The sequence below is a fragment of the Streptococcus penaeicida genome, from assembly GCF_002887775.1.
In the GTDB taxonomy this organism is placed as follows: domain Bacteria; phylum Bacillota; class Bacilli; order Lactobacillales; family Streptococcaceae; genus Streptococcus; species Streptococcus penaeicida.
In genome coordinates this window covers 1-115343 of sequence record NZ_LOCM01000024.1, presented here as the reverse complement: position 1 = coordinate 115343, position 115343 = coordinate 1, and the positions used below count along the sequence as shown (strand labels likewise).

The following is a 115343-nucleotide window of genomic DNA, read 5'->3' as shown; positions in this document are numbered from 1 at the left end:
CCAAAAGAAAAGAGAAAAAATGAGAATTAACAAATTTATAGCTCACGCTGGTGTGGCTAGTCGTCGTAAAGCGGAAGAGCTGATTAAAGCCGGATTAGTAACAGTAAATGGACAGGTTGTGACTGATTTGGCCACAACTATCAAATCTGGTGATCAGGTTGAAGTCGAAGGTAGCCCAATATACAATGAAGAGAAGGTTTACTATCTCCTTAATAAGCCACGTGGCGTTATTTCCAGTGTCTCCGATGATAAAGGGCGCAAAACGGTAATTGATTTATTGCCACAAGTTAAGGAACGGATTTACCCTGTTGGTCGCCTTGACTGGGATACTTCTGGGCTTTTGATTTTGACTAATGATGGCGATTTTACGGATAAAATGATTCACCCTCGGAATGAAATCGATAAAGTCTATTTAGCTCGAGTTAAAGGTATTGCCACTAAGGAGAATCTTCGTCCTTTGACACGAGGTGTTGTCATCGATGGTAAGAAAACAAAACCAGCTCGTTACAATATCATTCGTGTAGAAGCTGATAAAAATCGTTCGATTGTTGAGTTAACAATTCATGAAGGTCGTAATCACCAAGTTAAGAAAATGTTTGAATCAGTTGGACTCTTAGTTGATAAATTATCACGGACGCAATTTGGTACCTTGGATTTAACTGGTTTGAGACCAGGTGAAGCAAGACGTCTTAATAAAAAAGAAGTTAGTCAACTCCATAATGCTGCTGTCACCGATAAATGATTAATACTTTCTTAATCGCCTTGGTGCGTTTTTATCAGAAATTCATTTCTCCCATCTTTCCACCGTCATGTCGCTATCGGCCAACCTGTTCGAGCTATATGATTCAGGCTATTGAAAAGCATGGACTTAAAGGAGTTTTAATGGGTATTGCACGGATTTTACGCTGTCACCCATTTGTTGAAGGGGGAGAGGATCCTGTTCCTAACCACTTTAGCCTGAAACGCAATAAAAATCACTAAAATCAGCATTTTTTTAAAAGATTTTTATTGACATGGCTTGTCAAAGTGTTATAATAACAAATAAGTATTCGTTGGTTTAAATCAAACCTGTTATGATTTAAGTTAACGAATCACCACCAACCACATTGTTTGCTGAGCTTGACTCCGGGCAGTGTGGTTTTTTGATGAGTAAAAGAGGAAAACAATGACAGTTGATATTGAACATAACCAATATAGAGAAATAGATTCCAAAAACCATATCGTGCTTTTTGAACCCCAAATCCCCCAAAATACTGGGAATATCGCAAGAACTTGTGCCGCAACGAATGCCCCATTGCATATTATTAAACCCATGGGTTTTCCGATTGATGATCGCAAAATGCGTCGCGCAGGATTAGATTATTGGGAAAAACTGGATGTGCGTTTTTATGATAATCTGGAAGATTTTTTGGCTAAGTGTGATGGCCAGCTCCACCTCATTAGTAAGTTTGCAGATAAGGTATACTCTGACCAGAACTTTAACGATGGTCAAAGACATTACTACTTATTCGGAAGAGAAGACAAGGGACTACCTGAAGAATTCATGCGCCAACATCCTGAAAAGGCGCTCCGTATTCCAATGAATGATCAACACGTCAGAAGTCTCAATGTGTCAAACACCGTTTGTATGATTGTCTATGAGGCCCTGAGACAACAAGCTTTTAGTGGCCTTGAACTTCAACATACCTATGAAAATGATAAATTAAAATAAAATAGAAGTGACCTCAATAGCACTCAATCCTTAGTTTTATAACTAAATTTTGATGTCTAGTCCAGGGGGCTTCTTTTTTTTGCATTGCTTTTGGAGTCAGATGAGTCTATAATGAGAAATATAGGATAAAATGAAAAATAAGAGGTGAATGAATGAAAAAAGTACTGCGCAAGTCAAAAAAAACTTGGGTAATTCTGGGTGTGTCTAGTTTAGGTCTACTTTCTGGACTACAAACTTATTCTGTATCAGCAGAAGAACAAGTTGCAACAAATCCAGTGCCAATCAATCAGGCTCAAATAGAGAGTCCACAAACTGTGGAAACTTTTATAGTGAAGGTAAATCAAATACCTTCAAAGGGGACAATAGAATCACCTCAAAATCCAGTGACTGCAAGTGTAGATAATCAGTCAGTTAGCACGCCTGAGGTGAGCAGTACAACAAATAATCCCTCCAATTCAGAAGTCAGTCCAAGTGAAAAAACAGTTAAAAACTTAGCCTCTACAGAAGCAACTGTCACAAAACCAACAGTAAACTATACTAGCCATGTTTCAAATATTGGTTGGCAGAATCCTGTTCAAGAAAGTCAAATCAGTGGTACAACTGGGCAATCAAAGGCTGTAGAAGCCATTACAATCACTATTGATAATCCAAGTGATGGTAATATTACCTATGCAAGCCATGTGGCGAATATTGGTTGGCAAAATCCCGTATCTGAAGGACAAATTAGTGGGACAACGGGACAGTCTAAAGCTATGGAAGCCATTCGTATTCAGTTAACAGGTGATTTAGCACTTCAGTATGATATCTATTACCGCACACATATTGCGGATTATGGCTGGTTAAGTTGGGCCAAAAATGGTGAGAGTGCAGGTAGTCAAGGTTTGGGAAAACGCATGGAAGCCTATGAAGTTCAACTGATTCAAAAAGGTCAAACCGTAACCTTGGATACAAGTAAGGCATTTATCCTCTTTACCAAACCTACTTTGACTTATCAATCAAATATTATTAATAGTGGTTGGCAAAACAAGGTTTCAGAAGGAGTGTTGAGTGGAACCACTGGTCAGTCAAAACAAATTCAGGCTTTTCTCCTAAGCTTAAATAACAAAGCCTATGGCGATATCACTTACCGTGTTCATGTTTCAAATATTGGCTGGCAAAACTTTGTTTCAAGTGAGCAAATGGCTGGTGTTTTAACAAATTTAAATCGTATTGAAGCTATTGAAATGAAATTGAGTGGTTATTTAGATAGTCGCTTTGATTTAAAATATCGAGCTCATGTCCAAAATATTGGTTGGCAATCATGGGTCTATGATCGCTATGTAGCAGGAACAACTGGTCAATCTAAAGCTATTGAAGCACTAGAAATTCAATTAGTAGAAAAATCTAGGGCCAGTCAAGGAATCATCCAAAATGAACGCCCACAACAAGGACTAGCAGATGTCGTTATTCTTGCTGGAACTAGTGGCAAGCAAATCAGTAAAATAAAAGTTGCTGCATGGTCAACTGCCGATCAAAGCAATTTAGCTTGGTATGAAAGCTCAGCAGCGACAAGTGGTGCAACAACAATTAGAATTAACCAACAAAGGCATAAATCTTTAATTGGTAAATATATTGTCCATGCCTACGTCTACTATCAAGATGGTAGTGTGCAAAAAATTGAAGTAGGGACAACAAATTTAAGAGCAGCACTCATCACTCCATATTATAACCAGAGAGATTCACGTTGGGGTTGGAAACAATACGGTATTTCAAATTTAGCTGCTGCCGGTTGTGTACCAACCAGTTTAGCCATGATATTCTCATCCCTATCAGGAAAAACAATACTTCCACCACAAGTAGCTGATTTCTTATATACTAAAACTAATGAGTTTAACAAATCCTTTATTGGAACTTCTGCACAAGGATTAATTTCTGCAGTTACCAATTTTGGTTATCAGTATAGTAATTTGACCACTGCGTCAGCCATTACATCAGCTTTACAAGCTGGACATCATGTGGCTTGCGCAATCCAATACAACAAATTCGTAGCTTCTGGAAGTCATGAAATGGTCTTAAAAGGTTATTCGAATGGTTACACATATGTCTACGATCCCTACACTAGTGGTAATTGTGGCTGGTATCCAATTCAAAACTTATGGAATGAAAGAAGTACTGATAAAGATGATAATCGCGGTGTAGCAGCACCATTTTTTAAAATTACAACACTTTAATTTCTGACATTACGGATAAAGCAGACACTCACAATTATGTCTGCTTTTTTAATCAATTTTTTTAATGATTCTTATTATCTTAATGCAAAAGCCTTGCTATGTAGTAGTATTTTTGCTATTCTATAAGTGTCTTCAGGGCAGGGTGAAATTCCCGACCGGCGGTGACTAGTCAACTAGAAGTCCGCGAGCGTAAGCTGATGTGGTGAAAATCCACAACCGACAGTATAGTCTGGATGAGAGAAGACCGGGTTTTTTGCCTACACTTATTTTGTGTAAGCGATTACGAAGGAACTTCTTTCAATTTGAAAAAATTGGAGGAACTTTTTTATGTCAAAAACACATCGTCTGGTGTTAATCGCTATCCTGTCAACCATTTCATTTTTGTTAATGTTTGTCAGCTTTTCAATCATTCCTGGTGCTAACTTCCTGAAAATTGAATTTTCAATCATCCCTGTTCTTCTGGGTTTGGTTCTATTCGATTTGAAGAGCGCCTATGCTATCTTATTATTACGTAGTTTATTAAAATTACTTCTTAATAATAGTGGTGTTAATGATTTTATTGGATTACCAATGAATATTATTGCTCTAGGTTTGTTTGTAACAGCCTTTGCCATTTTTTGGAATGGTAAAAAGAGCCGGTTTCAATATATTGGAGCTAGCTTAATTGGTACCATTACTTTAACAATTGCAATGTTAGCATTAAACTATTTCTATGCCATACCTTTATATGCTAAATTTGCTAATTTTGATATCGGTGCTTTTATTGGAATTGCAAAATATTTACTAGCTATGGTCTTACCTTTTAATCTGATTGAAGGGCTCATATTTGCAATCTCATTCTATTTTGTATATATTGCAAGTAAACCTATTTTAGAAAGATATATTAATTTACCATATGAAAAATAGACAAGAATACTTATTACGATCATCTTTTGCTTTCTTATTTTTTGTTATGCTTGGCTATACAGTACAATTTTATCCTGAGACACTGGTATCCTTTGATAAAAGCATTCAAGAGACTATTCGGGGAACTTTACCTGAACGAGCAACTTATTTTTTTAGAGCCATTACCTATATGGGGAATGTTTCAACCCAAATAGCAGTAGTTGTGATCGTAACCATTCTCTTGTTCTTAAAAAAATGGAAAGCAGAAGCCCTCTTTTTCCTTTCTAATGGTGTTCTGGCTGGCCTTTTGATTTCAGGTTTTAAACTGATCTATCAGAGAGCTAGACCAACACTAGAACATATTGTATATGCTGGTGGCTTTTCTTTCCCAAGTGGTCATGCTATGGGATCTTTCATAATTTATGGAGCCATTTTATTAATTCTCTTGAATCGCTTCCAACATAAAACGATTCGTCTCATCTTGATCCTTGCTTTTTCAAGCTTGATTTTACTGATTGGATTATCACGCATCTATTTGGGTGTTCATTACCCGACAGATGTCATTGGAGGATTTACCTTTGCTTATGGCGTCCTAAATCTCCTTTATCCGTTTTATATGAAAAAACGTTTTGAATGGCGTTTTCAATCGAAACAGAAATAAAAATGAAACAACTCATGGAGTTGTTTTTTTTGTCTTAAATTGTGCTAAAATAAGGATATGAAGAAACGTTATCAAACACTAAATGATTACTACCGTAAACTTTTTGGTGAAAAAATATTTAAAGTGCCCATTGATGCTGGATTTGATTGTCCTAATCGTGATGGAACTGTCGCTCATGGTGGCTGTACTTTCTGTACAGTCTCAGGATCAGGAGATGCCATTGTTGCCCCCGATGCCCCAATTCGTGAGCAATTCTACAAAGAAATTGACTTTATGCATCGAAAATGGCCGGAAGTTCAGAAATTTTTGGTTTATTTTCAAAATTTTACGAATACGCATGCGCCTCTGGAGACGATTAAAGAAAGATACGAGCAAGCCATCTTCGAGCCTGGAGTCGTTGGGATTAATATTGGGACCAGACCAGACTGTTTGCCTGACCAGGTTATTTCTTACTTGGCAGAGCTAGCAGAAAAAATGCATGTCACCGTTGAACTGGGTTTACAGACAACATACGAAGAAACATCGCAGCTCATTAACCGGGCCCATTCCTACGAACTCTATAAGGAAACCGTCAAACGGCTCCGCCAATTCCCCAAAATCGAAATCGTCTCCCATCTGATCAACGGACTCCCAGGTGAAACCCATGAGATGATGCTAGAAAATGTTCGTCGCTGTGTGACTGATAACGACATTCAGGGCATTAAATTGCACCTCTTGCACCTTATGACCAACACGCGCATGCAAAGGGATTATCATGAGGGAAGACTGCAATTGTTGAGTCAAGAAGAGTATGTGTCGATTATTTGTGACCAATTAGAAATTATCCCAGAAAATATTATCATTCACCGCATTACCGGCGATGCTCCTAGGGACATGTTAATTGGTCCTATGTGGAGTCTCAACAAATGGGAAGTGCTTAATGCCATCGATCAGGAGATGGAAAGAAGAAATGCCTACCAAGGCTGCCGACTTAGCAAAAGCTAGTTGGGAAGGAGAGAAGTATGACAGATACCATCATCAAAATCCGTAATTTATCCAAAACTTATGGCCGTCATTTGGCCTTAGATAATGTCTCATTGGCTGTTGAAAAGGGCGAAATCTATGGATTTTTAGGTTCAAACGGAGCTGGAAAATCCACAACTATTCGTTGCATTTTGGGCTTAATTGGTCACCGAAAAGGCCAAATCAGTCTTTTTGGCGACAAATATGATAGCTTGGAAGAAACCCTTGATCATATTGCTATATGCCTTCAGAAGCTATGTTTTACCCAAATATGACTGTGAAACAAGTCATTCGCTTCGCAGCTAAGGCGCATCCTAATAATGATTGTAGCCGTGAAGCTGATCGTATCTGTAATCTCTTAGAAGTTCCTTTAACTAAAAAAATTAAGGATTTATCTCTAGGAAATCGGAAAAAAGTCAGTATCGTTTGTGCCCTTCAGCACCAACCTGATTTATTGATTCTTGATGAGCCCACATCTGGATTAGACCCACTTATGCAAGAACGTTTTTTCCAGTTGCTCCTTGAAGCGAAAGCTGCGGGACGGACAACTTTTTTGTCTTCCCACGTCTTGTCAGAGGTTAAAGCTTACTGTGACCGCGTGGCTATTCTTAAAAAAGGAAAAATTTTAACCATTGACCGGGTTGAAAACCTCATGCATAGTCAGAAAAAAGAAGTCACCATTTGGAAAGATGGCCAGTCAATCACACAAAGTTTTGAAGGCAAGGCTAGCGACCTCTTGAAAGAATTAGCTGCGGTAGAACCGGATGACATTTTAATCGAAGAACCAAGTCTGGAAGATTTGTTCATGCACTATTATGAGGAGGACGGCAAATGATCATCAAACACGAATTAAAACAAGGTAGCAAAAGTCTCCTCATCTGGGCCCTTTCAGTAGGACTCAGTAGTGCCCTATGTATTCTGCTTTATGAGAGTGTCGCAGATAGTATCAAACAAATCGCCAACCTTTATCAAGATATGGGCGGTGTTTCTAAGGCTTTGGGAATGGACAAAGTCTCCATAGCCACTCTAGGCGGTTATTATTCCGCAGAAATTGCATTGATTTATTCCATTGGCGCCGCTATGTATGCAGCCTCTTGGGAGTATCCAGCTTATCAAAGGAAGAAGAAGCTCACACAGCTGAGTTCCTCTTTAGTTTGCCACTAGGACGCAAGAAAATCATTGTCCAAAAATATATTAGCGTCATCATCTCGTTAATTTTGTTCAATGTGCTTGGCATTGCTATTGAGTATGCTGCTCTATACACTGTCGATATGTCCTTTGATTATTCGGCCTTTGCCCAATACCATGCCTTAGCCTTTCTCATGCAAATTGAGATTGCAAGTATCTGCTTTATGTTTTCAGCTTTGTCCAAGAAAAAAATGGTCGGATTTGGAATGGGTTTAGCCTTACTCGGCTATTTCATGGATATTATCTGTCGCCTTGTTGAGAAAGTTGATTTCTTAAAATATGTAACACCTTATTATATGGCCAATGCCACAGACCGATTCGCAGGAACAGATTTCGATTGGATTCTATTAGCCATTCCGTGTGCTGTTTCAATAGTTGCCTTGGTGATAGGACTATTAGTCTATAGTCACCGAGATTTGGCTAGCTAGGAGATTGATTGATGATTGCAAAACCAATTCAAGTTTCCCACGACTTTCTAGACCAAATCTTAACTAAAGAGAGTATTCTTGTAGATGCTACCGTGGGAAATGGCAATGATACCCTCTATTTTGCACCAAAAGTTGCTAAAGTTTTTGCCTTTGATGTCCAAGAGGAAGCTATACAGCGGACAGCTGAAAAACTAGCTAAAGCCAATTTAGAAAACGTGCAATTACTTCTTTCAGGGCATGAAAATGTTGATCAGTATGTCACTCAAGTGGATGCTGCTATCTTCAATTTAGGTTACTTGCCTAGTGCTAATAAGTCGATTATTACGCATGCAGAAACGACTATCGAAGCCATAGAGAAACTGCTCAGAGCACTTACCATTGGTGGCCGAATTGCCATCATGGTCTATTATGGACATGATGGTGGTCAAGAAGAAAAAGAAGCACTCATTGACTTTTTAAGTGACCTACCACAAGATCAAGTAACGGTCATGTCTTATCAAGCCCTCAACCAAAAAAACTGCCCACCATTTCTCTTAATGGTTGAGAAGTTGGCAGAACTGAAAAATTAATTTATTTTTATGAGTCAAGCTTACCTTTCTTTGAAAGCAAGATCTTGACTCTTTTTTATAGTTGAAATTCTTAATGTTCAAGGCAAATTGAGCCTTTTCTTAAATATCTATGATATAATAAACTTACTATAATCTTTTTTAGGAGTATCTATTAATGGAAGACCCTGTCAATCAGCCTTTGTATCTACAATTATTATTGCTGATTTTCTTTACCTTACTAAATGCCTTTTTCTCAGCAAGTGAGATGGCCCTAGTGTCCCTTAGTCGCTCACGTGTTGAACAAAAAGCAGCCGATGGTGACAAAAACTATATTCGTCTCTTACGTGTCTTAGAACAACCCAATCATTTTTTATCAACCATTCAGGTTGGGATAACCTTTATTAGTCTCTTACAAGGGGCCAGTTTATCAGCCTCACTTGGTAAGGTGATTTCCAAATGGTTAGGGAATTCAGCAACAGCACAGTCTGCGGGTACAATTATTTCCCTTGTCTTCTTAACTTACATCTCAATTGTTCTTGGTGAATTATATCCAAAACGAATTGCCATGAATTTGAAAGATCGTCTAGCCATTATCTCAGCCCCAATTGTCATTATACTGGGCAAGTTAGTTAGTCCCTTTGTATGGCTTTTGTCAGCTTCAACAAATTTCTTAAGCCGTATCACACCAATGACTTTTGATGATGCTGATGAGCAAATGACTCGCGATGAAATTGAATATATGTTGTCAAACAGTGAAGCGTCATTGGATGCTGAAGAAATTGAAATGCTTCAAGGAATCTTTTCATTAGATGAGTTAATGGCGCGTGAAGTTATGGTTCCAAGAACCGATGCCTTCATGATTGATATTAATGATGATACCTTAGAAAATATTCAAGAAATTTTAAAACAAAGCTTTTCACGTATTCCTGTCTACGATGTGGATAAGGATAAAGTTATTGGCTTAGTCCACACCAAACGTCTCTTAGAAGCTGGCTTTAAAAAAGGCTTTGAAAATATTAATATTCGACGCATTTTACAAGAACCTTTATTTGTTCCGGAAACCATTTACGTTGATGATTTATTAAGACAATTACGAATAACACAAAACCAAATGGCTATTCTTTTAGATGAATACGGTGGTGTTGCTGGTTTGGTTACGCTTGAGGACCTACTAGAGGAAATTGTCGGTGAAATTGATGACGAAACCGACAAGGCTGAAAAATTTGTTCATGTTATCGGTGAAGACACCTATATTGTCGTAGGAACCATGACTTTAAATGAATTTAATGAATTCTTTGAAACGGAACTTGAAAGTGACGACGTTGATACCATTGCCGGATTTTATATCACAGGCACTGGAACTATTCCTAGCCAGGAAGAAAAAGTAAGTTTTGAATGTGAAAGTAACGGAAAACACTTAACGTTAATTAACGATAAAGTTAAAGATGGTCGTATCACAAAACTTAAATTGTTAGTGTCTAATATAGAACAGATTATTGACGAAGACTAGGATCCTACCTAGTCTTTTTTGTGAAAAATGTTATAATGAAAATGTTAAAACGTTTACAATGTATAAGGAGATGCAATGACAGATTTCGATTATGGACAAGTGACTGGAATGATCCATTCAACTGAAAGTTTCGGCTCAGTTGATGGTCCAGGAATTCGTTTTATTATATTTATGCAAGGCTGTAAAATGCGTTGTCAATATTGTCATAACCCAGATACTTGGGAAATGGAGACGAATAACTCTAAAGAACGTACTGTAAATGACGTCTTAAAAGAGGCTTTGCAATATCGTCATTTTTGGGGTAAAAATGGAGGAATCACTGTTTCAGGTGGTGAGGCCATGCTGCAGATTGATTTTATCACGGCACTTTTTATCAAGGCTAAGGAGCTTGGTATTCATACCACACTTGATACGTGTGGCTTTACCTATAGGGAAACACCAGAATATCATGCCAAATTAGAAACTCTCTTAGCTGTAACTGATTTAGTCTTGCTAGATTTGAAAGAAATTGATGCGGAGCAACATAAAATCGTTACTAAACAGTCTAATAAGAATATCCTCTTGTTTGCTCAATACTTATCTGACAAAGGAATTCCTGTTTGGATTAGACACGTATTGGTACCAGGCTTAACAGACATTGATGAACATTTAGAACGGCTAGGAGCCTTTGTAGCTACCCTAAAAAATGTTGATAAGTTTGAAATTCTTCCCTACCATACTATGGGTGAATTTAAGTGGCGTGAACTTGGGATTCCTTATGCCCTAGAAGGTGTTAAACCTCCAACAAAAGAACGGGTTCAACACGCGAAAGAAGTCATGAAAACAGAAAGTTACACAGAATACATGAACCGAGTTCATAAATCATAATTGATGAAGAAAAGTATTTTAATATGTTGAATATCTACTTTTGCAAAAAGAGAATGTAAGCTTGCTTTCATTCTCTTTTTTTTACATAGAAATAATTGACAAGCTTTGATTTTAGACCTCTTTTCTGCTAAAATATAGACAATAAAGAGAATGAGGTAAAATAATGTCTAAAGTTTTAGTTTTTGGTCACCAAAATCCTGATACAGATGCTATCGCATCATCATATGCCTTTGCTTATTTAGCAAAAAATGCTTACGGTATGGACGCTGAAGTTGTAGCCCTAGGAACACCTAATGAAGAAACAACTTTTGCTCTTGAAACTTTTGGCGTAACAGCTCCACGTGTCGTTGAATCTGCTAAAGCTGAAGGCGCTGATACAGTCATTTTAACTGACCACAACGAATTCCAACAATCAATCGCTGACATTGCTGATGTGACTATTTTTGGCGTTGTCGATCACCACCGCGTTGCTAACTTTGAAACAGCAAACCCATTATTTATGCGCGTTGAACCAGTTGGGTCGGCATCTTCAATTGTTTACCGCATGTACAAAGAGAACAATCTTGAAGTTCCAAAAGAAATTGCAGGTCTCCTCTTGTCTGGTTTGATTTCTGATACTCTTTTGTTGAAATCACCAACAACACACATGACAGACCACAAAGTCGCTGAAGAATTAGCTGAATTGGCTCAAGTCAACTTGGAAGAATATGGCATGGGACTCCTCAAAGCAGGAACCAACTTAGCAAGCAAATCAGAAGCAGAGCTGATTGATATTGATGCTAAAACATTCGAATTAAATGGCAATGCAGTTCGTGTTGCACAAGTTAACACAGTCGATATTGCTGAAGTTTTGGAACGTCAAGAAGCTATTGAAACAGCAATCAAAGATGCAATGGCAACAGAAGGCTATTCTGACTTTGTCTTAATGATTACAGATATTGTTAACTCTAACTCAGAAATTTTGGCATTAGGTGCAAACATGGACAAAGTTGAAGCAGCCTTTAACTTCAAACTTGAAAACAACCATGCTTTCTTGCCAGGTGCAGTATCACGTAAAAAACAAGTGGTACCACAATTAACAGAAAGCTTTGGGAACTAATGTCATATATCGTCAATTTTAAAGAAATCGAAACAACCTTATTAGAAGAAAGCCCAGTCAAAGATGTTTTAGCTGGCTTAAGAGCTAACGAAGCCCGCTACTTTTCAATAAATATAAAATCAACTATGAAGTCTTCACTCCAGAAGAAAAACCTGAGATTTTACCATTTATTGAAAAAGTCTTGGAAGAACGTGAGATGGCTTTCCCATACAAGCCCCTTTGTGTCTCACAAATGGAAGTTGATGGCATTCTTTGGTCACATGTCTATTATGATAATGGTTTAGCCGTCAATGTTCTCTATACCCTTGCTGAAGGTGGTAAACGAGCTGTCGGCTTTAAGTTATCAAATGGCATTGAGATTCCTAAAGAATTTGAAGGCAAATTTAAATTTGCCCGTCAACGCTCAAAACTGGCTGGTGAGATTCGTGGAACTTTCTTCGTTATTAAAGGTCAATATGTGTAAAAAGTGGGCTTGCCCACTTTTTTAAGATAGGAGAAGTAATTGAAATTTGATGCATTTTTAGTTTTCATGCTCATATTAACCATCAGCGATAGTCAGCTTTTCAGAGGAGGGCTTTTATAGAGATGTTACTGGTTATAAATCCAAATAAAATCACGCGCCAAACTTTCTTTCAAGACCTTATTAATTACCTTTATGTTAATGATGATGTGACCCTAAGGCAAATCAAAAAAGCCTTTCCAGACATGAAACAGCTGGATCGAGCCCTTGATTTGTATATAGAGAATGGCTATATCACAAGAAGTGAAAGACGCTATCATTTAAACTTACCGCAAGTAAACACTTTAGAAGAATTGCAATTAGATGATATGGTATTTGTCGATGATCAATCCACTCTTTACCAAGAAATCAAGTCACTTCGATACAAGACGGTTTTAACCAACAAAACCAATGACTTGCAGATTATAGAAGAAACAGACTTTGAACGTCAGACCCTGACCTTGGCTAATTATTTCTACAAGTTGCAGCATGGCTATCCCATGTCAGCTGAGCAGGAACCTCTCTACCAAATCTTAGGCGATGTCAATCCTGATTATGCTTTGAAATACCTGACAACTTTCATGATGAAATTTCTCAGAAAGGACTTGGTTCTGCAGAAACGTCCTGATGTTTTCTGCCAGAGCTTGGTAACGTTAGCTTATTTACAGGAAAAGGAAGGAAAGAGATACCACTTATTAGGACGCTTAGATCAGGAAAACTTATTCTATAAGGCACCCAGTCTTCAATAAAGAAAAGATCAAAATCAGTTCGATTTTGATCTTTTTAGATCTTATTTTTAGTCATTAAATAGAGAAAATAGGGAGCACCGATAATTGACATGATAATTCCTGTTGGAATGTTGCTGCCGACCAAGAAGACTCGGGTAATGGTATCAGCAAGCAGGAGTAATATCATGCCACTTAAGGCGCTAATAGGAAGATTGAGCCGGTGGTCGTCACCAACCAATTGTCGACTGAGGTGACCTGCCATGAGGCCGATGAAGGCAATATTGCCAATTAAGATGACACTCAAGGCTGCTAAACAAGAAGCAAGCAGTAAGGCCAGTTGGCGTTCTCGTCGCAAGTTTAGACCAAGACCGAGTGCTGTTTCTTCTGATAGCCCCATAATATTCCATTGGTAGGCCCGTCGATAGGACAGCAGCCAAAGGATAAGCAGTAGGGGCATGATGAGCATGAGGCTAGGCCAATCATCGCCAGTGATCCGTCCACTCAACCAGTTAACGATATAGTCCACTTTATAGGGATTGATATTACCAACTAAGGCAATCATCAAACTGGATAACATCATAGATAGACCGACACCAGTAATAATCAAGGTGACAGGGTTAAGAGGAGCACTTTTAGTACTGGACATGAGATAGACCAGAGTAACTGTTAGGAGTGCTCCTAACATGGCAAATAGCGGCAGCAGATAAAGACTTTGAGAACTTGCTATGAAATCAAATGTGATAAAAACCGTTATCACCAAACCTGCTCCAGCATTAATTCCTAAAATGCCGGAATCAGCCAACGGATTTTTGGTCAGACTTTGCAAAATATTACCTGAGATGGCAAGTGAGGCTCCACCAAAGAGGGCAGCCAGTAGTCTAGGGAGACGAATCTTACTGATGATAAAGACCAAAGCAGAATCGGCTTTTCCAGTCAATAAATCTATCAGCGTCGTCGCTGAAAAGGAACTGTCGCCGATTGAGAGTGACACCAAAATCAGAAGGCTTAAAGTGACTAGCAGTCCTAGACTAAGTTTTCTGAACTTTTTATGTCTCATAGCTTACCTCCTTTGCGAACCAACCATAAAAAGGCAGGAAAACCAATAAGACTTACCACGGCTGTTAGGGGTGTTTCCACGGGAGGATTGATAGCTCGGCAAAGTAAATCGACAAGTAGTAAAAAGGTAGAACCAGTCAAAGCAATCAAAGGCAGGCTGAGCTGATAAGCTTGTGGGAGATATTTTTTGATCAAGTGTGGGATAATTAACCCCACAAAAGCAATACTTCCTGCTAAGGCAACCGCTGTAGCTGAAAGTATTAATACCAGTGCCATCAACACCAGAGTTATCTTAAAGGTGGATTGTCCTAAAGCTTTAGCTTGATTCTCGTTGAGATTTAGGATGGTCAATTGATAAGATAGGAGCTGGGCGATAATGAGTGCAGTCAAAATTAAAGGGGCTACATACGCAATCATTTTCCAATTGGTGGCTACTAGGCCACCAGCCTGCCATCCAATAATGACGTTAGCCAGATGGAAATAATTAGTGATGGCCTGGCCTAATGCCATAAATAAGGTTGATACCATGGCGCCAGCTAAAATTAGCCGTAGTTGCTGGTAACCTCGCCCAACTTGATAGGAAAGGCCAAAGATGATGAGACTGGCCAGACTTGCTCCCATTAGGCAGACTAAAATGATTAGTGAGTAGTGCAAATGATGGAAAATGGCATAGGCAATAACCAGGGCCAGTCCGGCTCCGCTATTGACCCCTAGTAAACCAGGATCCGCAATAGGATTTCGTGTTATGCCCTGCATTAGGGCTCCAGAGACGCCAAGGCAGCTCCGACCAGGATAGCACCAATGATTCTGGGTAGACGCAGATTCCAAAGGATGGTAGCTTGTCTGGTATTGTCTGAATGATTAAAGAGAATCTGCAGGAGTTCCTGGTGGCTTAAGCTTTTGGCACCAAAACGAAGGCTCAAATAGAAGACCACTAAGAAACTAATGCTAATAAAAGCTAAAAGGAGGTAGAAAACCTGCTTTTGCTTTGTGGCTGCCAAATGTGGCTTTCTTAAGGTCAACATGAGCAATCCTTTCTTATTCCTTGTTCGTTAGAATGGCTTTTTTCAAGGTCTTTAGCTCATATTCCAAGGAAAGTGGGTCAGTAAAGTAGAAGGTGTTGGCATTGACCTTGATAATCTGTTTCTTTTGAACGGCAGGCAGATTTTTCCAGATTTGGCTTTCATATAATGCAGAACCAGTTTTTTCATCTTCGGCTGCGACGACGACATAGTCGCCAATATAATCTGGTAAGACTTCTTGGGAAATAGAAAGATAGCCTTTAGGGAAAACTTCCTTTTCAACTTTAGCTGGCGCTTTATAGCCGAAAGCCTGATGAATAATTTCACCACCACGGCCCCAATCCTTACCAAAGAGGTAGATTTCTTTTTCATAGAGTCCCATGATGGTAAATGTAGCATTTTTGCCAGTGACAGCTTTGACTTCTTTAGATAATGCACTTGTCTTTTGCTTCCAGTCACTTAACCATTGATCGGTTTCTTTGCTCTTGTTGAAAACCTTACCGAAATCAGAGAAGACTTGAAGGTAGTCGTGTTTACGGTATTCAATGGAAATTGTTGGGGCAATTTCTGCCAATTGATCTTGATTTTCTTCAGTTGAACCGACGATTATTAGATCAGGTTTTAAAGCGGTGATAGCTTCCAAATCAGTTGCAGAAACAACTTTAGCATCTTTGATATATTTTTTTAAAACGGGATTCTTTTGATCGTAAGAGGTCACCCCAACAAGATTTAGGTCTAATTTGGCAAGATAACCAGTATATGTTGAGGATAAAGAGACCACGCGTTTAGGATTTTCAGGTACTTGACCTTTATAGGTGAAGCCGGAAATCTTAGGCGTTTTTGAGATGACGTGTTTATCATCCTTAGCATTTTGCGGATTGCTTGAACAAGCAACTAATAAAAAGCAACTTGCAAGCACTGCCATTAAGGCAAGAATTTTTTTCATAATACTATTCTCCTAGTATAAAATTTATATGAGTTGATAAGTCAACATAATGGGGCAATGGTAGATAGGATCTTCCACAATCTGAGCATCAATGGCGAAAGTTTCTTTGATAATTTCAGCCGTCATAATATCGGCAACACTCCCTTGTTTAATGATTGCCCCCTTTTTCATGGCAATCATTTGATCCGAGTAGCGAGCAGACAGGTTTAAATCGTGTAAAACCATGATAATGGTCTTGTGCGACTCCTCTACTAAGTCTTTCAATAAGTCGAGCACTTCTAATTGATGGTTGAGGTCTAGATAAGTGGTTGGTTCATCTAGGAAGATGGTATCTGTATCTTGGGCTAAAGCCATGGCTATCCAAACCCTTTGTTTTTGCCCACCGGAAAGGGAATCAACGGCTTGATGCCGAATGTCATTTAACTTACTAATGGAAAGAGCCCAATCAATGATTTTGTGATCTTCAACGCTGAGTCGCCCCATTTGATTGATGTGAGGGTAGCGACCGTAAGAAACCAGTTCGTAGACAGTGATATCAGAGTTGACTTCTTGACTTTGAGGCAAGAGTGCCAGTTTTTTAGCAATTTCCTTTGTTGGTAACGAGGAGATAGCTTGACCATCAATTACTACTTGGCCATGGGCCAGGGGAAGAATCCTTGTTAATGCTTTGAGCAAAGTTGATTTGCCACAACCATTAGCACCAATAATTGTTGTCATTTTTTGTTCAGGCAAGTCAAGTGATAAATTAGAAATAATGGTTTTTTTATCATATTGAAGGCTGAGATTTTTAGCTTGAATGGTTGCCATATGTGCACCTCCTATCAGCAGTTATTTTTGCTAAAAGCTCTCTCATTATAGCATAGAAGAATGCCTTAACAAAGGCTTTTCTTTCACTTTTCTTGTTTTTTTAAAAGAAAATGAGACACTTTAGAATGGTTAAAAAGAGTAGCAAGAATCATTCTAAAAGACCCTGTTTGATATGAGATTTTCAGATAATGAATCCATACTTGCTGACAGTGAGTCCCGAAAAAATCTATTGGAAACTGACCTGCTTCATTCAGATGAAGAATCAATGTCATACACAAGTGCCCAATATCAATCCCTTGATAAAAAAACATAAGTCCTTGGACTTATGTTTCACTATTATAGTTCTTTCATATATGCTTGGGCAATGGCATAGTCACCAGCATAGTCAGTTTTTTGACCATTGACGATTTGATAGGCATCTGCCCCTTTACCAGCAATAATCAAGGCATCGCCTCTTGCTGGCAGTATACCAAACCAGCTTTAATGGCTTGCTCACGGTCCACAATAATTTCTAGTGGACGCTCGACATGGCTAGCAATTTCTTCAGAGATAGCTTGTGGGCTTTCATAGTTAGGGTCATCTGCTGTCAAAATAACATCGATATCAGGATGGTTACTGATTACCTGTCCGAAGTCAGCACGACGGCTTTCACCCTTGTTTCCAGTAGCACCAATAATTAAGGTGATATTACCTTTTTGGTGAGTTTCCACAACGGAAACTAATTTTTCCAAACTATCGCCATTATGGGCGTAGTCAACAAAGACTTTAGCACCGCTTGGATGGTTCAAGACTTCCATCCGACCTGGTACACTGGTCGCGGCAATCCCATTTTTGATATCCTCAAGCTAGCTCCTAAACGAAGGGCAGCCAAGCCGGCAGCTATGGCATTTTCTTGATTGAAGTGGCCAATTAGATTAGTTTGGTAATCACCTGCCAACTTGCCAGTAGCAGTGAAGCTAAAGGCTTGGCTATTTAAGATGGCATTTTGAGAATCAGCACCATAAAAATCATGGTCTTGTTCAGCCACTTGCTCCTTGAGGATTTGTAAATGGTCCATGCCGCTATTAATAATCACAGCTCGGCTATTTTCCATCAAAAGACGTTTGTGGTAGAAGTAGTCCTCAAAGGTTGGGTGCTCGATCGGGCCAATATGGTCAGGGCTGATGTTTAGGAAGACGCCAACATCAAAAGTGAGGCCATAGACACGGCCAACCAGGTAAGCCTGGCTTGAAACTTCCATAATCAGGTGAGTCATACCATTTGCCACACATTCAGCCATCATTTTAAAGAGGTCTAAACTTTCTGGTGTTGTCAACTGGGACTTGAAGAAAGTCTTACCATCTAGCGTTGTGTTCATGGTCGACAACATGGCTGGTTTATGGGATTCTTTTAAAATATGGTAGCATAATAGGCCGAGGTGGTTTTCCCTTTAGTTCCTGTAAATGCCAAGAGTTTTAATTTTTCTTGAGGGTTCCCATAAAAAGTCATGGCAATAATAGACATGGCTTGTTTGATGTCATTGACAAGGATAGCTGGGATAGATAAACCATAATCAACTTCCGATACATAGGCAGGTAGGCCTTCCGCAAGAGCAGTTTCTAAATACTCAGCCTTAAAATTTGCTCCTTTAGCAAAAAATAAGGTTTTAGCATCAACTTGGCGGCTGTCATAGCTCAACTGTTCAAAAGCTAATCCTGAAAAATTATAGTAATAGGTGTCATTTGAAATGACCTCACGAAAATTGTGATCGTCTTTAAGGAGGTCAATTATTGTTTCGATTCTTATCATAATTCTTATTTTATCTTTTATGTTTCAGATTTACAAGTAACTAGCAAAAGTTTATAATAGTTCTATTATAAGAAGAAAGAATTGTTATGGATAAGAAGAAAAAAGAACTGACACAAGAAGAATTGATGTTACAGGGGACAGTCTGGTCGACAGCTAGTAACTTTATTAGCCGCTTGCTGGGTGTCATCTACATCATCCCATGGTTAATTTGGATGGACCAACATGCAACACAAGCCAATGCACTCTTTAATATGGGCTATAATGTATACGCCTATTTTTTGTTGATTTCAACAACTGGACTCAACGTTGCTATTGCTAAACAGGTTGCCAAATACAATTCCCTCAACCAAAAAGAACATAGCTACCAACTGATCCGCACAACCTTGAAATTAATGATCATTCTAGGTTTGATTTTCTCAATCACCATGTACCTGACCTCGCCTATTTTTTCAAGCATGTCAGGGTCGGATGGCCAACTCATTCCGATTATGCACAGCCTTTCCTTAGCTGTCTTTATCTTCCCGGTCATGAGTGTCATTCGGGGAATCTTCCAAGGGCACAATAATATTAAACCTTATGCTCTTAGTCAAATCGCTGAGCAGATTATCCGGGTTATTTGGATGTTAACAGCTACCTTCATGATTATGAAAATGGGTTCTGGGGATTACCTTCATGCCGTTACTCAGTCAACCTTTGCCGCCTTTATCGGGATGATTGCCAGTATGGCTGTTCTGGTATTCTACTTGGCCAAAGAGGGCTTATTGACAGCCATTCTTGCTAAGCCAAAACAGGATGTGCCAATCGACGCCAAAGGATTACTCTTTGAGACACTGAAAGAATCCATTCCTTTTATCATTATTGGTAGTGCCATCCAGGCCTTCCAGTTGATTGACCAATGGACCTACTCAAACACCATGCTGCTCTTTACCAATTACAGCAAAGAGCAACTCTTGATTCAATTTGGTTACTTTAATGCCAACCCAGCTAAGATCACCATGATTTTGATTGCCGTTGCAGCTTCAATTGGTGGTGTTGGGATTGCCCTCTTAACAGAGAATCACATGAAAAAGGATAAAAAGGCATCCGCAAAATTGATCATTAATAATATCGTCATGCTGATGATTTTCTTACTACCAGCTTTAACGGGTGCCATCATCTTAGCACGCCCACTTTATTCCGTTTTCTACGGCTTCAGTTCAGCAGAAGCCATTACCCTATTTAGAGCGGTTCTCTTACAAACCATCTTCCTAGCCCTTTATACTTTATTGGCTCCAATGCTACAGGCCCTCTTTGAAAATCGCAAAGCCCTATATTACTTTGCTTATGGGATTATGACTAAACTGGTTCTTCAGCTACCCCTAATTTACCTATTTCATGCTTATGGACCAATCTTAGCAACAGCCCTAGGTCTCTTGGTACCCGTTTACCTCATGTATAAACGCTTGCATCAAGTAACCAACTTTAACCGTAAGTTGCTCTACAAACAGATTGCATTAATTGCTATTTTAACAGCCATTATGGGAATTGTCGTAGCTATCAGTAATTGGCTGCTAGGCTTCGTCTTTGTGCCAACTGGACGCCTGTCAAGCGTCTTGTATCTCCTCATCATCGGTGCAATCGGAATTGTAGTCTATGGTTATTTAACCTTGGCGACTCATCAGCTAGATAAATTAATTGGCCATAAGGCAGAAAAACTGAGACAAAAATTGAGAATGAATTAACTGAATAGAAGAAAAGAACAGGCTGCCGCTTTAGAGTGGATTCTAACTGTTCTTTTTTTCATGAACCTGAAGCATTAGTTTTTAAGCAGAGCCATGGCTAGTTAGCTTTAAGTTTGAGCTTGATGTCTAAAGAAATTTCCTTAAAATGAAAAATTCCTCAGCAAAGAGCCATGATTTTTGGTATAATGTGTAAGGAAAAATATAGAAAGAAGGACATATCTACCATGGGAAAATGCCAAGTAATTTCACATCCACTTATTCAGCACAAACTATCAATTTTGCGCAGAGAGGATACTTCAACCAAAAATTTCCGCGAGTTAGTTAACGAAATTGCCATGTTGATGGGTTATGAAGTATCACGTGATCTTCCATTAGAGGACGTTGAAATTCAAACACCTGTTGCTAAAACTGTTCAAAAACAATTAACAGGGAAAAAATTAGCCATTGTTCCCATTCTTAGAGCCGGTATCGGAATGGTAGATGGATTCTTAAGTCTCGTACCAGCTGCCAAAGTTGGACACATCGGTATGTACCGTGATGAAGAAACTTTAGAACCAGTTGAATACTTGGTTAAACTTCCTGAAGATATTGATCAACGCCAAATTTTTGTTGTTGACCCAATGCTTGCGACAGGTGGTTCAGCAATCTTAGCTGTTGATTCATTGAAAAAACGTGGCGCAGCCAACATTAAATTTGTCTGCCTCGTAGCAGCTCCAGAAGGTGTTAAAAAATTACAAGAAGCCCATCCAGATGTTGATATCTTCACAGCAGCACTCGATGAAAAACTAAATGACCATGGCTACATCGTACCAGCCTTGGAGACGCTGGAGACAGATTGTTTGGGACTAAGTAAAAGTTCGGTGAACTTTTACTAAGGTGAGCCTAGAAATTGAGACGCGAACCAACATTCCTGTGGAACTGATTTCTTTCTCATTTCAAGGAAATCAGCATCAAAGCTTTCCCAAAGCTGTGCTCTATCCTGAGCCTAGAAATTGGGAAGCTAACCAATTAAGTATAAAAATAATAGGACAGGTCAAGACATATTGATCAGTTTTAAGCTTTCTAGTTTGTCTAGAAAGTTTTTTAAAAGCTATGTTTATTATTTGACCTAATTTGACCAAAAGATTATAATAAGGTCAGTCATAAAAAAATAGATTTGTGGGTACTTTATCCGCAAAGAGTTTTAGATAGGAGAAGTTTATGATTCCTGTAGTTATTGAACAAACAAGTCGTGGAGAACGCTCATATGACATTTATTCACGCTTATTAAAAGATCGTATTATTATGTTGACTGGTCCAGTGGAAGACAATATGGCCAACTCTATTATTGCCCAATTGTTATTCCTTGATGCTCAAGATAATACCAAAGATATTTACCTTTATGTTAATACACCTGGTGGTTCGGTTTCAGCTGGTTTAGCCATTGTTGATACTATGAACTTTATCAAGTCTGATGTCCAAACCATTGTTATGGGGATGGCAGCATCAATGGGAACAATCATTGCCTCATCTGGAACAAAAGGTAAACGTTTCATGTTACCAAATGCTGAATACTTGATTCACCAACCTATGGGTGGTGCTGGAAGCGGTACACAACAAACAGATATGGCTATTGTTGCAGAACAATTGCTAAAAACACGCAAACGCTTAGAAAAAATCTTAGCTGATAACTCAGGTAAGACCATCAAACAAATTCATAGAGACGCTGAACGTGATTACTGGATGGATGCTAAAGAAACACTTGAATATGGCTTCATCGATGAAATCATGGAAAACAATGAATTAAAATAGACCTTTAAACACTGAAATTGCTTTTCAGTGTTTTTTAACATAAATGTAATATTTTGAACCATTACTGTGAAAAACCCTATAAGTCAGGCTTTTTGCTTAAAATATTTTATATTTCTTATAAATTATTTTCCAACCTTAAAAAGACATAAAATACAGCATATGTTATAATAATACCTGTATCCAAACATCTAAAGATGATTTGGGGAGAGAGAAAAAGGGTATCATCTGGGGGATGATATCTTTTTCACCCTCTAAGAGATATTTAGTGGAAATGGTCTTTTGACTGCTAATAATGTTTCAATTTATGGTATAATCGACTTATGTTAGTCATTAACCAAGATCTTCTAGCTATTGATGATGCCATCGATAAGCTGGTAGAAGATATAAAGAAAACTGGGGAGTTTCAAAGCTATCTTGAGGTTAAAAGACATTTTATAAATGACCATAATCTCCAAAGAGAAATTGGTTCCTTTCAAAACTTAGTGAGAGAGTTTTCAGCTCAGGATAAATATGCCTCATATCAACCTGAAAGTAAGATGCTAAAAAAACAACTACTAGCTAAAAAAAGAGAGCTTGATTTAACCCCACTTGTGGTTGCTTTAAGACTTGCAGAAGTTGATTTGCAAGCTGTTTTAGCTCGCATTACTGATCAAGTTGCTCATCAAGTATCGGAAACCATTTATGTCGATAGTGGTCTGCCTTTAGCCAGTCGACACGAAAAAGTCTCACGAGGAATTTATCAAAATATTAAAGAAAAGGATATAGCATGTTTGAACGACAAAAAAGAGTTGGATTAATTGTCTATTTATATTACAACCGTGATGCACGAAAAGTCCAAAAATTTGGTGATCTGCATTACCATTCCAAAAAATCGCGTTATCTCGTTATATATGTCAATGATGAAGATGTTCAGGAAAAAGTAAAAGAAATTAGTAAATTTAAGTTTGTCAAAGAAGTGGTTGTATCTGAATTTGAATCATTAGACCATAACTTTGTCGGTAATTTACATCGTCAAGAAGAAATTGTTGCAGAATAAAGTAGTATAGAAGCTGGGAACACGGTATCCTGGCTTCTTTTTATTGCATAAGATACTAAGTCAAAAAAAACAAGTTCAAACTATTGACAATTTTCTGATAATTCTGTATTCTTAGATACATATTATTTTAGACTGTATGAGGAAATGCGACATGCCAAAGAAAATTCTAGCGACAGCTCTTAGCTGCTTAGCCCTTCTCGCCTTGACAGCTTGCGATGCGGCGCCTCCAAGTAGTACATCAAATGCCAAGGGAACTAAAATCGAAAAAACCATTAAAATTGGCTTAAACTTAGAATTAACTGGGCCGGTTTCGGCATATGGCTCAGCAGAAAAAGTTGGTGCATGATGGCAGTGGCGGAAATCAATCAGGCTGGTGGCGTCAATGGTAAAAAGCTAGAAATTGTTTCCAAAGATAATAAATCTGAAAATGCGGAATCCGCAACAGTAACGACTAGCTTGGCAACCCAAGACAATGTCAATGTCATTGTCGGACCAGCTACATCAGGAGCTGCTGCCGCAGCTTCACCAAATGCAACAGCCGCAGCAGTTCCTCTAATTACCCCATCAGGAACCCAAGATGACTTGACTATTGCAAAAGATGGAAAAACCTATGACTACATCTACCGGGCAACTTTTATTGACTCTTATCAAGGGGATGTCCTATCTAAATTTGCGACAGATCATTTAAAATCAAAAAAAGTGGCCCTCTTTTATGATAATTCAAGTGATTATGCTAAAGGGATTGCCAAACGCTTTAAGAAGGTTTACCAAGGAAAAATTGTCTCAGAGTCAACCTATCAATCAGGGGATACCGATTTCCAATCAGCCCTAACCAAAATCAAAAATCAAGATTTTGACAGCATAATCATGCCAGGTTATTACCAAGAAACAGGAACCATTATTAAGCAGGCGCGTGAGATGGGAATTAGTGTACCGATTGTTGGTCCGGATGGTTTTGCGGACGCTAAACTAGTAGAATTGGGTGGTAAAGACAACGTCACTAATGTCTATTATCTCTCAGGCTACTCAGAATCCATTTCTAAAAAAGCAGCCGCCTTCGCCAAACATTATAAAAAGCGTTATGGGCAAGAACCTTCTATGTTCGCAGCCCTAGCTTACGACTCTGTCTATATGGCAGCGGAAGCTGCAAAAGACGCTAAGAGTTCTAAAGACATCTCAAAAGGGATTGCTAAATTGCAGAACTTTGAAGGGGTGACAGGAACCATGTCGGTCGATAAGAAGCATAATCCGATTAAATCAGTTACCGTTATTGGTTTGACCAAAGGAAAAGAAAGCTCAACTACAGTTATCGCTGCTGATTAAAAGTATAAGAAGAAAGATGGGTAGATAAATGCTACAACAACTTGTCAATGGCCTTATTTTGGGCAGTGTCTATGCCCTTTTGGCTCTGGGTTACACCATGGTCTATGGCATCATTAAATTAATCAACTTTGCCCATGGGGATCTCTTTATGATGGGAGCCTTTATTGGCTACTTTCTCATTAATAGTTTCCATCTCAATATTTTCGTGGCATTGCTCTTGACCATGTTGATTACAGCTTGCCTAGGTATGCTGATTGAGTTCTTGGCCTATCGTCCATTGCGAAACTCTACGAGAATTGCTGCGCTGATCACCGCCATCGGCGTTTCCTTTCTCCTAGAATACGGGATGGTTTATCTCGTTGGAGCAGAGGCAAGGGCCTTTCCACAGGCCTTAAAAACGGTTAAATACACATTGGGACCTGTAAGCATCAGTAACGTTCAGCTGATTATCTTATTTGTTTCGCTAATCCTAATGTTAGGTTTGCAGTTTATTGTCAAACAAACCAAAATGGGCAAGGCCATGCGGGCGGTTTCTGTCGATAGCGATGCCGCCCAACTAATGGGGATCAACGTGAATTCAACTATTAGCTTCACCTTTGCTTTAGGCTCTGCTTTAGCTGGAGCTGCGGGTGTTCTGATTGGCTTATATTACAATTCAATTAACCCTTTGATGGGAATGACACCAGGAATCAAAGCCTTCGTCGCAGCGGTTCTGGGTGGAATTGGGATTATCCCTGGCGCTGCCCTAGGTGGCTTCATGATAGGTCTTATTGAAACCATTTCGGTTACTCTTGGTTTCTCTAGTTACCGTGACGCCATTGTTTATGCAGTCTTAATTATCATTTTATTAATAAGACCTGCAGGGCTATTAGGCAAAAATATTAAGGAGAAGGTGTAAGGATGACGAAAAATATCAAATCCATAACTGCTTGGTTTGCCATTATTGTGCTAACCTTTATCGTCCTTTCTTTTTTAATTGGTAGTGGGATTTTGGGACCTTATTATGTGCAAATTTTGATGGGGATTGGAATCTCAATCATTATGGCCATGGGAACCAATTTGGTTCTCGGCTATTCTGGTCAATTCCCACTTGGTCAGGCTGGTTTTATGGCCATTGGAGCTTATGCAACAGCCATTTTTACCAATTATATGCCAACCTATGTCGGTTTTTATATTTCTATGTTATTGGGTGTTTTAGTTGCTGGCATTATTGCAGTTCTTGTTGGTTTTCCAACCCTTCGTCTGAAAGGTGATTATCTAGCTATTGCGACCTTAGGAGTTGCGGAAATTATTCGAATTGCCATTGTTAATGGTGGTGAAGTGACTAATGGTGCTGCTGGTTTAACAGGTATTCTTCGCTATACAACATGGCCAGTTGTTTTTATCTTTGTGGTATTAATTGCTCTGTTGATTCTTAACTTTTTAAGGTCTTCAACGGGACGCCAAGTGATTTCCATTCGTGAAGATGAAATTGCTGCTGAATCAATGGGTGTAAACACAACTAAGATTAAAGTGATGACTTTCGCTTTGGCTGCTATGACAGCAAGTATTGCCGGTTCTCTATATGTTGGTTACATCGGTACAGTTGTTCCCAAAGACTTTACTATTATGCGGTCTATTGATTACCTCATTATTGCTGTATTAGGTGGTCTTGGTTCAATGACTGGAACCATCGTGGCAGCTATTGTCCTAGGTGCCTTAAATATGTATCTCCAAAATTTCTCCGATATTCGGATGATCATCTATTCTTTAGCTCTCATCTTAGTAATGGTCTTTAGACAGGTGGACTCTTAGGGACTAAAGAATTGAAATTGTCAGAATTCTTTAATAAGCAAAAGGAGGGCAAGTAAATGGCACTTCTTGAAGTATCACATTTAAGCAAACATTTTGGTGGTTTGACTGCTGTTGGCGATGTAACCATGGAACTAAATGCTGGTGAATTAGTTGGTTTAATTGGACCAAATGGCGCGGGCAAAACCACACTGTTTAACCTATTAACAGGAGTTTATGTTCCAAGTGAGGGAACCGTTACGCTTGATGGAACGGTTCTCAATGGCAAAACACCCTATAAAATTGCCTCTTTAGGCTTATCTAGAACTTTTCAAAATATCCGTTTATTCAAGGATATGACTGTTCTAGACAATGTCTTAATCGGCTTAGCCAATCAAGAAAAAAGCAACCTGCTTGCAAGTGTTTTACGCTTACCAAGTTTCTATCAGAAAGAGGCGGAGCTAAAAGAAAAAGCATTGAACTTATTAGCCATCTTCAACTTAGACCAAGAGGCAGATAGCTAGCGCGTAATCTCCCATATGGACAACAAAGACGTTTGGAAATCGTTCGTGCACTTGCTACAAAGCCCAAAATTCTCTTTTTAGATGAACCAGCAGCAGGCATGAACCCACAAGAAACAGCTGACTTAACAGCTCTTATTCGTCAAATCAAAAATGATTTTGGCATGACCATCATTTTAATTGAACATGATATGTCCTTAGTCATGGAAGTGACGGAACGCATCTATGTCTTAGAATACGGCCGTTTAATCGCCCATGGGACACCAGAAGAAATCAAAAATAATCAGCGGGTTATTGAAGCTTACTTGGGAGGAGAACTCTAATGCCAATGTTATCAGTTGACCATTTATCCATTAATTATGGCGCTATTGAAGCTGTCAAAGATGTTTCCTTCACAGTTGAAGAAGGTGAAGTTGTGACCCTTATCGGTGCTAATGGAGCCGGCAAAACCTCAATCTTGCGCTCCATTTCGGGACTTGTGAGACCAAGCCAAGGGAGAATCTCTTTTCTAGGTCAAGATATTCATAAAACCCCTGCTCGGAAAATTGTTTCTTTAGGCTTATCACAAGTACCAGAAGGCCGTCATGTTTTTTCTGGCTTGACCGTAATGGAAAACTTAGAAATGGGAGCCTTTCTGATGAAAGATAAGGCAGAAAATCAAAAAACCTTAAAAATGATTTTCGACCGTTTCCCCCGTTTAGAAGAACGTAAAAACCAAGATGCTGCAACACTATCAGGTGGTGAGCAACAAATGTTAGCCATGGGAAGGGCTTTGATGAGCAAGCCCAAGTTATTGCTCCTAGATGAACCATCAATGGGTCTGGCTCCTATCTTTATCAATGAAATTTTTTCCATTATCCAGGATATCCAAAAACAAGGAATGACTGTCTTGTTAATCGAGCAAAATGCCAATAAGGCTTATCCATTGCCGACCGTGCCTATGTTTTAGAGACTGGCAAGCTAGTATTATCTGGTAAGGGATCAGAACTTTTAGAGTCAGATCAAGTCAAAAAAGCTTATTTAGGTGGCTAGGGTCTAAGTCATTTGAAGCATGATATACTATTTATAGAAAAAGAAGTGAGGAAGTTTTATGGCTGTCAAAGATTATATGACCAAGGATGTCATTACTATTACCCCTGAAACCCGTGTTGCCCAAGCAGCAGATATTATGCGCGATCAAGATGTTCGCCGTCTTCCAGTTTTGGATAATGGCAAATTGGTTGGCCTGGTAACGGCTGGAACCATGCTGATGCAACGCCATCAAAAGCAACAAGTCTTTCTATCTATGAAATGAACTACCTGCTTAACAAAACCAAAATTAAAGATATCATGCTAAAAAAGGTCATCACTATTGGTCCGGATGCCAGTTTAGAAGATGCCATCTATCTGATGTTGGAGCATAAAATTGGTGTTCTACCTGTTATGCATGAGGAAAAACTTTGTGGTATTATTACCGACCGAGATGTTTTTAAGGCTTTTTTACATGTTTCAGGTTATGGAATGCAGGGTACTCGAATCGTATTAGAGGCTGATAATGAAGTTGGTATCTTAGCTAAAGTAGCAGAATCCATTTCCAAAGCTAACCTCAATATCGGTCGCATTGTCGCGGATAGTCGTGCAACTGGCAAAACAGTTGTGGAAATTCAAATCGACGGCCAATGTAACCAAGAAAGTCTTAGCCAGGCCTTAGCTGATACAGGGGTAACCATTATTTCTGTAACTCCAACAGAGATTAAAGCTGACCTCAACTAAAGAATTCACTGCCTTTACCAAAGGCAGTATTTTTTTTAGCTAATTTTTGGTAAAATAGTAATAATAAAAAATAAAGGAATCCATATGTCAAAAGGTAAATTAATCACATTCGAAGGTCCAGACGGTGCTGGGAAGACAACTGTTCTTGAAGCTATCATTCCATTATTAGAAAAAACCGTTCATCAGGATATTATGACGACTCGGGAACCAGGTGGAGTAGCCATTGCCGAAAGCATCAGGGAAGTCATTTTGGATGTCAATAATACGGCTATGGATGCTAAAACGGAACTCTTACTTTATATCGCAGCTAGACGGCAGCATTTGATGGAAAAAGTCCTACCAGCTTTAGAAGCTGGAAAGATTGTTCTCGTTGATCGCTTCATTGATAGCTCAGTTGCCTACCAAGGAAGTGGTCGTGGTCTTGAAAAGAAGGATATTCAATGGTTAAATGACTTTGCTACAGATGGTCTTAAACCAGATTTAACCCTATATTTTGATGTTACGGCTGAGGTTGGCTTAGCACGGATAGCCCAAAATAAAGACCGGGAAGTTAACCGTTTAGATTTAGAAAAAGTGGATATGCATTATCAGGTTCGCAATGGTTATTTACAGTTAGCCAAAGAAAACCCTGAGCGTATTGTGACTATCGATGCTTCAAAACCACTGGATCAAGTGATTGCGCAAGCTATTGCCATCATCCAAGAACAACTATAAAAAAAGGAGGATAGGATGACTGTTGAACAATTAGCACCCCAGGCTTTTGCCTCTTTTACTCAAATTCTTGCTAAAAAACGCCTCAATCATGCCTATCTCTTTGTCGGTGATTTCGCCAATTTGGATATGGCCCTTTATCTGGCTCAAGCAGTATTTTGTCAAGAGACCCAAGCAGGACTGCCTTGTGGCCACTGTCGCGCATGTCAGTTGATTGCAGCTAGAGAATTTTCGGATGTGACCTTATTAGAACCTAGTGGTCAGGTCATTAAAACAGAAGCGGTTAAGGAAATGATGAAGAACTTTTCGCGAACGGGATATGAGAGTGAAAAACAAGTCTTCATTATCAAGGATAGTGAAAAAATGCACGTTAATGCAGCAAACGCCCTCTTAAAATATATTGAGGAGCCGCAAAGCGATTCATACATCTTTTTGCTAACCAATGATGACAATTTGGTTTTACCAACGATTAAGAGTCGGACGCAAATTTTTCATTTCCCCAAAAATGAAGCTCTTTTATCGCAACAGGCTCAGGAAGCGGGTTCTTTAAAAAGTCAGGCAGATATGCTAGCAAAATTAGCTAAAAATCCAAGTGACCTAGTTGAACTCCTTAAAGATCCAAAATTGTTAGAGTGGATGACCATATGCCAGCGCTTTATTGGCCATTTACTTAAAAATCAGGATCAGGCTTATTTAGAAGTAAGTCGCCTGGTTAGTATTGCACCCGAGAAGAAAGACCAAGACGTCATATTAAAACTCTTAACATTTTACTTAGCTGCTGAGTATGGTCAGGATAGAGCCATGCATTATCTAGATGGACTCTTTTTGGCCAGACAAATGTGGCAGAGTAATGTTTCTTTTCAAAATACATTAGAATTTATGGTGTTATCATGATTAGTACAATTGGTGTTCGCTTTGCAGAGTCACCTGCAACAAAATATGTCAAAACACAAAGAGATTATCCCCTAGACACATGGTTAGTCGTTAAGGAAGGTAAGGGCAATCAATTGGTTCAAGTTACTAAAACAATGAAAGCATTCAAAGAAAGTAACTTACCTAAAGATATGCCAGAGGTTATTCGTCTGGCGAACGACATGGATAAAAAAGCTTTCTTGGCTAACCAGAATTTTGCCGAAAATTCTAAGGATCAGGTTCGCGACCTAATTGAGCAAAATCAGTTGGATATGAAATTAATTGACATCTTTTTTCCTTTGGATAGAAATTATGTCTTAATTACATTTTCAGCAGAAGAACGGGTTGATTTCCGTCAACTATTGAAAGATTTAGCTGCGCTTTTTAGAACACGCATTGAATTGAGACAACTCAATAGTCGTGAAGAAGCAAAGGTCTATGGGGGCATTGGTCCTTGTGGACGCCCTATCTGTTGTTCTAGCTTTTTAGGAGAATTTCCGACCGTATCGATTAAGATGCTAAAAAACCAAAGTTTATCCTTAAACTCTGGCAAAAATATAGGGTATTGTGGGCGTCTCTTATGCTGTCTCCAGTATGAAGATGAGTTTTATACTGACAGCAAGAAAAAATTTCCTGATTATGGTTCTACTGTTCAAACAGATCAAGGACCAGGTCGGGTTGTGGGCATCAATATTTTTGACGATACCCTAAAAATTATGGTAGACGAAAAACAAACCGTTTTAACCTATCCATTAGAGGAGGTAAGTATTGGTAAATAAAAGAGAAATGTTTGATGCATTTGATGGATTTTCACAAAATCTAATGATTACCTTGCTGAAAGTGAAGCCATTAAAAAACAAGTTCAAGCATTACTAGAAGAAAATACAGTATTACAAATTGAAAATAATAAATTGCGGGAACGCTTGAATCAACTGGAAAATGAACCAGTGGTTAAGTCTACAACCAAACATGGAAAAGATCATTTGGAAGACATCTATGATGAAGGTTTTCACATTTGCAATTTTTTCTATGGGCAAAGGCGTGAGAATGATGAAGAATGCATGTTTTGCCGTGAACTACTAGATAGAAAGATATAAGATGCAGATCCAAAAAAGCTTTAAAGAGCAAAAGACATCAGGAAGCCTTTATCTGGTACCAACACCAATTGGTAATCTCCAAGATATGACCTATCGGACTGTACAAACCCTGAAAGAAGTTGATTTTATCTGTGCAGAAGATACCCGTAATACCGGAATTCTTTTAAAACATTTTGACATCACTAGTAAACAGATTGCTTTTCATGAACATAATGCATTTGAGAAAATTCCCCAGTTAATCACCTTATTAAAAGAAGGACACAACTTGGCGCAAGTTTCTGATGCCGGTATGCCTTCAATCTCTGATCCAGGTCACGACTTGGTCAAAGCTGCTATTGCTGAAGACTTGACAGTGGTTGCCCTCCCAGGTGCTTCGGCCGGAATTACGGCTTTGATTGCTAGTGGTCTAGCCCCTCAACCCCATATTTTTTATGGTTTTTTACCGCGTAAAGCTGGACAGCAAAAAGCTTTTTTCCAAGAGAAAGTAGCTTACCCAGAAACACAAATTTTCTATGAATCTCCCTATCGGGTGGCAGACACCCTTTCAAATATGTTGAGCATTTACGGTGACCGCCAAGTTGTTTTAGTCAGAGAATTGACTAAAATCTACGAAGAATACCAAAGGGGAAGTATTTCAGAACTCATAGAATCCATTAGTGAAAAACCACTTAAAGGAGAGTGTTTACTAATTGTTTCAGGTTTTGACCAAGACTTGAATGACCATGAAACAGACATTGATTATCTGGCTTTAATTGCATCAGAAATTGAGGCCGGTAAAAAGCCAAATCAAGCTATCAAAGAAATTGCTAAAAAATATCAATTAAATAGACAAGAATTATACCAGACTTATCATAATAGTTGATAAAAACCGAACAATAAAACTCTAATTTTCTAAAAATTAGATTTTTTCTATTAAAAATGAGTTCCTTACAAAAGTATTACAAAAAAAACGTATGGTTTTCATTGAAATTTTGTTATAATAAAAGTGTACAAGATGTACAGATTTATGGAAACGAGGATTCTAAGAGATGACAAATGATGAAGCAGGACTATATGCTGTACTAGCTGTTTATGGTTTCATGTTTATTTTAGTATTAATTTCATTACTACTTCAAGTGATTGGCAACTGGCGTTTATTTGAAAAAGCAGAACAACCAGGCTGGTATGCATTAATTCCAATTTTAGGTGGTTTTACAAAACACAAAATTACCTTTGGTGAAGGCAATAAATGGCTTTACTTTATTGGTTGGGCAATTGCTATTTATTATTCTTATACGCAATTTTGTTTTGTTCGTGCCTTTGGAGGCTCTAAAGGATTAGCTGTAGTAAGTCTTTTCTTCCCAGGAATTGCAACCTTAGTGCTTGCTTTTGGTAAATCATACCATGAAAAGAATTACCATCCAGTTGAGCATATGATTAAATAATTAAAGAAAGCTCACACAAGAGCTTTCTTTTTGTTTTTTGTATTGGTATTCATTATAACTCTAGCCGTATTTAAACAATCTTGGTTCCATGAACAATTGGAGTTCCAATCATTAGGCTAAGTTCTTCAGCATTTTCAGCTGTCACACCGCCCCCAATCATGATTTCAATGCGCTGGTCAGCATGGGTTACTAAATCCTTAAGATGCTCAATATTTTCCATGATATCATTGCTTTCAGGATTGCCATGGATTAGAATGCGAACAAAACCAAAGTCGACTAAGTCATCCATTGCAGCTTTTTGGTCTTGAACCGGAATCTGATCAAAAGCCATGTGGAAAACTAAAGGAAGTCCTTGACAAGCAGGAAGAAGTTGTTCAATAGCATCAGTGTCTAATTGCTGATTATCCGTTAAGCAACCCAAAACTAAGGCATCAGAACCAGCTTCGATTGCCTTAAGAATATCTTCTTCCATGGCTCTTAATTCAAGGTCGTTATATACGAAATCGCCTCCTCGTGGACGAATCATTGTAGCAACAGAGATGGATTTTTCATGGAGTAAGGTACAAGCTTCTTTGATAACACCGTATGAAGGCGTCGTTCCACCAACGGCTAAATTATCACAAAGTTCTACTCGATTGACTTGATGATCTCCTAAGCCACTTAAATGTGTTAAATTTTCGGCACAAAATTCTTTTATTAACATGATTTTCCTCCTAATCTGTTTTATTATACCATTTTTACGGGCTGAAGGAAGACAGGTAATCTTTGTAAAATTCTGATAATTATGCTATACTTTCAATTATTATACGGAGGTGTATTTATGACAATTTACAATTTTTCTGCAGGTCCTGCAGTATTGCCAAAAACCGTTCTAGAAAAAGCGCAAGCTGAAATGCTAGACTACCGCTCCAGTGGAATGAGTGTTTTAGAGTTGTCGCACCGATCCAAAGAATTCGCTGACATTATTAAGGAAGCTGAAGCCTTGCTTCGAGAATTAATGGCTATCCCTGATAATTATAAAGTCCTCTTCCTTCAAGGGGGAGCATCGACCCAGTTTACCATGATTCCTTTGAATCTAGCTCAAGGCAAAAAAGCCTATTATCATGTCGCAGGTTCTTGGGGCAAAAAAGCCTACACAGAAGCACTTAAACTGGCAAAATCAATTCCAATGCAGCCAGAACTTTTAGCCTCTTCTGAAGAACACAAGTTCAGCTTTATCCCCCTTTATGATAGCTCTGCTATTGACCCAGAAGCAGCCTATGTCCATATCACAACTAATAATACCATTGAAGGGACAGCCATTTATGACTTACCAGATACTAATGGTGTCCCAATTGTTGCAGATATGTCATCTAATATTTTAGCTGTTCGTTATCAGGTTGACCAATTCGGTATGATTTATGCTGGGGCACAAAAAAATATTGGTCCTGCTGGGGTCACAGTTGTTATCATACGTGAGGATCTTTTAAATAAAGAGCCGGTTTTATCGAGTATGTTGGACTATTCTATTCAAGCTAAAGCTGAATCCCTTTATAACACGCCACCAGTTTATAGCATTTATATTGCAAAATTGGTCTTTGAATGGATTAAGGAATTGGGTGGCTTAGATCAAATGGAAGTGGTTAACCGAGAGAAAGCTGGGTTATTATACACTTATATTGAACAGTCGCCTTTTTATAATAATCCTGTCAAAAATCCTCGGGAACGTTCTATTGCTAATATTCCCTTCACGACGCCTAGCGAGAAATTAGACCAAAAATTTGTTAAAGAAGCGGAAACTAAAGGCTTTAAGAATATTAAAGGTCACCGCAGTGTTGGTGGTATGAGAGCCAGTATTTATAATGCCTTCCCTAAAGAAGGAGTTGTGGCCTTGATTGACTTTATGAAGGAATTTGAAAGTCATAACACCTATAAATAGTAATAAAAAAGAATGAGAGAAGAAAAAGCTTTATGGACATTAGATTAGCTTTTCCAAATGAAGTTGGCCCAATCATGACAATTATTGAAGGGGCAAAAGAAGTTATTGCCGCTTATGGTAGTGATCAGTGGCAAGATGGCTACCCCAATGCAGAAGTTATCATTGATGATATTATCAAGGGGCAGGGCTATGTTGCCTTGGTTGAAAACCAAATTGTGGCTTATGCTGCGGTTATTTATGGTAATGAAGAAGCCTATAATGCCATTTATGATGGCCAATGGTTAAATGATCATAAGGACTATATTACCTTCCATCGGATTGCGGTGGCTAAAAATAGCCAAGGTCAGGCTTTAGCTCAAACCTTTTTACAAGGATTGATTGAAGGACATGAGCAAAGAGATTTTCGTTGTGATACGCATGAAAAAAATCTAGCCATGCAACATATCATGACTAAGCTTGGTTTTAACTATTGTGGGAAAGTGCCTTTAGCTGGTGTCCGTCTAGCTTATCAAAAAATTAAAGAAGAGCATGAAAAGGCTAGCTACCAAGAGATTAATGAAGATAGTCGCTATGGTGGCAGTTATTAAGGTGCTTTAAGGAAGGAGTGCTGGACAGCATTGTCCAGCCATTTCACAAATGGTATACAGTGTTAAAACATATAATAATATTAATCAAATAGGCTTGAAGGAGTTAGGAAATAAGTTTCAAATTGATGGAGACTTAGCTACTAATCCTGATGCCTACATTTTACGTAGTGAAAACTTACATGGTCAGACTTTTCCTGACAATTTAAAAGCTATCGCAAGAGCAGGAGCAGGAACCAATAATATTCCAATTGACCAAGCCAGTGCGGCAGGAATTGTTGTTTTTAATACCCCTGGGGCAAACGCTAACGCGGTCAAAGAAGCTGTCTTAGCTGGCATTCTCATGTCAGCGCGTGATTATATTTCTGCCAATCAATGGACAAACCTTTTAAAAGGTGATGACGTTAGTCAACAAGTTGAGGCCGGTAAGAAACAATTTGCTGGGTCAGAAATTTCTGGTAAAACACTTGGAGTTATTGGGCTTGGAGCTATTGGTGCAAGGATTGCTAATGACGCTTACCGTTTAGGTATGAATGTTTTGGGCTATGATCCTTATGTTTCTATTGAAACGGCTTGGAATATTTCAAGTCATGTCCAAAGGGTTGATGACTTGAAAGAGATTTTTGCGAAGTCGGATTACATTACAGTTCATGTTCCTTTGACAGAAGCTACAAAAGATACCTTCAATGCTGAAAGTTTTGCTCTGATGGCAAAAGGTACAACCATTATCAATTTTGCCCGGGCTGAATTAGTTAATAATGCTGATTTGTTTGATGCCCTTGAAACAGGTGTGGTCAAACGGTATATCACCGACTTTGGTAGTCGGGAACTTTTAAATAAGGAAAACATCACGGTCTTTCCCCATGTTGGAGGATCAACTGAGGAGGCGGAATTAAACTGTGCCATTATGGCAGGACAGACAATCCGTCGTTTTATGGAAACAGGTGAAATTACCAATTCAGTTAATTTTCCAAATGTCCATCAAGCTTTAACAGCACCTTATCGGATTACCCTTATCAATAAAAATGTCCCAAATATCGTTGCTAAAATTTCGACAGCTGTATCCAACTTGAACATTAATATTGATAATATTATTAACCGGTCAAAAGGTGATTATGCATACACCCTCTTAGACTTGGATGAATGCAATGGTCAAAAAATTGATCAATTAGTGGCAGATTTTAAAGCCAGTGAAAATATTATCCGTGTTCGCTTAATTACTAAATAAAGGACAGCCTTGAATGACCTCAAGGCTTGCTTTATCAAGAGGAATAAGATGACTTTATATAAGACTATTTATCAGTCTCTGCTAGGTCCTATCTCTTTAATTGCGGATGATTCAGCCCTAATTGGAGCCTGGTTTCTCAATCAAAAATACTTTGAAGATGGAATAAAGCAAGTTCCACTGGAGGAAGTCAATGCGCCCTTAGCAGCGGCTTGTCAATGGTTGGATGCTTATTTTAACCAGGAAAAGCTACTGCCGCTGATTTTATTGCTTTAAAAGGGACCGACTTTCGCCAGCGGGTTTGGACCTATTTGCAGACTATTCCCTATGGGGAAACAATAACCTACGGTCAAATAGCTAAGGATTTGAACTGCAAGTCGGCTCAGGCGGTCGGGGGAGCGGTTGGTCATAATCCCTTAAGCATTTTTGTGCCCTGCCATCGCGTTCTGGGATCCCAGGGTCAATTAACAGGTTATGCCGGTGGCCTTGATAAAAAAATCTGGCTATTAGAAAAGGAGAAAGGATAGACATGTACACGTTTTATGAATACCCAAAATGTTCCACTTGTCGAAAAGCCAAGGCAGATTTGAAGCAGTATATCTCCGATTTTGAGACGGTCGATATCAAGACCACACCTCCTAAGGCAGAGCTTTTGAAGGAGTGGATGGAGACTTCAGACTTCACCATGAAGAATTTTTTCAACACCAGTGGTAACTCTTACAAAGAAATGGGTCTTAAGGATAAGATTGACGATTTATCAATTGGAGAAGCAGCTCACATACTATCCCAAGATGGCATGTTAATCAAACGTCCCATTTTAGTTAAGGATAACCAAGTCCTCCAAATTGGGGCTCGTAAACCCTACGGAGAATTATTTAAGTAAAAAAAGAAGTTTGGATTTTTCCTAACTTCTTTTTAGAAAACAAATTCTAGATGAATTTGATCAAATTTTTTGCGTAAATGATTCAATAAATCTGCCTTTTTCAAAGCAAACTGTTTGATAATGTGATGACTTTCAAGATCTAAAATTAATATTCTGACGTTTATTTGCATTCCTTGTTTATGAACAAAAATGTCATAATCATCTTGATATTCCTTTAGATGGTGATTAACGACATAAACGATTGCTTCTTCAAGTTTATCATTTTGAACTGTTGAATAGGCAAATTCTTTAAAGGAATGGATTAATATCGTTAGAGGCTCTTTAAAGGAAAGTAGCACTAATATTACCGTGATAAAAAAATCACCTGTGTAATGGAAAAAGCCCAGTTGTCCATCTTGACTGATGAACTTTAGTAGAAAAACGGTTATTCCGATACCAATGGAGATAAGACCGTCAACTAAATTTGCCTTGCTTTCAGCATGTAAAATTGTACTAAGATTATTGATTGCCTTATTTTTTCGATGGTTATAGTAGGAAAGGACGAAGCAAATTATACCTGTAATAATTGTATAAGGTAAAACGGGTCCCGTGTGGATGAGTTCACCTTCACCATATGTAAAATATGAATAAGCGACTGCGCCACTTTCAAGAAGTGCAATCAGCAGTAACATTAAAGTAGCTATTGATTTTAATACTCCAAATAATGGCTCCAAGAAATAGAGACCCCTAGGAAAATTGTCAGTTTTTTTGTGGCTATTTTTACTAATATAGACAGCAGCAATCGAAGAAACAAGTCCAATGACTGAAAAGACACTATCTAGTAAAAGTGCGTTTAATCCCGTGATAATATAAATAAAAATACCTGCGAAAGCATTAATACCATTGACAATTGAAGAGATTAATAATGCCTTTTTTTCTATTTTTTTGTAATTCATTTGTCCTCCTATATTAATAATTATAATATTATTATATCATGAGAAAATTAAAAAAACAAAAGTGACTCTTAAAGCTCTACTTGAAGAAGTCTCTTTTAGACAAAATAATAAAAGAAGTTAGGATTCTATTCCTAACTTCTTTTTGGATTAGTTTGCAAGTTCTGTATTGATTTGCCACATGATACCGAATTGGTCGATAAAGTTAGCGTAGGCTGGGCTCCAGAACATTTCTTGGAGTTCCATAACGATTTCTTGAGCATTTACGGTTAATTTAGCATATAGTTCTTGAGCTTCTTCAATGCTATCAACGATAAGTGCTGCAGACATGTTACCACCAGCTTTGTATTCAAAATCAGGATTTTCATCTGATAATTGAAGACGGATGCCATTGAATTCCATTTGTGCGTTCATGACAAGGTCTTCGCGATCTTTAGGGCAATCTGGAACACCGTCTTTCCAGAACATTAAATTAGTGATTTCAGCATTGAAAGCGTCTTTGTAGAATTCAACAGCTTCTTTACCATTACCATTTGTAACTAAGTAGACATTTAGTGCAGTGACCATGTGTTTTCTCCTTTTAGAAAATTAAATTGTTTGACGAACAGCGATGTAGTTGCCTTCGCTATCTTGGAAAGTAAAGTGAACCATACCTTGATATTCCATGATTGGATTAGTAGCAACTCCGTTTTCAGTTAAGGTTTTGTATTCAGCTTCTAAGTCATCAGTTTCAAAAAGAAGTGATGGGAAGCCAATGTTCATTCCTGGGTTTGCTTGAGCAACCATATCTTTGTTGTGGATTCCAAATTTTGTTGCTGAATCAAGTGATGGGGCAACTTCAAAAGATTTGAAGCCTTCTGAGTCAGCTTGGTCAGTAATGACAAAGCCCATTTTTTCAGTCCAAAAAGTCATTGCAGCTTCAGTGTCATTAACATAAAGCATGGTTGTAGATTTAGAAATCATTTCGTTTCTCCAATTATTAATATATAGTGATAAGTTATTATAGCTTTACTTGCTTAAATTGACAAAATATTTGACTTAAAAAAACAGCTTTTTAAAGATGGAAGTATCGAATAGGTTTTGAAAAGAAAAAAGCATTACCAAAAAACTTGATAATGCTTAGCCTTTAGAGATATTTACTGGCTTCTCTGATTGAAAGTGGTGCCATTTGACTTTGATGTTCGTTGACAAACTCCCGCACCCAGTCAGGATTGGTCTTCGAATAATCTCGTAAACTCCAACCAATGGCTTTATTGATGAAGAATTCTGACGACCCCAGATTGTTCAAAATAATAGCAGCCAAAAGTTCCGGCTTGGTTTTGTCCTTTTTGCCCAACTGATGATCAATGGCTATGCGTCGCAACCAGAAATCTTCTGACAGCGAGAGCTCCAACATGAATGCATCCCGTCTAGAATCCTCAATGCTGCCCAAAATGTGGTCAAAATGGTCGATGGAATCCCACCACTGATTGCTGGTGGCATAGGTTAAAAGTTTGGGAACATGGTCGAAGCTCAGCCATTTAGCCAAAGCTTTTAGATAATCACAGACAAAGTAGTGCATTTCCCTTTTGGGACTAGCCCAAGCAAGGTCCAACAACTGCCAGTCGATGGTCTTAGCTTTTTTGTCTGCCGCGATGATGTCTTTGTAAATCAGGCGACGAGGTCCAGCTGGAATGCCATAAAAGTCAAAATGGTTTTTCATATAGGCAGCCATTTTTTCAGCTTGTCCAGCTTCAGCATGTCCGGCCATGCGCTTTTCAAGTAGGTCAAATTTTTCTTGGCTTGTCATCTTAGAGGTCAATTTCAAGGAGAATAGGGGTGTGGTCTTGACGAGTCCCTGAGTCTAACATTTCAGACTTTAGAACTTTGTCAGCCACACGGTTTGAGGTTAACCAGTAGTCAATTCTCCAGCCGGTGTTGTTGATTTTGCTGGTTTTGCTACGTTGTGCCCACCAGGTGTAGACGTTTGGAACATCACCATGGAGGTGGCGGAAGGTATCGGTGAAGCCCTTGCCTAAAAGCATGGTAAAGCCAGCACGTTCTTCATCGGTAAAGCCAGCTGAACGGCGGTTGCTGGCTGGGTTTGCCAAGTCGATTTCATTGTGGGCAACGTTATAGTCACCAGTCGCTAAGACTGGTTTTTGGGCATCTAACTCTGCCAAGTATTCTGCATATTTAATATCCCAAAGTTGACGGTCTTCAAGACGTTTTAAAGCATCTCCAGCATTTGGTGTATAAACTTGGGTAACAAAGCAATCATCAAACTCAAGCGTGATAATCCGACCTTCAGCATCCATTGTTGAAGGTGCTCCAATTTCAGGGAAAGAAACAATTGGGTTTAGTTCTTTTTTATAGAGGAACATGGTTCCGGCATAGCCTTTACGGGCAGGTTCAACGGATGAGCGCCAAACGTGAACGTAGTCAGGGAAATAGCTTTCGATAATTTCCATGTGTTTTTTAGTAGGGCCAGTTGCTGATAATTTTGTTTCTTGAATAGCAATAATGTCAGCGTCTTGGGCAACTAAAGTATCGATAACAGCTCGTGAAAGCAGTGCGCGTGGTGATTCGCCGGTCAAGGCTGCGTTTAAGGAATCAATATTCCAGGAAATTAGTTTCATTTTGAATCTCTTTCTGTCTTAAGATAAGTCTATTCTAGCAAAAAAGGCTTTATCAAGCGAATTTTCACACCTTTAAAATCTATTTTGATTTTTTTCGAAATAGCTCTTGCTTTTTAGCTTGGGAGTGCTATAATCTATTTAGAAATATTTCGAAATAGAAGGAGGTTGGCCAATGGGCTTCGCAGAAACTTTTAAGGCTTTATCCGATCCGGTTCGCCGGGAAATTCTCAATCTCTTAAAAGATGGTGAGTGGTCAGCAGGTGACATAGCCAAGCAATTTGATTTGGCACAGGCTTCAGTTTCTTATCACTTAAACATCTTGAAAAAAGCCAATTTGATTGAGGAAAATAAGGTTAAAAATTTTATTTATTATGAGATTAACACCTCGGTCTTAGAGGATGTCATGGTTTGGTTATCAGATTTAAAAGGAGATAAGAATAATGACAATTAATAAAAAACGCTTGTTAGTGACTAGTTTTGTTACCCTATTACCAATTTTAATTGGCTTGCTTTTATGGAAGCAATTACCAGATAAAGTACCGACCCATTTTGATTTTTCTGGTAAAGCTGATGATTATTCCGATAAGACGTTTGCCGTCATTTTCTTACCCTTATTTTTGTTAGTTATACATCTCTTTGTGGTTTGGATGGTCTCTAAGGACCCTAAATCGGCCCGTCTTGGTAAGATGGCTGCTTTAGTTTATTGGATTGTCCCAGCTATTTCATTATTTGTACAGAGCATGGTCTTCTTTGCAGCCGCTGGCTCTGGCCATGGCATGACTCTCAACGTCAACGTCTTTATGGGGCTCTTTTTCTTGGTTCTCGGCAACTATTTACCAAAAATTCGTCAAAACTATACTGTAGGGATCCGAGTTCCTTGGACCTTAAATAATGAGTATAACTGGAATAAAACGCATCGGTTAGCGGGAAAAGTTTGGGTGATTGGTGGTTTGTTACTGTTTATACTTGGCCTCTTAAATGTTGCCAACGGTTTTGTTTTTGCAGTCACTCTAATCCTGATGTTTGCTTTTCCTATTATTTATTCTTATCACCTTTATAAAAATGGTAATTGAGAAATCCCTTTCATAATGTGCTATAATAAAAAATAATACATTTTTAGAAAAGGTCATCCTATGAAACGAAAATTAGATGTTTTGGTAGCTCTGATTTCACTAATAATCATTGCTTCCTATTATTGGACCAATCTGCCTCCTTTAAACATATGGAGCGGTGATTTCTGGCTTTTTGTTATTTTTCTTCTTGTCATTTTAATGGTTAACCTTTATATCCACTCTCTTTCAGATGGGATTCAAAGTCTTTTTACCAATGCCAAACCAAAAGGAAAAGTCAAAGATGTTACCCAGAATTTCAATCTTTTTTCCGGTGTCAACCGTTGGCTGACGCTAGCTATTCTTGGGATAGCTCTGGTTATTGGGGTCTTGTCTTTCTTTAATACCCGTCTTTTTAGGGCTAAGGGTTATGCTGACGTGATCAGCGTAAAGAGTGCAGATTTCAAGAAAGATTTCCCTGAAAGCAATATTTCAACTTTAGCTTTGCTGGACCGAGAATCAGCGGAGAAGATAGGCGATACCTATCTTGGAACAATTGACAAAGTGTCTCAATTTGGTATTTCCAAAGAATACCGTCAAATTACAATAGGTAAACAACCTTATCGCGTTTCACCTTTGGAGTATAAGAGTTTTTGGAAGTGGGCGACCAATCGTCAGGAAGGGATTGATTACTATGTGAAAGTCAATCAAACCACTGGTAAGGCCCAATTGGTTCGCTTACAAAAGGCAATGAAATACTCAAGTTCTGAGTACCTTTTCCGAGATACCTTGCGCCATTTACGCTTTACCCATCCTTTTACCATTTTCGGTGATCCATCATTTGAAGTGGATGATCAAGGCAATCCTTATTATGTTGCAACTACTTATAAACCCCGTTTTGGCTTGTCTTCACCCGATCCAACAGGTGCTATTTTACTGGATGCTGTCACTGGTAAAACCAAGCATTACAGTTTAAAAGCAATTCCTAAATGGGTTGACCGGGTTTATTCAGCCTCAAATGTTTTGGAAAGAGTTAATGACCATTATACTTATCAAAATGGTTATTGGAATACCGTCTTTAGTCAGTCAGGTGTTAAGAAAACCACTGATAATTACAATTATTTGACCATTGGTTCAGACCTCTATCTCTATACTGGTATTACCTCAGCAACAGCTGATTCGTCAAATCTTGGCTTTATTTTAGTCAATATGCGGACTCGAGAGGTCACTAATTACAAGCTTTCTTCAGCGACTGAGAGCTCAGCGATGCGATCCGCCGAAGGCGAAGTCCAAGAGAAGGGTTATCAAGCGACTGCTCCTGTCTTAGTCAAACTGAATGAAAAAGCTTTCTATTTGGTATCCTTGAAAGATGATGCTGGTCTGATTAAATCCTATGCTTTGGTCGATGCGGAAGATTATCAACAAGTATCAGTCAATAATGATATTGAAGCCTTGATTGCTCAATTTACGGACCGCGACACCAGTGGCTTATCGTCGCAAGCTGATAGTGGTCAGAAAGTAGAAAAAGTTTCTGGTCAGGTTGAACAAGTAGCCAGTCAAATGATTTCTGGAAATACCGTTTATTATATCTTCTCACAAGGTAAGGTCTATAAAATCAAAGCCAGCAAAGATACGCCGGATCATCTTCCATTTATCAAAGCAGGCGATCATTTCAAAGGCAAACTTGGTCAAGACAATTACTTACAAAATGTCACTATCGAATCTAGTAGTCAGACCTCAAGTGTGACACCATAAGAAAACATATTAAACTGTAAAGATATGAAGCCTGACACAATAGTTGTCGGGCTTTCATTTTGATCTTATTCTATGCTAGATTAATATCTCAGTTTTTTACTTATTTTTTCTTCTTTTAACTATTGTTAAGAGACTTGACCTGTGCTATACTATTATTAGTTTTTGGAGGATTACCCAAGTCCGGCTGAAGGGAACGGTCTTGAAAACCGTCAGGCGTGTAAAAGCGTGCGTGGGTTCGAATCCCACATCCTCCTTAATAAAACATAAAATACTGGTAATCAGTATTTTTTTCGTGTCATTAGGAAGGAAACCATGTCAAAACGAAAAAAACAAAGATATTATGTTCATGAAGCTCTGCGTTGTGCCATCAGTCTGACTTTTATCTCGGGTTATGTCAATGCCTTTACCTTTATGACCCAAGGTCAACGTTTTGCAGGTATCCAATCAGGAAATGTGGCTTCTCTAGCCATGAGTTTGGCTCAGGGGAGATTGGACAGGGCTCTAGATTTTCTTTTACCCATCATTGTTTTTATGCTAGGTCAATCCTTTACCTACTTTATGCACCGGTGGGCTAATAAACATGGGATTCATTGGTATTTGTTGTCCAGCTTTGTTTTGACTGTGATTGCACTTTTCACTAGTATTCTGACACCAATACTTCCAGCTTTCTTTACGGTTTCTGGACTGGCTTTCTTTGCTTCCATTCAAGTGGATACTTTTAAATCGCTACGTGGGGCAACCTATGCCAATGTCATGATGACTGGTAATGTTAAAAATGCTGCTTATCAGCTGACCAAAGGGCTTTATGAAAAAAATCGCGAAATGATTCTGATCGGTCGCAATACGGCTTTTGTCATTTTTACCTTTATTTTAGGGGCTTTTGCCGCATCTCTCTTATCCTTAAAATTTGGCGAATTATCTTTAGGGCTTGTCCTTATTCCCTTAAGTTATGTCAATTATATTTTAGGAAAAGAATATTACCATATTCAAAGTAAAATCAAACCCTTTATGCTGTCTTATTCTGAGGAATAAGCAGTTTTTTTGATGGCGACATTATGCTATAATAAATAATATCTCTTAAAAGGGTCATAAGAACCAGTTAGAGAAGAAATTGATAAGGTTTCATTAGCCTTGAAAGGAAATCAAATGACTGATAAAAAACCATTTTATATTACAACTCCAATCTATTACCCATCAGGGAAATTGCACATTGGTTCAGCATATACAACCATTGCCTGTGACGTTTTAGCCCGTTACAAACGCTTGATGAATCATGAGTCTTTTACCTAACTGGTCTTGACGAGCATGGTCAAAAAATCCAAACTAAGGCTGAAGAAGCTGGCATTACGCCTCAAGCCTATGTTGATGGAATGGCAGAAGGCGTTAAAGAACTTTGGAGCTTGCTTGACATTTCTTATGACAAATTTATCCGAACAACTGATGCTTATCATGAAGAAGTGGTTGCTGCGGTATTTGAAAAATTATTAGCCCAAGACGATATTTACTTAGGTCAATATTCAGGTTGGTATTCTGTTTCTGATGAAGAGTTCTTTACTGAAAGTCAATTAGAAGAAGTTTTCCGTGATGAATCAGGTAAAGTAACAGGTGGAATTGCCCCTTCTGGTCACCAAGTAGAGTGGGTTTCTGAAGAATCTTACTTCCTTCGTTTAGGTAAATATGCTGACCGTTTGGTTGCTTTCTATAAAGAAAATCCGAACTTTATTCAGCCTGAAGGCCGTTTAAATGAAATGCTTAAAAACTTTATTGAACCTGGTTTAGAAGATTTGGCAGTTAGTCGGACAACCTTTACTTGGGGTGTTAAAGTACCTTCAAATCCTAAACACGTGGTTTATGTTTGGATTGATGCCCTCCTCAACTATGCAACAGCTCTAGGTTATGGTCAAGAAGTCCATGATGACTATGATAAATTCTGGAATGGGACTGTTTTCCACATGGTTGGAAAAGATATCCTTCGTTTCCACTCAATCTATTGGCCGATTCTTTTGATGATGTTAGACATGAAATTGCCAGAACGCTTGATTGCCCATGGCTGGTTTGTCATGAAAGATGGTAAAATGTCCAAATCTAAAGGCAATGTGGTTTACCCTGAAATGTTGGTTGAACGCTATGGTTTAGATGCTTTGCGTTATTACCTCTTGCGTAGTTTGCCAGTTGGTTCTGATGGTATGTTTACCCCTGAAGACTATGTTGGACGGATTAACTACGAACTGGCTAACGATTTAGGTAACTTACTCAACCGTACGGTTGCAATGATTAATAAATACTTCAATGGAGAAATTCCAGCTTACCAAACAGGTATTACCGATTTTGATGCTGATTTAGAAGCAGTAGTGGCTGCTCAAATTGCAGAGTATCATGTTCAAATGGAGGCTGTTGACTACCCACGTGCTTTAGAAGCAGTATGGACTATCATTTCACGTGCTAATAAATACATCGATGAGACTGCTCCATGGGTTCTTGCTAAGGAAGATGGCAACAAGGAACAGTTAGCTTCAGTAATGGCACACTTGGCAGCAAGTCTGCGCGTGGTGGCACACTTGATTCAGCCATTTATGATGGAAAGTTCAAATGCTATTATGACTCAACTTGGTTTAGAAGCGGTAGCTGATTTGGAAGATCTTTCATTAGTTGGTATTCCAGCTCAAACCACAGTCATATCTAAAGGGCAACCGATTTTCCCTCGCCTTGATATGGAAGCAGAAATTGCCTACATCAAAGAACAAATGGAAGGTGGCTCTGCGATTCCTCAAGAAAAAGAATGGGTTCCTGAAGAGGTTGAGCTTAAATCTGAAAAAGAGGAAATCAAGTTTGAAACCTTCGATGCTGTTGAGATTCGTGTGGCTGAAGTTAAGGAAGTTTCTAAGGTCGAAGGTTCGGATAAATTGCTGCGCTTCCGTCTTGACGCGGGAGATGGAGAGGATCGTCAAATCCTGTCTGGTATCGCAAAATTCTATCCAAACGAGCAAGAATTAGTGGGTAAAAAATTGCAAATTGTGGCCAATTTGAAGCCTCGCAAAATGATGAAAAAATATATTAGCCAAGGGATGATTTTATCGGCTGAACATGGAGACCAATTGACTGTTCTTACAGTTGATCCTTCTGTACCAAATGGTTCGCTTATTGGTTAATATTTCGAGGAAGACCGTGAGGTCTTTCTTTTTTATGTAAATATTTAGAAAATTTCGAAAAAAAGCTAGAAAATTGGTTTATTTTTGTTATAATAGAAAGCACTTATTTTATTTTGGGATTCAGATTTAACTCAGGAGTTATCTAGATTTTTAAAATGAAAAATGACATTTTATAAGAAAGGTGTAAACGACCGTTTACATAGTGGTATTTTATGGTTAAAAAAGGATTTCTAACAGGATTGCTTTTATTTGGTATCTTTTTTGGAGCCGGCAACTTAATTTTCCCACCAGCTTTAGGGGTTGCTTCAGGCACACATTTTTGGCCGGCGATTATTGGGTTCTGTCTGTCCGGAGTAGGCTTAGCCATTATTACTTTGTTGGTTGGCACCCTAACCAATGGCGGCTTTAAGCAGGAAATGGATATTAAGTTCAGCCCTTGGTTCTCGCTCAGCTTTCTGGTTCTCCTCTATTTAACCATCGGTCCTCTCTTTGCTATTCCTAGAACGGCTACCGTCTCTTTTGAAGTCGGCCTTTCACCTTTGGTAGGAAATAGCCAGCTAGCCTTGATGCTCTTCTCCCTTTGCTTTTTTTTAGCGGCTTTTGCATTAGCTTATAACCCCAATAAGATCATGAATAGTGTGGGCAAGATTTTGACGCCGCTATTCGCCTTGCTGATTTTAGTGTTAGTAGTAGTAGGCGCTTTTAAATACGGACAAGCTGACAGTGGCCAGGCTAGCGCTGAATATGTTGCTTCAGCCTTTGGGGGAGGTGTTTTAGCCGGTTATAATACACTAGATGCCCTTGCCTCTGTTGCCTTCTGTCTGGTAGCAACAGAAACCCTTAAACAGTTTGGTTTTGCTAGTAAGAAAGAATACCTATCAACCATTTGGGTAGTTGGACTTGTGACTAGCTTAGCCTTTAGTATCCTCTATTTGGGGCTTGCTTTCTTAGGCAATAAATTCCCCATCCCTAGTTCGGTACTGGGTGACCCGTCAATTAATAAAGGGGCTTACGTTTTAGCCCAGGCTTCCTATCAGTTATTCGGCCCCTTCGGCCGTATCTTCCTCAGTGTCATGGTGGTCATGACCTGCTTCACAACAACGGTTGGTTTGATTGTAGCTGTTTCTGAGTTTTTTGCTAAGCATTTTAAAGCCTTGTCTTACAAGGTTTATACAGTTCTCTTTACACTCATCGGATTTTTAATTGCCAATCTTGGACTCAACACAGTCATTGCCTTTTCTGTTCCCGTTTTGACTTTACTTTATCCGATTGTGATTGTGCTGGTTATCATTATTTTGTTCAATAAGTCCTTTGCTTTATCTAAAAAAGGAATGTCTTTGACCATTGCCTTAGTCACTGTGACTTCGTTATTGGAAGTGTTAGCCGGTTTGATGCCTAAAACGGCTTTAGCTGCTCTTGTTGGTCAAATTCCTTTCCACACTATGTCTATGGGCTGGTTGCTACCAACTTTATTAGGAGTCATAATTGCCTTTATCCTACCAGATAAAATTAAGGGAGAAGCCTTTGACTTGAGTCAGTTTGAAAATGAAAATTAAGCATTAAGAATAGCTAAAAAGAGTCATTTGACTCTTTTTTTGATATACTGAAAAAAAGTAGTCTTAGAAGGAGAGACCTGTGAAGGAAGTCAAAAAGCCTCAATTTACGACCTATTTGGCTAATGCAGATAATGCCAAAGATTTGCTTTATCTGAAGCATGAGCTAGGAATTGATTCAGAAATCTTAACCTATGCTGCCGATAAAAATGAACTATCCCATTTAGAATATGATCGTGTCGATAAAACCTTATTACTGATTTATAATGTTTTGGATGTTTCTAAGCAAAACTATCATTATCAAACCGTCCCTATTACTTTTTTTGTCTTCGATAATAATCTTATTACCATTTATAAGGATAAAAGTGCCTATATCATCAAACAAATGGAGAATTTAGTTAATAAAAACGGCTCTATTTCCCTTTATAAATTTCTTTTCAAAGTCCTCTATCTAATTTCCAAAAATTATTTCCCAACAGTGGATCATCTCAATGTTGAACGGAATCGCTTGAATAATTTACTAAGAGAAAGAACCAGTAAAAAAGAACTCTTGCAGCTATCCGATTTAGAAACAGGCCTTGTCTATATCGTATCAGCAAGTAAACAAAACGTGCTCTTGATTGAACAGTTAAAAAGTCATCTCTTATACCTTGATCTTGACGATGCCGAAGAAGAGCAGTTAGATGATGCCTTGATTGAAGCCAGACAGCTGGTTGAAATGGCCCAGTTATCAGCCCAAGTCCTAGCCCAATTGGAAGGTACCTATAATAATGTCTTAAATAATGAATTAAATGATACCATGAAAATTCTGACATTATTATCTATTCTCTTAACCATCCCAAGTATTGTGACAGGATTCTTCGGAATAAACGTTCCCCTACCAAGTTTTCTAACCCAAAGTCCATTGGGTTGGCTTATGGTCATCGGTATTTCAGCCATCCTCTGGTTTGCCATGGCCTTTATTCTCAAATTAATGATGAAATACAATCGTAAATAGAGATCAAGAAAAGAGAGTCCCTAAAGACCCTCTTTTTGCTTTAGTTTTTAGTATTAAAATCACTTTTACTATCTTTTTGCTCATCATAAATTTTGTCGTCCTCATCTTCTTCAGGTGGAATAGTAAAAGCTAGAACAAAGAATGTAATAGATATTGGAAGATAGGCGATACTGTTTAGTGCGATGGGTAGCCCAAGAAAAGCTAACCCGATAGCTAAATAAGTAGTGTTAATTTTCATAAGTGATTTCCTCATTTTTTGCCTTAGGACGATACTATAATTGTAACTCAAAACAACTCCTCGGACAAGAAAAAAAGAATCTCCCTTTGTCATTCAAGCCACTAATCATTTTAGCTTTTCATGGTATAATAGTCATAAATCTTTAACAATTAGACAAAGCGTAATAAGGAGATAGATATGACATTCGAAGAAATTTTACCAGGACTGAAAGCTAAGAAGAAATATGTGAGAAGTGGTTGGGGTGGTGCTGAAAATTATGTGCAACTCTTTGATTCCATTGAGCAAAATGGTCAAGCTTTAGAAGTAACTCCCTACTTTTTGATTAATGTTTCAGGTGAGGGGGAAGGCTTCTCCATGTGGGCACCGACTCCATGTGATGTTTTGGCAGAAGATTGGGTTGAAGTTCATGACTAAGACAGTCCTTGTGACCGGAGTTTCTTCAGGTATTGGAAGGGCTCAGGCTGAACACCTCTTAGCTAATGGTTATCAGGTTTATGGTCTTGATGTCAGTCCTAAGCCGGCTTTAGATGGCGATTTTCATTTTCTCCAATTAGATGTGACAGACAATTTAATCCCACTCTTTGACTGGCTACCTCAGGTCGACATTCTCCTCAATACAGCGGGCATTCTGGACGCCTACAAACCCCTACTTGAAATAAAGCAAGAGGACTTTGAAAAGCTCTTTGCCACCAATTTCTTTTCCGTGGTTAAACTTACCCGTTTTTATTTGAAAAAAATGCTGGCGCAGCAAAGTGGGATTATCATCAACATGTGTTCCATTGCCAGTTTTCAAGCAGGCGGTGGCGGTGCTGCCTATACCAGCTCGAAACATGCCCTAGCTGGCTTCACCCGACAATTAGCTTTGGATTATGCTAAAGCAGGCATCCAAGTTTTTGGGATTGCCCCAGGGGCTGTCCAAACAGGCATGACCGCTAGCGACTTTACAGAAGGTGGCCTTGCCGATTGGGTTGCTGAACAAACCCCAATCGGAAGATGGACCCAAGCTGAAGAAATAGCCGACCTGACAGACTTTTTAGTCTCAGGAAAGGCAGTTTCCATGCAAGGTGAAATTGTTAAAATTGACGGTGGCTGGACTTTAAAATAAAAAAGGGAAGTTATGATTTATAAAACCTTACGAAAATATCCTAGCTTAGCTTTTTTCCTAGATGGAGGATTTTATTTAGGGAGCATTATTCTCCTTTACCTTGTCTTGCAAAAAGTGCAGTTGCCACTTGTCTATTGGCCCCTTACATTTAATCTATTGATTCCCCTTTTTTACTTTTATAAGCATTTCTTTCGTACTAGTCGAAATGAACAGGCGACTTCTTTAAGCGAACTAGCAGACATCATGCGCTGGTTGATTGCTGTCATCGCACTTAGCCATATGACTATCGGAGTCTGGGCAGGTACCCAAAGCTTTCCGTTTAAGGAGCAATTTTTACGACCTTTGTGGAAAGAAGATAAGAGTGTTATCTTAAACTTAATAAGTATTTATTTACTAACGTTCATATTTTGGCAAATACTATACTATTTAAAAATACCACTTGCACAGAGGAAGTCCAAAAGCAGTTCGAAAGACAGCCAAAAGAAATCAAAAAAAAGGAAACGAAAATGATTAGACAAGAAATGCCTGCTGACTATCAGGTCATCGATAAATTAATAAGAGATGCATTCGCTACAGCTGAACATGCTGACGGAAAGGAACAGGATTTGGTTAAAGCCTTGCGTCAAGGAGACTCTTATATTCCTGAATTAGCCTTAGTTTTAGAAGAAAATCAACTAATTAAAGGTCATGTTATCTTTACCAAAGCCAAGGTAGGTCAGTCACAAGCTCTTGTTTTAGCACCTTTGAGCATTGCACCTGATTGTCAAAAACAAGGTTATGGTAAAGCATTAATTGAAGAAGGTCACCGAATTGCCAAAGCATTAGGTTTTGGTCTCATTTTAGTTTTGGGAAGTGACCTTTATTACCCTAAATTTGGTTACTTACCAGCACAATCATTTGGTATTACGATACCAGAAGGATTTCCCCCAGCCAACTTTATGGCTATTTCTTTACAAGGAAATCAACATTTTCAAGGTTCTGTTAGCTTCGCTAAAGAATTTGGTTTAGATTAAGGAGAATAAAAAAGATGAAATTAACAGTAGTTGGAACAGGGAAGATTGTTGAAGAAGCCCTACCCGTTATTGCAGCCACTAATGGCATAGAAATTAAAGCCTTGGTTTCAACCCCTCGAAGTCGGGAAAAAGCTGAGACTTTGGCAGAGCAATACCAAATTCCAGATATATATACAAGCTTAGACCAAGCACTGGCTAACCCAAATACGGATACCGTGTACGTGGCAACCCCAAATCATTTACACTATGAAATGACCAAGGCAGCCTATTAGCAGGCAAACATGTTATCTGCGAAAAGCCTTTCACCTTGAAAGAAGCCCAAGCGCAGGAATTGGCTCAGCTTGCTAAAGAGAAAGAGTTGATTCTGCTAGAGGCTATTACCAATCTCTATTTAGAGAATTTCGCTGTCTTAAAAGAAGAATTAACCAATTTGGGCGACATTAAGATTGTTGACTGTAACTACTCCCAATATTCGTCTCGCTATGATGCCTTCAAAGATGGTGTGATTGCGCCAGCTTTTGACCCAGAAAAAGGGGGAGGAGCCCTCAGAGACCTTAACATTTACAATATCCACCTAGTAGTTGCTTTGTTTGGCGATCCAACCAGTGTCGATTATCTGCCAAACCTGGAGCGAGGCGTTGATACTTCAGGAATTCTTATCCTGGATTACACAGATTTCAAAGTGGTTTGTATTGCTGCTAAAGATTGCAGCGCAGAAGTGCGGACGATTATTCAGGGCAACAAAGGCTCGATGATTGTGGCTGGGGAAAGTAACACACTTCCACAAGTTAAAATTACAGAAAATGGTAGCCAACCTCGACTAGTTAATAAGAACAGCGCTGAACACCGGATGGCAGCAGAGTTTAGAGCTTTTCAAGCAATCATTAATGACCGAGATTTTGCGCGTGCCCAAGAGGCAATCGAACATAGTCTCAAAGTTATGAAAGTTCTTGAAAAGGCAAGTGAAAACTTGTCATAAACATCAGAGATTGGCTTAACCAATCTCTTTTTTTCATCTTTTTCCCTCTAAATATGCTATAATGGAGGGGAATTCAATTTATGAAAAAGGAAAAGATATGACAAATTACGCCATTATATTAGCTGCGGGTAAAGGCACTCGCATGAAATCTGATTTACCAAAAGTTCTCCATAAAGTCTCAGGCTTAACCATGTTAGAGCATGTTTTTAGAAGTATTGAAGCAATCAATCCTAAAAAAAATGTTACAGTCATTGGTCATAAAGCTGAAATGGTTCAAGAAGTTTTGGCAGATCAATCAGAATTTGTTTTACAAACTGAGCAATTAGGAACTGGCCATGCCGTAATGATGGCGGAAGAAAAATTAGCAGGATTAGAAGGCAATACCTTAGTTATTGCTGGTGATACGCCATTAATTACAGGTGAAAGCTTAAAAAATCTCATCGATTTCCACGTTAACCATAAAAATGTTGCAACAATTCTAACAGCGCAAGCTGAAGACCCATTTGGTTATGGGCGGATTATCCGTAACAGTGACCAAGAAGTTATGAAAATTGTCGAACAAAAAGATGCTAACGAATATGAACAAAAAGTAACTGAAATTAACACAGGTACCTTCATCTTCGATAATAAACGCCTTTTTGAAGCTTTGAAAAATATTAATACTAATAATGCTCAAGGGGAATATTACTTGACTGACGTTATCTCTATTTTCCGCGAAAACAGAGAAAAAGTCGGTGCCTACATCTTACGTGATTTCAATGAAAGTCTTGGCGTTAATGACCGTGTTGCCCTAGCAACAGCCGAAGCTGTTATGCGTCGTCGCATTAACAAAGGCCATATGCTTAATGGGGTTACCTTCCAAAGTCCTGAGACTACCTATATTGAGAGTGATGTTCAAATTGAACCGGATGTTCTTTTGGAGGCAAATGTGACCCTCAAAGGGAATACCAAAGTAGGAGCAGGAACTGTCCTTACTAATGGGACATGCCTTGTAGATGCTGAAATTGGCCAAAATGTGGTAATAACGAATTCAACCATAGAAGAGTCAAGGATTGCTGACGGCGTAACTGTAGGACCTTATGCACACATTCGTCCAGGTTCTGATTTGGCGCAGGATGTTCATATTGGAAACTTTGTTGAAGTTAAAGGGTCAACCATTGGTCAAAACACCAAAGCTGGACATTTAACCTATATTGGAAATGCCCAAGTTGGAGCAAATGTGAACTTTGGAGCAGGAACCATCACTGTCAACTATGATGGTCAAAACAAATTTAAAACAGAAATTGGGGATAATGTCTTTATTGGTAGCAATTCAACCTTAATTGCCCCACTTGTAATTGGCGATAATGCCCTAACTGCAGCTGGATCAACTATCTCTAAAGATGTTCAGGCAGATAGCATTGCCATTGGCAGAAGTCGCCAAGTGACAAAAGAGGGCTATGCTAAACGCCTTCCCCATTATCCAGGAAATAAATAAAACAACATAGAGGAGGAAACCATGGATTTTGAAGAAAAAACATTACGTCGGACAACTATTTTTGAAGGAAATATCTTTAAAGTTGTTGTCGATGATGTGAAACTTCCAAACGCATTGGGAAATGCTAAGCGAGAGCTGGTCCTCCATCGGGGAGCTGTTTCTATCTTAGCTGTGACTCCGGAAAATAAACTGGTTATTGTCAAACAATATCGCAAAGCCATCGAGTCTATTTCTTATGAAATTCCTGCGGGAAAATTGGAAGTGGGTGAGAACGGATCTGAACTCGAGGCAGCTGGCCGCGAGTTGGAGGAAGAAACCGGATATAGTGGCCATTTAGAGCAAATTTATGAATTCTATACGGCCATCGGTTTTTCCAATGAAAAAATTAAATTATACTTGGCAACTGATCTTAAAAAAGTTGAAAATCCAAGACCTCAGGATGATGATGAAGTCTTAGAGGTTTTTGAATTAAGCTACCAAGAATGTCTTGAGATGATTGCTCAAGGGAAAATTGTTGACGCCAAAACCATCATTGCTATTAACTATTTTGCTCAACATTTTGGAGGTGATTTGTAATGGGAAAATCCTTACTAACTGATGAAGTGATTGAAAAAGCCAATCGTGGTGAGTACATTGAAGATGATTTTGCAGTCGATTCAGATACCAAAATAATCACATTTGCCGATGACGATTATGATGATGACTCGCAAAGAATCTATAAAAGTCGCCGCATCGAAAATGCCAAACGCAATCAGTTTCAATCGAAATTGAATTTATTATTGCTAGCCTTGGTCATTTTGATTGCGTTATTAATCTATGCCGTGTTTAATCTATAAAAAAGGAATTAAAATGAAAATTGGAATTATTGCTGCAATGGAGGAAGAATTGCGTCTTTTAGTTGAGCAACTGGAAGATAAAAAGGAAACTTCGATTTTAGCCAATACATACTATAGTGGACAAATTGCAGGACATGATTTAGTTCTTGTTCAATCTGGTGTCGGAAAGGTCATGTCTGCCATGACAGTAGCTGTTTTGGTGGAGACCTTTAAAGTAGATGCCCTAATCAACACAGGATCAGCAGGAGCAGTTGCTAGCCATCTCAAGATTGGTGATGTCGTCGTTGCTAGCCAGCTGGTCTACCATGATGTCGATTTGACTGCTTTTGGTTATGACTATGGTCAAATGTCCATGCAGCCACTTTATTTTGAAAGTCACCAACCATTTGTTGAAACATTTGAGCAAGTCTTAAAGGAAGAAGATAAAGGAAGTGCCATTGGTTTGATTGCTACTGGAGATTCTTTTATCGCGGGTCAGGACAAAATTGATGCCATTAAAGACCATTTTCCACAGGTCCTTGCCGTTGAAATGGAAGGGGCAGCAATCGCCCAAGCAGCCCACGCTTGTGACAAACCATTTATTGTTGTTCGTGCCATGAGTGACACAGCAGCACACGATGCCAACATGACCTTTGATCAATTCATCGTAGAAGCTGGCAAAAGGTCAGCCCAAACTTTAATAGCTTTCTTGAAAGCATTATAAACAAAAAGCACTTGGCTATTCCAAGTGCTTTTTGCTTAGTTTAGTTTGGTAACGAAAAGTTGTTTTGCAATTGATTCAGGTATGGTGACTTGTTTCTTATTAAAGGAAAGGGTAAAGGTCTTAGCATAGGCATCAATTTGAACCAATTCAAAATCAGTGTTAAGTTTTAAGTCTTGCTGTCGCAGATAATGAATTAACTCAATTTGATCATGAATGCGACTTAATCGATAAGATCCCAATACCATTATTTCAGCTAGGGTTTGATGGTTGATTTCAATTAAGGCTTGGTTCTTTCTAGGAATAGTTCCACCGTGTGGACAGAAAGTTGGGAAACCTAAATTCTGGTCTAGGCGATCAATAAAAGTATCTGAAACAGTGTGTTCTAAAATTTCCGCTTCCTGATGAACTTCTTCAGGGCTGTAATCTAAATGTTCAATCAAAAAAACTTCTATCAGACGATGCTTTCGGAAAAGGTTTGCTACAAGCTGTTCCCCTTTCGCTGTTAAGAGATAGCTTTTATTAGCATCTTTTTTGATCCAGTCTTCCTGGATCATTTTTTTAATCATTTCAGAAACAGCAGGAGGAGAGACTTGCATTCTTTCTGCAATTTGTTTGTTGGACATTTTGACTTCTAATTGCCCCAGCTCATGAATGCATTTAAGGTAATCTTCTTTATTAGGCGTCATTTAGCATAGCCTTTCTCTTATTTATAATCATTATTATAACAAAAAAATACAAAAAAATCTTGACAAAAAGAAAATAGTAATATACATTAATAATATAATTAAGTAAACTTAATAAAAATCATAAAGACAATTAAGGAGAAATAATGAAGAAAAAGCTGAGCTTTATAACCCTTGCACTCTTATCCTTGCTTTTTTTGGTTGCCTGTTCTTCAACAGCATCAAAAAATGCAAAAGATGAAAAATTAAATGTGGTTGTCACAAATTCGATTATTGCAGATATGACAAAGAATGTTGCCGGTAATCGTATTAACTTGCACAGCATTGTGCCAATTGGTCAAGATCCACACGAATATGAGCCCTTACCAGAAGATGTTGAAAAAACCAGTCAAGCTGATCTGATTTTTTATAACGGTATCAACTTAGAAGATGGCGGTCAGGCCTGGTTCAGCAAGTTAGTAAAAAATGCTGGTAAGAAGAAAAACATTGATTATTATGCGGTGTCAGATGGCATAGATGTTATATATTTAGAAGGTCAATCTGCCAAAGGAAAAGAAGATCCTCATGCTTGGTTGAATTTAGAAAATGGGATGATTTATTCTAAAAATATCGCTAAGCAGTTAAGTCAAAAAGACCCTAAAAATAAAGCATTCTACCAAAAAAACTTGAAGACCTACTTGGCTAAGCTAGAAAAATTAGATCGTGAAGCTAAATCCAAATTTGATAAAATTCCAGAAAATAAAAAGGTGATTGTTACCAGCGAAGGTTGTTTTAAATACTTCTCTAAAGCCTACAAAGTACCTTCAGCTTATATTTGGGAAATTAACACTGAAGAAGAAGGAACACCGGATCAGATTTCGGGTCTAATAGAAAAACTAAAGACTAAAAAACCATCAGCACTTTTTGTTGAATCAAGTGTTGACAGTCGTCCTATGAAATCTGTTTCTAAGGATAGTGGTATTCCCATTTATTCCGAAATTTTCACCGACTCAATTGCTAAAAAGGGTCAAAATGGCGACAGTTACTATTCCATGATGAAATGGAATTTAGACAAAATTGCTGAAGGATTAGCAAAATAAGACATAAAAAGCACATGGTCTTAGGGCTTGTGTGCTTTCTGTTTTTAAAGGAGAAAAAATGATACGAACAAAAGACTTGTCAGTTAGCTATGACGGCTGTAACAAGATTCTTGATAAGGTCAATTTAAGTATTGACGAGACAGGTATTATTGGAATTATTGGACCTAATGGTGCTGGAAAGTCTACCTTAATGAAAGCAATGTTAGGGTTAATCCCTTATAAAGGAGAGCTAGCGATTGATAATGATAGCCAGCAAATTAGTCAACAAGTAGCTTATGTTGAACAACGGAGTCAATTTGATTTACAATTTCCCATCACTGTTGAAGAGTGTGTATTGCTTGGGACCTATGGTCGTTTGGGATTATTTCATGTTGCAACGACAAATGAAAGGGCATTAGCTGCGCGTTATTTGCAAGAAGTTGGTTTGGAGGATTACTCTCAAAAACCAATCAAAGCTCTATCAGGTGGCCAATTTCAACGGATGCTGCTAGCAAGATGCTTAATCCAAGAACAAAACTACCTTTTCTTGGATGAACCTTTTGTAGGAATTGATTCTGTCAGCGAAGCCATCATCGTTAGCCTACTTAAAAAGCTTGCAAATCAAGGAAAAACAATCTTAATCGTGCATCACGATTTGAGCAAGGTCAAAGATTACTTTGACCAATTGCTCTTATTAAATCGAGGATTAATAGCCTTTGGACCAGTAGAAGAAGTTTTTAACCAAGCAAATCTCACTAAAACTTATGGTGAAAATAGGGTGATGACAGGAGGAGTAATCTAGTGTTGGAAAAATTTATTGATGGGCTTTTGAATTATCATTTTCTACAAAATGCTTTAGTAACCTCAGTTGTCATCGGTATTGTAGCAGGAGCATTGGGCTGCTTTATTATATTGCGTTCCATGTCACTAATGGGAGATGCTATTTCACATGCTGTGTTACCTGGTGTTGCTCTTTCTTACATGCTTGGGGTTAACTACTATTTTGGAGCTATTATCTTTGGATTACTTGCTTCTATTTTAATCACCTATATTAAAGAAAATAGTCTGATCAAAGGGGATACTGCTATTGGCATAACCTTTAGTGCTTCTTAGCTTTAGGTGTTATCTTAATTGGTATTGCTAAAAGTTCAACAGACCTCTTTCATATTTTGTTTGGTAATATATTAGCCGTACAAGATGCTGATAAGTGGGCTAGCATTGTGGTATCTGTTTTAGTTTTACTACTTATTGGCCTCTTTTTTAAAGAATTGCAAATCACTTCATTTGATCCAGTTTTAGCTAAAACTATGGGCATCAACGTTCCCTTTTATCACTATCTCTTGATGATACTTTTAACTCTGGTTGCTGTAACGGCCATGCAAAGTGTAGGGACAATCTTAATCGTTGCTCTCTTAATTACTCCAGCAGCAACAGCTTATCTCTTTGCTAAAAATTTAAAGAGTATGCTTTTACTTTCTTCAAGTTTAGGTGGACTTACGTCGGTCCTTGGTCTTTTTATAGGTTATAGTTTTAACATTGCAGTTGGATCTTGTATTGTTCTGACCTCAGCCCTTATCTTTAGCCTTTGCTTTTTCATAGCGCCTAATATGAGTAAATAAAAAAAGTCTTCTGTTCATGAACAGAAGGCTTTTAACTTAAAAGGCTGATTTTATTTTTTGAAAGTATAATCTTTAACAACAGTAACGGAAATAAGCTTAACATCTTTTGTAGGTTTGTCGTTGCCATCAATAGCTACCTTAGAAATACTGTCAACAACATTCATGCCATCAATAACTTGTCCAAAAACAGTATAAGAACCATCTAAATCAGGATTCCCCCCTGCTTTGTAAGCTTCCATAATTGGTTTAGGGAAGTGATCAGCTGACAATTTTTTTGATTGGTCTTCATTATTTTGGTTGATGAAGAATTGACTACCATTGGTATCGGCGCCAGCATTTGCCATGGCAATAGCCCCTCTAATATTATAGAGATAAGGGCTAATTTCGTTAGCAAAACCATTTCCTTTATCTTTTTTACTATCTTTTCCGTTCCATATGGATTCTCCACCAGTACCATCTCCATTAGGATCACCAGATTGAATCATGAAATTATTAATAACCCGGTGGAAAGTAAGATTATTGTAATATCCTGCTTTTGCATGTGTTAAAAAGTTTTCAACTGCAAGGGGTGCGTATTTAGGGAAGAGTTTTAAGGTAATATCCCCTTGGCTTGTTTTGATAAGAACTTTAGCCTCATCCTTTGTAACATCCTTAGATAATTGAGGAAAGTCTTTCTTATCAGCTTTGAGTGCTTTCTGAATTTCTTTCTCATAGGCTTTGGCTGAAGCAGAAGTTGCTTCCTTAGCCATCTTCTCATCAACATATTTATCACCTTTAATTAGACGATCCATCGATTCACAAGCAGTAAGACTAAGAAGTGACAGTGCTAGGAAGCTTATGGTAAGAACTTTCTTCATGATTTCTCCTCAAATTGTTTTCCTATATTCTATCACAAAGTTGCTTGAATGATAAGTATATTTCTTTCTCTCTAAAAAATGGTATAATATTTCTATGGCTATTAGAAATCAACATAAAAAAGGGACCAAAAAAAAGCGTCTCACTAAGGCAGAATTGGAGAAACAAAGGGCCATTAAACGAATGATTTTTTCATTCTTACTCGCTCTTGTTTTAATTTTTGCCGCAATTCGACTTGGAATATTTGGGATTACAGCTTATAATGTCATCCGATTCATGGTAGGTAGTTTAGCTTACCTTTTTATTCTTGCAGTTTTTATCTATCTATTCTTCTTTAAATGGTTACGTAAGCAAGAGGGCTTGGTAGCAGGATTTGTCATACTCTTTTTAGGACTCTTGATTGAATGGCAGGCTTACCTCTTTACCCTTCCAACGGTAAAAAATCATGAAGTCTTTACTTATACCGCTCGCCTGATCATGACTGATTTGGTGGCTTTTAAAGTCCAGACTTTTGTTGGTGGTGGCATGTTAGGTGCCTTAATTTACAAACCAATTTCCTTTCTCTTTTCAAATATCGGTTCCTTCTTTATCGGTGCCTTAATTATTCTACTAGGACTCTTTTTAATGACACCATGGGACGTTTATGATGTCTCTAATTATTTCAAGCTTTGTGGAAAGCTTCGCCGATCGCCAAAAACTCCGACGCGAAGAACGCTTTGTTCAACGCGAGGAAGCTAAAGCCTTAGCTGCGCAAGAAAAATTAGAGCAAGAGGCCCTCGAAGCCCAGTTGGCTAAAAATCAGTCTTTGGATTTGGAAACAGGCGAGATTTTCCCTCTACCACAAGAATCTTCCGTACTTGAAAATGAAGAGATTGTCCCAGAGATACCTGCTGAGCCAGAAATTGTGGCCTATCAATCACATCCTACTGAAGAATTTATTGATTTCCCAATTGAAGATTTGGAATCAGATTATCCAAGTTCAACAGAAGATTATCCTGAAGAAACAATGCCAATGATGGAGCCAGGTCTTGATGAGGACCAAATGGACGATGAGCCTGTCGAAGTAGACTTTACACCAAAAGCTAACTTGCTTTATAAATTACCGACAATTGATTTGTTTGCTCCTGACCGTCCAAAAGACCAATCTAAAGAAAAGAATTTGGTTCGCAAAAACATTACCGTTTTGGAAGACACCTTCCGCAGTTTTGGTATCGATGTTAAGGTTGAACGAGCTGAAATTGGTCCTTCCGTTACTAAATATGAAATTAAACCGGCAGTCGGTGTTCGGGTTAATCGTATCTCTAATTTGGCGGATGATTTAGCCTTAGCCTAGCAGCTAAAGATGTTCGTATAGAAGCTCCAATTCCAGGCAAATCACTGGTTGGTATTGAGGTGCCTAACTCAGAAATTGCGACAGTTTCCTTCCGTGAATTGTGGGAACAATCCAATACTTCTGATGAGAAATTGCTAGAAGTTCCGCTAGGGAAAGCTGTCAATGGCAAGGCACGGAGTTTTGATTTGACGCGCATGCCTCACTTGCTTGTAGCCGGATCAACCGGTTCAGGGAAATCTGTTGCTGTCAACGGAATTATTTCAAGTATTTTGATGAAAGCTCGCCCAGATCAAGTCAAATTCTTAATGGTTGACCCCAAAATGGTTGAGTTGTCGGTTTATAATGACATTCCTCATCTCTTAATTCCAGTTGTTACCAATCCACGCAAGGCCAGTAAGGCTCTTCAAAAAGTGGTTGATGAAATGGAAAATCGTTATGAGCTCTTTAGTAAAGTTGGCGTTCGTAACATGGCTGGCTATAATGCAAAAGTTGAAGAGTTCAATAAACAATCGGAACAAAAACAAATTCCATTACCACTTATCGTCGTTATCGTCGATGAATTAGCCGACTTAATGATGGTTGCTAGTAAAGAAGTGGAAGATGCTATTATCCGTTTAGGACAAAAAGCGCGTGCTGCCGGAATTCATATGATTCTAGCGACACAACGCCCATCCGTAGATGTCATCTCAGGTTTAATCAAAGCTAATGTCCCATCTCGGATTGCCTTTGCTGTTTCTTCAGGAACAGATAGTCGGACAATTCTGGATGAAAATGGTGCCGAAAAACTACTCGGTCGAGGAGATATGCTCTTTAAACCGATTGATGAAAACCATCCTGTTCGTCTTCAAGGTTCATTCATTTCGGATGATGATGTTGAACGCATTGTTTCTTACATCAAAGACCAAGCAGAAGCTGATTATGATGATTCCTTTGATCCAGGTGAGGTGACTGAAGCAGATATGGCATCAGGTTCAGGAGATTCAAGTGAAGGTGATCCTCTCTTTGAGGAAGCAAAAGCTTTGGTTCTTGAAACGCAAAAAGCTTCAGCATCAATGATTCAAAGAAGACTTTCCGTAGGTTTTAATCGTGCAACACGCTTAATGGATGAACTAGAAGAAGCAGGTGTCATAGGACCTGCTGAGGGAACAAAACCTCGCAAAGTCCTACAGACTCAATAAAATAGAAAATAGAAACAGGCTTGTCGCTAAGACAAGCCTGTTACTTTGTAAAAACAACCATGACTAGTACGAAATAGCCAAAGAATGTCATCAAAAAACCAATACGCCAAAATAACTTGAAAAAGCGAGGGTATGAAAAGCGTTGGCTGCGAATCACTAGCGTCAGAGTAATAATAATAGCTAAAAGAGATAGGATAATTAGATAATAGGGTAAAAAATTATTATCAAAAAATTTCCCGGAGACGATAGCAATCTCTATAGCAAAAAAGATGAAGGCTAAATCAGGGAATTTCAAACCATAGCGACCAAGTTTAAAGAGATTTATTAAAATTTGAGATATTAAGGGTGTTAAAAAGAGGAATACAAAAGCAATTAATTTATATGTCATCATAGCCTTATTTTAACCTTTATCAGATAAGTTGTAAATAAGGAGCAAAATAAAATTGAGGAATAAAAAAGACAACTTTAGTTTAAAATCGAGTGGTCACTAAGGTTTTTTGTTAGAATTTAGCCTTAAATTATGTTACATTAGTAGTATTAAAGGAAGAAAGGAAGACTATTATGAAACAGTTAAACACATTCCCAGTAGCTGAACTGCTTACAGAGACTCAACCTTTTATTTCAATTAGTATCGACTTAGATGCCAATTCGGGCTATTCCGAAAAGGACAGTCTTACTTTAGAGAACTTTTTAAAGGAAGCACAACAATTAGTGGCTGATTTAGGAAGTCAGTGGAAAGAGCAAATTGAAGAGGTTCGATCTGCTCAACGTCAATTAATAAGCGCTACAAGTAGCTTATTAATCTATATAACAGAAAATGAAACCTACTATTATTATATTGAGAGTCCGGTGGCGGACCATATGATTTTTGGTCAAGGTCCAGATTTAACACCATTGATTAAACACTATCAATTTAAGAGTGATTTCCATCTTTTAGTTCTAAATCAAGATAGTGCTCATATCTACAAGTTATCATCACAAAAATTAGAGGAAGTTACGGAAGGCCATTGGCCACTTGAATTGACCTCAGTTTTAGGGGAAGAGAAAGACGGTGGACAACTAAACCATACGGGCTCAGCTGGTCCAGGACAAGTAGGTATGCATGGACATAATGAGACAAGTGTAGAGAAAGAAATTGACCGTGAAAATTTCTTCCGTTCTGTTGACAACCAACTGATTGAAGATTTTGGACAAGAGTCAGAACGCCCATTAATCCTTTATAGCCTTACGGAAAATCAAGCCGCTTATCGTACCATTAGTAAATATCAGCCCTATTAGAAGAGGGGATTGAACTATCAGCTGCCAAAGTTTCCACTGATGAAATTGCAGAGCAGGCATACCAATTTGTCAATAGCTATCGCGGGGCATCATTAGCTTCACTAAGTAATCGATTTATTGAAACCAAACCTGAGTATCGGGTAACAGACCAATTAGAAGAAATTCAGACCTTGGCGCAAGAAAACCGAATCGATGAACTCATTTTAGTTGAAGATAAACTCAATGATCTCGTGACCAATGTGGATAAAAAAGCAGTGGTTAAAGACATCGTATCAGCAACTTATAAAGCAAAAGGGACAGTTTATATATTAACTTCTGACCAGTTGCAAGGTGATTTCACCATTAGTGCCCGTCTGCGTTATTAAACGTAAGAAAAAGGTATACACAATAAGTAGTCTCATCAAGCTGGCCAAAAGCCAGCTTGATGTTTTTGATAAAATAAAGAATTTTTACTTGATTTATTTCTAAAATGCCGTATAATAGAAAGGTATGCTATACGCATATCTGTGGGAGGTAAAAATCTTAATTACCGCCAAAACCACAACAGGAGGATTTTAAAAATGGCTAAAAAAGTCGAAAAACTTGTAAAACTTCAAATCCCTGCTGGTAAAGCTACACCAGCTCCACCAGTTGGACCAGCATTAGGTCAAGCAGGTATCAATATTATGGGATTCACTAAAGAATTTAACGCTCGTACAGCTGACCAAGCTGGTATGATCATCCCAGTTGTTATCTCAGTTTATGAAGACAAATCATTTGATTTCATTACTAAAACACCACCAGCTGCAATTCTTTTGAAAAAAGCTGCAGGTGTTGAAAAAGGATCAGGCACACCTAACAAAACTAAAGTTGCAACAGTTACTCGTGCACAAGTACAAGAAATTGCTGAAACTAAAATGCCAGATTTAAACGCTGCAAACATCGAGTCTGCGATGCGTATGATCGAAGGTACTGCTCGTTCAATGGGATTCACTGTTACTGACTAATCAGTCTTGAACCCTATTTACCCGCACGACTTCATCATAGTTTGATGAGTGACGTGGGAGATTTATTAATCAAATCGATATGACCACATTACAAGGAGAATTTTAAAAATGGCTAAAAAAAGCAAACAAATGCGTGCAGCACTTGAAAAAGTTGATAGCACAAAAGCATACAGCGTAGAAGAAGCTGTAGCATTAATTAAAGAAACTAACTTCGCAAAATTTGACGCATCAGTTGAAGTTGCTTACAACTTAAACATTGACGTTCGTAAAGCTGACCAACAAATCCGTGGCGCAATGGTATTGCCAAACGGAACTGGTAAAACACAACGTGTTCTTGTTTTCGCACGTGGTGCTAAAGCTGAAGAAGCAAAAGCTGCTGGAGCAGACTTCGTTGGTGAAGATGATTTAGTTGCTAAAATCAATGGCGGATGGCTTGATTTTGATGTTGTTATTGCAACACCAGATATGATGGCTATCGTAGGTCGTCTTGGACGTGTCCTTGGACCTCGTAACTTGATGCCAAACCCTAAAACTGGTACTGTAACTATGGATGTTACTAAAGCAGTTGAAGAGTCTAAAGGTGGTAAAATCACTTACCGTGCTGACAAAGCTGGTAACGTTCAAGCTATCATCGGTAAAGTATCATTTGACGCTGATAAATTAGTTGAAAACTTTAAAGCATTTAACGATGTTATGGTTAAAGCTAAACCTTCAACAGCTAAAGGTACTTACATGACAAACGTGTCAATCACTTCAACACAAGGTGTTGGAATCAAAGTTGACCCATCTACAATGTAATTAACAAGCTATCTTCGGATAGCTTTTTTTTTATAGAAATATAATCACCTATGGAAGTTCAAATCACTCTCAAGGAATTAAAGGAACTAGCACAATATTTGCTGAAATTAGAAAGAATTTACCGTCTCCATTGTATTGGCCTGCCAAAATGATGTGTTACGGACTTGACCAAGATAAAAGTCCCTAAATTTTCTCTCTGTCTAGTAGCTATTGAGCTATCAAAATCAAGTGATTTATGATAGAATAGGAAAGGACAAAATAAGGAGATAATCATTGTGGAACCTAAATATCAACGTATTTTAATTAAACTTTCTGGTGAAGCCCTTGCAGGCGAAAAAGGTGTAGGAATCGACATCCCAATCGTTCAAACAATTGCAAAAGAAATTGCCGAAGTTCATGCTTCAGGTGTACAAATTGCTCTCGTTATTGGTGGTGGTAATTTATGGCGTGGCGAACCTGCTGCAGAAGCTGGTATGGATCGTGTCCAAGCTGATTACACTGGTATGTTAGGAACTGTTATGAACGCCCTAGTTATGGCAGATAGTTTACAACATTTTGGCGTTGATACACGTGTTCAAACAGCAATTCCAATGCAAAATGTGGCAGAGTCTTATATCCGTGGTCGTGCACTTCGTCATCTTGAAAAAGGACGTATTGTTGTTTTTGGTGCTGGTATTGGCTCACCTTATTTCTCAACAGATACAACAGCAGCTTTAAGAGCAGCTGAAATTGAAGCTGACGCTATTTTAATGGCAAAAAATGGTGTAGATGGTGTTTACAATGCTGATCCTAAAAAGGATGCGAATGCTGTTAAATTTGATGAATTAACCCATGGTGAAGTCATCAAACGTGGCTTAAAAATCATGGATGCAACAGCATCAACCTTATCAATGGACAATGATATTGACTTGGTAGTCTTCAATATGAATGAACCGGGTAATATTAAACGCGTTGTTTTCGGAGAACATATTGGAACAACTGTTTCAAATAAAGCAATCGATTAAGAAATAGAAGTAAAAAAGGGGAATATCTCATGGCAAATGCAATTATTGAAAAAGCTAATCAACGTTTTGAACAATCATTTCAATCACTTTCACGTGAGTACGCAAGTATCCGTGCTGGACGTGCCAATGCAAGTCTTTTAGACCGTATTCAAGTTGATTATTATGGAGCTCCAACTCCTTTAAATCAATTATCATCAATAACAGTTCCAGAAGCACGTGTTCTTTTAATCTCACCATTCGATAAGAATTCAATTAAAGATATTGAACGTGCAATCAATGCGTCAGATTTAGGAATTACACCTGCAAATGATGGCTCAGTCATTCGATTGGTCATTCCAGCACTAACTGAAGAAACACGTAAAGACCTTGCTAAAGAAGTGAAAAAAGTTGGTGAAAACCAAAAAGTTGCTATCCGTAATATCCGTCGTGATGCTATGGACGAAGCTAAAAAGCAAGAAAAAGACAAAGAAATCTCTGAAGATGAATTAAAAACACTTGAAAAAGATATTCAAAAAGCAACAGATGAAGCGATCAAACATATTGACAGTATGACTGCTGAAAAAGAAAAAGAACTTCTATCTGTTTAAGATTTTAGAGATTCCATTCCTTCATTGTGAGAAAAAATAAACTATATAAAAGGAGGTAGGCAATCATTTCAGAAGCGTTGTTTTTTGACTGATGCCTGCTTTTTTAAAAGAAAGAAAAAGAAATGAATGAATTACTAGCAAGATACATTACCGGATTAATTAGGGAAGAAAACGATCATTCCTATTTCGTTCAAAAAGACGGCTTCATCTTGAGCTTAGACAAAGAAGAAGGTCTGCACGCCATTGGTGATATGGTTACAGGCTTTGCCTATTTAGATCAAAAGCAAAAATTGCGCCTTACGACCAAGGAAATCAAATCAACTTTGGATTCCTATGGCTGGGGTGAGGTTATTGACGTCCGGCGGGACCTAGGTGTTTTTGTCGATACCGGCATTCCAGACAAAGAAGTTGTAGTTTCGCTTGATTTACTTCCTGAGATGAAAGAATTGTGGCCTAAAAAGGGAGATCGCCTTTATATCAAACTAGATTTGGATAAGAAAGATCGCATCTGGGGTATCCCTGCTGAGCCAGAAGTTTTCCAAAAGATGGCTGAACCTGCTATAATAATATGCAAAATCAAAACTGGCCAGCCATTGTCTATCGCTTAAAAATGTCTGGCACCTTTGTTTATCTGCCTGAAAATAATATGTTAGGCTATATTCATCCAAGTGAACGCTATAATGAGCCCCGTCTTGGCCAAGTCCTCGATGCTCGTGTTATTGGTTTCAGAGATGTTGATAGAACCCTGAATCTATCCATTAAACCACGGTCATTTGAGATGTTAGAAAATGATGCCCAAATGATTGTGACTTATTTAGAATCTAATGGTGGTTATATGACACTTAATGATAAGTCATCTCCAGAAGATATCAAAGCAACTTTTGGCATTTCAAAGGGTCAATTCAAAAAAGCTTTGGGGGGATTAATGAAAGCGAAACGTATCAAACAAGATGCAAGCGGTACAGAATTAATTTAATAAAGTCAGATATGATAAAAAAGCTTTGCCTGAGGCAAAGTTTTTTGCTACAATGGGACCAATAGATTTTCAGATTGGAGTCCTTATGGAAAGAGCAATTTTTGCAGGTGGGTGTTTTTGGTGCATGGTTGAACCATTTGAAGAATTAGACGGCATTGAATCCGTCTTAAGTGGCTATACAGGCGGTCATACAGTTAATCCGACATATGAAGACGTTTGTGCAAAAACGACTGGCCATACGGAAGCTGTGGAAATTATTTTTAACCCTGAGAAAATAACTTATTCAGACTTGTTAGACCTCTATTGGCAACAAACAGACCCAACTGATGCTTTCGGACAATTTGAAGATAGAGGGGATAATTACCGTCCGGTTATTTATTACTTTGATTCTCGACAAAAGGAAATGGCTGAGCTGTCCAAGGCGCAATTAGAAGCCAGCGGCCGTTTCGACCGTCCTATCGTGACGACTATTGAAGAGGCGCAGCCTTTTTATCCAGCCGAGGACTACCATCAAGCATTTTATCGGAAGAATCCAGAACGCTATGCTTTAAGTAGCCAAAGCAGACATGACTTTTTAAAGGAGAATTGGCATTGAGAAAATCCTTTTACACTTGGCTAATGACCCAACGGAATCCCAAATCAAATGAACCAGTCGCTATATTGGCAGACTTGGCTTTTGACGATACCACTTTTCCAAAACATACGGATGATTTTGACCTTATCAGTCGCTATTTAGAAGATCAAGCTATTTTCTCTTTTAACTTAGGGGACTTTGATCGCATTTGGGAAAATTATTTGGCTCACTAAAAAATGATTCAGACCTTATCAATTGATAAGGTCTTTTTTGGACACTTTGTCTAAAAATGTTTTGTACCCACACGATTTTACGGTTTTTCATGGAAGTTCATTCTAGATAGGAGTAAAATGTAGGTATTTAAAAGATCATCTTAAAAAAGGAGGATTTCCTATGTATTATAGCAACGGAAATTATGAAGCATTTGCAAGACCCCGTAAACCCCAAAATGTCGATGGCAAATCAGTCTATATTGTTGGTTCTGGTCTTGCTGGATTAGCGGCAGCAGTCTTTTTAATTCGAGATGGGCAAATGCCTGGTGAGAACATCCATATCCTTGAAGAACTCCCACTTTCTGGAGGTTCTTTGGATGGTATTAAAAAACCTGAGATTGGTTTTGTGGTCCGTGGTGGCCGTGAAATGGAAAACCACTTCGAATGTATGTGGGACATGTACCGTTCAATCCCATCACTTGAAATTCCTGGAGCATCTTACTTAGATGAATTTTACTGGCTGGATAAGGACGATCCCAACTCTTCAAATTGTCGTTTGATTCATAATCGTGGTAACCGACTCGATACGGATGGTCAATACACTTTAGGCAGACAGTCTAAAGAAATTATCAAATTAGTCATGCAGACTGAGGAGTCTCTGAAAGATCAAACCATCGAAGAATTCTTTAGTGAAGAGTTTTTCAAATCCAATTTCTGGGCTTATTGGGCAACCATGTTTGCCTTTGAAAAATGGCATTCAGTCGCAGAAATGCGACGTTATGCCATGCGCTTCATCCACCATATTGATGGACTTCCTGACTTTAAAGCTCTTAAATTCAACAAGTATAACCAGTATGACTCAATGGTTAAACCGATTATTGCTTATTTAGAATCTCATGGAGTCGATGTGCAATTTGATACTAAGGTTAACAACATCAAAGTTGATATCAAAGCTGATAAAAAAGTAGCCAAGGAACTCTTGCTGACGGTTTCTGGCCAAAGCAAAAAAGTAGCTTTAACAGAGGATGATTTGGTCTTTGTGACCAATGGTTCCATCACAGAAAGCTCTACCTATGGTAGTCATGACAAGGCTGCTAAGATTACTAAAGAACTGGGCGGTGCTTGGAATTTATGGGAAAACTTAGCTGCTCAATCGGAAGACTTTGGGCATCCAAAAGTCTTCTACAAGGACTTACCTGCTGAATCATGGTTTGTTTCAGCTACCGCAACCATCAAGACGACTGCTATCGAACCATATATTGAACGCCTGACTAAGCGTGATTTACATGATGGGAAGGTGAATTCTGGCGGTATTATCACCATCACTGATTCCAACTGGTTGATGAGCTTTGCCATCCACCGTCAACCGCATTTTAAAGAACAAAATCCTAATGAAACCATTGCTTGGATTTACGGTCTCTATTCCAACATAGAAGGAAACTACGTCAAGAAAAAAATTGAAGACTGTAGTGGTAAGGAAATCACAGAAGAACTTTTATACCATTTAGGAGTTCCCGAAGATAAGATTTCGGATTTGGCTAGTCAGGAAAATGTTAATACAGTACCGGTTTACATGCCTTACATTACAAGTTACTTTATGCCTCGTTTGAAAGGTGATCGACCAGATGTTATCCCTAATGGTTCTGTCAATTTAGCCTTTATTGGTAACTTTGCGGAATCCCCATCACGGGACACTGTTTTCACTACAGAATACTCTATTAGAACGGCTATGGAAGCTGTCTATATGTTGCTGGATGTGGAACGTGGTGTACCGGAAGTCTTTAACTCAACCTATGATATCCGTGAACTCTTGAAATCCGTTTATTATCTCAATGACAAACATAAAGTTGAAGATATGGATCTGCCAATCCCACAATTGATCCGCAAAATCGGACTCAAGAAAATTAAAGGCACCTTTGTTGAAGAACTCTTGAAAGAAGCTAATCTAATATAAGAAAGTAAGAGGAGAAGTCAGTTTCTCCTCTTTTTTGGTCGGATCATGTAAAGCTTTAATTTTCCCCTTTCTAACTTATTTTTTGTTATAATGAAACTATAACAAGGAAGAAAAGGAAGACGCATTTGCAAGAATATTCAGTTGAGATTGCTTTAAATCATCCTGATGATGTATTGTCACTTTTTGGTAGTAATGAACGCCATTTGAAGTTAATTGAAAATCACTTAGATATTATTATTCATGCTCGGACTGAGCGAGTCCAAATTATTGGTGATGATCAGGAAGCTGTAGAGTTGGCACGGTTAACCGTTCAAGCTTTATTAGTTCTGGTCAATCGTGGTATGGTGGTTAATACTTCCGATGTTGTCACAGCTCTATCAATGGCCGAAAAAGGAACTATTGATAAGTTTGTTGCCCTCTATGAAGAAGAGATTATTAAGGACAACAGCGGTAAACCAATTCGAGTGAAAACACTTGGGCAAAAAGTCTACGTTGATAGTGTCAAAAAACACGATGTTGTTTTTGGGATTGGTCCTGCAGGGACGGGGAAAACTTTTTTAGCGGTAACGTTAGCTGTTAATGCTCTCAAGCGTGGTCAAGTTAAGCGGATTATTTTAACACGTCCAGCGGTTGAGGCAGGCGAAAGTTTAGGTTTCTTACCTGGAGACCTCAAGGAAAAAGTTGATCCTTATTTAAGACCAGTTTACGATGCCCTTTATCAAATTTTAGGGAAAGAACAAACGGCTAGAATGATGGAGCGAGAAATTATCGAAATAGCCCCACTAGCCTATATGCGTGGACGTACCTTAGATGATGCTTTTGTCATTCTTGACGAAGCGCAAAACACGACCATCATGCAGATGAAAATGTTCTTAACCCGTCTTGGCTTTAACTCAAAAATGATTATTAATGGCGATATCAGTCAGATTGACTTGCCGAAAAATGTTAAGTCAGGTTTGATTGATGCCAGTCAAAAACTAGCTAAAATCAGAGCCATTGACTTTGTGCATTTCTCAGCGGCCGATGTGGTGCGCCATCCAGTTGTTGCGGATATCATCAAAGCCTATGAAAGCAAAGCTCATCTCGAGCTACAAGCTAGCGCCAGCCATTCTCAAGAGGAAAATCAAAAGGATACTAAAGCAGAATCGGGTTTGACCTCTTACGAAGTGATTGGGGAATTGCCTGAAAAGCCAATTGACAAATAAAAGTAAGCTCTTCTTTGGAAGGGCTTTTTGTGAAAGGAATGCTATGTCGGATTATGTTTCATATATTAGATCAAAAGTAGGTCAAGACTCTATTCTATCACCTTTTGCTGCAGGAGTTTTGACAGATAATGAGGGTCAAGTTTTATTGCAAAAGCGTGCAGATATGAATAAGTGGGGGTTACCTGGTGGTTGTATGGAACTGGGAGAATCCTCTGTTGATACCCTTATCCGTGAATTTTATGAAGAAACTGGGATTACTGTTGCGCCTATTAAGTTACTCAATGTTTATACAAATTTCGAAACAATTTTTCCAAATGGAGATAAGGCACAGACTGTAGGAATTATTTATGAAGTAAAATCAACCTCCCCTTTTGATATTCATGGCATAAAAAATGATGAAACCTTAGAATTAGCTTTCTTTTCGAAAGATGATATAAAAATGCTTGAACTAGCAACTAGGCAACATCAAGTCATCATAGAAGAATTTTTTTCAGGCGAATTTAAACTAGGACATTAATCTCAATAAACAGAAAGGAATGCCCAATGGATAAGATTTTCAAAGCTATTATGGATGATAGGGAGAATAAGCAATACACTGAGCAGGGCATCGAACCCCTTTATTCAGCACCTAAAGCCGCAAAGATTGCAATTATTGGTCAGGCTCCTGGTATCATTGCTCAGGAAACTAAGATTTTTTGGAATGACCGGAGTGGTCTTAAATTAAGGGAGTGGCTAGGTGTTGACAACGATACCTTTTACCATTCGGATCAGTTTGCCATATTGCCTATGGATTTTTACTATCCTGGTAAAGGCAGGTCAGGAGATTTACCTCCACGTAAGGGATTTGCGGACAAATGGCATCAGCCTATTTTAGAAACTCTGCCAGAACTGGAGCTAATGATTTTAGTTGGTCAGTATGCTCAAAATTATTATTTGGGTAAATCCAAGAAGAAAAACTTAACCGAAACGGTCAAGCACTTTGAGGATTATCTGCCTGACTATTTTCCTTTGGTTCATCCTTCACCACGCAATCAAATCTGGCAGAAGAAGAATCCCTGGTTTGAAGATCAAGTGGTTCCTCAACTACAAAAGCGCGTGGCACAGTTGTTGAAATAGAAGTGTTGCATAGTTGTCAATTTGAACCAGTAACCCAGTAACCTTTGGCAACTAAGCAAAACTCCCTTTTTAACTCGTCTTATGGTATAATGGACTGACAAAAGCAATTGAAAGAAGATTTTATGTATATCGAGATGATTGACGAAACTGGATTGGTTTCGCAAGAGATTATGGAGCAAACAAAAGATTTGCTCGACTTTGCTGCAAAAAAAACCGGTAAAGAAGAAAAAGAAATGTCTGTGACTTTCGTGACCAATGAACGTAGTCATGAATTAAACTTGGAATATCGGAATACTGATCGTCCAACGGATGTTATTTCTTTGGAATATAAACCTGAAAAACCAATTCTATTTGAGAAAAGTGAATTGGCAGAAAATCCTGAACTTGCAGAGATGCTGGCAGAATTTGACGCTATATTGGAGAACTTTTCATCTCAATCGATAAAGCTAGAGAACAAGCTGCAGAATATGGTCATTCTTTTGAAAGAGAAATGGGCTTTCTAGCTGTTCACGGATTTTTACACATTAATGGTTACGACCATTACACGCCAGAAGAAGAAAAAGAAATGTTCACACTACAGGAAGAGATTTTGACTGCTTATGGCCTTACAAGACAATAAATCCCAACGTAAATGGAAAAATAGAACGGTCACCTCAAGCTTAGAATTTGCATTGACTGGAATTGTGACTGCGGTGCAAGAGGAGCGCAACCTCAAAAGTCATCTTTTATCAGCCTTGGTGGCAGTTCTAGCAGGAATCTTACTAAGAATTTCAGCCATTGAATGGTTATTCCTCTTTTTAGCCATCTTTTTAGTTATCGCCTTGGAAATTGTCAATTCAGCTGTTGAAAATGTTGTTGATTTGGCTAGTGATTATCACTTTTCCATGTTAGCAAAAAAAGCAAAAGATATGGCAGCAGGGGCTGTTTTAGTCATGTCTTTATATGCTGTCATCACAGGAATAATCATTTTTGCACCAAAAATATGGGCGCTAATCTTTTAAACATTAGAAACCGGAGAAACTATGTCATTTAAATCAGGCTTTGTAGCCATTCTTGGCCGACCAAATGTCGGAAAATCAACCTTTTTGAACCATGTTATGGGGCAAAAAATTGCCATCATGAGTGATAAGGCACAAACAACCCGTAACAAAATCATGGGTATCTACACTACAGAAGAAGAGCAGATCGTCTTCATTGATACACCGGGGATTCACAAACCCAAAACAGCACTTGGCGACTTCATGGTCGAGTCTGCATACAGTACCTTAAGGGAGGTTGATACCGTCCTCTTCATGGTTCCAGCAGACGAAAAGCGTGGAAAAGGCGATGAAATGATCATGGAACGTCTTAAAAATGCTAAGATTCCCGTTATTCTTGTTATTAATAAAATCGACAAAGTCCATCCAGATCAACTCTTAGAACAAATTGATGACTTTAGAAGTCAAATGGACTTCAAGGAAATTGTTCCAATCTCAGCTTTAGAGGGCAACAATATACCAACTCTTATGTCGTTATTAACAGACAACCTAGAAGAGGGTTTCCAATATTTCCCAGCTGACCAGATAACAGACCACCCTGAACGCTTCTTGGTCTCAGAAATGATCCGAGAAAAAGTGTTACACTTAACACAACAGGAAATCCCCCATTCAGTCGCAGTAGTGATAGAATCCATGAAACGTGATGAGGACACCGATAAAGTTCATATTCGTGCAACCATCATGGTTGAACGTGACAGCCAAAAAGGGATCATCATCGGTAAACAAGGAGCCATGCTCAAGAAAATCGGCAAAATGGCCCGCCGTGACATCGAACTCATGTTAGGTGACAAAGTCTACCTAGAAACATGGGTCAAAGTCAAAAAGAACTGGCGCGACAAAAAACTAGACCTAGCCGACTTTGGTTATAATCAAAAAGAATACTAAAAAAGTCCAGTGGACTTTTTTAGGTTCGAACCAAGAAACTGGAAAGTGAGAAGAAAGTCCAGTGGACTTTTTTAGGTTCGAACCAAGAAACTGGAAAGTGAGAAGAAAGTCCAGTGGACTTTTTTAGGTTCGAACCAAGAAATTGGAAAGTGAGAAGAATATCCAGTGGACTATTAATGCAACAATTAGATGTCGCATTAAAAGTCTCTTGGTTAGAATTTGAAAAATGAAGTTACCTTTAAGTCTAGTCGGCTTAAAGGTATTTTTATATAAGGAGCAAAGATGGAAAAAGATTATATCTCTTATCTGCGGTCAAAAGTTGGTCATGATAAAGTCATCATGACCTTTGCAGGTGGTATTTTAGAAAATGAACTAGGACAGATATTACTCCAATTAAGGGGAGATAAAAAAACATGGGCAATACCAGGCGGGGCCATGGAATTAGGTGAGAGCACTGTTGATACTTGTCAAAGAGAATTTTTTGAAGAGACTGGCATTCCAGTTGAGGCAAGCCGTTTTCTCAATGTCTACAGTAATTTTAGTGAAGTTTACCCCAATGGCGATCAAGTCCAAACAATAGTCTTTTTGTATGAAGTCAAAGCAAAGTCGAGTATAGAAATTACCGATTTTAGTAACGAAGAGACTCTAAAATTAAAATTCTTTTCAAAAGAGGACATTGATTCTCTAATTAATATGTCAGACAAACACAGGCTGATGTTAAAGGAATACTTTTACAACACTTTTAAATTAGGGTGGTAAGAATAAAGAGAAGCACAGCTGAAAGCTTGTGTTTTTTTTGTTGAATTTTTTGTCTTATAGTCAAAAAAATCGATTCATGATAAAATAGTTTTTACTCATTAAATGATAAAAAACTCATTTTATTAAATTTTTTTCGAATTGATAGTTAAGGGAATAACAAAAGAACAGAAATGAGGTGTTTATGATTAAACGTAAGATAAGTCTCTTTTTATTGTTAGCAAGCATTTTTGCTACAACAAATAGTGTCTTTGCTGGTGCAAGACAAATTGGTCAATTATCAAATTTTCGAATCACTCCATCATTTACTGGAACAGGATATTTGCAAAAGATGAACGATAGTTATTATGTTGTCAACTTAGATTCAAAGAACCCGCAGATTCGAGTTAAACATTACTTGGCAAATTCTCAAGGTGTTAAAAGAAGTGATATCGATATGACCTGGACTGGTCAGAGGGGTGTTTACACGAACTTTGCGAAAAGTAATTATATTTATAATTTGAACTTAGCTAGAGAAAACTTCTGGGATAAAGGTTTCTTTATAGATGGAAGTTGGTCTCCAGATTCAAAATAAATTGATTTAATAAAATAAAATATTTGTTATTCCCGATATTCTAAAGGAGAAAAAATGATTACGCTAAAATTATTGCCATATAAAAAAAACATATCTCTTGATCTGTTTACTATTTATTTTATTAATCTATAATCAAGCTTTCATTCATATCTTGACTTTTGATGACAGTGCTGCAGATATTACCAAAATTCAAGGAGTATCGGTAAAGCTAAAAATATTTTATGGTCTTTTATCTTTAAATAATACCCTTTTTGAGTATAATTTTTACCAAGCTTTTTTGTTTCCCTTGTTAATTATTTTTATTGGAAATGCTTATTATTACCTAAAAAATAGGTATTGTCGTTATTATTTGGGAAGGACACTATACTATTCTCTCTCAGTAAAAAAACTAAAGATTATGTTAGCCTTACTAAGTGTATTTATTTTTACAATTATTTTAGCCTTTATCATTACTGTTTCAAAAGAAATTGGCAGATTTGATTTAAGTGGAATTGAATATTATTTTAATAACAATTCTATTCTTTCTTTTTTTGGTAGCAATACCATTAGATATCTGATTTATTATTTTTTTGTGAAGTCTTGTGCACTTTTAGTAGAGTCATTCTTAATATTTAATATAATTGATTATTTTAATAATTTTACAAAATCAGCACTAGTTTATCTTCTATTTATGTGGGGAACTGCACCAATTTTATATAGCTTTCTTCCCTTTTACTTAGTTCCAATGACTCATATTATGATGACATCTTATGGGGATATTACTTTGTGGCAAGTTTTTTCTTCCTATTTACCATGTACTATCATCTTTTTAATCATAAAATATAAAAATTCATATGAAATTATATAAACTCCCCTATTACATCACTAAATTTATCACGACATTATCGATGTCTTATCTTTTATTGACTCACTATAACGAGTTTTCACATTCAGATATTGCTAGTTTAGTCGCCTCTCAATTAATTAATCCATTTATTTCGCTAAATGGTCAAGAGCTTAGTTTTCTTAAACTAGTTATGATTTTAGGATTATCTGTTACAAGTTTTTTAACAACATATGCATTTATGGCTGAATTATCTATTGGTATAAAGACAATGATTCGAGCTCATTGTAATAATCATCAAAGGTTTCAGATTTCTATTTATAGACTTCTAACAAGTTTGTATTTAAAGGAATTCATCCTTCAAGTTATTTGTATTTATAGTATTACGTTGGTATTATTTCAGGATATAGAACAGATCCTAAACTTAACTTTCTTATTACTGACATGGTATTTCGTAGATAGTATTTGCTATTTTTTAATTACATATTATATTTCAAACAATGTTCTCGTATTAATAGCAATTTGTTTAGAAATATTGCTTCGGTTTATCCTAGTTAAGCAGATTGCTATTTTATTATTTGTCATTTTTCTTCACCTATTATTGAATGTTTATTGGAGGTATCAATTTGCTAGAAATTAAAGGCGGTATTTTACGAAAAGGCCAAATGACAATATTAAATAATATTAATTTAGTATTTTCGAATTATCATGTCTATGGATTAGTAGGTATAAATGGTTCAGGAAAAACTATGCTATTAAGAGCTCTTTCAGGGTTAATAAGACTAGATCATGGAACTGTCATTCAAGATGGAATAAAGATTGGACAAAATGATTCAACATTATTACATGCAGGCTTAGTTCTTGGGAATCAAGATTTTATCAGCCATCTGACCCTAGAAGAGAACTTAAACTTGATTAAAAAAATATGTCCAAACAGTCAGTGTATTGATTTAGATTATTGGATAAATCTCTATCAAATTAAAAACTATAAGAATACACTTTATAAGCATTTGTCCCTTGGAACTCGAAAGAAAATGCTTCTTATTCAAGCTTTTATGGATAATCCAGAAATTCTGATTTTGGATGAACCTATGAATGCACTTGATACTAAAAGTGTTGATATCACTAAAGAACTCATAAGAAAGCATAAAGAAAAAGGGTTTGTCATCATGACTTCTCATTATGTAAGTGATATAGACGATTTATGTGACACAATCTATCATGTGAAAGAAGGGAAAATTGTTTCGGAAAAATATTAACACTATTATTGTACTTATTAGCAATGTAATATTTTGTTATGGAGAAGCTATAAAGCAGAAAGAAAAAAATAAATATAAGGATATAAAGTATAGTATTTCAGTTATTGGATGAAATCGTTTTATAGATGAACATGATATTAGAAAGGTTAAGATGAAAATTTACATTCTAGATGAAGATATTTATCAACAATGGAAGTTAGTAAATATCGTCCAACAAATCTGTGAGCAAAATAATTGGCATTTACTAGATATTGAGACTTTTTCCAACTCTAATAAGTTATTAAGAACGGTTACTCAAAGAGGAGGGCACCAACTTTTTTTTCTAGAGATGTCTATAGAAGGGGAACAATATAAAGGAATTGAAGTGGCAAAATCTATCAGATTAATGGACCCATATGCACATATTATTTTTGTTACGTTCCAAACAAATTGTTTCTCATTATTATTTCAAAATCAACTTTCGGTTCTTGATTATATTTCAAAAAAAATGAGTAAAACTGATTTTTTGATACGAATAGAGTTGGCTTTAAAACAAATAAATCGAATTGTTTCATTTAATGGAAGTAATGATGACTTTATATTTTTCGGTTCCAAAATGAGAATACAAGTACCATATTCAACTATTCTTTTTATTGAAACTTCGCCAAAATCTCATTGGCTTATTCTTCATACCATTTATGATAAATTAGAATTTAAAGGTACTTTAACACAGGTTATTAAGCAAAATCAACGTCTCCTAAAATGTCACCGCTCATTTCTAGTTAATCCAGAAAACATTATAAAAATTGATTTAAAAGACCGAATTTTATATTTTAGAACGGGATTAGTCTGTTACATTTCAAAATCAAAAATTCATAAACTGGTAAAGTTTATGAAATACAACTAATGAATAAAACTTCCCTAATTCATTTATTGAGAATAAAACTGCTTCTCAAAGAATGAATTAGGGTATTTTTGTAAGACTATAATTCATCATGAAATAATTTGTGATATGAACTTTGCTCATTATTCCATAGTTCCGAATGGGTACCCTCTTCAATAACTTTTCCTTGATTAAATACTATTATCCGATCAACTTTTCTTGCAATGCTGATTCGATGAGCAATAAAAATGATAGTTCTATTTTTTAATGTTAATAAGTAATCTATTATTCTTTTTTCTGTTAGTTGATCTAATCCACTAGTAGCTTCATCTAGGATTAATATAGGTGATTCAGTCAATAAAGCACGTACAAGGGCTATTCTTTGTTTCTGTCCGCCAGAAAGTCCTGAAAAATCAGATATTTCTGTATTAAATCCAAGAGGTAAACTCTGTATTTCATCATAAATACAAATCATTTTACAGATGTTTTTAATTTTTTCAAAATTGATTATCTGTTCGGCTCCGAAAGTTAAGTTTTCTAATATAGTACCTTTAAACAAATATACTTGCTGCGGGAGATAGTGAATATTTTGGCGAAGCTTAACTAAGTTGATTTTTGAAATAGGGCAGTTATCAATTGAAATTGTTCCGAATGTTGGTTTATAAAACCTAACGAATAATTTTGCTAAGCTTGTTTTACCTGAACCACTTGGACCAACAAAACATATTTTTTCATTTGCTGTAATTGTTATATTGATATCTTTTAATATGGCTTTAGAATTGTCAATATTAAGTGTTAGATTTTGACATGAAATTGTTTGTATTGAGCCAAGCTGATGGCGAGATTCGTCATGCTTGTTATTCTCTGCTTTTACATTAAATACTTCCTTCATTCTACAAGAGGCAACTTTTGCTGATTGAATTTTTGACTGTAAATTAATAATATTTTCTAAAGGAGATGTAAAAAAAACTAATAAACTTGTATAAGCGACTAGTAGTCCAATGGACATTAGATCATTAATAATGAGTTTTGAACCAAACCATAGAATAACTACGTTTAATACTAAATGCGTTGTTTGTTTTAAAGAACTTTGGATTGTTGATGTTTTATTTAACTTGAGAATTTCTAATAAATATAATTGAAGTTGTGTTTTAATTTGTTTAAGGCATTTACTTTCAGCAGTTAATGATTTTATTGTTTCTATTCCATTAATGTCGTCAATAATTGCAGAATTTAAAGAAGCGTTTGCTTCAAATACTCGTTTATTTAGTTTGTCAATAGTCTTAATAAAACAACTAATTATTATACAATAAATGGGCATTGATAAGAGTGTAACAGCAAAAAGTTGTTTATTTTGAAAAAACAAGAATGTTCCGACAATAAAAATTGTAGAAATGTCTAGAAACAAAGATAATATTGTTGAAGCTAGTGCTTCTATAATAATATTACCATCTGTAAAACGAGAAGTAATTTCACCTGTTTGTCTTGTGTCAAAAAAATTTAGCGGAAGATTTAATATGTGCCTTAGATAAGAAAATGCTATATCAAAACTTAGTCTCTGATTTAGTTGGGCTAAATAATAGTCTCTGAAAAAAAAGAAGAATTGTTGAATAATGTAAGAAGTAATAAGACTAAGAGTGATTATTTCTAATTGATTGAGTAACTTATTTGGAATATAATAATCGATTAATTGCTGTATAAAGAAAGAACCGATGATGCTTATAAAGGAGATCATCAAACTAGAAAATATTATTTTAAGAATTAGAATCTTTTGTTTTATGATTATTGGAAAGTAAGAGAAGAGACCAGCATTTCTTTCTTTGAAAACATTGTATTTTCCATTTGGTTTTAAAAATATTGTTACACCAGTCCATTCGTTTAAAAATGTTGTAAGTTCCATTTTAAATATTTTTTTATTTGGGTCAGGATCACCAATAACTAAGTAGTTATGTTGAATTTCATAGACAACATAATAATGTAATTGTTTACGATCCTTGATTACATGAGCAATAAATGGTGTTTCTAAATCCTTGATTTTAAAAAGACTTTGATTAGCTTTAATTACGTATGTATCGAATCCAATTTTTTCAGCTGCTTTTATTATGCCTAAAGCGCTAGTTCCATCTTTTGAAGTTTGAGCTAACTCTCTTAAAGTTGCTAATGAATAAAAGGAACCATAGTATTTAATAATGGAGGATAGAGCTGCAACACCACAATCTTTATTTTCAATCTGAAAAGTATACGATTGACGATATTTTTTTGAAATTTTATTAATCATAATTCTATTTTGACAAAAATAATAAAATAGAAATTTAACAAGCTTAAAAAGTGCTATTTGTGCCTAAAATGATGTAAGTAATATTTAAGATTTTTTTCACTTTTCTGTTCAGGCAGAAAACTAACTTTTCAGGAAACTAAAAATATCACGTCAATTTAAATGGTATATTAGAATTGTGATCGCGACACACATTAATAAATAAAGGAGGTATTTTATATGAATTTACATTTACTTGATCAATTCACTCAAATTTCTGATGAAAATCTTACTGAAATCAAGGGTGGAGCAGGATATCGTTGGCATTGCAGTGACGGATTTACCAGCAATTGGCATGCATTCAGCAATACTGCTAAAAATAATGCACGAGCTTATGAAAAAATTCATAAAGGAGTTACGTGTTCTGTAATGCATGACTAGAATAATATTTTTCGGAGTCAGCTTTTAAGCTGGCTCTGAAATTTTTGAAAGGAATTACGATGAATGAATTAATAATAAATGGATTAAGTAAACAGTATGGATCAAAAAGAGTGATAAATATGCTGTCATTCACCTTTACAAATGGAATCTATGGATTATTGGGAGCAAATGGAGCTGGAAAGACAACATTAATGAAGATAATTTGTCATCTTTCAAAACCAGATAGTGGAAAAATAACCTTTAACGGAAAACTGCCAGTTAAATATTATAAAGAAATAGGTTACTTGTCACAACATTTCTCTTATTACCCAGGCTTTACAGGTTTGGAGTTTATGGAATACATTTCAAGATTAAAGGGAGTAAAAAAAGAAAATTGTAAAATAGAATCTCAGAAATTATTACATGAAGTTGGCCTTTACGAAGTAAGAAATAAAAGAATTTCATCGTATTCTGGTGGTATGAAACAGAGATTGGGTATTGCTCAAGCATTAATTAACAATCCGAAGATATTGATTTTTGATGAACCGACAGTTGGTTTAGATCCAAAGGAGAGAATTAAATTTAAACATTTAATTTCTCAATTGGGAAGAGAAAGAATTATCATATTATCAACTCATATTGTTTCTGATGTTGAATCAATTGCAAAAGAAATCATTGTTCTTAAGTCTGGTAAAATAGTACATCATGGTGAGAAAGATAGCTTGCTTTCAATTTTAGAAGGTAAGGTTTGGGAGATTACAGTAACTTCCGATCATTTTTCAGATATTATTGACTCAAAGCAAGTGATTAGTGAGAGAACAGTTGATGACAAAACACTTGTTCGTATCTTTAGCGAAAATGAGCCTTGTTTTGAAAGTAAGTTATGTGTACCAAATTTAGAGGATCTTTATCTTTACTATTTTAGGGAAGGGAAGTAGAATGTTTAGTTTAATATCTTTTGAACTTAGAAAGTTAATTAGGAATAAAATAGCAATTAGTACAATTCTTTTAGCATTTGTTGTCATGTTTGGGATCCTCAACATGACATTTTTTTCTGGTCAGATGGCAGGTTCTAAAAGTAACCCAATTCATGGCATAGAAGCTATTAGGGTAAATACAAAGATTGCAAATCAACATTCTGGTTACTTGAGAAAAAAACAAATTCAGGATATTTTTGAGGACTATACTCAAAAAGCTCCTGATTTAGATAAAAAAGGAATATTCGATGTTTTTTCTCATATGGTTATCTATCAGTTTGTGGAAAATCCAACTGATAAGCTTGTGAAAATACACGGTAGTAAAAATATTCAAAAGTTTAAAAATGTAAAAATAAGAAATTTTGATAAATTAGGCGCTAAATTGGCTGTTGAAAAATTGAAGTTGGGGAACTTTGTTTCATGGAATACACTATTTTTAGCCTTAAATTCACTTTTTTTAATCATTGTAATGTCAACATTATTTATTACTTCTCCCGTATTTTCTGGGGATAGTATGAAGGGAATTGATGATATACTGCTAACTACTCAATATGGTAGAAATAAATTAACGATATCAAAAATGGTGTCTGTTTATTTGGTTGGAATATCACTGTTTTCAGTTACTTTAGGTATAGTTTTATTTATTTTTGGAAAATCTTTTGGTTTTTCGGGATGGGACACAAGTGTTCAGTGTAATCTATATTGGATAAATTCATTTTTAAATATTATGGCATTTCCGATAAAAATGAATCTTTTAGAAGTTTGTATTCAACTCTGTTTGACACAATTTGTGGGTTTGATTTTTCTTCTTAGTATTTGTCTATTTATATCTAGTATAACAAAAAATACGTTAACAACTTTTGGAATTGTTGTTTTATATTACTTTGCACCCGGCTTTATTATGCAAATATTTCCCAAAGGAATCGTCAACGAATTTCTTACAATTTTCAATATTTCAACTAGTCATTTTGAGGAAAATTTAATGAATCTATCTTCGGAAAATGGATTTTTACTAAACAGTTTTTATCAAAATATTATTCTGTTAAATGGTATAAGAATTCTTTTGACTGTATCTTTACTAATCATTATTTACAAAATGATAAAGGGTAAACAAATAAAAAATTAATTGTTTGTTAGTCGTTAAACTAGAAAATCTAAAAAAATAGTGTATAGAGTAATAGAGTTTACTATTTATCCTAATATAAAATGAATCAATATTGCAAAAAACAAAAATAGTGATAAAATAATTAATATTAAATTAATATAAATTAATTTTGTTAAAAAATAATTATTTATATCTTTAAAAAGGAGTAACCTATGTCAGATTTAAAATGGTTTTCAGGTGGTAAAGATAGAAAAGAAGAAGCAGTGACAATTCTTGAATTGTTGATAGCTTCGCATTTAAAAGGGAATAATCCTAGTCAGACTTTTATTAAAGTATTGCGTCAATACCGTGATGAACTGCAATCAAATGGGATTTCGGTGCCTTTAATTCTCAGTCGGCTGAATGTTGAACTTGCTTCAGTTCTTATAGAAGAAAAGATTTCCATGACACCACAAGAATCTGATTATTTGAAACAATTGCGGGCGATTTCCAATATCCGCTATGGTTATTAGTCATATTTTTATGCCACGCAAAAACAGGCAAGTCATCACATATGTGGCTTGCCTTTTTCATTTCTCAGCTCTCCATTTATCGTGTTATAATAGATGTATAATGTCATTTCGGTATTAGGCGATATTAATCCCAAATGATTGTAATCAAGAGACTCATTTTTAACATTTTGGATTCAAAAATAATGACTTAAATAAGGAGGAATCATGCCTGAATTACCTGAGGTTGAGACAGTTCGTCGGGGCTTGGAAAAATTAGTTATTGGGAAAGTGGTCAAATCGGTATCTGTAAATGTGCCTAAGATGATTACTTCTAATCCGGACACTTTTGCAGGCGATTTGATAGGTCAAGAAATTCTTTCTATTAGTCGTCGTGGCAAGTATCTGATTTTTCATTTTAGTGATTTGTCCATGATTTCTCACCTGCGCATGGAAGGTAAGTACTTGCTTTTTGAGGGCGGGATTCCGCAAAATAAGCATTTTCATTTCTTTTTCCATTTTACGGATGGCTCAACTTTGGTTTATCAGGATGTGCGTAAATTCGGCACCCTGGAACTGCTCGCTCGGGATGGGCTTGATATGTACTTCAGTCAGAGAAAGCTTGGTCCTGAGCCGACCAAAAATGAGTTTAAGCTGAAAGCTTTTGAGACTGCTCTGCGATTATCCAAAAAACCAATCAAACCTTTGCTTTTGGAACAGAAATTAGTGGTTGGTTTGGGTAACATTTATGTGGATGAGGTTCTTTGGGCGGCAAAAGTTCATCCTTTACGTCCGGCTTTAGAATTAAAGAAAGCTGAGATCAAACGCATTCACGACCAGACTATCGCTATTTTGAATTTTGCCATCGACAAAGGTGGTTCGACCATTCGGACTTATCAAAATACCCTTGGGATGAATGGGTCTATGCAGGATTATTTGCAAGTGTATGGCCAAAATGGAGCTCCTTGTCCGCGTTGTGGTACAGAAATTATGAAAATAAAAGTTGGAGGGAGAGGGACGCATTTTTGTCCCAAGTGTCAAAAATTATGACAATTATTGGAATCACTGGGGGTATTGCCTCGGGTAAATCAACTTTAGTGAAACAAGTGCGTCAGGCCGGCTATCAAGTGATAGATGCGGACCAGGTTGTTCATGATTTGCAGGCTAAGGGTGGTCGTCTATATGAAGCTTTGGTAAAGAACTTTGGCCCAGATATTTTGGCTGAGGATGGGAATTTGGATAGACCTAAGTTGTCTGCCATGATTTTTTCGAGTCCAGAAAATCGGGACCTCTCTGCCAAGATTCAAAATCAGATTATCCACCAAGAATTGGAAAAGGCTAAGGCTAGCTTGGGTGCGACTGAGATAACATTTTTCATGGATATTCCCTTATTAATAGAGTTGGGCTATCAAGACTGGTTTGACGCTATTTGGTTAGTTTATGTGCCAAAAGATATCCAAGTCAGCCGTTTAATGGCTCGTAACAATTACTCTGAGGAGGAAGCGCTAGTACGCTTAGCCAGTCAGATACCTTTAGAGGATAAAAAGCTATTTGCTGACCGGATTTTTGATAATAGTGGTGATTTACCTGCCTTTATCAGCAAATTGATCAGGCTTTGAATGAGCTTAATAAGGGGGATAAGTCTTGAAAAAAATGATACCCATGACTCCTTGGACAGGTAAATCCTACTGGTCTCTTGAGCCACTTTCCATTCTTGTTCTGATTCTAGGCTTAATTCTATATGGAGTTGGCGAGTCTTTTCTGGTTATTGCCAATTTAGGTTCTGCACCTTGGACTGTTTTATCGACTGGCCTTTCCCAGACGACTCAAATTGACCTGGGCTGGATGACTTTTATTATCAGCAGTCTAATCCTTTTTCTCTGGTTTCCTCTTCATATTAAGCCAGGTCTAGGGACGGTCCTCAATATTATCGTCATTGCTTTTGTCATTGGTCAGATGGTCAGCCATTTTGAAACTCCGACAAGCCTTATCAGTCGTGTTTGCTTGACCATAGCGGGCGTCATCATCGTAGGGATAGCTTCTGCTCTCTACCTGACATCCCATAAGGGGGCGGGTCCTCGAGATGGTCTCTTAGTTGGTTTGTGTTATGTCCTTGGTTGGCGCGTGGCCATTGTCCGCACCTTGATTGAAGGAACGGTCTCCCTTTTAGGCTACTTTTTGGGAGGGACCTTAGGTCTGGGCACCTTGCTTTTTGCTTTTGGGGTAGGATGGGCTATGCAGCTCAGTTTGGACTGCCTTTTTAAGCTATTTCCTCAGCTAAACAAGGACGAAATGGCCAGTGGCTAGCAGAATTGATTTTCCCTATAATGTGATATAATGAAAAAAATAGAAGTGTTTAACCATCGGTATTTCCGGTGAGAGAAAGAGGTCGTTATGGCAACAATTACCATTGCAAAAGGAAAAACCCCCATTGAGTTTCAATTAAACATGCTCAACCGTCATGGCTTAATTGCGGGAGCAACAGGGACAGGTAAAACGGTTACCTTGAAAGTCTTAGCAGAGCAATTGAGCTTGGCAGGCGTGCCAGTCTTTTTAGCAGATATTAAAGGTGACTTATCTAACCTAGCAAAAGCAGGTCAAGTCAATGACAAATTGCAAGCTAGACTTGATAAATTAGGGATTACAGACTATAGTCCCCAAGCCTTCCCTATTCGGCTTTGGGATGTTTTTGGAGAAAAAGGTCAACCAGTTCGAACAACCATTTCTGAAATGGGACCTCTCATGTTGTCACGCCTTCTGGATTTAAATGATACCCAAACTGGTGTATTAAATATTGTCTTTAAGATTGCTGACGAACGTGGATGGTTACTCATTGATCTTAAAGATTTGCAGGCAATCCTAAAAGAAGTTTCTGATCACGCCAGTGATTATTCTGGTCAATATGGAAATATTGCAAAACAATCTATTGGTGCCATTCAACGAAGTTTATTAACCTTGGAACAAGAAGGAGCAGAGCTCTTCTTTGGTGAACCAGCTTTGGAACTTGCTGACTTTATTCAGTTGGATGTAGCTAGTGGTCAAGGTGCTATCAATGTTTTAAATGCCACAAAATTATTTAACTCGCCAACCTTATATACCACTTTCTTACTTTGGATGCTATCTGAATTATATGAGTTGTTGCCAGAAGTTGGAGACATTGACAAGCCAAAAATGGTCTTCTTCTTTGATGAAGCGCATTTACTTTTCAATGATGCACCAAAAGTTTTCCTTGAAAAAGTAGAACAAATTGTTCGTTTAATCCGTTCAAAAGGTGTGGGGATATTCTTTGTTACCCAAAATCCATTGGATTTACCAGAAACAGTCCTTGCTCAATTAGGAAACCGGGTCCAACATGCCCTCCGTGCTTATACCCCTAAAGAACAAAAAGCCGTCCGCGTTGCTGCCGATACCTTCCGCCAAAATCCAGAACTGGATGTCGCCACAGTAATTACAGAATTAGAAGTCGGCGAGGCCCTCATTTCGGCCTTAAATGACAAAGGACAACCAAGTATAGTGGAACGAGCCTTTGTCATGCCACCTAAGAGTTCTTTCGATGTTTTGACGGATGGGGAATTGCAAAGCTTAGTGCAAGCGTCACCCTTCCAAAGCAAATACAGTCAGACCATCGACCGGGAATCAGCCTACGAAAAACTGGCAACCAAAGTTTTGGGAGAAGAAGCAGCTGCCAAGGAGGCTGAATTAGCTAAGGAAAGAGAAAAAGCCGCAAAAGAAGCTGCTAAAGAGCAAGCAGAGGCAGACCGCGCAGCGCGGCGTTCGGTAGGACGTCCCCGAAAAACCGTTGTTGAAAAAGCGACCGATGCCTTTATTAGCACCGCAGTTAGAACCATTGGTCGTGAATTGGTTCGAGGCTTACTAGGTTCCCTTCGTAAGTAAGTGATAAAAAAATTATATAATGTTTTCATTTGTAAATAATAGGTGATAGAAGGTTTATTAATTTTTCTTTGAAATAATAGGTGATAATCAGTTTATTTGTTTCTCTTCTTAAGTTTTAGTTTATAAATGGTTTATGTGTTTTACTACTTAAGTAAATAATAGGTTTGACAATAAATCTTTCTTACTTTTTGTCAGTAATCAGAATGCATTACAACTGTTCATTGGCCTTAATTTGTCAGTATACAAGAAACTGTAGTTGAATCATTATTTCCTGAAATTTCCTTTCTATTAGTTGGAAAGCTCAGTTCCATAACGGATTTGAAAGCCCCTTAATTCTTTGTGAAAAATATGTTATAATAGTAAAAGCAGTTTTTTGGAAAGAAGTGAAGTCTTATTGATGAGAATGTAATAGAAACCGTAAATTGGAAACAAAATTTGAAAGTGGCTTGGCTCGGTACCTTTTTTACTGGGGCAAGCTTTTCGCTTGTCATGCCTTTTATGCCCCTTTTTGTCGAGAACTTAGGTGTTGCGAAGGATCAAGTGGAGTGGTATGCAGGGCTAGCAGTAGCTATTTCTGCCCTTGCTTCGGCTGTTTTTGCTCCCATATGGGGGCGCTTAGCGGACCGCTATGGTCGAAAACCGATGATGGTTCGTGCTGCCTTAATGATGACCTTTACTATGGGTGGCTTAGCCTTTATTCCCAATGTCCATTGGCTGATTATTTTAAGGCTTTTAAATGGTGTTTTTGCAGGCTATGTCCCAAATTCGACGGCCATGATTGCCAGTCAAGTTCCCCGTGATAAGACTGGTTATGCGCTTGGAACGCTAGGTACTGGCGTGACAGCGGGGATGTTGATTGGTCCCCTCATTGGGGGGATTTTAGCAGAAATCTTCGGGATTCGGATGGTTTTTCTTTTAGTGGGTCTCATCCTCATGATTTGTACTGTCATGACCGTTTTCTTTGTTAAGGAAGATTTTCAACCTATTACCAAGGCTCAGGTAGTTCCTACACGTTTAGTTTTAAAACGGGTTAAGAGTCGCAAAATCATGGTTAGTCTTTTTGTAACCAGTATGATTATCCAGATTTCAGCTCAATCGGTAGCCCCAATTTTGACCTTGTATATTAGGCACTTAGGTCAGACTGAAAATCTGATGTTTGTTTCTGGTCTGATTGTTTCAGCAATGGGTGTTTCCAGTTTGCTAAGTAGTTCAACTTTAGGTAAACTAGGGGATAAAATCGGTAATCATCGCATGTTGCTGATGGCCCTCTTTTACAGTTTTATCATGTATTTCTTTACTGCTTTAGCAACCACTAGCTTACAATTAGGCCTTCTTAGATTTGCCTATGGTTTTGGTGTTGGTGCTTTGATGCCAAGTATTAATTCCTTGCTGACTCGGATAACACCACGAGAAGGCATTTCACGGATTTTCTCCTTTAATCAAATGTTTATGAATATTGGCCAAGTCATCGGTCCTTTCATTGGATCAAATGTGGCTATCCTTTTAGGGTATCGGTCCGTTTTCTTTGTCACAAGTGCCATCGTTTTGGTCAATCTTGTTTGGTGTTTTATTAATTTTCGAAAATATATTAAGGTTAAGGATATTGTGTGAGAGTTAAAATCAATTTAAAGTGTAGCGAGTGCGGAAGTAAAAATTATCTGACCAGCAAAAACAAGACCAATCATCCTGAGAAAATTCAGGTTCCCAAGTATTGTCCAAAAGAGAGAAAAGTAACCTTACATGTTGAATCTTAGTGATTATTGTGCTAAAATGAGAAGACTATAGTGGAGGAATAAACATGTACAACTTACTACTCACAGTATTGCTTGTTTTATCAGTTTTATTAGTGATTGCTATCTTTATGCAACCACAAAAGAACCCAAGCAGTAATGTTTTTGATAGCAGTGGTTCAGAAGCTTTATTTGAGCGGACAAAAGCTCGTGGTTTTGAAGCATTTATGCAACGCTTTACAGCAATTCTAGTCTTTTTCTGGCTAGCAATCGCACTTGTGCTTGCTGTTTTATCAAGTAAATAGAGAGTGAGCTTGACAGAGTTAGTCTAGCTCATTTTTTTATGAGATTAACAGACAATCAAACACTTAAAGAAATAGAAATTAGGTTTTATGAAAGAAAATATTATTAACTATCTAAAGGAAAACGGCAAGTCTAATATCAATGATATTGCTGCCGCTTTAGATATGGCTGGGGCAAAAAATTTCCCTAGTTTAATCAAAGCAATATCCAAGATGGAAAGTCAGCGTCTCTTACGTTTTGATAACGATGGCAGCATCAGTCTACGTAAACCACGTGAAGAGAAAAAAATGATTACGGTTCAAGGGACTTTCCGTGCCAATAAAGCAGGCTTTGGCTTTTTACAAGTTAGTGATACTGAAGACGATATGTTTATCGGTCGCAATGATGTCGGCTATGCTATCGATGGTGACTTAGTAGAAGTTGCTATTAAAAAGCCTGCTGATCGTCTTAAAGGGACAGCAGCTGAAGCAAAAGTCGTTGGAATTGTTGAACGTGCCTTAAAAACAGTTGTTGGAAAATTTATTTTGGATGAAGATAAGCCAAAATATGCTGGTTATATTAAATCTAAAAACCAGAAAGTTCAACAAAAAATTTATATTAAAAAAGAACCTGTTGTCTTAGATGGTACTGAAATCATTAAGGTTGATATTGAGAAATACCCTACGCGTGGCCATGACTATTTTGTAGGGAATGTTCGTGATATCGTTGGCCACCAAGGGGATGTCGGGATTGACGTCTTGGAAGTTTTAGAATCAATGGATATTGTTTCTGAATTTCCTGATGCAGTTCTAGCGGAAGCTAATGCTATAGCAGATGCACCATCTGATAAAGATTTAGTGGGACGGGTTGATCTACGCAAAGAAATTACCTTCACCATTGATGGGGCAGATGCTAAGGACCTAGATGATGCTATTCATATCAAGCCTTTGGCTAATGGTAATTTTGAACTCGGAGTTCATATTGCCGATGTATCCTATTATGTGACTGAAGGCTCTGCTTTGGACAAAGAAGCCATTGCCCGTGGAACCTCCGTTTATGTTACTGATCGAGTAGTGCCAATGTTGCCAGAGCGCTTGTCTAATGGCATTTGCTCTTTAAACCCAAACGTGGACCGTTTAACCCAATCGGCTATCATGGAAATTGACCAAAATGGTCGCGTCATTAACCATCAAATTTGTCAGTCGGTGATTAATACAACCTTCCGAATGACTTATTCGGCAGTCAATGATATGATTGCTGGTGACGAGGAGACTTTGAATGAGTTTGCGGCCATCAAAGAGTCAGTTGACCACATGGTGGCCTTGCATAAGATTCTTGAGGCGATGCGGATTAAACGTGGCGCCCTCAATTTTGATACTTCCGAAGCTCGCATTATCGTCAATGATAAAGCATGCCGGTTGATATCGTTGTTCGTACGCGGGGAATCGCTGAGCGGATGATTGAGTCCTTTATGTTGGCGGCCAATGAGTGTGTGGCAGAACATTTTTCAAGGGCCAAATACCCATTCATTTACCGTGTCCATGAAGAACCCAAATCTGAAAAATTACAAAAATTTATTGATTATGCTAGCGTCTTCGGCATTCAAATCAAAGGGACTGCTACTAAGATTAGTCAAGAAGCATTACAGGACTTCATGGCCAAAGTAGAAGGCAAACCTGGAGCAGAAGTGCTTAATATGATGCTACTTCGTTCCATGCAACAAGCCCGCTATTCAGAACATAATTACGGCCATTACGGCTTGGCAGCAGAATACTATACCCATTTCACCAGCCCAATCCGTCGCTATCCCGATTTATTAGTTCACAGAATGATTCGTGAATATACTCAAGCAACAGATGATAAACGTGACCATTTTGCAGCAGTTATTCCGGAATTAGCAACCTCATCATCTCGATTAGAACGTCGAGCAATTGATGCTGAGCGACTCGTTGAAGCTATGAAAAAAGCGGAGTACATGGAAGAACATGTTGGCGAAACCTTTGATGCAATCGTGGCTAGTGTGGTCAAATTTGGACTCTTTGTTGAACTTCCAAATACCATCGAAGGCCTGATCCATGTTACAAGCTTGCCAGAGTATTATAACTATAATGAACGGACCATGAGTCTGCAGGGTGAAAAGTCAGGCAAAGTCTTTAAGGTCGGCCAACCCATCCAAGTCAAATTGGTAAGAGCTGACAAAGAAACTGGCGATATTGATTTTGAATACTTAGCCAGTGATTTTGATGTGGTGGAAAAATTGGCTAAGCCAGATAAGGGTGAACGAAGAGGAAGACGCAAATCGACTGCTACAGAGATTAGCCGAAAGGGCTCCGCTTCACAACAATCAAGAGACAAAAAGAAGCAATCTTCCTCAGCTAGAAAAGGAAAAGAACAAGCATCTTCACACAAACCCTTTTATAAAGATGCGGCCAAGAAGAAAAAGAAAAGGAACAGATAAGCTATGGTAAAAGGTCAGGGAAATTTACTGGCACAAAATAAAAAAGCAAGTCATGATTACCAGATTGTCGAAACCATTGAAGCTGGAATCGTCTTAACTGGAACCGAAATTAAAAGTGTTCGCGCAGCACGTATTCAATTAAAGGACGGCTTTGCCCAAATTAAGCACGGTGAAGCCTGGTTGGTCAATGTCCATATTGCCCCCTTTGAAAATGGCAATATATGGAACCAAGATCCTGACAGAACGCGCAAGCTATTACTCAAAAAAAGAGAAATTCAGCGCTTAGAAAATGAGCTTAAAGGTAGCGGTATGACCCTGATTCCACTTAAAGTCTATCTCAAAGATGGCTTTGCTAAAGTTTTGATCGGCTTGGCTAAAGGAAAACACGACTACGATAAACGCGAAAGCCTCAAACGTAAGGAGCAGGACCGGGACATCAAACGGGTTATGAAAAGTATTAATAGTAGATAAAAAAAGGACCTAGAAATCAGGAATGACTTCTAGGTCTTATTTTTATTTAGAATAATTATTTTTTACTTATATCAATGACTTCAATTTTGTAACCATCTGGGTCTTGGATAAAGTAGTAGGGTGCAGATGTTGCTGTTAAGCCTTTAATATCAGTGACTGGATACCCAGCTTTGACATGTTTGTCGTGGTCAGTTTGGAAATCGTCACTTCCTATGGCAATGTGACCGTATCCATTTCCTAGATTGTAGGCTTCATGGTCGTAATTATAGGTTAATTCTAATTCATATTCTTCACCTTCAAGGGCTAAGTAGACTAGGGTGAATTTTTTGTCTGGGAAATCACGACGGCGTGTTTCTTTAAAGGGAAATGCTTGTGTATAGAAGTTGACTGAGGCTTCTAAATCTTTAACGCGAATACAGGTATGTAATGCTTTCATAATAATTTTTCCTTAATCAAAATAGGTGATAACTTGTTCTCGAGGTTTACGGTTTTGTGGATGACGAGGGTCACGCAAGCGATATCCCAGGGATAACATGCTGGCGATACCTTCTTTTTCAGGGTCAATTACGCCATGTTTGGCAAGAATTTTATTGACTTTTTCATAATCAAAGCCTTCAATTGGGCAGGAGTCAATCCCTAAAAGGGCTGCATTGGTCATCATGTTACCAAGGGCAATATAAGTCTGTTTGGCAGTCCAATCAAATAGGGCGCGTGGACTGTCTGCCATGTGCATGTCGCGTTTTTGGAAGTCTTCGTAAGTTTTGATGCGACTGGTCATGCCCTCACCTTCTGTAATACCCCTGCGGACTAAACTTTGATACATGGAATCACCATCATAGCGAGCATTTTTTTCAGCAAGTAAGAGAATAAAGTGGCTTGCCGTTTCCAATTGGTATTGAGCACCCCAAGCAAATTCTTTAATTTCATTCTTGATGCCTTCATTATTTAAGACCACAAAGCGCCAACCTTCTAGACCTACGGAAGAAGGCTTCGCCATGCGGCATCCAATATCAGATTTAAATCCTCTTCAGGGATTTTTTGGTCATTATAGACGCGAACCGCTGTGCGGAAATAATATGCGTCTGCGATTACTTTTCTGATGTCATCCATCACAATCTACCTCCGAGTATTTTCTAAAATAATGATAGCATATTGGAAGGACTTAAACAAAAATATAAGTTTATAAGCTTGATTTATAAAACAATCAATCAATAGGTGTTAAAAAACATTGATTTTAAAGCATTCTAGGCAAATGCTAGCGGTTGTTTTTGTATTTTGTTACCATTTATGTTACCAATTTAGAAAATTATCTAAAAAATTAGGGAAAAACTGACTCCCTTATAAATTACCGATTGCAGTTTCAAAAAATGAGACTGCTTTTTTTGCGTTCTCGTTTGATAAGTGAGAATAAGTGTCCATTGTCATGGCAAGAGTAGAATGTCCAAGTCTGTGTTGCAACTCTTTATATGGCAAACCAGCATTCATCATCATTGATGCATGGGTATGTCTAAAACCATGAAAGCTGACATTAGAGACACCAGCATTCTCAAAATGTTTGTCTAGTCGTTTTCTCAGACTTGTAGCATAAGCATATTTTGTGATAAAAACCGAAAAGACAACGGTTTCCGTTTTGCCAAGTTGCCAAGCCTCGATTTGTTGCCTATTTTTGTATTGTTTTAGCATCAATAGAGTAGCCTTATCAATATCAATATTTCTAACACTTGATTTGGATTTTGGTGAATTGGTTTCTTGATATCTGTTTAAAGTCTTATTTATCTTTATGATAGAGTTCTCAAAGTCGATATCAGACCATTCGAGAGCTAGCAACTCGCTTATCCTGCATCCAGTAGCAAGTAATGTCTTATATAAAGTGACGTCAAAGAGTGTTTGATATTCTGATTGATCCAATCTATCAAGATAAGCTAAAAAGATTTTTAATTGTTCATTATCCAGGTATTTCAGCTTATCTTTTTCTTTTTGTCGTCTCCTTGGAACTAGAACATCTCGAGCGGGGTTAGATGGGATTACTTGCATTGCAACTCCATATTGTAAAATGCGATTATTTAAGTTTTGCAGTAAGTGATAGTTTGCAAATGCTCCATCAACCCTTTATTCGCCATATTTGCCCACTTATTGACCTGTGTTTGTATTAGTGGGGTATTTATCCTATTAAGTTTATAAGCGCCAAATACGGTCAAAATATGGCGTTTAACAATGCCTTTCATAGTTTGTCTAGTATTCGGTTTTACAGTGTTTTTGTAACTATCCCACCAAATATTGAAAAGTTCTTCATAGGTTTTGATTTGGACTTTTTGTTTAACAGTGCATCCATTTGAGATGAATTCATTTACTGCATCCCTGGCTTTGATTTTAACACCCTTTTTAGTTGATGCAGTGACATTTGTGCGGACTCTTTTTCCAGTAATTTGATCTGTGCCTAGATAGATGTTAGCACGATAGACGATTGTTCCATTTTTCTTTTTAATTTCTTTTATATTCATGTTTTTGTACCTTTCCATCAGCAGGCAAGCAAGATTTGGTTTGGTATTTTAACATGATGTAAATTAATTTTATTTATCGTTATCTTTATAACCGACTGAGTAACCACTATTGGCTTTTGCAGTTGTTTTTGCTAATTGTCTAATTGCTTTTTGATCATCTTTATTTGATAAAGAGTAGTTTGAAATTATTTCAAGAAATACACTATTGAAGTTTCGTTTATTTCTTAGCTCTTCGTAAATTTCAAACTTTAGTTCAGTTTCATCAAGTCCGAGCTCGTTGTATTCTTCCCAAGCATTATATTCTCTAGGAGTATAAGTTTCATAAGGTATTGCTTTTTTTGGAACGTCATAACCTAGAAGATATTGCAAACTAACATCAAAAACATCAGCAATCTCTTGTGCTTTCTCACTTTTAATTTGATGTTTTCCATTTTCCCAATTGGATATTGTCAGTTTAGTAACATTTATTTTATTTGCAAGCTCCTCCTGAGTTAGTCTTTTTGCTTTTCTTAGTTCCTGTAATCTAGTTTTGAAATTAACTTCCATTTTAATATCAGCTCCTTTTTTATTGATTATAACACAAAATATAGTTTTATATATAAAAAATAAAAAAACGGTTGACAACAGATAAAAAACTATATATTATATATTTAATAAGATATAGAAAACTATATCTACAGAAAGGAGTAAACATGAAGATAACAGAGGATCAAGCTAAAGCTGTTCGACGGAAACAAGCTGATCAGATGCTAAATGCAAAAGATGCAGCTGCTGAAATTGGTATCACTCAAGTAACTTATAGCAAAGTTACAAAGGGTGGTGAAGTCAAAAATACAATTTATGCTAAAGTCATGGAATGGCTCGCAAAAGGGTATTAAAAAAGCCATGTACGCATTTAGAAGTGGAGTACATGACTTATTAAACAAAAACAAATAAAGCAGGCAAGCAAGATTTGTTTTGAGATTTTCTCAAATTGGGTTTAAGAAAACTTTTCATGTATTTATTATACATGAAACCAGGTAAAAAAAGAAGTGGAGAATATATGGAACATAAAATTATTGCGTCATATTCAAGTCTATGTATTGAACTTGAGGATTTAATGAATGTAGTTGAGTTAGGGCAAGAAGATGGTGCACCTAACAAGATGGCAGCAACTCTAAATATTGTTGGCATGGCACTAAAAGGTATTATTTCCGAACACCAGGATAATATAAAAATGATGAATGAACATAAAAAGGAGTTTTAACATGGAAAAACAAGAAAATTCAGTTTTAGTTGACTATTTAACTTTAAAGCATCAACTTGAGGACATTTTAATTGTGAGTGATATGTCACTTGATGGATCAGATTTAGATGCAGCAAATGCAACATTGAGTGTAATTAATACTTTTTTACATTCTATTGCTGATGAACATAATAAAAAGATTTCAACTTATTTGGAGGATTAATATGTCTTGGTTATCAAATGATGCATTTAAAGAAATACTAGATGAAGTTGATAAACACTTGGAAAAGAGATTGGAACTTGAAAGGCAAAACAATGATGGTTGGGATTTGGTATCTCGGCAAGTTGTTTTGGAAAAGCTTGGTATTTCACAGGCTACAATTCTCAAGTGGGAAAAATGTGGTTTAAAATCATATCAATCACCTTTTGAAAATAGCAAGAAGATTTATTATCGGAAAAGTGATATATACAATTTCTTGTCAGTTGAATAGGAGGTGCTGAGTGGCTGAAGAAAAAAGGTATTGGTGGCTCCAACTAGAACATGATTTTTTTGATCAAAAGGAAATTAGAGCATTAAAAAGAAAAGAACATGGATATATCTTAACCACAATATATCTAGAATTAATGCTCAAAAGCTTAAAAACAAGTGGTTCGTTATTTTTTGATGGTATTGAAGATGACTTTATATCTGAGCTTGCACTTGAAATAGATGAACCTGAGGATAAGGTTGCAATTGTGTTTGAATTTTTGAAAAGCAAGAACTTGCTAGTTCAAGTTTCTGATGATGAAATTCAATTACCTAGTGCAATGACTAGAATAGGCTCAAAGACTCAGGCAGCAGTAAGGAAAGCAAAACAGAGAGAGAGGGAGAAAGCTCAATCAACTGTGACAGTTTCCGAACATGGTGTGACATTGTCACAAATTGGTCACGTAAAGAAGAAAAAAGAAGAGGACAATATAGAAAGAGAAGAGCTAGAGGTAAACGAACAATCTCCCACAACTGCCCCTATCATCAATCAAGATTTCTATGATCTTTATCAAGTATTTGAACAAGAAACAGGTAAACCACTAAGTCCAATGCAAATTGAAGATTTGAAATATATGCTAGAGGATTTTAAGCCTGATATGATTTTTGAGGCATTAAGAGAGGCAGTAAGTCAAGGTAAAGCGAACTTTGCTTATATTCAGGCTATTTTAAAGCGCTGGAGACAAGATAACTTGATGACAGTAGAATTGGTCAGAAATGCAAAAGCAGCGCGTGAGAAGTTAAAACAAAGCGAAAAAAGCATCAAAGTAAAAGGTTCAAGGTTTACTCAATCAGAATTAGATGAGTTGAAGAAACCTGATCCAAAATATGGGTTTTAGGAGGTGAAAAAATGGCACTAAAAGAGGCATTAGGTGCAATCGGTGATGGAACCATTAAAGGTATGATACAGTCAGAGTTTTTAATTGATACTGGAAAAACTTGTCAGATACATAGTGCACCAATATATCGTAGAACGAGACCAAAAGGAAAAGAAAGTGAATTTTGCATCGCTTGTCAACATAATGAGAGAGACAAAAAACGAGAGCAAGTTGATATCGCATATCAAAATCAAGCTATTCTTTCAAATGGATATAATGTGTTTAAAAGGGAAAGTATTTTCTCAAATGAATTAAAAAAAGCTGATTTTGAAAATTTTGAAATAATAAAACCAATTGATGATAGAGCAAAAAATTATGGGGATCGGTTAATCAGAGATTACATAAAAGGAATTGATGGTAATGCTATTATCCAAGGTGAACCAGGTGTTGGTAAAAGTTTCCTAGCAATGTCAATTGCAAAAAAACTCAATTTAACCTATAAAGATTTTCGTCAATCAAAATCAGTTATATTTGTATCAACATCAATGTTGGTTCGCTTGGTTCAAGATAGTTTCAAATACAGTGAGTCTAAATATTCTCAAGATAGAATTACCAAGTTATTGATTGATTGTGATATTTTAATACTTGATGATTTGGGAAAAGAGTCTAGCTCAGGATCAACTATTAAGCCAGCTGGTGACTGGACGTATCGATTTTTGTTTAATATTTTAGATAATCGAAAATCAACTATAATTACAACAAATTTCACTGTTAGAGAATTACAACAAATTTATGATAAAGCTTTGGTTGATAGAATATTAAAAGGTTCCAGAGACAAGATTTTTGTTTATCCCAAAGAAACCGAAAGCAAAAGATCTTAATAATTTTTGAAACAAAATTGGTAACAAATTAACACATTTTTACAATTGGAATAGTAAAGACAAGCGATTAAATAAGCCAGTTTTATAATTGGCAGAAATAAACAAGAAAAAAATTGAATTTTTGAGGAGGATTATTATGAATGAAGATGTGAAATTAGCAAGAGATTTGCTAGAAGATAACTGGATAATTTTAGGGAAAAATGGTATAATACATAGTGTTGAAGGTGTTGAATATGGTGCAATTACCGTTCATTATAAGAATGGTGAACCATGGAAATATACAAGATCTTTTGACACAATAATTCAATAAAACGCCAGAGGAAGAACCCAGCGCAAATTTAGTCTGTACAAGACTATTTGTGTTTGGGTTCTTTTTATTTGTCATAAGGAGGAGAATGTCATGACAGAGTCAATCGTATTACCACAAATCAAAGCAATCATTGCTGAGGTTAATCAGAAACGTGCAGCATTAGCTGATTATAAAACCAAGCTAGATGCTGCTGAGCAGGAATTAGAAGATGCAAAAATCGCAAGAGAACAAAATTTTTCATTTGAAACTGATAAGGTTGTTGTTGAAAAAGAAGGTTTTGTAAATCGTATTAAGCGCCGTTATTTGGAAGAAACCCAATTTTTCGAGAATGATTTGCCTAAAAAAGTAACATCTGTCGAGAGATTGTTTGATAAATACGTTCAGGAAATGTGGGCAAAAGATCCATCAGTTAGAGAACTGGAAACACAGGTTATTAATAGCTTTAAGCAAACAGTTGAATTATTAAATCAATATCAGGAAATGCCAGGCTTATTAAAAGCAAGTATTTTACCAAATGTTGTTGATGCTGATTTTAAAACTGCATTTAAAGGACAAATGTCATTTGTTGGTGTTAATACCTATGTATTAGCAAACAAAGTTCCTATTGGTTATGAAACTTATCGAGCGCTTTTCAGTGCTGGCCGTCAACTTGGAGCACATTTTGAATGAGTTACAAAAGGTATCATTTTGCATTAGTTTTTATTCTTGTTGTCGAAAAATTATTAAAGGATACTGAACTTGAGGAGAAATTATCTTTTTTACTAGGCGATTTAATCGAATATCAAAAAATTGCAAAGTATGATGTTTTTACTGCTAATCAGAAAGCTATTAAAATTTATCAATCGATTGAAGATGATAAATTACAAGTTCCCTATCCCAAAAGAGGTTGGAAAGCAAGATGGAAAATTATTAAATATTATTTGTTTAAACCGTGATTGAACCGAGATTTTTTTATGAAAGGAGTGTCTAATGTCGAAAAGGTCTTTGGAAAATTTAAAGCCATTTAATAAATTACCAAAGGGAGAACAAAAAAGGATATCTTCCAAAGCTGGAAAAGCATCCGGGGTTGCTAGACGAAAAAAAGCTGCTTTACGAATGGCATTAGATACTCTTTTATCTTTAGAGGTCTCAGATCCTCAAACTAAGCGACAACTTGAGGAAATGGGTTTGACACCTGATAATCAAACTTTGCTAGCTCTAAGCACCTTTCAGCAAGCTATAAATGGCAATCAAAAAGCGGCTGAACTTATTATTAAAACTGTATCAAATAAAGATGTTTTAGATATTGATGAACAAAAAGAAAAAATCAAAGGTCTAAGTTTTGAAAATAAAAAGACAGAATTACGAATGGCCGGATCTAAAAACTCTATTGTTATTGTTAGTGAATGGAAAGAAGATGTTGATGAAAGTTAAAACCAAAAATAAGTCAAATTTTTCAATTGTTTATAAAAAAGAAATAGAGTGGCTAAAATGGTATTTCAACAAGGACAAAAATATCCCAACCATGTCACTTTTAGATAAAAAAATACACGATTGTAATGTTATGAATGACCAAAGAGGTTATAAAAAGTTTAGTACTATAAAAAAAGTAATTGAGAATACTGTTGCTATTTCTGATGTTGATTTATTGAAAGCAGTGAAAGAAGTATATGTATTTAGGCGCATGTCAGTAATTGGTGCAGCTCAGTCTATTTTATTTTTGAGTCAAACACAGGCTTATGTCCATGTTAGGGAATGGTTTGAAGAATTTGAAATGCAATTATTTGATTTAATGTAGGAGATGAAGATTTTGAAAAAGAAAAAAAGAGTTATTAAAAGAGTCTTAATAGATGGTAAGGTATTTAAACTTGATTATTCTTGGGGAAATTTAGAAAAAATAGCAGAGATGCTAAAAGATAATGAGGTTGACACAATGATTAAGATGAACTTAACAATGTGCATGCTTAGTCATGATACATATTTTCAGAATTACCCACTTAAAAAAGCAATGGCTTTGGTTGAAAAATATTGGAGTAAAGAATTAAGAAATTATTCTAATGCGACGTTTTTAAAAGCTATGCTTATAGATAACCGTATCTATAAGAATATTAATTCTCCAAATTTAAAAAATAAACTATCGCATTAGTGGAAAGGGGGAATGAATGGCAGATGGAAAACTAACCATTCAAGTAGATCTTGACGGATCTAAAGCACAACAAGGTGTTGGCAGACTGAAAAGCTTACTGTTATCACTAGGTGGTGCATCATCATCAGGATTTGGTGCTGGTAGCAAATCAGCGTTAGGTTTTGGTGCGGCAATGGGTGCAGCCTCAGCAATTGTCCAAAAAGGGATTGGTATGATTACTAGTTCCATGGGAGGTGCAATAAGTCGATACGATACAATGAACAAATTCCCCAAGATGATGGAGTCTTGGGGATATTCAACTAATCAATCTAAAGCTGCAATTGATGCTTTGGCGAAAGGGATTGATGGATTACCGACTGCACTTGATGAAGTTGTTGGAACTACCCAAAGATTAACCATGATGAATGGAGATCTAGGCAAATCAACCAAGCTTGCCATTGCATTAAACGATGCCTTTCTAGCATCAGGTGCATCAGCAGGCGATGCTAGTCGGGGATTAACTCAGTTCACTCAGATGTTATCAACTGGCAAAGTTGATTTGATGGCATGGAAAACTTTACAAGAAACGATGCCAGTTGGGTTACAAAAAACTGCCGAGGCATTTGGATTTGCAGGTAAATCGGCTCAGAATGATTTATACAAAGCGTTACAAGATGGCACTATTACGTTTGACCAATTTTCAGATAAGCTAATTCAGCTTGATGGTGGATTAAACGGCTTTGCTAATTTAGCTCGTAAAAATTCAGACGGTATTGCTACCGCTTTTTCAAAAGTTAGAACCGCGGTTGTTCGTGGCTTAACTGATACACTTAAAGCAATAGATAGTGCATCAAAATCAAAAGGTTTACCAACAATTGCTCAGACATTGGATATGGTAAGAGTAGGAGTTGATAAAGCATTTGCTAACACTGCCCCAATTATCAATGGTTTTATGGGGATTATTGCCTCAGGGATAAACAAAGTAAAACAGTTTTATTCCATCTTTGAGGGTACTGGAGCAGTCTCAGCAATTCAATCAGCTTTTGGTGCTATTACTGATGCAATTGGGCATGTTTTTACTTCTTTAAATGTCAGCAAAGGAGATGTAACTAACTTTGCGACAAGTATTGGTAATGCATTTGTACAGATCGCTGGAAAAATTGAAGATATGGCAACTTGGATATCTAAAATAGATCCATCAATACTAAAAGGGTTAGCTAGTGCTGCCTTAGGTGCAGTAGGAGCGCTTAAAGGATTAAAGACAGGAGCAAGTGCCATACGTGCAGTAAGTACCGCTTTAGGGGCGATATCAGCTCATCCTATCGTCTCAGTAATTGTTATCATTGGTGCATTTGTTGGCTGGTTAATCCATGCATATAGAACTAGTGAGACTTTTAGAAACAAAGTTGATGCAGTTGTTTCAACTATTAGCAAAGTAGCAAAAGCAATAGGCAACTTTCTAAAAGGTGTTGACCCGGCGTTTATGATGACGGCAGGTGCTGGAATAATTGGGTTGCTGGGTAAGTTCAAAGCATTTAATTTCTTGAGCAAATTCAATCCATTTAAATTATTTAGAAAAAATGCCAAGGATGCCACTGATGGCGTTGGCAAAGATGCTGGCCAATCAAAAGGTATCATCGAACAAATTTTTTCAGGTATCGGAACAGTAATTGAAAAAGCTGGAACAGGTATCAGCACCGCGGCGCAAGGTATCGGTAAAGGTATTCAATCCGCTTTGGCTGGTGTGCCGGCGGTCGTTACATCTCTTGGTACTGCAATAACAAGTATCATCACAGGTTTAGGCACTGCAATAAGTGCAGTTGCAACTGGTATTGGTTCAGGTTTAGCTATTGCATTCCAAGGTTTAGGTGCAGCTATCGCAATTGTGCCACCAACTACCTGGCTAGCGCTTGGTGCAGCTATTATCATGGTTGGTATTGCCTTTGCTATCGCTGGTTCTCAAGCTGAGGGAATAAGTCAAATTTTCCAAACTGTTGGAAATGTGATTGTGTCTATTTTGCAACAACTAACAACGAGTTTATCAATATTGATACCAATCATTGCTAATGCATTGACTCAACTTGTTCCGGTTGTTGCCGGAGCAATAGCCACTATAATTACTGCCATAGCCGGAGGCATCGGGATAATTGTGACTGCGGTTGCCGGTGGTATCGCCCAAATAATTGTTGCCATTGCCACTGGATGGTCAATGATTATCAGTGCAGTTGCCGGTGGAATTGCAAGTGTTATCGGTGCATTTAGTGGATTAATTAGTGCCATAGCTGGATTAGTCAGTGCCTTTGGTAATGCATTTAGAGCTATGGGTCAAGGTGTCCAAGCCGCCCTTGATGGAGTTAGTGGAATAATCAGTGCCTTTGGTTCTGTAATTTCAAGCGTCTTTGATGGTGCATCTCAAGTTATCACATCATTCGGTAATGCGGTTAAGGGTGTATTAGATGGCATCTCAGGTATCATCACATCTGTTGGTAATGCGGCTCGTAATGCCGGTGCTGGATTTAAAGCACTTGCTCAGGGTGTCGTTATGATTACTAACACTAGGTTAGGTGATATGGCCGCCTCACTTAGTGCAGTAGCAGTAGGCGTTGGAAAAATAGCATCTAGTGGTGCCGGTTTATCCACAGTTGGCTCAGCAATGAGTCAGGTTGCATCAGGATTAAGCTTGATGTCAAGCAGTGCATCAAGTGCAGTTGCTGGTATGACAAGTATATCGACAACAATTTCGACGCTTAAAACAAGTCTAGCAAGCTTACCAGTAACATTAACTAGTGCAGCTAGTGGATTTGCATCATTTAGTGCTCAAGCAGTTGCAGGTGTTGCTGGATTATCAGCAGTTAATGCACCAATTGCAATGCTTAAATCTCAAGTGATGACAATTACACCAGCATTAATGTCAGCGACAACTGGCTTTGCTATGTTTGGTGCAAGAGTTGCCATGATTGGTGGGCAATTAAATATGGTTGCATCACTATTTGCAAGAGTTGGCTCAATGGCTGCAATGTCATCAGCTCAAATCACTCAGATTTCAACTGCTTGTCAAAATGTTGCTAGTGCATTTACATCAATGCAGGGTCGTGTGCAATCAGCTATGCAGGCTATTTTAAGCACTGTTCGCTCAGTTGGTTCACAAATGCAATCTCAAGGTACACAAATTGGTCGCAATACTGCAAATAATATCGCAAATGGTATTAGAGGTGGAATTGGTTCAGCAATGGGTGCTATGCATTCCTTGATGTCCGCCGTTCGGTCAGCTGGTATGTCAGGTGTTGGTGCTATGCGTGGAATTGGTGCAATGATAGGACAAGGTCTAGCTGCAGGAATGATGTCAGCATTAGGTGCGGTAACCGCGGCAGCAAATGCATTGGTTGCTCAAGCAGAGCGTGCAGCAAGAGCAAAAGCAATGATCCACTCACCATCACGACTATTTAGAGATAATGTTGGTCGTTATCTTCCAATGGGGATGGCAGTTGGTATTGAGAAAAATACCAAGTATGTCGATAAGGCTTTGGATGGAATGTACTCAAGGGTTAATGCCTTTAATTACAAAGCTGAGGATGTCCTCGGATTTGGAAATACCAAATTGACTAAGGTTATTAAAGTCAAATCTGATTTTGACCAAGCAGTTAGAACTAGGGTAGAAGTTGCAAAACAAAGATCAGAAGTACTTGTAGAAAAAGCGCTTGAAGTTGCTAAAAAAGCTACTGATGCAGCAGTTAAGGCAACCGAGCAACCAATTCACGTTGATGTTGATGGTCAAAATTTAGCAACTGCAACAAAGAATGAAACCTATAAGGTTCAAAAGGAAATGAAAGAAAATATTGATAGAATTGAGGGATTATTCGCTTAATTCCAATACAAAAAATCAAATTAAGAGCAAGTGGTGTTCTCTTAGTTTGATTTTTGTTTTTTATATTATAATTAAAGAAAAATAATCATTGGAGGTATTTATGAAATACGCAATTTTAAGTAATGGCATGCAGATGCCTATTGAAGAACTACTTTTAAATGATGATGACTTAGCAACTTGTGTTGGTAAATCCAAAAAGCAAGTTCAAAAGTTTTTGAGGGAAATGGAAAAAGACCCTGTTGGCCAACAATATATTAGCCATTTTGGGAGACGATCAACAAACTTTCCAGCTTTTAAAGCCTGGTTAGCCTGGTCTGATGATCAAAAATACAAAGCAAAGAAAGTACCTTTTAAATACAAAAAAGGTGACAAGATTAATTTATGATATATTGAAAAATATTAATAAAATGATATTATAAAGTTGATAGGTAGTAGTTTACGAGTTGAAATCCTACCACTCTATCAAACACAAGGAGTAGTATAGAGGGAGTACGCCTTGATTGAGGAGGCTCACGTTCAAATCGTGGCTATTGTGTTGTAAAGCACCCATTCTTAAGATAGGGTGCTTTATTAATATTAAATATTATAGGATGCATATGAAGAAAGAAAATTTTTGGAAAACAGTAGCATTTATTTCAGTATTAAGTTTTTTGATATTATTAAAATCAAGATTTCAATTTTCACAAGATTTTTCTGATGAACTTATGAAATCGATTATTTCAAGAGAGTTTATTTCAAACTTATTAGCAGTAGCTATTTCTGGCGGGTTATCAATTTTTATATTATATAAGCAATCAAAACATGCTGAAAAAAACTTGGAAATCCAAATAAAGAACCAGGAACAACAATTAAATCAACAGTTGGAATTATCAAAAACTCAGTTTGAAAATCAACAAAATGAGTCAAAAATGCAATTTAAGCAACAATTGGAGTTATCTCGAGAACAATTCAATAAACAACAATATCTAGATATAAAAAAAATCGAGCTTAATTACAATTTAGAAAATCTTGAAAATATAAAACGACTATTAAATGAACTTTTGAGTCTTTCAGAGTATAAGATTAAGCCATTGACAGAACGAGTAATTAAACAACATGATTATTGGTTTAACCCAAATGACTATGATTTTTCACCAAGAAAAGAAAATTGGGATAGAGATTATCAATATTTCATAGATTTAATTACAAGAGTACATGCTATAAACAATGAACTTAATACATATTCAAGAATATTTGACGGTAAAATATCTGATGAAATTTCAAGCTTTCTTAAGGAATTTTTTGGACTTGATTTTTATGAAAAAAGTATAAGTGAAGTATGGGAAAATATCGAAAGGCATAAATCGGAAAAATCCGAATTTAATTTTAGAGATGAAAATTTTGATTATATTGTACCCACAATGCAAATTCTCAATAAGATCTTCGTTTTAACCCAAATGGTAATTCCTGAACAAGTTGATGCTAACATAGTTGAATTAAAATCTTTATATTCAGAAGAAAAAAAGGTCACAAGTTAATGTGCCTTTTCTTGCCTGCTGAACTCATAAAATTGTTACCTTTTTTGTTACCAACTTAGTTTTTGATAATTAGTCACTCTCAATTACCAGCGGTTTTAAAATGATAATGAAACTCTGTATAACATTGTATTTTGAAGTGTTATTATTAATGTAAATAAGCTTGATTTATAAAATTAAATTGACAACGCTTACAGGTAGGGGTATAATAAAAAGAACAAAAATGCTCTCTGAAGAGGTTTAGACATGTTAGAAATACTATTAATCGTGTCCTCCTTGATTTTATTTCTGATTTTAGCCTTTATAATTATAAGAGTGAATATTAGAAATCAATCAAGCAGGGGCCATCAGTACATTATTCATTTTAAAAATTTGTCCAAGACTATTGACCTAGACCATCATGAGTCTTGTAAAGAAAAAATGACGATTTTGGCAAAAAATCCAGATGAAGATGCTTACTCTGTTGAAACACAACTAAGTGCGATTAAACTCAAGGAATTTTTGATGAAAGAGTTTCAACTGACGCTTAATCAAGTAATCGTTTCACAAGCGACAATGACAATATAGAGGAAAGTAAAAGTTCTAGCTTTTGCTTTTTTTATTTACGGAAAAATCGAAAGGCAAGGTCATCTATTTCCGCATTGATACGGAAATAGTATGGCTTGTCTTTGTAAGCGTATACACATATAATTAAATTGTAAATAAAAACACATTATAGGAGGCAGTCATTATGACTAAAGCGTTAATTATTTGTGCCGGAGGCATGTCATCATCACTTATTGCAAAAAAAACTCAAACTTTGCTTGCTGAGCAAGGTGTTGAAGTGGAAATGAATGCAGTTGGTGTTCCAGAAGGAGCAAAACGTATTGCATCATCAGAATATGACTTATATTTAGTTAGCCCTCAAACAAAAATGCACTTTAAACAATTTTCTGATGCTGGTGAAAAAGTAGGCAAACCTGTTGTTCAAATTCCTCCTCAAGCTTACATTCCAATCCCAATGGGTATTGAAAAAATGGCTACTCTAGTTAAAGAAAATATCTAACTTATCTTCTCATTAAAGATTTAGTATAATTAGGATAAGAGATTTTCCCAAAGGAGACATGATGTTAGGCCAAAAAGAAAAACTTATCTTACAATACCTTCACCAAAAACGAGAAGAATTCGTTACAAGTAAGGAACTTGCAGCATATCTTGATTGTTCTGATCGAACGGTTCGTACCTATATAAAATCATTGATAACCTTCATCGACCAAGAAAGTGGTTTAGAAATTATTTCTAAGCAAGGGAATGGCTACCAATTGATTTTGGAGGATGAATCAGATTATCTAAACGTTGTTTCTGATAATAATATCAAAGTCGGAACAGAAAATATTGATATTAATGATCGTCATAATTTCATCATTAATAAATTAATATTTGAACAAGAAGATATTTTATTTGAAGATTTGATGGACCAGCTCTATGTTAGCCGGTCCACCCTATCTTCAGATTTTAAGAAAATTCGTCATCAATTTGCCCGCTACGATTTGAAAATTGAAAGTCGAGCAAATAAGGGCGTTTACGTTAGTGGTGCTGAGCACGATAAGCGCCATTTTATTATGGATTACTTCTTTAGTGGTTACTTCTTAAAGAATATTCACCAATATGTTGGTGATGATTTCTTTAAACTACCAATTAGTTTTGAAGAGTTAACCATCATCGTCTTAGACGAATGCAGAAGTCAATATTTAAAATTATCTGATTTTGTAATTCAAAATTTGATTGTCCATATTGCTTTAGCTATCACTCGGGTAACCGATGGTTTTAAAATTTCCCAACTTAATATTGACCAAAAGAAGTTTAAAACGGAAATATTAGTTGCTCAGAATATTTTAAGACGTGTTGAGCATGTGACTGGAACCAACTTTCCTGAAGAGGAAATTAATTACATTGCCCTACACTTGATATCAGAAAGTATCCATGCTGAAAATACGGATACTCTTGATCAGATTTCTTTGAGACAGGACTTGTTAGATGCTGCAACTGAAATTGACAACCGCTACGGTTATCAATTTAGTCAAGACTTTACTTTCATTGAAGGTTTACTAAAGCATTTAGAAGTCTTACTAGAGCGTGTAAGAAATAAGGTTCGTTTAGATAACCCCCTTCTAGAAGATATTCAAAAGCAATATAAAGAAGCTTACTTGATTTCTAGAAGTTTAATGAGTAAGCTCAAGTATTTTAAAGATTTTCATTTGTCTGATGATGAGATTGCCTATGTCACCTTACATTTACTAGCAGGTATTGAACGCTTTTATCAAAATAATAAGTTAAATGCCTTGGTTATTTGTGCTACGGGTTATGGTAGTGCTCAAATGCTTCGAATGCGCTTGGAAAATGAGTTGGGTAGACAATTAAATGTTGTTAATTTAGTTGGTTATTATGATATTACTGATGAAAAATTAGAAGGTATTGATCTGATTATTTCAACCATTGATTTATCAAATCTAGTTTTCTCAGTACCAGTCTTTACAGTTAGTGTCTTTTTGAAAGATGACGAAGTGCAAAGAATTAAGGATCAGTTAGCACAACTTGATTGCAAACACCATCATCGCCATCATACCAATGAAAAAATGACAGATGCAAGCATTTTTGATCATTATTTTTCAAAAGATTATTTTACAGTCTTTGAACAAAGTGATAAAGAATCCGTTTTGTCACATATGATAAAATCCTTGGATTCAAATGAAAACGACCAATACCAAACTTCCATGAAAGAATTGATTGCCAATAGAGAGTCAATGAGTACGGTTATTTTTGACCAAGAAATAGCAGTTCCTCACCCCCTCAAGGCCATTGATAAACAAGGTAAGATTGGGATTGCTATTATTCCGACTGGAATATATTGGGAAAAAGGATTTGAAGCCATTAAATTAGTCTTCCTAGTATCGCCATCCATCTATAAAAACGATGGTTTAGCTGAAATGACAAGACTAATTGTTAACTTGACTGAAAGTCCAAAAACAAAAGAAAAACTAATCGCCTGTCGGGATTTCGAAACATTTAAACACATATTATTAAACATGAAATAGGAGAGTATTAATGACAAACGATGAATTGCAAATGGCAGCCTTTGAAATTATTCTAAACAGTGGAAATTCAAGAACAACTGTTCATGAAGCTTTCGCTGCTATGCGTGAAGGTAACTATGATAAAGCAGCTGAATTACTTGAAGCTGCAAATGAAGAACTATTACTTGCCCATAAAGCTCAAACAAAACTCTTACAAGAGTATGCTGGTGGTACAGAAATTAAAATCGAAATTATTATGGTTCACGCTCAAGACCACTTAATGACAACAATGACTTTGCGTGAAGTTGCACTTGAAATGTTAGAACTTTATAAAAAAGTTAACTAAGATTTGATACTGAGAAGGAGTTTTAGATGAATAGAAAAGAAAAGGATAAGGCAAAAGTTGAAGAATTGCGGAAAACTAATGCCATAAAATCAATGTATTACACACGTTATTTTATGGTTCGCTATGTGGTAACCTTCTTTGGTTTTGCTAATCTCTATTGGGCAATTTTGCTCTATTTATCAAAAGCTTCTGCTGCAGTATTTCTCCCAGTCTTATTAGGAATTTTTGCTGCTTTAGCCATGTGGGAACAATATCAAATGTTTACCATTGATCAAAAGGAAGCAAAATTTAGTAAGGCTTACTTTAAAACAATTATCGCGGTTAATAGTTGTTTGGCTATAATGACCATTGCTGGTCAATCTGCTAGCTATATCCATTCTTAAATACTTCATTTGCAAGCAAGATGGTAATCTTATCACTCTTAGCAGCTGGAGCATTGCTTGCTTTTTGGATGCTAGTCAAAATTAACCGAATCGATACCAATAAGGATAAACAATACGTCCGTATTAATCGTTATTTGGAATCACTTAACCTTAGCAAACATTATTAATGTAAATAAATTAGGAGGTAAGATTAATGTTTGAATTTTTAGAGAAGTACCTCATGGGCCCAATGGGTAAAGTATCCACTTGGCGTCCTGTACGTGCCATTGTTGCTGCTGGGATGGCCAGTATCCCACTAACAATTGTTGGTTCAGCTTTCTTGGTTTTGGGAGTTCTTCCACAAGCCTTTCCATTCTTAGCAGGTATCTGGGCAGGATCATTTGATAAATTTGCCGCACTTACTTTGCTCGCTTATAAGTGTTCAATGGGTATTTTAACCCTTTACTTCGCATTTGTTATTGGTAATGAATATACTAAAATCTATGCTGAAGAAGATGGTCTCAATCTTGACCCAATGAATGGTGGTATTCTTGCGGTATTTGCTTTCTTCATGACTATTCCTGAATTAACATTTACTAAAGGGACTATGACTCTTGTGTCTTCTGAAACAACTATTAATGGTTGGACAGTTGGTGGCGACAGTTTAGCACGTTTAGGAACATCTGGTTTGTTTACAGGTATCCTTATGGCTGTCTTGGCTGTTCAATTGTACCGTCTTTGTGTTGTTAGAAACTGGGTTGTTAAAATGCCTGAAGCTGTTCCAGAAGGTGTCTCACGTTCATTTACAGCTTTGATTCCGGCATTCGTAGTAGCTCTTACAGTTATCTTTATTAATGGTGCTTTCATCATGATGGGTACAGATATCTATAAAGTTATCGCTATTCCATTTGGCTTCGTTAAAAACATTACTAACTCAGTTGGTGGTATCATCGTTATCTACTTCCTCGTTCACGCTTTGTGGTTAGTTGGTATCCACGGTGCCAACATCGTTATGGGACTTGTTAACCCAATTCTTCTTGCTAATATGGCAGAAAACGTAAACGGTGCACACTTTGCTTATGCTGGTGAGTTCACTAATGCTTATGTAACGATGGGTGGTTCTGGTGGAACACTTGCACTCTGCTTGTTCATGGCTTTCCTTGCTCGTTCAGAACAATTAAAAGTTTTAGGTCGTGCTGCTATTGGTTCATCAATCTTCAACATCAATGAACCACTTATCTTTGGTCTTCCAATCGTTTACAATCCAATTCTTGCCATTCCATTTATCGTTGCTCCTGTTGTAACAGCAGTATTTGCTTATATCGTTATCAACTTAAACATCGTTAAGGAAGCTATTGTCCAAACGCCTTGGCCAACTCCAGTCGGATTTGGTGCCTTCATCGGATCTGGTGGTGACATCAAAGCCGCTATCTTAGCACTTGCATGTTTCGCTATCTCTGGTGCAATCTGGTTCCCATTCTTCAAATACTATGACAATAAATTAGTAGCTGAAGAAAGAGAAGCAGCAGCTGAAGCAGCAACAATTGCTTAATCTGTAGCAATCAAATAAAATACCTTGACTCACTTTGTGGATTAAGGTATTTTTTTACTAAGGGAGGTAAACTTATGGGAAAATTAGGTATATCTATTTATCCGTCTAAGTCAAGCATGACTGAAATGAAAGCCTATATTGATTTAGCGGCTAAGTATGGCTATCAACGCCTTTTTACATCCATGTTGGAAGTGGCAGATAATGCTCAAGAAACAGTAGCAACCTTTACCGAAATTATTCAATATGGTAATGAAAAAGGCTTGAAAACCTCTTTGGATGTCAATCCAAAACTCTTCAAAGCCTTAAACATTAAATACAATCAATTAGAAGTCTTTGCACAAATGGGCATAGACGCTCTTCGTTTAGATGAAGGCTTCACAGGCTACGAAGAAGCTATGTTGACCCATAATAATTTGGGCATCAAAATTGAATTAAACATCTCACGCGGGCAACACTATATTGATATGGTTCACGACTTTGGTCCAAACCCAGCTCAATTAATTGGCTCACACAACTTTTATCCTCAAGCCTATACTGGACTGTCTTTTGACTATTTCCTCAAAACAGCCAAACAATACAAGGATTATAATCTCGAAACAGCAGCTTTCATCGACAGCCCAAATGGGAAAATTGGCCCTTGGCCTTTATCCGATCGTATGGTATCAGCTGAAATCCAAAGGGATATGTCTTTAAGAGCTCAGGTTTCGCTTTTGAAAATGAGTGGCCTGATAGATGACATCTTACTCTCCTCAAGTCTCTTGTCTGAAGAGGAGCTCAAAGCCGTGGCTGACGCCTACAAACAATCTTTGCCTGTCTTTCCAGTTAAGGTTCAGCAAGAATTATCGGCTGTGGAAAAAGAAATCCTACTCGATAATCAACATCTTTATCGAGGTGACAAGTCGGATTACATGATTCGATCAAGTCAACCTCGAGTGATCTATAAAGACCATTCAATTGAGCCATTCAATACTATTCCAATTAAAAGAGGAATGGTAACCATTGGTAATAATGATGCGGGTCAATATAAGGGTGAATTACAAATTGCTTTACAAGATCGACCAAATAATGGCCGTCAGAATGTTGTGGCTGAAATTTCAGCTGAAAATGATATCTTAATCGATCTCTTAAAAGTATGGCAATCCTTCTTATTTATTGAAGAATAATGAAAAGCGAAAACAGTTTAATCTGTTTTCGCTTTCTTGTATCAGTCGAATTCTACCCTTCAAAGTATTGTAATTCTTTAGTAGTTTTAGTAAAGGCTTGGAAGCCTGTTTTAGTAACGTGACCACAATCTTCAATACGGACACCAACTTTGCCAGGAATGTAAATTCCTGGTTCAATTGAAAAGCACATACCTTCTTCGATAACCATATCGTTACCGGCCATAATGGAAGGGAACTCATGGACATCCATGCCCAAACCATGACCGAGACGATGGTTGAAGTATTCACCATAACCAGCTTTTTCAATGACATTACGAGCTGCCGCATCAACTTCGGCCGCTGTAACACCGGGTTTAACAAATTCTTGGGCTGTTAATTGGGCTTCAAGACAGAGATTGTAAATATCTAATTTGAACTGGTCCGGTTTTCCAACAGCGACCGTTCTAGTCATGTCACTAGTATAACCCAAGGTTTCAACGCCTAAGTCAAAAAGAAGAAGGGCGTTGTTCTCAATTTTATTTGTCCCAGGAATACCATGGGGATCAGCTGCATTGTCGCCTGTAAGGACCATTGTTTCAAAGCTCATTTTACTGATACCTTGTTTTTTCATTTCAAATTCAATTTGGGCAATGATATCCGTTTCAGTAGCTGCTAATGAGATATTGTCAAAGCCAACTTTAACGGCTTTGTCAGCAAATTCACCAGCAACCATCATTTTGTCTATTTCATCAGCTGATTTAATTAAACGCATACCTTGAATAAAAGGTGTTAAATTTTCAAAGCGTCCTGAAAAAACAGTTTGTAATCCTTGGAATTTAGTGACATTTAAGTGATCAAACTCACCATAGATGCGTTTTGCTTTTGTATTTGGTAGCACCGCTGAGATTTTTTCCCATGGGTTTTCAGAATCCATATAGCCAAAAACTGAGAAGGAAACAAACTTCTTAGCGCGAGCGATTTCCAAAGCAGGAACAAAAAGAACTGGGGCTTGTTGATCATAGATAAAAAGGAACATTTGGCGCTCATGTGGGTCACAAGCGAAGCCAGTTAAATAGTTGACTGTAATTGGGTCTGAAAAGACTGCCAATTCGGCTTCATTTTTTTTCAAAAATTCTTGGATTTGGGTGATTTTAGTCATAAAAATACCTTCTTTCTACCTCTATTTTTCCAAAAAAAGCTTAAAAAATCAAAGTTTTCATTTTAGTTATTTGAAAAGTTTCAAAAAATTTACGAGTTATGACTTGAAAAGTTGGTTTCAAATCATGCTAGAATTGTTTTGGAAGCGTCATTTTCAAAATAGAAAGGAAGATAAAGTATGAACACAGATGATACCATTACGATTTATGATGTCGCTCGTGAAGCAGGCGTATCGATGGCAACAGTTAGCCGTGTTGTAAATGGAAAC

At 37.2% G+C, this 115343-nt stretch carries 119 protein-coding genes, 1 tRNA gene, 20 pseudogenes and 1 riboswitch; of the genes and pseudogenes, 119 read left to right on the top strand and 21 right to left on the bottom strand.

Translation table 11 applies throughout. The features are described 5' to 3' along the window. Positions 1–19 precede the first annotated feature (19 nt). The 17 genes and pseudogenes from AT575_RS06690 to AT575_RS06620 all read left to right on the top strand — a co-directional run bounded on the left by AT575_RS06690 (position 20) and on the right by AT575_RS06620 (position 13357). On the top strand, positions 20–742 hold the full coding sequence (locus tag AT575_RS06690) for a pseudouridine synthase (RefSeq protein WP_071793604.1): 723 nt from the start codon (positions 20–22) through the stop codon (positions 740–742). Beyond that, complete coding sequence (gene yidD, locus AT575_RS06685) at positions 742–981, top strand: membrane protein insertion efficiency factor YidD (protein WP_102777727.1); 240 nt, start codon at positions 742–744, stop codon at positions 979–981. Before AT575_RS06690 ends, yidD begins: the two co-directional genes overlap by 1 nt. Positions 982–1165: 184 nt before the next feature. Then, positions 1166–1711: a tRNA (cytidine(34)-2'-O)-methyltransferase gene (locus AT575_RS06680; RefSeq protein ID WP_102777682.1), complete on the top strand. Its 546-nt coding sequence runs from the start codon at positions 1166–1168 to the stop codon at positions 1709–1711. 152 nt (positions 1712–1863) lie between these two features. Next, entirely contained in the window at positions 1864–3921 is a 2058-nt protein-coding gene (locus tag AT575_RS06675) for a GBS Bsp-like repeat-containing protein (protein WP_102777681.1), read from the top strand. Between the two features lie 124 nt (positions 3922–4045). Beyond that, positions 4046–4170: riboswitch (FMN riboswitch) on the top strand. 78 nt (positions 4171–4248) lie between these two features. Next, positions 4249–4827 (top strand): ECF transporter S component, encoded by a 579-nt coding sequence (locus tag AT575_RS06670; protein ID WP_102777680.1) that lies wholly within the window; start codon positions 4249–4251, stop codon positions 4825–4827. Further along, positions 4817–5467: a phosphatase PAP2 family protein gene (locus AT575_RS06665; RefSeq protein ID WP_102777679.1), complete on the top strand. Its 651-nt coding sequence runs from the start codon at positions 4817–4819 to the stop codon at positions 5465–5467. Before AT575_RS06670 ends, AT575_RS06665 begins: the two co-directional genes overlap by 11 nt. A 57-nt stretch (positions 5468–5524) precedes the next feature. Beyond that, entirely contained in the window at positions 5525–6451 is a 927-nt protein-coding gene (gene mnmL, locus AT575_RS06660) for a tRNA modification radical SAM protein MnmL/YtqA (RefSeq protein WP_102777678.1), read from the top strand. Positions 6452–6468: 17 nt separating this feature from the next. Beyond that, a pseudogene (locus tag AT575_RS11090) lies at positions 6469–6887 on the top strand (ATP-binding cassette domain-containing protein); the annotation flags it as partial. Between the two features lie 3 nt (positions 6888–6890). After that, positions 6891–7304, top strand: a complete 414-nt coding sequence (locus AT575_RS11085; RefSeq protein WP_425444826.1) for an AAA family ATPase — start codon at positions 6891–6893, stop codon at positions 7302–7304. Next, positions 7301–7633, top strand: a complete 333-nt coding sequence (locus tag AT575_RS10850; RefSeq protein WP_245871502.1) for a hypothetical protein — start codon at positions 7301–7303, stop codon at positions 7631–7633. Before AT575_RS11085 ends, AT575_RS10850 begins: the two co-directional genes overlap by 4 nt. Continuing rightward, entirely contained in the window at positions 7564–8085 is a 522-nt protein-coding gene (locus AT575_RS06650; protein ID WP_245871501.1) for an ABC transporter permease, read from the top strand. The genes AT575_RS10850 and AT575_RS06650 overlap by 70 nt, the downstream gene beginning before the upstream one ends. Positions 8086–8096: 11 nt before the next feature. Continuing rightward, the gene (mnmM, locus tag AT575_RS06645; RefSeq protein WP_102777677.1) at positions 8097–8654 is read left to right on the top strand and encodes a tRNA 5-(aminomethyl)-2-thiouridylate-methyltransferase MnmM; all 558 of its coding nucleotides are present in this window, start codon (positions 8097–8099) and stop codon (positions 8652–8654) included. A gap of 154 nt (positions 8655–8808) precedes the next feature. Continuing rightward, positions 8809–10143 carry a hemolysin family protein gene (locus AT575_RS06640; protein WP_102777676.1) on the top strand — a complete coding sequence of 445 codons (1335 nt, stop codon included), beginning with the start codon at positions 8809–8811 and terminating at the stop codon, positions 10141–10143. Positions 10144–10218: 75 nt separating this feature from the next. Further along, the gene (gene pflA / locus AT575_RS06635) at positions 10219–11010 is read left to right on the top strand and encodes a pyruvate formate-lyase-activating protein (protein WP_102777675.1); all 792 of its coding nucleotides are present in this window, start codon (positions 10219–10221) and stop codon (positions 11008–11010) included. A gap of 163 nt (positions 11011–11173) precedes the next feature. Continuing rightward, positions 11174–12109: a manganese-dependent inorganic pyrophosphatase gene (locus tag AT575_RS06630; RefSeq protein ID WP_102777674.1), complete on the top strand. Its 936-nt coding sequence runs from the start codon at positions 11174–11176 to the stop codon at positions 12107–12109. Further along, positions 12109–12572: pseudogene (locus AT575_RS06625) on the top strand (phage tail protein). Before AT575_RS06630 ends, AT575_RS06625 begins: the two are co-directional and overlap by 1 nt. 122 nt (positions 12573–12694) lie before the next feature. Further along, a complete protein-coding gene (locus AT575_RS06620; RefSeq protein WP_102777673.1) occupies positions 12695–13357 on the top strand; it encodes a DUF1803 domain-containing protein in 663 nt (220 codons plus the stop codon). 34 nt (positions 13358–13391) lie between these two features. On the opposite strand, the gene AT575_RS06615 is transcribed toward AT575_RS06620, so the two are convergent. The 5 genes and pseudogenes from AT575_RS06615 to AT575_RS06590 form a co-directional block, all read right to left on the bottom strand. Continuing rightward, positions 13392–14393, bottom strand: coding sequence for a FecCD family ABC transporter permease (locus AT575_RS06615; protein ID WP_102777672.1), 1002 nt, complete (start codon positions 14391–14393; stop codon positions 13392–13394). Beyond that, positions 14390–15417 (bottom strand): annotated as a pseudogene (locus AT575_RS06610) (FecCD family ABC transporter permease). The gene AT575_RS06615 and the pseudogene AT575_RS06610 overlap by 4 nt, the downstream one beginning before the upstream one ends. A gap of 13 nt (positions 15418–15430) precedes the next feature. After that, positions 15431–16360 carry an iron-hydroxamate ABC transporter substrate-binding protein gene (locus AT575_RS06605; RefSeq protein ID WP_102777671.1) on the bottom strand — a complete coding sequence of 310 codons (930 nt, stop codon included), beginning with the start codon at positions 16358–16360 and terminating at the stop codon, positions 15431–15433. A gap of 24 nt (positions 16361–16384) precedes the next feature. After that, positions 16385–17167: an ABC transporter ATP-binding protein gene (locus AT575_RS06600; RefSeq protein ID WP_102777670.1), complete on the bottom strand. Its 783-nt coding sequence runs from the start codon at positions 17165–17167 to the stop codon at positions 16385–16387. 336 nt (positions 17168–17503) lie between these two features. Further along, positions 17504–18955: pseudogene (locus tag AT575_RS06590) on the bottom strand (UDP-N-acetylmuramoyl-L-alanyl-D-glutamate--L-lysine ligase). Positions 18956–19041: 86 nt separating this feature from the next. Between AT575_RS06590 and AT575_RS06585 the strand changes: the two are divergent. The 17 genes and pseudogenes from AT575_RS06585 to AT575_RS06505 all read left to right on the top strand — a co-directional run bounded on the left by AT575_RS06585 (position 19042) and on the right by AT575_RS06505 (position 33013). After that, positions 19042–20676, top strand: a complete 1635-nt coding sequence (locus AT575_RS06585; protein ID WP_102777668.1) for a putative polysaccharide biosynthesis protein — start codon at positions 19042–19044, stop codon at positions 20674–20676. Between the two features lie 224 nt (positions 20677–20900). Then, positions 20901–21529 (top strand): annotated as a pseudogene (upp, locus tag AT575_RS06580) (uracil phosphoribosyltransferase). Between the two features lie 347 nt (positions 21530–21876). Beyond that, positions 21877–22467: an ATP-dependent Clp protease proteolytic subunit gene (locus AT575_RS06575; RefSeq protein WP_102777667.1), complete on the top strand. Its 591-nt coding sequence runs from the start codon at positions 21877–21879 to the stop codon at positions 22465–22467. A 320-nt stretch (positions 22468–22787) separates the two neighbouring features. Further along, positions 22788–23264, top strand: coding sequence for a YlbF family regulator (locus AT575_RS06570; protein WP_102777666.1), 477 nt, complete (start codon positions 22788–22790; stop codon positions 23262–23264). Further along, positions 23234–23503, top strand: coding sequence for a YlbG family protein (locus tag AT575_RS06565; RefSeq protein WP_102777665.1), 270 nt, complete (start codon positions 23234–23236; stop codon positions 23501–23503). The genes AT575_RS06570 and AT575_RS06565 overlap by 31 nt, the downstream gene beginning before the upstream one ends. A gap of 151 nt (positions 23504–23654) precedes the next feature. Beyond that, a pseudogene (locus AT575_RS06560) lies at positions 23655–24826 on the top strand (ABC transporter substrate-binding protein). Positions 24827–24854: 28 nt separating this feature from the next. Next, positions 24855–25724, top strand: coding sequence for a branched-chain amino acid ABC transporter permease (locus AT575_RS06555; protein ID WP_102777664.1), 870 nt, complete (start codon positions 24855–24857; stop codon positions 25722–25724). Between the two features lie 2 nt (positions 25725–25726). Continuing rightward, positions 25727–26676, top strand: a pseudogene (locus AT575_RS06550) (branched-chain amino acid ABC transporter permease). Beyond that, positions 26677–27440: pseudogene (locus tag AT575_RS06545) on the top strand (ABC transporter ATP-binding protein). Continuing rightward, positions 27440–28149, top strand: a pseudogene (locus tag AT575_RS06540) (ABC transporter ATP-binding protein). The pseudogenes AT575_RS06545 and AT575_RS06540 overlap by 1 nt, the downstream one beginning before the upstream one ends. 58 nt (positions 28150–28207) lie before the next feature. After that, a pseudogene (locus tag AT575_RS06535) lies at positions 28208–28869 on the top strand (CBS domain-containing protein). 84 nt (positions 28870–28953) lie between these two features. Further along, positions 28954–29583, top strand: a complete 630-nt coding sequence (tmk, locus tag AT575_RS06530) for a dTMP kinase (protein WP_102777663.1) — start codon at positions 28954–28956, stop codon at positions 29581–29583. 15 nt (positions 29584–29598) lie between these two features. After that, on the top strand, positions 29599–30474 hold the full coding sequence (locus AT575_RS06525) for a DNA polymerase III subunit delta' (RefSeq protein ID WP_102777662.1): 876 nt from the start codon (positions 29599–29601) through the stop codon (positions 30472–30474). Beyond that, entirely contained in the window at positions 30471–31271 is an 801-nt protein-coding gene (ricT, locus tag AT575_RS06520) for a regulatory iron-sulfur-containing complex subunit RicT (RefSeq protein ID WP_102777661.1), read from the top strand. Before AT575_RS06525 ends, ricT begins: the two co-directional genes overlap by 4 nt. Positions 31272–31278: 7 nt before the next feature. Then, positions 31279–31589 (top strand): annotated as a pseudogene (gene yabA / locus AT575_RS06515) (DNA replication initiation control protein YabA). Between the two features lies 1 nt (position 31590). Next, the gene (gene rsmI, locus AT575_RS06510; protein WP_102777660.1) at positions 31591–32451 is read left to right on the top strand and encodes a 16S rRNA (cytidine(1402)-2'-O)-methyltransferase; all 861 of its coding nucleotides are present in this window, start codon (positions 31591–31593) and stop codon (positions 32449–32451) included. Between the two features lie 166 nt (positions 32452–32617). Continuing rightward, positions 32618–33013 (top strand): DUF5684 domain-containing protein, encoded by a 396-nt coding sequence (locus AT575_RS06505; RefSeq protein WP_102777659.1) that lies wholly within the window; start codon positions 32618–32620, stop codon positions 33011–33013. 70 nt (positions 33014–33083) lie between these two features. On the opposite strand, the gene AT575_RS06500 is transcribed toward AT575_RS06505, so the two are convergent. After that, complete coding sequence (locus tag AT575_RS06500; protein ID WP_102777658.1) at positions 33084–33716, bottom strand: copper homeostasis protein CutC; 633 nt, start codon at positions 33714–33716, stop codon at positions 33084–33086. Between the two features lie 117 nt (positions 33717–33833). On the opposite strand from AT575_RS06500, the gene serC reads away from it, so the two are divergent. From serC to AT575_RS06475, 5 genes and pseudogenes are all read left to right on the top strand, one after another. Continuing rightward, complete coding sequence (serC, locus tag AT575_RS06495; RefSeq protein ID WP_102777657.1) at positions 33834–34931, top strand: 3-phosphoserine/phosphohydroxythreonine transaminase; 1098 nt, start codon at positions 33834–33836, stop codon at positions 34929–34931. 32 nt (positions 34932–34963) lie between these two features. After that, positions 34964–35518: a GNAT family N-acetyltransferase gene (locus AT575_RS06490; protein WP_102777656.1), complete on the top strand. Its 555-nt coding sequence runs from the start codon at positions 34964–34966 to the stop codon at positions 35516–35518. 49 nt (positions 35519–35567) lie between these two features. Beyond that, positions 35568–36743: a 3-phosphoglycerate dehydrogenase family protein gene (locus tag AT575_RS06485; RefSeq protein ID WP_102777655.1), complete on the top strand. Its 1176-nt coding sequence runs from the start codon at positions 35568–35570 to the stop codon at positions 36741–36743. A 48-nt stretch (positions 36744–36791) separates the two neighbouring features. Next, a pseudogene (locus AT575_RS06480) lies at positions 36792–37267 on the top strand (methylated-DNA--[protein]-cysteine S-methyltransferase). 2 nt (positions 37268–37269) lie between these two features. Next, a complete protein-coding gene (locus AT575_RS06475) occupies positions 37270–37623 on the top strand; it encodes an arsenate reductase family protein (protein ID WP_102777654.1) in 354 nt (117 codons plus the stop codon). A gap of 32 nt (positions 37624–37655) precedes the next feature. On the opposite strand, the gene AT575_RS06470 is transcribed toward AT575_RS06475, so the two are convergent. From AT575_RS06470 to AT575_RS06450, 5 genes are all read right to left on the bottom strand, one after another. Then, entirely contained in the window at positions 37656–38558 is a 903-nt protein-coding gene (locus AT575_RS06470; protein WP_102777653.1) for a cation transporter, read from the bottom strand. A 147-nt stretch (positions 38559–38705) separates the two neighbouring features. Continuing rightward, entirely contained in the window at positions 38706–39122 is a 417-nt protein-coding gene (locus tag AT575_RS06465; protein WP_071793563.1) for a VOC family protein, read from the bottom strand. Between the two features lie 21 nt (positions 39123–39143). Next, positions 39144–39518, bottom strand: a complete 375-nt coding sequence (locus AT575_RS06460; protein ID WP_102777652.1) for a VOC family protein — start codon at positions 39516–39518, stop codon at positions 39144–39146. Between the two features lie 163 nt (positions 39519–39681). Next, on the bottom strand, positions 39682–40344 hold the full coding sequence (locus AT575_RS06455) for a DNA alkylation repair protein (RefSeq protein ID WP_102777651.1): 663 nt from the start codon (positions 40342–40344) through the stop codon (positions 39682–39684). Between the two features lies 1 nt (position 40345). Next, the gene (locus AT575_RS06450) at positions 40346–41173 is read right to left on the bottom strand and encodes an exodeoxyribonuclease III (RefSeq protein ID WP_102777650.1); all 828 of its coding nucleotides are present in this window, start codon (positions 41171–41173) and stop codon (positions 40346–40348) included. 172 nt (positions 41174–41345) lie between these two features. Between AT575_RS06450 and AT575_RS06445 the strand changes: the two genes are divergently transcribed. The 8 genes and pseudogenes from AT575_RS06445 to AT575_RS06410 all read left to right on the top strand — a co-directional run bounded on the left by AT575_RS06445 (position 41346) and on the right by AT575_RS06410 (position 49676). Further along, on the top strand, positions 41346–41624 hold the full coding sequence (locus AT575_RS06445) for an autorepressor SdpR family transcription factor (protein WP_102777649.1): 279 nt from the start codon (positions 41346–41348) through the stop codon (positions 41622–41624). Further along, positions 41614–42246: an SdpI family protein gene (locus AT575_RS06440; protein WP_102777648.1), complete on the top strand. Its 633-nt coding sequence runs from the start codon at positions 41614–41616 to the stop codon at positions 42244–42246. The genes AT575_RS06445 and AT575_RS06440 overlap by 11 nt, the downstream gene beginning before the upstream one ends. A 60-nt stretch (positions 42247–42306) precedes the next feature. Next, entirely contained in the window at positions 42307–43977 is a 1671-nt protein-coding gene (locus AT575_RS06435) for a hypothetical protein (RefSeq protein ID WP_102777647.1), read from the top strand. Between the two features lie 164 nt (positions 43978–44141). Continuing rightward, positions 44142–44231: transfer RNA gene (locus AT575_RS06430), tRNA-Ser, on the top strand. A 58-nt stretch (positions 44232–44289) separates the two neighbouring features. After that, positions 44290–45009, top strand: coding sequence for a YoaK family protein (locus AT575_RS06425; RefSeq protein WP_102777646.1), 720 nt, complete (start codon positions 44290–44292; stop codon positions 45007–45009). A gap of 114 nt (positions 45010–45123) precedes the next feature. Continuing rightward, positions 45124–47126, top strand: a pseudogene (gene metG, locus AT575_RS06420) (methionine--tRNA ligase). A gap of 212 nt (positions 47127–47338) precedes the next feature. Continuing rightward, entirely contained in the window at positions 47339–48682 is a 1344-nt protein-coding gene (brnQ, locus tag AT575_RS06415) for a branched-chain amino acid transport system II carrier protein (protein WP_102777645.1), read from the top strand. Positions 48683–48761: 79 nt separating this feature from the next. Then, positions 48762–49676 carry a magnesium transporter CorA family protein gene (locus AT575_RS06410; protein WP_102777644.1) on the top strand — a complete coding sequence of 305 codons (915 nt, stop codon included), beginning with the start codon at positions 48762–48764 and terminating at the stop codon, positions 49674–49676. A 40-nt stretch (positions 49677–49716) separates the two neighbouring features. Here AT575_RS06410 and AT575_RS06405 read toward each other — a convergent pair whose 3' ends face one another. Beyond that, complete coding sequence (locus tag AT575_RS06405; protein WP_102777643.1) at positions 49717–49914, bottom strand: hypothetical protein; 198 nt, start codon at positions 49912–49914, stop codon at positions 49717–49719. 177 nt (positions 49915–50091) lie between these two features. On the opposite strand from AT575_RS06405, the gene AT575_RS06400 reads away from it, so the two are divergent. From AT575_RS06400 to AT575_RS06360, 9 genes and pseudogenes are all read left to right on the top strand, one after another. After that, entirely contained in the window at positions 50092–50328 is a 237-nt protein-coding gene (locus AT575_RS06400; RefSeq protein ID WP_102777642.1) for a DUF2829 domain-containing protein, read from the top strand. Beyond that, positions 50321–51019, top strand: a complete 699-nt coding sequence (locus tag AT575_RS06395) for a 3-oxoacyl-ACP reductase (RefSeq protein WP_102777641.1) — start codon at positions 50321–50323, stop codon at positions 51017–51019. Before AT575_RS06400 ends, AT575_RS06395 begins: the two co-directional genes overlap by 8 nt. A gap of 12 nt (positions 51020–51031) precedes the next feature. After that, positions 51032–51529 (top strand): hypothetical protein, encoded by a 498-nt coding sequence (locus tag AT575_RS06390; protein ID WP_102777640.1) that lies wholly within the window; start codon positions 51032–51034, stop codon positions 51527–51529. Further along, positions 51526–52032, top strand: coding sequence for a GNAT family N-acetyltransferase (locus AT575_RS06385; protein ID WP_102777639.1), 507 nt, complete (start codon positions 51526–51528; stop codon positions 52030–52032). Before AT575_RS06390 ends, AT575_RS06385 begins: the two co-directional genes overlap by 4 nt. A 14-nt stretch (positions 52033–52046) precedes the next feature. Continuing rightward, a pseudogene (locus tag AT575_RS06380) lies at positions 52047–53011 on the top strand (Gfo/Idh/MocA family protein). Between the two features lie 97 nt (positions 53012–53108). Next, positions 53109–54488, top strand: a complete 1380-nt coding sequence (glmU, locus tag AT575_RS06375) for a bifunctional UDP-N-acetylglucosamine diphosphorylase/glucosamine-1-phosphate N-acetyltransferase GlmU (protein WP_102777638.1) — start codon at positions 53109–53111, stop codon at positions 54486–54488. A 21-nt stretch (positions 54489–54509) separates the two neighbouring features. Continuing rightward, positions 54510–55064 (top strand): NUDIX domain-containing protein, encoded by a 555-nt coding sequence (locus tag AT575_RS06370; protein WP_102777637.1) that lies wholly within the window; start codon positions 54510–54512, stop codon positions 55062–55064. Then, a complete protein-coding gene (gene macP, locus AT575_RS06365) occupies positions 55064–55324 on the top strand; it encodes a cell wall synthase accessory phosphoprotein MacP (protein WP_102777636.1) in 261 nt (86 codons plus the stop codon). The genes AT575_RS06370 and macP overlap by 1 nt, the downstream gene beginning before the upstream one ends. 13 nt (positions 55325–55337) lie before the next feature. Next, positions 55338–56027 (top strand): 5'-methylthioadenosine/adenosylhomocysteine nucleosidase, encoded by a 690-nt coding sequence (locus tag AT575_RS06360; RefSeq protein ID WP_102777635.1) that lies wholly within the window; start codon positions 55338–55340, stop codon positions 56025–56027. Positions 56028–56062: 35 nt separating this feature from the next. Here the strand turns inward: AT575_RS06360 and AT575_RS06355 are convergent, their stop codons facing one another. Beyond that, complete coding sequence (locus tag AT575_RS06355; RefSeq protein ID WP_102777634.1) at positions 56063–56713, bottom strand: metal-dependent transcriptional regulator; 651 nt, start codon at positions 56711–56713, stop codon at positions 56063–56065. 143 nt (positions 56714–56856) lie between these two features. Between AT575_RS06355 and AT575_RS06350 the strand changes: the two genes are divergently transcribed. The 3 genes and pseudogenes from AT575_RS06350 (at position 56857) to AT575_RS06340 (ending at position 59387) form a co-directional block, all read left to right on the top strand. After that, a complete protein-coding gene (locus tag AT575_RS06350; protein WP_102777633.1) occupies positions 56857–57789 on the top strand; it encodes a metal ABC transporter substrate-binding protein in 933 nt (310 codons plus the stop codon). A 58-nt stretch (positions 57790–57847) separates the two neighbouring features. Further along, positions 57848–58570, top strand: coding sequence for a metal ABC transporter ATP-binding protein (locus tag AT575_RS06345; RefSeq protein ID WP_102777632.1), 723 nt, complete (start codon positions 57848–57850; stop codon positions 58568–58570). Then, a pseudogene (locus tag AT575_RS06340) lies at positions 58570–59387 on the top strand (metal ABC transporter permease subunit). The gene AT575_RS06345 and the pseudogene AT575_RS06340 overlap by 1 nt, the downstream one beginning before the upstream one ends. Positions 59388–59437: 50 nt before the next feature. Here AT575_RS06340 and AT575_RS06335 read toward each other — a convergent pair. Further along, positions 59438–60244 carry a peptidylprolyl isomerase gene (locus AT575_RS06335; protein ID WP_102777631.1) on the bottom strand — a complete coding sequence of 269 codons (807 nt, stop codon included), beginning with the start codon at positions 60242–60244 and terminating at the stop codon, positions 59438–59440. A 94-nt stretch (positions 60245–60338) separates the two neighbouring features. On the opposite strand from AT575_RS06335, the pseudogene AT575_RS06330 reads away from it, so the two are divergent. Further along, positions 60339–62753 (top strand): annotated as a pseudogene (locus AT575_RS06330) (DNA translocase FtsK). Between the two features lie 40 nt (positions 62754–62793). On the opposite strand, the gene AT575_RS06325 reads toward AT575_RS06330, so the two are convergent. Next, positions 62794–63144: a DUF3397 domain-containing protein gene (locus tag AT575_RS06325; protein ID WP_102777630.1), complete on the bottom strand. Its 351-nt coding sequence runs from the start codon at positions 63142–63144 to the stop codon at positions 62794–62796. Between the two features lie 170 nt (positions 63145–63314). Between AT575_RS06325 and AT575_RS06320 the strand changes: the two genes are divergently transcribed. The 22 genes and pseudogenes from AT575_RS06320 to AT575_RS06220 all read left to right on the top strand — a co-directional run bounded on the left by AT575_RS06320 (position 63315) and on the right by AT575_RS06220 (position 79663). Continuing rightward, complete coding sequence (locus tag AT575_RS06320; protein ID WP_245871500.1) at positions 63315–64031, top strand: baeRF6 domain-containing protein; 717 nt, start codon at positions 63315–63317, stop codon at positions 64029–64031. Positions 64032–64201: 170 nt separating this feature from the next. Then, a complete protein-coding gene (locus AT575_RS10845; protein WP_245871499.1) occupies positions 64202–64396 on the top strand; it encodes a hypothetical protein in 195 nt (64 codons plus the stop codon). 195 nt (positions 64397–64591) lie between these two features. Further along, positions 64592–65017 carry a 50S ribosomal protein L11 gene (gene rplK / locus AT575_RS06315; protein WP_071793535.1) on the top strand — a complete coding sequence of 142 codons (426 nt, stop codon included), beginning with the start codon at positions 64592–64594 and terminating at the stop codon, positions 65015–65017. A gap of 108 nt (positions 65018–65125) precedes the next feature. Continuing rightward, on the top strand, positions 65126–65815 hold the full coding sequence (gene rplA, locus AT575_RS06310; RefSeq protein WP_003082715.1) for a 50S ribosomal protein L1: 690 nt from the start codon (positions 65126–65128) through the stop codon (positions 65813–65815). Positions 65816–66090: 275 nt separating this feature from the next. Then, complete coding sequence (pyrH, locus tag AT575_RS06305) at positions 66091–66819, top strand: UMP kinase (protein WP_102777629.1); 729 nt, start codon at positions 66091–66093, stop codon at positions 66817–66819. Positions 66820–66848: 29 nt separating this feature from the next. Then, positions 66849–67406, top strand: coding sequence for a ribosome recycling factor (gene frr, locus AT575_RS06300; RefSeq protein ID WP_102777628.1), 558 nt, complete (start codon positions 66849–66851; stop codon positions 67404–67406). 122 nt (positions 67407–67528) lie between these two features. Further along, positions 67529–68382, top strand: a pseudogene (locus AT575_RS06295) (CvfB family protein). Between the two features lie 85 nt (positions 68383–68467). Then, on the top strand, positions 68468–68977 hold the full coding sequence (gene msrA / locus AT575_RS06290; RefSeq protein WP_102777627.1) for a peptide-methionine (S)-S-oxide reductase MsrA: 510 nt from the start codon (positions 68468–68470) through the stop codon (positions 68975–68977). Continuing rightward, entirely contained in the window at positions 68974–69189 is a 216-nt protein-coding gene (locus AT575_RS06285) for a YozE family protein (protein ID WP_102777626.1), read from the top strand. The genes msrA and AT575_RS06285 overlap by 4 nt, the downstream gene beginning before the upstream one ends. A 160-nt stretch (positions 69190–69349) precedes the next feature. Next, on the top strand, positions 69350–71122 hold the full coding sequence (locus AT575_RS06280) for an oleate hydratase (protein WP_102777625.1): 1773 nt from the start codon (positions 69350–69352) through the stop codon (positions 71120–71122). Between the two features lie 125 nt (positions 71123–71247). Then, the gene (locus AT575_RS06275) at positions 71248–72327 is read left to right on the top strand and encodes a PhoH family protein (RefSeq protein ID WP_102777624.1); all 1080 of its coding nucleotides are present in this window, start codon (positions 71248–71250) and stop codon (positions 72325–72327) included. A gap of 43 nt (positions 72328–72370) precedes the next feature. Continuing rightward, the gene (locus AT575_RS06270; protein ID WP_102777623.1) at positions 72371–72844 is read left to right on the top strand and encodes an NUDIX hydrolase; all 474 of its coding nucleotides are present in this window, start codon (positions 72371–72373) and stop codon (positions 72842–72844) included. A 26-nt stretch (positions 72845–72870) separates the two neighbouring features. Further along, positions 72871–73443 carry a uracil-DNA glycosylase family protein gene (locus AT575_RS06265; protein ID WP_102777622.1) on the top strand — a complete coding sequence of 191 codons (573 nt, stop codon included), beginning with the start codon at positions 72871–72873 and terminating at the stop codon, positions 73441–73443. Between the two features lie 122 nt (positions 73444–73565). After that, complete coding sequence (gene ybeY, locus AT575_RS06260; protein WP_245871498.1) at positions 73566–73946, top strand: rRNA maturation RNase YbeY; 381 nt, start codon at positions 73566–73568, stop codon at positions 73944–73946. Next, positions 73934–74062: an rRNA maturation RNase YbeY gene (gene ybeY / locus AT575_RS11080; RefSeq protein WP_425444825.1), complete on the top strand. Its 129-nt coding sequence runs from the start codon at positions 73934–73936 to the stop codon at positions 74060–74062. The genes ybeY (AT575_RS06260) and ybeY (AT575_RS11080) overlap by 13 nt, the downstream gene beginning before the upstream one ends. After that, positions 74043–74444 (top strand): diacylglycerol kinase family protein, encoded by a 402-nt coding sequence (locus tag AT575_RS06255; RefSeq protein WP_102777621.1) that lies wholly within the window; start codon positions 74043–74045, stop codon positions 74442–74444. The genes ybeY (AT575_RS11080) and AT575_RS06255 overlap by 20 nt, the downstream gene beginning before the upstream one ends. Before the next feature lie 21 nt (positions 74445–74465). After that, positions 74466–75365, top strand: a complete 900-nt coding sequence (era, locus tag AT575_RS06250; RefSeq protein WP_102777620.1) for a GTPase Era — start codon at positions 74466–74468, stop codon at positions 75363–75365. Positions 75366–75647: 282 nt separating this feature from the next. Next, positions 75648–76124, top strand: a complete 477-nt coding sequence (locus AT575_RS06245) for an NUDIX hydrolase (protein WP_102777619.1) — start codon at positions 75648–75650, stop codon at positions 76122–76124. A 181-nt stretch (positions 76125–76305) separates the two neighbouring features. Then, positions 76306–76695: a hypothetical protein gene (locus AT575_RS06240; protein WP_102777618.1), complete on the top strand. Its 390-nt coding sequence runs from the start codon at positions 76306–76308 to the stop codon at positions 76693–76695. Positions 76696–76846: 151 nt separating this feature from the next. Then, positions 76847–77542 (top strand): hypothetical protein, encoded by a 696-nt coding sequence (locus AT575_RS06235; protein WP_245871497.1) that lies wholly within the window; start codon positions 76847–76849, stop codon positions 77540–77542. Positions 77543–78144: 602 nt separating this feature from the next. Beyond that, positions 78145–78777 carry an ATP-binding cassette domain-containing protein gene (locus AT575_RS06225; protein WP_174683093.1) on the top strand — a complete coding sequence of 211 codons (633 nt, stop codon included), beginning with the start codon at positions 78145–78147 and terminating at the stop codon, positions 78775–78777. A gap of 151 nt (positions 78778–78928) precedes the next feature. Next, the gene (locus AT575_RS06220; RefSeq protein ID WP_102777615.1) at positions 78929–79663 is read left to right on the top strand and encodes a LytR/AlgR family response regulator transcription factor; all 735 of its coding nucleotides are present in this window, start codon (positions 78929–78931) and stop codon (positions 79661–79663) included. A gap of 76 nt (positions 79664–79739) precedes the next feature. On the opposite strand, the gene AT575_RS06215 is transcribed toward AT575_RS06220, so the two are convergent. Beyond that, positions 79740–81917 (bottom strand): peptide cleavage/export ABC transporter, encoded by a 2178-nt coding sequence (locus tag AT575_RS06215; protein ID WP_102777614.1) that lies wholly within the window; start codon positions 81915–81917, stop codon positions 79740–79742. 216 nt (positions 81918–82133) lie between these two features. Here AT575_RS06215 and AT575_RS06210 point away from each other — a divergent pair, with 216 nt between their 5' ends. The 13 genes and pseudogenes from AT575_RS06210 (at position 82134) to smpB (ending at position 93718) form a co-directional block, all read left to right on the top strand. After that, positions 82134–82334, top strand: a complete 201-nt coding sequence (locus AT575_RS06210) for a hypothetical protein (RefSeq protein WP_102777613.1) — start codon at positions 82134–82136, stop codon at positions 82332–82334. 59 nt (positions 82335–82393) lie between these two features. After that, positions 82394–83251: an ABC transporter ATP-binding protein gene (locus AT575_RS06205; protein ID WP_102777612.1), complete on the top strand. Its 858-nt coding sequence runs from the start codon at positions 82394–82396 to the stop codon at positions 83249–83251. Position 83252: 1 nt separating this feature from the next. Further along, the gene (locus tag AT575_RS06200; protein ID WP_102777611.1) at positions 83253–84416 is read left to right on the top strand and encodes an ABC transporter permease subunit; all 1164 of its coding nucleotides are present in this window, start codon (positions 83253–83255) and stop codon (positions 84414–84416) included. A gap of 191 nt (positions 84417–84607) precedes the next feature. Then, on the top strand, positions 84608–84907 hold the full coding sequence (locus AT575_RS06195; protein ID WP_102777610.1) for a bacteriocin immunity protein: 300 nt from the start codon (positions 84608–84610) through the stop codon (positions 84905–84907). 204 nt (positions 84908–85111) lie between these two features. After that, positions 85112–85933: a DNA-formamidopyrimidine glycosylase gene (gene mutM / locus AT575_RS06190; protein WP_102777609.1), complete on the top strand. Its 822-nt coding sequence runs from the start codon at positions 85112–85114 to the stop codon at positions 85931–85933. Continuing rightward, positions 85930–86502: a dephospho-CoA kinase gene (gene coaE / locus AT575_RS06185; protein WP_102777608.1), complete on the top strand. Its 573-nt coding sequence runs from the start codon at positions 85930–85932 to the stop codon at positions 86500–86502. Before mutM ends, coaE begins: the two co-directional genes overlap by 4 nt. A 34-nt stretch (positions 86503–86536) precedes the next feature. Beyond that, positions 86537–87190: a membrane protein YczE gene (gene yczE, locus AT575_RS06180; RefSeq protein WP_165778656.1), complete on the top strand. Its 654-nt coding sequence runs from the start codon at positions 86537–86539 to the stop codon at positions 87188–87190. A gap of 87 nt (positions 87191–87277) precedes the next feature. After that, positions 87278–88777, top strand: a complete 1500-nt coding sequence (locus AT575_RS06175; RefSeq protein WP_102777606.1) for a helicase HerA-like domain-containing protein — start codon at positions 87278–87280, stop codon at positions 88775–88777. Positions 88778–89185: 408 nt separating this feature from the next. Further along, the gene (locus tag AT575_RS06170; protein ID WP_483883549.1) at positions 89186–90388 is read left to right on the top strand and encodes a multidrug efflux MFS transporter; all 1203 of its coding nucleotides are present in this window, start codon (positions 89186–89188) and stop codon (positions 90386–90388) included. After that, positions 90385–90531 carry a 50S ribosomal protein L33 gene (rpmG, locus tag AT575_RS06165; protein WP_071793512.1) on the top strand — a complete coding sequence of 49 codons (147 nt, stop codon included), beginning with the start codon at positions 90385–90387 and terminating at the stop codon, positions 90529–90531. Before AT575_RS06170 ends, rpmG begins: the two co-directional genes overlap by 4 nt. Positions 90532–90575: 44 nt before the next feature. Beyond that, complete coding sequence (secG, locus tag AT575_RS06160) at positions 90576–90812, top strand: preprotein translocase subunit SecG (protein ID WP_071793511.1); 237 nt, start codon at positions 90576–90578, stop codon at positions 90810–90812. A gap of 87 nt (positions 90813–90899) precedes the next feature. Beyond that, positions 90900–93247: pseudogene (gene rnr / locus AT575_RS06155) on the top strand (ribonuclease R). A 3-nt stretch (positions 93248–93250) separates the two neighbouring features. After that, the gene (gene smpB, locus AT575_RS06150) at positions 93251–93718 is read left to right on the top strand and encodes an SsrA-binding protein SmpB (protein ID WP_102777604.1); all 468 of its coding nucleotides are present in this window, start codon (positions 93251–93253) and stop codon (positions 93716–93718) included. 55 nt (positions 93719–93773) lie between these two features. Here the strand turns inward: smpB and gloA are convergent, their stop codons facing one another. The 4 genes and pseudogenes from gloA to AT575_RS06130 all read right to left on the bottom strand — a co-directional run bounded on the left by gloA (position 93774) and on the right by AT575_RS06130 (position 96765). Next, positions 93774–94154 carry a lactoylglutathione lyase gene (gene gloA, locus AT575_RS06145; protein ID WP_102777603.1) on the bottom strand — a complete coding sequence of 127 codons (381 nt, stop codon included), beginning with the start codon at positions 94152–94154 and terminating at the stop codon, positions 93774–93776. A 12-nt stretch (positions 94155–94166) separates the two neighbouring features. Then, positions 94167–94828: pseudogene (locus tag AT575_RS06140) on the bottom strand (NAD(P)H-dependent oxidoreductase). A gap of 228 nt (positions 94829–95056) precedes the next feature. After that, positions 95057–96219 (bottom strand): annotated as a pseudogene (locus AT575_RS06135) (tyrosine-type recombinase/integrase). Between the two features lie 69 nt (positions 96220–96288). Then, positions 96289–96765, bottom strand: a complete 477-nt coding sequence (locus tag AT575_RS06130) for a helix-turn-helix transcriptional regulator (RefSeq protein ID WP_102777602.1) — start codon at positions 96763–96765, stop codon at positions 96289–96291. A 146-nt stretch (positions 96766–96911) separates the two neighbouring features. On the opposite strand from AT575_RS06130, the gene AT575_RS06125 reads away from it, so the two are divergent. The 23 genes from AT575_RS06125 to AT575_RS06025 all read left to right on the top strand — a co-directional run bounded on the left by AT575_RS06125 (position 96912) and on the right by AT575_RS06025 (position 113938). Beyond that, positions 96912–97097, top strand: coding sequence for a hypothetical protein (locus AT575_RS06125; protein ID WP_102777601.1), 186 nt, complete (start codon positions 96912–96914; stop codon positions 97095–97097). A 164-nt stretch (positions 97098–97261) separates the two neighbouring features. Continuing rightward, positions 97262–97465, top strand: a complete 204-nt coding sequence (locus AT575_RS06120) for a hypothetical protein (RefSeq protein WP_129587069.1) — start codon at positions 97262–97264, stop codon at positions 97463–97465. A gap of 1 nt (position 97466) precedes the next feature. Next, the gene (locus tag AT575_RS06115; RefSeq protein WP_102777599.1) at positions 97467–97667 is read left to right on the top strand and encodes a hypothetical protein; all 201 of its coding nucleotides are present in this window, start codon (positions 97467–97469) and stop codon (positions 97665–97667) included. Between the two features lies 1 nt (position 97668). After that, positions 97669–97935 (top strand): hypothetical protein, encoded by a 267-nt coding sequence (locus AT575_RS06110; RefSeq protein WP_102777598.1) that lies wholly within the window; start codon positions 97669–97671, stop codon positions 97933–97935. Positions 97936–97945: 10 nt separating this feature from the next. After that, on the top strand, positions 97946–98809 hold the full coding sequence (locus tag AT575_RS10835; protein WP_245871493.1) for a DnaD domain protein: 864 nt from the start codon (positions 97946–97948) through the stop codon (positions 98807–98809). An 11-nt stretch (positions 98810–98820) separates the two neighbouring features. Further along, positions 98821–99669: an ATP-binding protein gene (locus AT575_RS06100; RefSeq protein WP_102777597.1), complete on the top strand. Its 849-nt coding sequence runs from the start codon at positions 98821–98823 to the stop codon at positions 99667–99669. Between the two features lie 136 nt (positions 99670–99805). Continuing rightward, the gene (locus tag AT575_RS10630; protein WP_165778654.1) at positions 99806–99979 is read left to right on the top strand and encodes a hypothetical protein; all 174 of its coding nucleotides are present in this window, start codon (positions 99806–99808) and stop codon (positions 99977–99979) included. Between the two features lie 90 nt (positions 99980–100069). Continuing rightward, positions 100070–100648 carry a hypothetical protein gene (locus AT575_RS06095; RefSeq protein ID WP_102777596.1) on the top strand — a complete coding sequence of 193 codons (579 nt, stop codon included), beginning with the start codon at positions 100070–100072 and terminating at the stop codon, positions 100646–100648. Then, positions 100645–100914 (top strand): hypothetical protein, encoded by a 270-nt coding sequence (locus AT575_RS06090; RefSeq protein WP_102777595.1) that lies wholly within the window; start codon positions 100645–100647, stop codon positions 100912–100914. The genes AT575_RS06095 and AT575_RS06090 overlap by 4 nt, the downstream gene beginning before the upstream one ends. Positions 100915–100963: 49 nt before the next feature. Continuing rightward, complete coding sequence (locus AT575_RS06085; RefSeq protein ID WP_245871490.1) at positions 100964–101392, top strand: stress-induced protein; 429 nt, start codon at positions 100964–100966, stop codon at positions 101390–101392. Beyond that, positions 101382–101756: a hypothetical protein gene (locus AT575_RS06080; RefSeq protein ID WP_102777725.1), complete on the top strand. Its 375-nt coding sequence runs from the start codon at positions 101382–101384 to the stop codon at positions 101754–101756. The genes AT575_RS06085 and AT575_RS06080 overlap by 11 nt, the downstream gene beginning before the upstream one ends. 12 nt (positions 101757–101768) lie before the next feature. Further along, on the top strand, positions 101769–102104 hold the full coding sequence (locus AT575_RS06075; RefSeq protein ID WP_129587068.1) for a hypothetical protein: 336 nt from the start codon (positions 101769–101771) through the stop codon (positions 102102–102104). Positions 102105–102120: 16 nt separating this feature from the next. Next, on the top strand, positions 102121–105948 hold the full coding sequence (locus AT575_RS06070; RefSeq protein ID WP_102777592.1) for a tape measure protein: 3828 nt from the start codon (positions 102121–102123) through the stop codon (positions 105946–105948). A 100-nt stretch (positions 105949–106048) separates the two neighbouring features. Beyond that, positions 106049–106333 (top strand): hypothetical protein, encoded by a 285-nt coding sequence (locus tag AT575_RS06065; protein ID WP_102777591.1) that lies wholly within the window; start codon positions 106049–106051, stop codon positions 106331–106333. 211 nt (positions 106334–106544) lie between these two features. Further along, positions 106545–107465: a hypothetical protein gene (locus tag AT575_RS06060; protein WP_102777590.1), complete on the top strand. Its 921-nt coding sequence runs from the start codon at positions 106545–106547 to the stop codon at positions 107463–107465. 243 nt (positions 107466–107708) lie between these two features. Further along, positions 107709–108029 carry a hypothetical protein gene (locus AT575_RS06055; protein WP_102777589.1) on the top strand — a complete coding sequence of 107 codons (321 nt, stop codon included), beginning with the start codon at positions 107709–107711 and terminating at the stop codon, positions 108027–108029. Positions 108030–108189: 160 nt separating this feature from the next. Beyond that, entirely contained in the window at positions 108190–108507 is a 318-nt protein-coding gene (locus AT575_RS06050) for a PTS cellobiose transporter subunit IIB (protein ID WP_174683094.1), read from the top strand. A gap of 61 nt (positions 108508–108568) precedes the next feature. After that, positions 108569–110536: a BglG family transcription antiterminator gene (locus AT575_RS06045; RefSeq protein WP_102777587.1), complete on the top strand. Its 1968-nt coding sequence runs from the start codon at positions 108569–108571 to the stop codon at positions 110534–110536. Positions 110537–110546: 10 nt separating this feature from the next. Then, positions 110547–110861 (top strand): PTS cellobiose transporter subunit IIA, encoded by a 315-nt coding sequence (locus tag AT575_RS06040; RefSeq protein ID WP_071793504.1) that lies wholly within the window; start codon positions 110547–110549, stop codon positions 110859–110861. 26 nt (positions 110862–110887) lie between these two features. Beyond that, entirely contained in the window at positions 110888–111244 is a 357-nt protein-coding gene (locus AT575_RS06035; RefSeq protein WP_245871488.1) for a hypothetical protein, read from the top strand. A 20-nt stretch (positions 111245–111264) separates the two neighbouring features. Continuing rightward, positions 111265–111411, top strand: coding sequence for a hypothetical protein (locus AT575_RS10830; protein WP_245871486.1), 147 nt, complete (start codon positions 111265–111267; stop codon positions 111409–111411). A gap of 26 nt (positions 111412–111437) precedes the next feature. Beyond that, complete coding sequence (gene celB / locus AT575_RS06030) at positions 111438–112775, top strand: PTS cellobiose transporter subunit IIC (protein ID WP_102777586.1); 1338 nt, start codon at positions 111438–111440, stop codon at positions 112773–112775. A gap of 74 nt (positions 112776–112849) precedes the next feature. Continuing rightward, positions 112850–113938: a DUF871 domain-containing protein gene (locus tag AT575_RS06025; protein WP_102777585.1), complete on the top strand. Its 1089-nt coding sequence runs from the start codon at positions 112850–112852 to the stop codon at positions 113936–113938. A 52-nt stretch (positions 113939–113990) separates the two neighbouring features. Here the strand turns inward: AT575_RS06025 and AT575_RS06020 are convergent, their stop codons facing one another. After that, entirely contained in the window at positions 113991–115076 is a 1086-nt protein-coding gene (locus AT575_RS06020; protein WP_102777584.1) for a M24 family metallopeptidase, read from the bottom strand. Between the two features lie 177 nt (positions 115077–115253). On the opposite strand from AT575_RS06020, the gene AT575_RS06015 reads away from it, so the two are divergent. Beyond that, positions 115254–115343 (top strand): LacI family DNA-binding transcriptional regulator (locus tag AT575_RS06015; protein ID WP_129587067.1); only part of this gene is annotated, 90 nt, incomplete at its 3' end.

Coding starts and splice junctions, on each gene's coding strand:
- AT575_RS06690 (WP_071793604.1), top strand. CDS start 20: ATGAGAATTAACAAATTTATAGCTCACGCTGGTGTGGCTAGTCGTCGT.
- AT575_RS06680 (WP_102777682.1), top strand. CDS start 1,166: ATGACAGTTGATATTGAACATAACCAATATAGAGAAATAGATTCCAAA.
- AT575_RS06675 (WP_102777681.1), top strand. CDS start 1,864: ATGAAAAAAGTACTGCGCAAGTCAAAAAAAACTTGGGTAATTCTGGGT.
- AT575_RS06670 (WP_102777680.1), top strand. CDS start 4,249: ATGTCAAAAACACATCGTCTGGTGTTAATCGCTATCCTGTCAACCATT.
- AT575_RS06665 (WP_102777679.1), top strand. CDS start 4,817: ATGAAAAATAGACAAGAATACTTATTACGATCATCTTTTGCTTTCTTA.
- mnmL (WP_102777678.1), top strand. CDS start 5,525: ATGAAGAAACGTTATCAAACACTAAATGATTACTACCGTAAACTTTTT.
- AT575_RS10850 (WP_245871502.1), top strand. CDS start 7,301: ATGATCATCAAACACGAATTAAAACAAGGTAGCAAAAGTCTCCTCATC.
- mnmM (WP_102777677.1), top strand. CDS start 8,097: ATGATTGCAAAACCAATTCAAGTTTCCCACGACTTTCTAGACCAAATC.
- AT575_RS06640 (WP_102777676.1), top strand. CDS start 8,809: ATGGAAGACCCTGTCAATCAGCCTTTGTATCTACAATTATTATTGCTG.
- pflA (WP_102777675.1), top strand. CDS start 10,219: ATGACAGATTTCGATTATGGACAAGTGACTGGAATGATCCATTCAACT.
- AT575_RS06630 (WP_102777674.1), top strand. CDS start 11,174: ATGTCTAAAGTTTTAGTTTTTGGTCACCAAAATCCTGATACAGATGCT.
- AT575_RS06620 (WP_102777673.1), top strand. CDS start 12,695: ATGTTACTGGTTATAAATCCAAATAAAATCACGCGCCAAACTTTCTTT.
- AT575_RS06615 (WP_102777672.1), bottom strand. CDS start 14,393: ATGAGACATAAAAAGTTCAGAAAACTTAGTCTAGGACTGCTAGTCACT.
- AT575_RS06605 (WP_102777671.1), bottom strand. CDS start 16,360: ATGAAAAAAATTCTTGCCTTAATGGCAGTGCTTGCAAGTTGCTTTTTA.
- AT575_RS06600 (WP_102777670.1), bottom strand. CDS start 17,167: ATGGCAACCATTCAAGCTAAAAATCTCAGCCTTCAATATGATAAAAAA.
- AT575_RS06585 (WP_102777668.1), top strand. CDS start 19,042: ATGGATAAGAAGAAAAAAGAACTGACACAAGAAGAATTGATGTTACAG.
- AT575_RS06575 (WP_102777667.1), top strand. CDS start 21,877: ATGATTCCTGTAGTTATTGAACAAACAAGTCGTGGAGAACGCTCATAT.
- AT575_RS06570 (WP_102777666.1), top strand. CDS start 22,788: ATGTTAGTCATTAACCAAGATCTTCTAGCTATTGATGATGCCATCGAT.
- AT575_RS06565 (WP_102777665.1), top strand. CDS start 23,234: ATGTTTGAACGACAAAAAAGAGTTGGATTAATTGTCTATTTATATTAC.
- AT575_RS06555 (WP_102777664.1), top strand. CDS start 24,855: ATGCTACAACAACTTGTCAATGGCCTTATTTTGGGCAGTGTCTATGCC.
- tmk (WP_102777663.1), top strand. CDS start 28,954: ATGTCAAAAGGTAAATTAATCACATTCGAAGGTCCAGACGGTGCTGGG.
- AT575_RS06525 (WP_102777662.1), top strand. CDS start 29,599: ATGACTGTTGAACAATTAGCACCCCAGGCTTTTGCCTCTTTTACTCAA.
- ricT (WP_102777661.1), top strand. CDS start 30,471: ATGATTAGTACAATTGGTGTTCGCTTTGCAGAGTCACCTGCAACAAAA.
- rsmI (WP_102777660.1), top strand. CDS start 31,591: ATGCAGATCCAAAAAAGCTTTAAAGAGCAAAAGACATCAGGAAGCCTT.
- AT575_RS06505 (WP_102777659.1), top strand. CDS start 32,618: ATGACAAATGATGAAGCAGGACTATATGCTGTACTAGCTGTTTATGGT.
- AT575_RS06500 (WP_102777658.1), bottom strand. CDS start 33,716: ATGTTAATAAAAGAATTTTGTGCCGAAAATTTAACACATTTAAGTGGC.
- serC (WP_102777657.1), top strand. CDS start 33,834: ATGACAATTTACAATTTTTCTGCAGGTCCTGCAGTATTGCCAAAAACC.
- AT575_RS06490 (WP_102777656.1), top strand. CDS start 34,964: ATGGACATTAGATTAGCTTTTCCAAATGAAGTTGGCCCAATCATGACA.
- AT575_RS06485 (WP_102777655.1), top strand. CDS start 35,568: ATGGTATACAGTGTTAAAACATATAATAATATTAATCAAATAGGCTTG.
- AT575_RS06475 (WP_102777654.1), top strand. CDS start 37,270: ATGTACACGTTTTATGAATACCCAAAATGTTCCACTTGTCGAAAAGCC.
- AT575_RS06470 (WP_102777653.1), bottom strand. CDS start 38,558: ATGAATTACAAAAAAATAGAAAAAAAGGCATTATTAATCTCTTCAATT.
- AT575_RS06465 (WP_071793563.1), bottom strand. CDS start 39,122: ATGGTCACTGCACTAAATGTCTACTTAGTTACAAATGGTAATGGTAAA.
- AT575_RS06460 (WP_102777652.1), bottom strand. CDS start 39,518: ATGATTTCTAAATCTACAACCATGCTTTATGTTAATGACACTGAAGCT.
- AT575_RS06455 (WP_102777651.1), bottom strand. CDS start 40,344: ATGACAAGCCAAGAAAAATTTGACCTACTTGAAAAGCGCATGGCCGGA.
- AT575_RS06450 (WP_102777650.1), bottom strand. CDS start 41,173: ATGAAACTAATTTCCTGGAATATTGATTCCTTAAACGCAGCCTTGACC.
- AT575_RS06445 (WP_102777649.1), top strand. CDS start 41,346: ATGGGCTTCGCAGAAACTTTTAAGGCTTTATCCGATCCGGTTCGCCGG.
- AT575_RS06440 (WP_102777648.1), top strand. CDS start 41,614: ATGACAATTAATAAAAAACGCTTGTTAGTGACTAGTTTTGTTACCCTA.
- AT575_RS06435 (WP_102777647.1), top strand. CDS start 42,307: ATGAAACGAAAATTAGATGTTTTGGTAGCTCTGATTTCACTAATAATC.
- AT575_RS06425 (WP_102777646.1), top strand. CDS start 44,290: ATGTCAAAACGAAAAAAACAAAGATATTATGTTCATGAAGCTCTGCGT.
- brnQ (WP_102777645.1), top strand. CDS start 47,339: ATGGTTAAAAAAGGATTTCTAACAGGATTGCTTTTATTTGGTATCTTT.
- AT575_RS06405 (WP_102777643.1), bottom strand. CDS start 49,914: ATGAAAATTAACACTACTTATTTAGCTATCGGGTTAGCTTTTCTTGGG.
- AT575_RS06400 (WP_102777642.1), top strand. CDS start 50,092: ATGACATTCGAAGAAATTTTACCAGGACTGAAAGCTAAGAAGAAATAT.
- AT575_RS06395 (WP_102777641.1), top strand. CDS start 50,321: ATGACTAAGACAGTCCTTGTGACCGGAGTTTCTTCAGGTATTGGAAGG.
- AT575_RS06390 (WP_102777640.1), top strand. CDS start 51,032: ATGATTTATAAAACCTTACGAAAATATCCTAGCTTAGCTTTTTTCCTA.
- AT575_RS06385 (WP_102777639.1), top strand. CDS start 51,526: ATGATTAGACAAGAAATGCCTGCTGACTATCAGGTCATCGATAAATTA.
- glmU (WP_102777638.1), top strand. CDS start 53,109: ATGACAAATTACGCCATTATATTAGCTGCGGGTAAAGGCACTCGCATG.
- AT575_RS06370 (WP_102777637.1), top strand. CDS start 54,510: ATGGATTTTGAAGAAAAAACATTACGTCGGACAACTATTTTTGAAGGA.
- macP (WP_102777636.1), top strand. CDS start 55,064: ATGGGAAAATCCTTACTAACTGATGAAGTGATTGAAAAAGCCAATCGT.
- AT575_RS06360 (WP_102777635.1), top strand. CDS start 55,338: ATGAAAATTGGAATTATTGCTGCAATGGAGGAAGAATTGCGTCTTTTA.
- AT575_RS06355 (WP_102777634.1), bottom strand. CDS start 56,713: ATGACGCCTAATAAAGAAGATTACCTTAAATGCATTCATGAGCTGGGG.
- AT575_RS06350 (WP_102777633.1), top strand. CDS start 56,857: ATGAAGAAAAAGCTGAGCTTTATAACCCTTGCACTCTTATCCTTGCTT.
- AT575_RS06345 (WP_102777632.1), top strand. CDS start 57,848: ATGATACGAACAAAAGACTTGTCAGTTAGCTATGACGGCTGTAACAAG.
- AT575_RS06335 (WP_102777631.1), bottom strand. CDS start 60,244: ATGAAGAAAGTTCTTACCATAAGCTTCCTAGCACTGTCACTTCTTAGT.
- AT575_RS06325 (WP_102777630.1), bottom strand. CDS start 63,144: ATGATGACATATAAATTAATTGCTTTTGTATTCCTCTTTTTAACACCC.
- AT575_RS06320 (WP_245871500.1), top strand. CDS start 63,315: ATGAAACAGTTAAACACATTCCCAGTAGCTGAACTGCTTACAGAGACT.
- rplK (WP_071793535.1), top strand. CDS start 64,592: ATGGCTAAAAAAGTCGAAAAACTTGTAAAACTTCAAATCCCTGCTGGT.
- rplA (WP_003082715.1), top strand. CDS start 65,126: ATGGCTAAAAAAAGCAAACAAATGCGTGCAGCACTTGAAAAAGTTGAT.
- frr (WP_102777628.1), top strand. CDS start 66,849: ATGGCAAATGCAATTATTGAAAAAGCTAATCAACGTTTTGAACAATCA.
- msrA (WP_102777627.1), top strand. CDS start 68,468: ATGGAAAGAGCAATTTTTGCAGGTGGGTGTTTTTGGTGCATGGTTGAA.
- AT575_RS06280 (WP_102777625.1), top strand. CDS start 69,350: ATGTATTATAGCAACGGAAATTATGAAGCATTTGCAAGACCCCGTAAA.
- AT575_RS06270 (WP_102777623.1), top strand. CDS start 72,371: ATGTCGGATTATGTTTCATATATTAGATCAAAAGTAGGTCAAGACTCT.
- AT575_RS06265 (WP_102777622.1), top strand. CDS start 72,871: ATGGATAAGATTTTCAAAGCTATTATGGATGATAGGGAGAATAAGCAA.
- ybeY (WP_245871498.1), top strand. CDS start 73,566: ATGTATATCGAGATGATTGACGAAACTGGATTGGTTTCGCAAGAGATT.
- ybeY (WP_425444825.1), top strand. CDS start 73,934: ATGGGCTTTCTAGCTGTTCACGGATTTTTACACATTAATGGTTACGAC.
- AT575_RS06255 (WP_102777621.1), top strand. CDS start 74,043: ATGGCCTTACAAGACAATAAATCCCAACGTAAATGGAAAAATAGAACG.
- era (WP_102777620.1), top strand. CDS start 74,466: ATGTCATTTAAATCAGGCTTTGTAGCCATTCTTGGCCGACCAAATGTC.
- AT575_RS06245 (WP_102777619.1), top strand. CDS start 75,648: ATGGAAAAAGATTATATCTCTTATCTGCGGTCAAAAGTTGGTCATGAT.
- AT575_RS06240 (WP_102777618.1), top strand. CDS start 76,306: ATGATTAAACGTAAGATAAGTCTCTTTTTATTGTTAGCAAGCATTTTT.
- AT575_RS06220 (WP_102777615.1), top strand. CDS start 78,929: ATGAAAATTTACATTCTAGATGAAGATATTTATCAACAATGGAAGTTA.
- AT575_RS06215 (WP_102777614.1), bottom strand. CDS start 81,917: ATGATTAATAAAATTTCAAAAAAATATCGTCAATCGTATACTTTTCAG.
- AT575_RS06210 (WP_102777613.1), top strand. CDS start 82,134: ATGAATTTACATTTACTTGATCAATTCACTCAAATTTCTGATGAAAAT.
- AT575_RS06205 (WP_102777612.1), top strand. CDS start 82,394: ATGAATGAATTAATAATAAATGGATTAAGTAAACAGTATGGATCAAAA.
- AT575_RS06200 (WP_102777611.1), top strand. CDS start 83,253: ATGTTTAGTTTAATATCTTTTGAACTTAGAAAGTTAATTAGGAATAAA.
- AT575_RS06195 (WP_102777610.1), top strand. CDS start 84,608: ATGTCAGATTTAAAATGGTTTTCAGGTGGTAAAGATAGAAAAGAAGAA.
- mutM (WP_102777609.1), top strand. CDS start 85,112: ATGCCTGAATTACCTGAGGTTGAGACAGTTCGTCGGGGCTTGGAAAAA.
- coaE (WP_102777608.1), top strand. CDS start 85,930: ATGACAATTATTGGAATCACTGGGGGTATTGCCTCGGGTAAATCAACT.
- yczE (WP_165778656.1), top strand. CDS start 86,537: ATGATACCCATGACTCCTTGGACAGGTAAATCCTACTGGTCTCTTGAG.
- AT575_RS06175 (WP_102777606.1), top strand. CDS start 87,278: ATGGCAACAATTACCATTGCAAAAGGAAAAACCCCCATTGAGTTTCAA.
- secG (WP_071793511.1), top strand. CDS start 90,576: ATGTACAACTTACTACTCACAGTATTGCTTGTTTTATCAGTTTTATTA.
- smpB (WP_102777604.1), top strand. CDS start 93,251: ATGGTAAAAGGTCAGGGAAATTTACTGGCACAAAATAAAAAAGCAAGT.
- gloA (WP_102777603.1), bottom strand. CDS start 94,154: ATGAAAGCATTACATACCTGTATTCGCGTTAAAGATTTAGAAGCCTCA.
- AT575_RS06130 (WP_102777602.1), bottom strand. CDS start 96,765: ATGGAAGTTAATTTCAAAACTAGATTACAGGAACTAAGAAAAGCAAAA.
- AT575_RS06125 (WP_102777601.1), top strand. CDS start 96,912: ATGAAGATAACAGAGGATCAAGCTAAAGCTGTTCGACGGAAACAAGCT.
- AT575_RS06120 (WP_129587069.1), top strand. CDS start 97,262: ATGGAACATAAAATTATTGCGTCATATTCAAGTCTATGTATTGAACTT.
- AT575_RS06115 (WP_102777599.1), top strand. CDS start 97,467: ATGGAAAAACAAGAAAATTCAGTTTTAGTTGACTATTTAACTTTAAAG.
- AT575_RS06110 (WP_102777598.1), top strand. CDS start 97,669: ATGTCTTGGTTATCAAATGATGCATTTAAAGAAATACTAGATGAAGTT.
- AT575_RS06100 (WP_102777597.1), top strand. CDS start 98,821: ATGGCACTAAAAGAGGCATTAGGTGCAATCGGTGATGGAACCATTAAA.
- AT575_RS10630 (WP_165778654.1), top strand. CDS start 99,806: ATGAATGAAGATGTGAAATTAGCAAGAGATTTGCTAGAAGATAACTGG.
- AT575_RS06095 (WP_102777596.1), top strand. CDS start 100,070: ATGACAGAGTCAATCGTATTACCACAAATCAAAGCAATCATTGCTGAG.
- AT575_RS06090 (WP_102777595.1), top strand. CDS start 100,645: ATGAGTTACAAAAGGTATCATTTTGCATTAGTTTTTATTCTTGTTGTC.
- AT575_RS06080 (WP_102777725.1), top strand. CDS start 101,382: ATGAAAGTTAAAACCAAAAATAAGTCAAATTTTTCAATTGTTTATAAA.
- AT575_RS06070 (WP_102777592.1), top strand. CDS start 102,121: ATGGCAGATGGAAAACTAACCATTCAAGTAGATCTTGACGGATCTAAA.
- AT575_RS06065 (WP_102777591.1), top strand. CDS start 106,049: ATGAAATACGCAATTTTAAGTAATGGCATGCAGATGCCTATTGAAGAA.
- AT575_RS06060 (WP_102777590.1), top strand. CDS start 106,545: ATGAAGAAAGAAAATTTTTGGAAAACAGTAGCATTTATTTCAGTATTA.
- AT575_RS06055 (WP_102777589.1), top strand. CDS start 107,709: ATGTTAGAAATACTATTAATCGTGTCCTCCTTGATTTTATTTCTGATT.
- AT575_RS06045 (WP_102777587.1), top strand. CDS start 108,569: ATGTTAGGCCAAAAAGAAAAACTTATCTTACAATACCTTCACCAAAAA.
- AT575_RS06040 (WP_071793504.1), top strand. CDS start 110,547: ATGACAAACGATGAATTGCAAATGGCAGCCTTTGAAATTATTCTAAAC.
- AT575_RS06035 (WP_245871488.1), top strand. CDS start 110,888: ATGAATAGAAAAGAAAAGGATAAGGCAAAAGTTGAAGAATTGCGGAAA.
- AT575_RS10830 (WP_245871486.1), top strand. CDS start 111,265: ATGGTAATCTTATCACTCTTAGCAGCTGGAGCATTGCTTGCTTTTTGG.
- celB (WP_102777586.1), top strand. CDS start 111,438: ATGTTTGAATTTTTAGAGAAGTACCTCATGGGCCCAATGGGTAAAGTA.
- AT575_RS06025 (WP_102777585.1), top strand. CDS start 112,850: ATGGGAAAATTAGGTATATCTATTTATCCGTCTAAGTCAAGCATGACT.
- AT575_RS06020 (WP_102777584.1), bottom strand. CDS start 115,076: ATGACTAAAATCACCCAAATCCAAGAATTTTTGAAAAAAAATGAAGCC.